The 115,343-nt window shown below is 61.4% G+C and carries 92 protein-coding genes, 4 tRNA genes and 1 pseudogene (1 of these 97 running past the window's edge); 50 read left to right on the forward strand and 47 right to left on the reverse strand.

The window, feature by feature from the left end:
* From dgoD to AAEO81_RS20595, 3 genes are all read right to left on the reverse strand, one after another.
* Positions 1-760 carry the 5' portion of a galactonate dehydratase gene (gene dgoD / locus AAEO81_RS20585; protein ID WP_341958791.1) on the reverse strand. The gene continues 389 nt to the left of window position 1, outside the view, so only the first 760 of its 1,149 coding nucleotides appear in the window; the start codon lies at positions 758-760; the stop codon falls past the left edge of the window.
* Between the two features lie 98 nt (positions 761-858).
* On the reverse strand, positions 859-1,494 hold the full coding sequence (locus AAEO81_RS20590) for a 2-dehydro-3-deoxy-6-phosphogalactonate aldolase (RefSeq protein WP_341958793.1): 636 nt from the start codon (positions 1,492-1,494) through the stop codon (positions 859-861).
* Position 1,495: 1 nt separating this feature from the next.
* On the reverse strand, positions 1,496-2,512 hold the full coding sequence (locus tag AAEO81_RS20595; protein ID WP_341958794.1) for a 2-dehydro-3-deoxygalactonokinase: 1,017 nt from the start codon (positions 2,510-2,512) through the stop codon (positions 1,496-1,498).
* Between the two features lie 363 nt (positions 2,513-2,875).
* Between AAEO81_RS20595 and AAEO81_RS20600 the strand changes: the two genes are divergently transcribed.
* Positions 2,876-4,039 carry an acyltransferase gene (locus tag AAEO81_RS20600; RefSeq protein ID WP_341958795.1) on the forward strand — a complete coding sequence of 388 codons (1,164 nt, stop codon included), beginning with the start codon at positions 2,876-2,878 and terminating at the stop codon, positions 4,037-4,039.
* 197 nt (positions 4,040-4,236) lie between these two features.
* Here AAEO81_RS20600 and asd read toward each other — a convergent pair whose 3' ends face one another.
* From asd to leuC (AAEO81_RS20620), 4 genes are all read right to left on the reverse strand, one after another.
* Complete coding sequence (asd, locus tag AAEO81_RS20605) at positions 4,237-5,349, reverse strand: aspartate-semialdehyde dehydrogenase (protein ID WP_341958796.1); 1,113 nt, start codon at positions 5,347-5,349, stop codon at positions 4,237-4,239.
* A gap of 84 nt (positions 5,350-5,433) precedes the next feature.
* Entirely contained in the window at positions 5,434-6,516 is a 1,083-nt protein-coding gene (gene leuB, locus AAEO81_RS20610; RefSeq protein ID WP_341958797.1) for a 3-isopropylmalate dehydrogenase, read from the reverse strand.
* A 141-nt stretch (positions 6,517-6,657) separates the two neighbouring features.
* Positions 6,658-7,296: a 3-isopropylmalate dehydratase small subunit gene (leuD, locus tag AAEO81_RS20615; RefSeq protein WP_341958798.1), complete on the reverse strand. Its 639-nt coding sequence runs from the start codon at positions 7,294-7,296 to the stop codon at positions 6,658-6,660.
* Between the two features lie 10 nt (positions 7,297-7,306).
* Entirely contained in the window at positions 7,307-8,731 is a 1,425-nt protein-coding gene (leuC, locus tag AAEO81_RS20620; protein WP_341958799.1) for a 3-isopropylmalate dehydratase large subunit, read from the reverse strand.
* Positions 8,732-8,888: 157 nt separating this feature from the next.
* Here leuC (AAEO81_RS20620) and AAEO81_RS20625 point away from each other — a divergent pair, with 157 nt between their 5' ends.
* Together AAEO81_RS20625 and AAEO81_RS20630 are read left to right on the forward strand one after the other, a co-directional pair.
* A complete protein-coding gene (locus AAEO81_RS20625; protein WP_166598513.1) occupies positions 8,889-9,773 on the forward strand; it encodes a LysR family transcriptional regulator in 885 nt (294 codons plus the stop codon).
* A 112-nt stretch (positions 9,774-9,885) separates the two neighbouring features.
* Positions 9,886-11,979: pseudogene (locus AAEO81_RS20630) on the forward strand (bifunctional diguanylate cyclase/phosphodiesterase); the annotation flags it as partial.
* A 71-nt stretch (positions 11,980-12,050) separates the two neighbouring features.
* Here AAEO81_RS20630 and AAEO81_RS20635 read toward each other — a convergent pair.
* The 9 genes from AAEO81_RS20635 to gltX all read right to left on the reverse strand — a co-directional run bounded on the left by AAEO81_RS20635 (position 12,051) and on the right by gltX (position 17,176).
* Positions 12,051-12,494 carry an Hsp20 family protein gene (locus tag AAEO81_RS20635; RefSeq protein WP_166598511.1) on the reverse strand — a complete coding sequence of 148 codons (444 nt, stop codon included), beginning with the start codon at positions 12,492-12,494 and terminating at the stop codon, positions 12,051-12,053.
* Between the two features lie 113 nt (positions 12,495-12,607).
* Complete coding sequence (locus AAEO81_RS20640) at positions 12,608-13,567, reverse strand: tRNA-dihydrouridine synthase family protein (protein WP_341958800.1); 960 nt, start codon at positions 13,565-13,567, stop codon at positions 12,608-12,610.
* A gap of 66 nt (positions 13,568-13,633) precedes the next feature.
* Entirely contained in the window at positions 13,634-14,074 is a 441-nt protein-coding gene (locus AAEO81_RS20645; protein ID WP_341958801.1) for a thioesterase family protein, read from the reverse strand.
* An 83-nt stretch (positions 14,075-14,157) separates the two neighbouring features.
* Positions 14,158-14,697 (reverse strand): TetR/AcrR family transcriptional regulator, encoded by a 540-nt coding sequence (locus tag AAEO81_RS20650; RefSeq protein WP_341958802.1) that lies wholly within the window; start codon positions 14,695-14,697, stop codon positions 14,158-14,160.
* Between the two features lie 282 nt (positions 14,698-14,979).
* Positions 14,980-15,055 (reverse strand) — tRNA-Glu (locus AAEO81_RS20655).
* Between the two features lie 52 nt (positions 15,056-15,107).
* Positions 15,108-15,183 (reverse strand) — tRNA-Ala (locus tag AAEO81_RS20660).
* Positions 15,184-15,235: 52 nt separating this feature from the next.
* Positions 15,236-15,311, reverse strand: a tRNA-Glu gene (locus tag AAEO81_RS20665).
* A gap of 86 nt (positions 15,312-15,397) precedes the next feature.
* Positions 15,398-15,473 (reverse strand) — tRNA-Ala (locus AAEO81_RS20670).
* Positions 15,474-15,694: 221 nt separating this feature from the next.
* The gene (gltX, locus tag AAEO81_RS20675) at positions 15,695-17,176 is read right to left on the reverse strand and encodes a glutamate--tRNA ligase (protein WP_166598337.1); all 1,482 of its coding nucleotides are present in this window, start codon (positions 17,174-17,176) and stop codon (positions 15,695-15,697) included.
* A gap of 239 nt (positions 17,177-17,415) precedes the next feature.
* On the opposite strand from gltX, the gene AAEO81_RS20680 reads away from it, so the two are divergent.
* The 14 genes from AAEO81_RS20680 (at position 17,416) to AAEO81_RS20745 (ending at position 36,384) form a co-directional block, all read left to right on the forward strand.
* The gene (locus tag AAEO81_RS20680; protein ID WP_341958803.1) at positions 17,416-18,471 is read left to right on the forward strand and encodes an HlyD family secretion protein; all 1,056 of its coding nucleotides are present in this window, start codon (positions 17,416-17,418) and stop codon (positions 18,469-18,471) included.
* 49 nt (positions 18,472-18,520) lie between these two features.
* The gene (locus AAEO81_RS20685) at positions 18,521-20,011 is read left to right on the forward strand and encodes an MDR family MFS transporter (protein WP_341964582.1); all 1,491 of its coding nucleotides are present in this window, start codon (positions 18,521-18,523) and stop codon (positions 20,009-20,011) included.
* Between the two features lie 163 nt (positions 20,012-20,174).
* A complete protein-coding gene (locus tag AAEO81_RS20690) occupies positions 20,175-24,476 on the forward strand; it encodes an RHS repeat-associated core domain-containing protein (RefSeq protein WP_341958804.1) in 4,302 nt (1,433 codons plus the stop codon).
* Between the two features lie 7 nt (positions 24,477-24,483).
* Positions 24,484-25,083: a hypothetical protein gene (locus AAEO81_RS20695; RefSeq protein WP_341958805.1), complete on the forward strand. Its 600-nt coding sequence runs from the start codon at positions 24,484-24,486 to the stop codon at positions 25,081-25,083.
* A gap of 221 nt (positions 25,084-25,304) precedes the next feature.
* A complete protein-coding gene (locus AAEO81_RS20700) occupies positions 25,305-25,625 on the forward strand; it encodes a hypothetical protein (protein WP_341958806.1) in 321 nt (106 codons plus the stop codon).
* A gap of 44 nt (positions 25,626-25,669) precedes the next feature.
* The gene (locus AAEO81_RS20705; RefSeq protein WP_341958807.1) at positions 25,670-26,023 is read left to right on the forward strand and encodes a hypothetical protein; all 354 of its coding nucleotides are present in this window, start codon (positions 25,670-25,672) and stop codon (positions 26,021-26,023) included.
* 142 nt (positions 26,024-26,165) lie between these two features.
* The gene (locus AAEO81_RS20710; RefSeq protein WP_341958809.1) at positions 26,166-28,649 is read left to right on the forward strand and encodes an EAL domain-containing protein; all 2,484 of its coding nucleotides are present in this window, start codon (positions 26,166-26,168) and stop codon (positions 28,647-28,649) included.
* A 347-nt stretch (positions 28,650-28,996) separates the two neighbouring features.
* Entirely contained in the window at positions 28,997-29,887 is an 891-nt protein-coding gene (locus AAEO81_RS20715) for a DUF1932 domain-containing protein (protein ID WP_341958810.1), read from the forward strand.
* A gap of 131 nt (positions 29,888-30,018) precedes the next feature.
* The gene (locus tag AAEO81_RS20720; protein WP_341958811.1) at positions 30,019-31,308 is read left to right on the forward strand and encodes an MFS transporter; all 1,290 of its coding nucleotides are present in this window, start codon (positions 30,019-30,021) and stop codon (positions 31,306-31,308) included.
* 127 nt (positions 31,309-31,435) lie between these two features.
* Positions 31,436-32,320 (forward strand): LysR family transcriptional regulator, encoded by an 885-nt coding sequence (locus AAEO81_RS20725; protein ID WP_341958812.1) that lies wholly within the window; start codon positions 31,436-31,438, stop codon positions 32,318-32,320.
* Between the two features lie 163 nt (positions 32,321-32,483).
* Positions 32,484-33,356 carry a phosphonopyruvate hydrolase gene (locus AAEO81_RS20730; RefSeq protein ID WP_341958813.1) on the forward strand — a complete coding sequence of 291 codons (873 nt, stop codon included), beginning with the start codon at positions 32,484-32,486 and terminating at the stop codon, positions 33,354-33,356.
* Positions 33,357-33,590: 234 nt separating this feature from the next.
* Complete coding sequence (locus tag AAEO81_RS20735; protein ID WP_341958814.1) at positions 33,591-34,265, forward strand: DUF1028 domain-containing protein; 675 nt, start codon at positions 33,591-33,593, stop codon at positions 34,263-34,265.
* A 27-nt stretch (positions 34,266-34,292) separates the two neighbouring features.
* Positions 34,293-35,441, forward strand: a complete 1,149-nt coding sequence (gene argE / locus AAEO81_RS20740; protein ID WP_341958815.1) for an acetylornithine deacetylase — start codon at positions 34,293-34,295, stop codon at positions 35,439-35,441.
* 70 nt (positions 35,442-35,511) lie between these two features.
* Positions 35,512-36,384, forward strand: a complete 873-nt coding sequence (locus AAEO81_RS20745; protein WP_341958816.1) for an NAD(P)-dependent oxidoreductase — start codon at positions 35,512-35,514, stop codon at positions 36,382-36,384.
* A gap of 336 nt (positions 36,385-36,720) precedes the next feature.
* Here AAEO81_RS20745 and AAEO81_RS20750 read toward each other — a convergent pair whose 3' ends face one another.
* The 6 genes from AAEO81_RS20750 to yghX form a co-directional block, all read right to left on the reverse strand.
* Positions 36,721-37,566, reverse strand: coding sequence for a hypothetical protein (locus AAEO81_RS20750; RefSeq protein WP_341958817.1), 846 nt, complete (start codon positions 37,564-37,566; stop codon positions 36,721-36,723).
* Between the two features lie 19 nt (positions 37,567-37,585).
* The gene (locus AAEO81_RS20755; RefSeq protein ID WP_341958818.1) at positions 37,586-39,553 is read right to left on the reverse strand and encodes a tetratricopeptide repeat protein; all 1,968 of its coding nucleotides are present in this window, start codon (positions 39,551-39,553) and stop codon (positions 37,586-37,588) included.
* Entirely contained in the window at positions 39,550-41,670 is a 2,121-nt protein-coding gene (locus AAEO81_RS20760; protein ID WP_341958819.1) for a glycosyl transferase family protein, read from the reverse strand. Before AAEO81_RS20760 ends, AAEO81_RS20755 begins: the two co-directional genes overlap by 4 nt.
* Positions 41,671-41,682: 12 nt before the next feature.
* Positions 41,683-43,890 carry a cellulose biosynthesis cyclic di-GMP-binding regulatory protein BcsB gene (locus tag AAEO81_RS20765; RefSeq protein WP_341958821.1) on the reverse strand — a complete coding sequence of 736 codons (2,208 nt, stop codon included), beginning with the start codon at positions 43,888-43,890 and terminating at the stop codon, positions 41,683-41,685.
* Between the two features lie 179 nt (positions 43,891-44,069).
* Positions 44,070-45,302, reverse strand: coding sequence for a UDP-N-acetylglucosamine 2-epimerase (non-hydrolyzing) (gene wecB, locus AAEO81_RS20770; RefSeq protein WP_341958822.1), 1,233 nt, complete (start codon positions 45,300-45,302; stop codon positions 44,070-44,072).
* A gap of 1,099 nt (positions 45,303-46,401) precedes the next feature.
* A complete protein-coding gene (gene yghX / locus AAEO81_RS20775; protein WP_341958824.1) occupies positions 46,402-47,289 on the reverse strand; it encodes a YghX family hydrolase in 888 nt (295 codons plus the stop codon).
* Between the two features lie 378 nt (positions 47,290-47,667).
* On the opposite strand from yghX, the gene AAEO81_RS20780 reads away from it, so the two are divergent.
* Positions 47,668-47,979, forward strand: a complete 312-nt coding sequence (locus AAEO81_RS20780; RefSeq protein WP_341958825.1) for a hypothetical protein — start codon at positions 47,668-47,670, stop codon at positions 47,977-47,979.
* Positions 47,980-48,081: 102 nt separating this feature from the next.
* On the opposite strand, the gene AAEO81_RS20785 is transcribed toward AAEO81_RS20780, so the two are convergent.
* Positions 48,082-48,966, reverse strand: a complete 885-nt coding sequence (locus tag AAEO81_RS20785; RefSeq protein WP_341958826.1) for a LysR family transcriptional regulator — start codon at positions 48,964-48,966, stop codon at positions 48,082-48,084.
* A 113-nt stretch (positions 48,967-49,079) separates the two neighbouring features.
* Between AAEO81_RS20785 and argC the strand changes: the two genes are divergently transcribed.
* The gene (gene argC / locus AAEO81_RS20790; RefSeq protein ID WP_341958827.1) at positions 49,080-50,003 is read left to right on the forward strand and encodes an N-acetyl-gamma-glutamyl-phosphate reductase; all 924 of its coding nucleotides are present in this window, start codon (positions 49,080-49,082) and stop codon (positions 50,001-50,003) included.
* Between the two features lie 6 nt (positions 50,004-50,009).
* Here argC and AAEO81_RS20795 read toward each other — a convergent pair whose 3' ends face one another.
* Positions 50,010-50,912 (reverse strand): LysR substrate-binding domain-containing protein, encoded by a 903-nt coding sequence (locus tag AAEO81_RS20795; RefSeq protein ID WP_341958828.1) that lies wholly within the window; start codon positions 50,910-50,912, stop codon positions 50,010-50,012.
* 308 nt (positions 50,913-51,220) lie between these two features.
* Between AAEO81_RS20795 and AAEO81_RS20800 the strand changes: the two genes are divergently transcribed.
* Both AAEO81_RS20800 and AAEO81_RS20805 read left to right on the forward strand, forming a co-directional pair.
* The gene (locus AAEO81_RS20800; RefSeq protein ID WP_341958829.1) at positions 51,221-52,192 is read left to right on the forward strand and encodes a DMT family transporter; all 972 of its coding nucleotides are present in this window, start codon (positions 51,221-51,223) and stop codon (positions 52,190-52,192) included.
* A 33-nt stretch (positions 52,193-52,225) separates the two neighbouring features.
* On the forward strand, positions 52,226-53,380 hold the full coding sequence (locus AAEO81_RS20805) for a gamma-butyrobetaine dioxygenase (RefSeq protein ID WP_341958830.1): 1,155 nt from the start codon (positions 52,226-52,228) through the stop codon (positions 53,378-53,380).
* Between the two features lie 145 nt (positions 53,381-53,525).
* Here AAEO81_RS20805 and eutC read toward each other — a convergent pair whose 3' ends face one another.
* Genes eutC through eat form a run of 3 tightly spaced genes read right to left on the reverse strand, consistent with a single transcriptional unit; the run spans position 53,526 to position 57,134 of the window.
* Entirely contained in the window at positions 53,526-54,347 is an 822-nt protein-coding gene (gene eutC / locus AAEO81_RS20810) for an ethanolamine ammonia-lyase subunit EutC (protein ID WP_341958831.1), read from the reverse strand.
* A gap of 12 nt (positions 54,348-54,359) precedes the next feature.
* Entirely contained in the window at positions 54,360-55,751 is a 1,392-nt protein-coding gene (locus tag AAEO81_RS20815) for an ethanolamine ammonia-lyase subunit EutB (RefSeq protein WP_341958833.1), read from the reverse strand.
* 30 nt (positions 55,752-55,781) lie between these two features.
* Positions 55,782-57,134: an ethanolamine permease gene (eat, locus tag AAEO81_RS20820; RefSeq protein ID WP_341958834.1), complete on the reverse strand. Its 1,353-nt coding sequence runs from the start codon at positions 57,132-57,134 to the stop codon at positions 55,782-55,784.
* A 471-nt stretch (positions 57,135-57,605) separates the two neighbouring features.
* On the opposite strand from eat, the gene AAEO81_RS20825 reads away from it, so the two are divergent.
* Together AAEO81_RS20825 and AAEO81_RS20830 are read left to right on the forward strand one after the other, a co-directional pair.
* Complete coding sequence (locus AAEO81_RS20825) at positions 57,606-58,664, forward strand: AraC family transcriptional regulator (protein WP_341958835.1); 1,059 nt, start codon at positions 57,606-57,608, stop codon at positions 58,662-58,664.
* A gap of 417 nt (positions 58,665-59,081) precedes the next feature.
* On the forward strand, positions 59,082-60,053 hold the full coding sequence (locus AAEO81_RS20830; RefSeq protein WP_341958838.1) for an IS110 family transposase: 972 nt from the start codon (positions 59,082-59,084) through the stop codon (positions 60,051-60,053).
* Positions 60,054-60,117: 64 nt separating this feature from the next.
* Here AAEO81_RS20830 and AAEO81_RS20835 read toward each other — a convergent pair whose 3' ends face one another.
* The 6 genes from AAEO81_RS20835 to AAEO81_RS20860 all read right to left on the reverse strand — a co-directional run bounded on the left by AAEO81_RS20835 (position 60,118) and on the right by AAEO81_RS20860 (position 67,471).
* Positions 60,118-61,389 (reverse strand): MFS transporter, encoded by a 1,272-nt coding sequence (locus tag AAEO81_RS20835; RefSeq protein WP_341964583.1) that lies wholly within the window; start codon positions 61,387-61,389, stop codon positions 60,118-60,120.
* Between the two features lie 183 nt (positions 61,390-61,572).
* The gene (locus AAEO81_RS20840; RefSeq protein WP_341958840.1) at positions 61,573-62,733 is read right to left on the reverse strand and encodes a mandelate racemase/muconate lactonizing enzyme family protein; all 1,161 of its coding nucleotides are present in this window, start codon (positions 62,731-62,733) and stop codon (positions 61,573-61,575) included.
* A gap of 178 nt (positions 62,734-62,911) precedes the next feature.
* Positions 62,912-63,964 carry a LacI family DNA-binding transcriptional regulator gene (locus tag AAEO81_RS20845; RefSeq protein WP_341958841.1) on the reverse strand — a complete coding sequence of 351 codons (1,053 nt, stop codon included), beginning with the start codon at positions 63,962-63,964 and terminating at the stop codon, positions 62,912-62,914.
* Between the two features lie 119 nt (positions 63,965-64,083).
* Positions 64,084-64,539 (reverse strand): hypothetical protein, encoded by a 456-nt coding sequence (locus AAEO81_RS20850; protein WP_341958842.1) that lies wholly within the window; start codon positions 64,537-64,539, stop codon positions 64,084-64,086.
* A complete protein-coding gene (locus AAEO81_RS20855) occupies positions 64,523-65,170 on the reverse strand; it encodes a DUF6036 family nucleotidyltransferase (RefSeq protein ID WP_341958843.1) in 648 nt (215 codons plus the stop codon). Before AAEO81_RS20855 ends, AAEO81_RS20850 begins: the two co-directional genes overlap by 17 nt.
* 174 nt (positions 65,171-65,344) lie before the next feature.
* Positions 65,345-67,471 (reverse strand): TonB-dependent siderophore receptor, encoded by a 2,127-nt coding sequence (locus AAEO81_RS20860; protein WP_341964584.1) that lies wholly within the window; start codon positions 67,469-67,471, stop codon positions 65,345-65,347.
* A gap of 400 nt (positions 67,472-67,871) precedes the next feature.
* Here AAEO81_RS20860 and AAEO81_RS20865 point away from each other — a divergent pair, with 400 nt between their 5' ends.
* Both AAEO81_RS20865 and AAEO81_RS20870 read left to right on the forward strand, forming a co-directional pair.
* Entirely contained in the window at positions 67,872-70,037 is a 2,166-nt protein-coding gene (locus AAEO81_RS20865; RefSeq protein WP_341958844.1) for an outer membrane assembly lipoprotein YfiO, read from the forward strand.
* Between the two features lie 20 nt (positions 70,038-70,057).
* Positions 70,058-70,759 carry a DUF3142 domain-containing protein gene (locus AAEO81_RS20870; RefSeq protein ID WP_341958846.1) on the forward strand — a complete coding sequence of 234 codons (702 nt, stop codon included), beginning with the start codon at positions 70,058-70,060 and terminating at the stop codon, positions 70,757-70,759.
* Between the two features lie 252 nt (positions 70,760-71,011).
* On the opposite strand, the gene AAEO81_RS20875 is transcribed toward AAEO81_RS20870, so the two are convergent.
* From AAEO81_RS20875 to AAEO81_RS20885, 3 genes are read right to left on the reverse strand one after another with little or no spacing between them, the layout of a single operon-like run.
* On the reverse strand, positions 71,012-71,335 hold the full coding sequence (locus AAEO81_RS20875; RefSeq protein WP_341958847.1) for a hypothetical protein: 324 nt from the start codon (positions 71,333-71,335) through the stop codon (positions 71,012-71,014).
* Positions 71,332-72,690 (reverse strand): acyclic terpene utilization AtuA family protein, encoded by a 1,359-nt coding sequence (locus AAEO81_RS20880; protein ID WP_341958848.1) that lies wholly within the window; start codon positions 72,688-72,690, stop codon positions 71,332-71,334. The genes AAEO81_RS20875 and AAEO81_RS20880 overlap by 4 nt, the downstream gene beginning before the upstream one ends.
* Positions 72,691-73,983: a citrate:proton symporter gene (locus AAEO81_RS20885; protein WP_341958850.1), complete on the reverse strand. Its 1,293-nt coding sequence runs from the start codon at positions 73,981-73,983 to the stop codon at positions 72,691-72,693.
* A 209-nt stretch (positions 73,984-74,192) separates the two neighbouring features.
* On the opposite strand from AAEO81_RS20885, the gene AAEO81_RS20890 reads away from it, so the two are divergent.
* From AAEO81_RS20890 to efeO (AAEO81_RS20910), 5 genes are all read left to right on the forward strand, one after another.
* Positions 74,193-75,086: a LysR family transcriptional regulator gene (locus AAEO81_RS20890; RefSeq protein ID WP_341964585.1), complete on the forward strand. Its 894-nt coding sequence runs from the start codon at positions 74,193-74,195 to the stop codon at positions 75,084-75,086.
* 405 nt (positions 75,087-75,491) lie between these two features.
* Positions 75,492-76,361 (forward strand): iron uptake transporter permease EfeU, encoded by an 870-nt coding sequence (gene efeU, locus AAEO81_RS20895; RefSeq protein WP_341958851.1) that lies wholly within the window; start codon positions 75,492-75,494, stop codon positions 76,359-76,361.
* 8 nt (positions 76,362-76,369) lie between these two features.
* Entirely contained in the window at positions 76,370-77,578 is a 1,209-nt protein-coding gene (gene efeO, locus AAEO81_RS20900) for an iron uptake system protein EfeO (RefSeq protein ID WP_341958852.1), read from the forward strand.
* A 66-nt stretch (positions 77,579-77,644) separates the two neighbouring features.
* The gene (efeB, locus tag AAEO81_RS20905) at positions 77,645-78,967 is read left to right on the forward strand and encodes an iron uptake transporter deferrochelatase/peroxidase subunit (RefSeq protein ID WP_341958853.1); all 1,323 of its coding nucleotides are present in this window, start codon (positions 77,645-77,647) and stop codon (positions 78,965-78,967) included.
* 27 nt (positions 78,968-78,994) lie between these two features.
* The gene (gene efeO / locus AAEO81_RS20910; RefSeq protein WP_166598500.1) at positions 78,995-79,816 is read left to right on the forward strand and encodes an iron uptake system protein EfeO; all 822 of its coding nucleotides are present in this window, start codon (positions 78,995-78,997) and stop codon (positions 79,814-79,816) included.
* A gap of 225 nt (positions 79,817-80,041) precedes the next feature.
* Here the strand turns inward: efeO (AAEO81_RS20910) and AAEO81_RS20915 are convergent, their stop codons facing one another.
* The 3 genes from AAEO81_RS20915 to AAEO81_RS20925 form a co-directional block, all read right to left on the reverse strand.
* The gene (locus AAEO81_RS20915) at positions 80,042-80,812 is read right to left on the reverse strand and encodes a molybdopterin-dependent oxidoreductase (RefSeq protein ID WP_341958854.1); all 771 of its coding nucleotides are present in this window, start codon (positions 80,810-80,812) and stop codon (positions 80,042-80,044) included.
* Complete coding sequence (locus AAEO81_RS20920) at positions 80,805-81,428, reverse strand: cytochrome b/b6 domain-containing protein (protein ID WP_341958855.1); 624 nt, start codon at positions 81,426-81,428, stop codon at positions 80,805-80,807. Before AAEO81_RS20920 ends, AAEO81_RS20915 begins: the two co-directional genes overlap by 8 nt.
* A gap of 123 nt (positions 81,429-81,551) precedes the next feature.
* On the reverse strand, positions 81,552-82,157 hold the full coding sequence (locus AAEO81_RS20925; RefSeq protein WP_166598507.1) for a hypothetical protein: 606 nt from the start codon (positions 82,155-82,157) through the stop codon (positions 81,552-81,554).
* 279 nt (positions 82,158-82,436) lie between these two features.
* On the opposite strand from AAEO81_RS20925, the gene AAEO81_RS20930 reads away from it, so the two are divergent.
* Together AAEO81_RS20930 and AAEO81_RS20935 are read left to right on the forward strand one after the other, a co-directional pair.
* The gene (locus AAEO81_RS20930) at positions 82,437-83,132 is read left to right on the forward strand and encodes a heavy metal response regulator transcription factor (protein WP_341958856.1); all 696 of its coding nucleotides are present in this window, start codon (positions 82,437-82,439) and stop codon (positions 83,130-83,132) included.
* Positions 83,105-84,496: a heavy metal sensor histidine kinase gene (locus tag AAEO81_RS20935; RefSeq protein WP_341958857.1), complete on the forward strand. Its 1,392-nt coding sequence runs from the start codon at positions 83,105-83,107 to the stop codon at positions 84,494-84,496. The genes AAEO81_RS20930 and AAEO81_RS20935 overlap by 28 nt, the downstream gene beginning before the upstream one ends.
* A gap of 164 nt (positions 84,497-84,660) precedes the next feature.
* On the opposite strand, the gene AAEO81_RS20940 is transcribed toward AAEO81_RS20935, so the two are convergent.
* Positions 84,661-85,329, reverse strand: a complete 669-nt coding sequence (locus AAEO81_RS20940) for a polysaccharide lyase family 7 protein (protein WP_166598495.1) — start codon at positions 85,327-85,329, stop codon at positions 84,661-84,663.
* Positions 85,330-85,386: 57 nt separating this feature from the next.
* On the opposite strand from AAEO81_RS20940, the gene AAEO81_RS20945 reads away from it, so the two are divergent.
* The 12 genes from AAEO81_RS20945 (at position 85,387) to leuD (AAEO81_RS21000) (ending at position 98,678) form a co-directional block, all read left to right on the forward strand.
* Complete coding sequence (locus AAEO81_RS20945; protein WP_341958858.1) at positions 85,387-85,761, forward strand: hypothetical protein; 375 nt, start codon at positions 85,387-85,389, stop codon at positions 85,759-85,761.
* A 197-nt stretch (positions 85,762-85,958) separates the two neighbouring features.
* Positions 85,959-86,411, forward strand: coding sequence for a MarR family transcriptional regulator (locus AAEO81_RS20950; RefSeq protein ID WP_341958859.1), 453 nt, complete (start codon positions 85,959-85,961; stop codon positions 86,409-86,411).
* A 5-nt stretch (positions 86,412-86,416) separates the two neighbouring features.
* Complete coding sequence (locus AAEO81_RS20955) at positions 86,417-88,507, forward strand: FUSC family protein (protein WP_341964586.1); 2,091 nt, start codon at positions 86,417-86,419, stop codon at positions 88,505-88,507.
* Positions 88,504-88,713, forward strand: a complete 210-nt coding sequence (locus AAEO81_RS20960) for a DUF1656 domain-containing protein (protein WP_166598493.1) — start codon at positions 88,504-88,506, stop codon at positions 88,711-88,713. Before AAEO81_RS20955 ends, AAEO81_RS20960 begins: the two co-directional genes overlap by 4 nt.
* Positions 88,710-89,615 (forward strand): HlyD family secretion protein, encoded by a 906-nt coding sequence (locus AAEO81_RS20965; RefSeq protein ID WP_341958860.1) that lies wholly within the window; start codon positions 88,710-88,712, stop codon positions 89,613-89,615. The genes AAEO81_RS20960 and AAEO81_RS20965 overlap by 4 nt, the downstream gene beginning before the upstream one ends.
* Positions 89,612-91,051: an efflux transporter outer membrane subunit gene (locus AAEO81_RS20970; protein ID WP_341958861.1), complete on the forward strand. Its 1,440-nt coding sequence runs from the start codon at positions 89,612-89,614 to the stop codon at positions 91,049-91,051. Before AAEO81_RS20965 ends, AAEO81_RS20970 begins: the two co-directional genes overlap by 4 nt.
* 144 nt (positions 91,052-91,195) lie before the next feature.
* Positions 91,196-92,017, forward strand: coding sequence for an aldo/keto reductase (locus AAEO81_RS20975; RefSeq protein ID WP_341958862.1), 822 nt, complete (start codon positions 91,196-91,198; stop codon positions 92,015-92,017).
* Between the two features lie 120 nt (positions 92,018-92,137).
* Entirely contained in the window at positions 92,138-93,154 is a 1,017-nt protein-coding gene (locus tag AAEO81_RS20980; protein ID WP_341958863.1) for a transporter, read from the forward strand.
* A 205-nt stretch (positions 93,155-93,359) separates the two neighbouring features.
* Positions 93,360-94,973 carry an inorganic phosphate transporter gene (locus AAEO81_RS20985; RefSeq protein ID WP_166598487.1) on the forward strand — a complete coding sequence of 538 codons (1,614 nt, stop codon included), beginning with the start codon at positions 93,360-93,362 and terminating at the stop codon, positions 94,971-94,973.
* Between the two features lie 463 nt (positions 94,974-95,436).
* The gene (locus AAEO81_RS20990; protein ID WP_341958838.1) at positions 95,437-96,408 is read left to right on the forward strand and encodes an IS110 family transposase; all 972 of its coding nucleotides are present in this window, start codon (positions 95,437-95,439) and stop codon (positions 96,406-96,408) included.
* Positions 96,409-96,646: 238 nt separating this feature from the next.
* The gene (leuC, locus tag AAEO81_RS20995) at positions 96,647-98,068 is read left to right on the forward strand and encodes a 3-isopropylmalate dehydratase large subunit (RefSeq protein ID WP_341958864.1); all 1,422 of its coding nucleotides are present in this window, start codon (positions 96,647-96,649) and stop codon (positions 98,066-98,068) included.
* 1 nt (position 98,069) lies between these two features.
* Positions 98,070-98,678, forward strand: coding sequence for a 3-isopropylmalate dehydratase small subunit (leuD, locus tag AAEO81_RS21000; RefSeq protein WP_341958865.1), 609 nt, complete (start codon positions 98,070-98,072; stop codon positions 98,676-98,678).
* A gap of 165 nt (positions 98,679-98,843) precedes the next feature.
* Here leuD (AAEO81_RS21000) and AAEO81_RS21005 read toward each other — a convergent pair whose 3' ends face one another.
* Positions 98,844-99,758 carry a LysR substrate-binding domain-containing protein gene (locus AAEO81_RS21005; protein WP_341958866.1) on the reverse strand — a complete coding sequence of 305 codons (915 nt, stop codon included), beginning with the start codon at positions 99,756-99,758 and terminating at the stop codon, positions 98,844-98,846.
* Between the two features lie 329 nt (positions 99,759-100,087).
* On the opposite strand from AAEO81_RS21005, the gene ssuD reads away from it, so the two are divergent.
* Both ssuD and AAEO81_RS21015 read left to right on the forward strand, forming a co-directional pair.
* Entirely contained in the window at positions 100,088-101,224 is a 1,137-nt protein-coding gene (gene ssuD / locus AAEO81_RS21010) for an FMNH2-dependent alkanesulfonate monooxygenase (RefSeq protein ID WP_166598483.1), read from the forward strand.
* Between the two features lie 203 nt (positions 101,225-101,427).
* A complete protein-coding gene (locus AAEO81_RS21015; protein ID WP_341964587.1) occupies positions 101,428-102,531 on the forward strand; it encodes a sigma-54 dependent transcriptional regulator in 1,104 nt (367 codons plus the stop codon).
* Positions 102,532-102,661: 130 nt separating this feature from the next.
* Here AAEO81_RS21015 and AAEO81_RS21020 read toward each other — a convergent pair whose 3' ends face one another.
* Positions 102,662-102,997, reverse strand: a complete 336-nt coding sequence (locus AAEO81_RS21020; RefSeq protein ID WP_341958867.1) for an antibiotic biosynthesis monooxygenase — start codon at positions 102,995-102,997, stop codon at positions 102,662-102,664.
* A 207-nt stretch (positions 102,998-103,204) separates the two neighbouring features.
* On the opposite strand from AAEO81_RS21020, the gene soxR reads away from it, so the two are divergent.
* Entirely contained in the window at positions 103,205-103,666 is a 462-nt protein-coding gene (gene soxR, locus AAEO81_RS21025; RefSeq protein WP_341958868.1) for a redox-sensitive transcriptional activator SoxR, read from the forward strand.
* On the opposite strand, the gene AAEO81_RS21030 is transcribed toward soxR, so the two are convergent.
* The 4 genes from AAEO81_RS21030 to rlmM form a co-directional block, all read right to left on the reverse strand.
* Complete coding sequence (locus tag AAEO81_RS21030) at positions 103,657-104,145, reverse strand: hypothetical protein (RefSeq protein WP_341958869.1); 489 nt, start codon at positions 104,143-104,145, stop codon at positions 103,657-103,659. The genes soxR and AAEO81_RS21030 overlap by 10 nt on opposite strands.
* 193 nt (positions 104,146-104,338) lie before the next feature.
* The gene (locus AAEO81_RS21035) at positions 104,339-105,760 is read right to left on the reverse strand and encodes an FAD/NAD(P)-binding protein (RefSeq protein ID WP_341958870.1); all 1,422 of its coding nucleotides are present in this window, start codon (positions 105,758-105,760) and stop codon (positions 104,339-104,341) included.
* Positions 105,761-106,107: 347 nt separating this feature from the next.
* A complete protein-coding gene (locus AAEO81_RS21040) occupies positions 106,108-106,671 on the reverse strand; it encodes an XRE family transcriptional regulator (protein ID WP_341958871.1) in 564 nt (187 codons plus the stop codon).
* A gap of 281 nt (positions 106,672-106,952) precedes the next feature.
* A complete protein-coding gene (gene rlmM / locus AAEO81_RS21045) occupies positions 106,953-108,020 on the reverse strand; it encodes a 23S rRNA (cytidine(2498)-2'-O)-methyltransferase RlmM (protein WP_166598477.1) in 1,068 nt (355 codons plus the stop codon).
* A 237-nt stretch (positions 108,021-108,257) separates the two neighbouring features.
* Between rlmM and acnA the strand changes: the two genes are divergently transcribed.
* Positions 108,258-110,999, forward strand: a complete 2,742-nt coding sequence (acnA, locus tag AAEO81_RS21050; protein WP_341958872.1) for an aconitate hydratase AcnA — start codon at positions 108,258-108,260, stop codon at positions 110,997-110,999.
* 163 nt (positions 111,000-111,162) lie between these two features.
* Here acnA and AAEO81_RS21055 read toward each other — a convergent pair.
* Positions 111,163-112,487 (reverse strand): IS3 family transposase gene (locus AAEO81_RS21055; protein ID WP_341964589.1). Its coding sequence is split into 2 segments (ribosomal slippage): positions 111,163-112,044 and positions 112,047-112,487, totalling 1,323 coding nucleotides; the frame shifts between segments, so codons are not numbered across the junction.
* Between the two features lie 308 nt (positions 112,488-112,795).
* Between AAEO81_RS21055 and AAEO81_RS21060 the strand changes: the two genes are divergently transcribed.
* On the forward strand, positions 112,796-113,587 hold the full coding sequence (locus AAEO81_RS21060) for a CPBP family intramembrane glutamic endopeptidase (protein ID WP_341958873.1): 792 nt from the start codon (positions 112,796-112,798) through the stop codon (positions 113,585-113,587).
* Positions 113,588-113,691: 104 nt separating this feature from the next.
* Positions 113,692-115,257: a PAS domain-containing methyl-accepting chemotaxis protein gene (locus tag AAEO81_RS21065; protein ID WP_341958874.1), complete on the forward strand. Its 1,566-nt coding sequence runs from the start codon at positions 113,692-113,694 to the stop codon at positions 115,255-115,257.
* Positions 115,258-115,343 lie beyond the last annotated feature (86 nt).

Raw genomic sequence — 115,343 nt, forward strand, 5'->3', positions numbered from 1 at the left:
TGTCGACGTAGCCTTCGCTCAACACGCGCTTGAAGTCCCAGCGGGAGAACAGCCGCTCCCCCAGCGCAATCGGCGTGCTGGTCAGCGGCGCCAGTTCTTTCAGCGCTTCGTAGTTCTCGCTGAGCACCGGCTCTTCGATAAACATCAGCTTGTACGGGTCCAGTTCCTTCATCAGCACTTTGGCCATGGGCTTGTGCACCCGGCCATGGAAATCCACGCCAATGCCGACGTTCGGGCCGACGGCATCACGCACGGCGGCGACATTGGCCAAGGCCAGATCAACCTTCTCGAAGGTGTCGAGGAATTGCAGCTCTTCAGTGCCGTTCATTTTCACGGCGGTGAAGCCACGGGAAACGGCTTCTTTTGCCGCGCGTGCAGTGTCAGCAGGCCGGTCGCCGCCGATCCACGAATAGACGCGGATCTTGTCGCGCACCTGGCCGCCCAGCAGGTCGCTGACCGAGACGCCCAGTGCTTTCCCTTTGATGTCCCACAGCGCCTGGTCGATCCCGGCCAGCGCACTCATATGAATGGCGCCGCCGCGATAGAAGCCGCCGCGATACAGCACGGTCCAGATGTCCTCAATGTTGCGCGGGTCTTTTCCGATCAGGTAGTCGGACAATTCCTCAACCGCTGCGGCCACCGTGTGAGCACGGCCTTCGACCACGGGTTCGCCCCAACCGGTCACGCCCTGATCGGTTTCCACTTTGAGGAAGCACCAGCGCGGCGGGACGATGAAGGTCGTGAGTTTGGTGATTTTCATCTCGGTTCTCTCTTATTCGAAGCTGCTTATTCGAAGACGCGTGTTCGAAGGCGTTTTGTTCTAAAGGCACGTCCGGGACGGCCGCATAAATCTCAGGGTTATTGATCTTTCGACGGACGCGCCTGATTCCAAGCCTCCACATACGCCTTGGCTCGCTCCGCGACGTCGTCGGCGCTCATGCCCGGTTTGAACAGGCCCGAACCCAGGCCAAAGCCTCGCACACCGGCGTCCAGAAACACCTTCATGTTGTCCGGCGTGATGCCGCCCACCGGCAGCAGAATCGTTCCCGCAGGCAGCACCGCCAGCCAGGCCTTTACCACGGCGGGCCCCATTTGTTCGGCAGGAAACAGTTTCAGCACGTCGGCGCCATTGGCCAGCGCGGCGAACGCCTCGGTCGGCGTCGCCACACCCGGCGACAACAGCAGGCCTTCGGCCTTGGCGGCGCGCAGCACGTCAGGATCACTGTGAGGCATGACGATGACTTGGCCGCCCGCCTCTTTCACCTGACGCACGTGCCCCGCGGTCAATACCGTGCCCGCGCCGATCAGGCAGTCGGCAGGAAGACGCTGACGCAGCAAGCGGATGCTGTCGTACGGCTGCGGGGAATTGAGCGGCACTTCAATGACGCGGAATCCGGCGGCATACAGGACGTCGCCGATGGCCGGAGCTTCTTCAGGGCGCAGGCCGCGAAGGATCGCCACCAGGCCGTTTTGCGCGAGGGCTTGCTTGAGCATGTCAGTTCTCCACGTGGAGGGGCCGGGGAGCGGCCGTAGAAAGAGAAGTCGTCAGACCGGCTTGCACTGCGACCTGCCACAGGCCGCGTTCGGTGGCCTGTTCGGCGAAGGTCACGTGGGGGAAGCCGTTGGCGTCCAGCGCACGTTGATAGCGTTCGAGCAACGCGCCGCTGCCGATCAGAATCACCGAGGGCAACGGGGTTTCGGTGTGTTTCAGCAGGTGCGTCAAGGCAACGATTTCGTGGCCGATGAGCAGGCCGGAGAGGTAATCGGGTTGTGAAGCGCCACCGAGTGCACCGGTCAGACCCAGGGTCCGCGTGCTGAAGATGGTGGACAGTAGCCCCGCAGCGCCTTCGGGCGAGAGCGATACAGCCACCCCGCGATCAAAGGCGGCGACATCGAACGCCTCGCTGCGCTGCATCGTGCGACCCAGGATGGTGTGAGCAGACAGCGCGGCATAGACCTCGCCGGTCATGAACGTGTCGAAATGCACGATGCAGCCGTCCACCGCCCTCACCCACTTCGAGTGGCTGCCAGGCAGGCCGATCAACAACGATTGGCGGGCGTCGGCGGCAGGGAGCGAGTCGAGAATGCCAAGGACCTGAGTTTCTTCGCCACGCATGACATTGGGCAGGGCCGAGCGCTGCAAAACCCCCGGCACGATGTGGACGTCGACCCCGCGCGCACTGCGAACGGTCACCAACGCATCGCTCAAGGCCCTGACGCTGGCGGGGGTTTCCTGATACACCGCTTCGCGCCAGCCCTGCGCACTGCCGACCATCCCGCACGCGATCACGGGCAAGTGGGGTTCAGCGTCGAGCCAGTCGCCACAAGCTTCGTCGAAGGCCAGTTCGAAGCCGTCACTGCACAGTTGCCCTGCGATCGGCCGAGGCTCGGACGGCAATTGCATGATGCCCGCGCTGAGCGAGCGATGTTCCAGAACCCGACCGTGTTCGCCGAGTCGATACGCACGAAGGGACGTCGTTCCCCAATCGAGCGCGATCAATTGCGCCTGCATGGCTTCACCTGATTGTTATTAATGAGTGAATGCGAAGCGAACTATAAACCTCAAAACGGGATTATCTCAATATGTAAATTACAGTCCCATATTGTGGGATTAAAAAGCCTCAGTACGTTTGGCGACGAATGTTGATCCTGCCGAGCCGAGCGGTCTGGTGCGGTCCCCAACGACTGGGGCATACTGCCGACTTCGCGGGATCGACTCCCGTATTCGTTCCCCCGCTCATCGGCCGTTCGCGCCGAGGTGGTAACTTCTCCGTTTGTTTTTTACCTCCCCCGTTTCCGGGGGCTCGGACGCGCACGCCTGCGCTGCCCGCATTGCCGTCCACCTTCTACACTCATCTACAAAAGGACCCGTCAGATGAAGCGTTTCCTCGTGCTCGACAGCTTTCGCGGCCTCTGCGCATTGGCTTTTATCGTCCATCACTCGCACATCGAACGCAGCATCACCGAGCTGACGTTCTTCCGAAATGTCAGCCAGTTCGTGGGATTTTTCTTCGCTCTCAGCGGGTTTCTGATCTACCGGCGCTACAGCGACCACCTGCACACACCCCGCCATGTGAGTGAATTCATGGTGACCCGCGCCTGTCGGGTGGTGCCGATGCATGTCGCGGTGCTGTTGTTTTTCATCGGCTTCGAATGCCTGAAATGGGTGCTTGAACGACGCGGGTTGTCGTTGAACTACCCGGCCTTCAGCGGTGACCGTTCGCCAGGGGAAATCCTGCCCAACCTGCTGTTGATTCAGGCATGGTGGCCGGGGTTTAACGCACTGTCGTTCAACTACCCATCGTGGTTCATCAGCGTGGAGTTCTACGTCTGGATGACCTTCGCGCTGATCCTGTTCGCACTCCCCCGCCTCGCACGCAAGCTGATCACGTTGCTGTGCGTGTTGGCGTTTATCGCGCTGTACAAGGACTTCAGTCCGATTCCGCACAATGTGTTGTGGGGCATTTCCTGTTTCTTCGCAGGGGCAATCACCTACCGGATTTACGCGCGGGTGCGGGATTCGATGCCGGGCCCGGTGATCGGGACGCTGCTGGAAGCGGCGGTATTAGGCGCCATTTACTGGGTCATGACCGAGGGCGAGCTGCCGCTCACCGTGGAACTGGGGCTGTTGTTCTGCCTGGCGATTCTGATCTTCGCGTTTGAAGCGGGCCTCATCTCACGAGCACTCTCGTTCAGGCCATTTCCGGCGCTGGGGAAATTGTGGCTGTCGATTTACCTGACCCACGCGGCAGTGATTTTCGTGCTGGCGACTGCACTGACCGTCGTGGCGAAATTCAGCGGGTATGGGTTACTGGTGGACAAACCAAGTGAAGCGACCGGGACGATGGTGCGGTATTTGAGTACTGGCAGTGCGCTGAACGATAACTTGCTGATGCTCTTTGTGGTGGTGGCGGTGGTCGTGGTCTCGAGGCTCACACACTGCTATATCGAAGCCCCGGGAATCCGGTTTGGCAAGCATTGGAAACACCGGACGTTGATGCGTCGGCGCAAGGATGATCCGCCGGTTGAAGGGGCTTGAAGGCGTAGGCCCTGCCCCTGTAGGAGCGAATTCATTCGCGAGACTTCAGTACAGCCGGTAGAAATGTGTCGGATGTACGGCCCATCGCGAATGAATTCGCTCCTACAGGAGATCTGCGGTGTGCCTTAATTCTCGCGAACGCCCATAAAAAAACCGCCCCTAAAGGCGGTTTTTTTGCGTTCGACCAACGCGTCGAATCAACGCTCCAGCAGAATCCGCAGCATGCGACGCAGCGGTTCGGCCGCGCCCCACAGCAGTTGGTCGCCCACGGTAAACGCGCCCAGGTATTGAGAACCCATGTTCAGCTTGCGCAGACGGCCAACCGGAATGTTGAGCGTACCGGTCACCGACGTCGGGCTCAGCTCCTGAATGCTTGCCTCCCGAGTGTTCGGCACCAACTTCACCCACGGGTTGTGCTGGCTGATCATGCCTTCGATGTCGGCAATCGGCACGTCCTTGTTCAGCTTGATGGTCAGCGCCTGGCTGTGGCAACGCATCGCACCGATGCGCACGCAGATGCCATCGACCGGGATTGGACGGTTGAAGCGACCCAGAATCTTGTTGGTCTCTGCCTGCCCTTTCCACTCTTCGCGGCTCTGACCGTTCGGCAGTTCCTTGTCGATCCACGGGATCAGGCTACCCGCCAGCGGCACGCCGAAGTTCTCGGTCGGGAACGCGTCGCTGCGCATGGCCTCGGCCACTTTGCGGTCGATGTCCAGAATCGCGCTGGCAGGGTTCGCCAGATCATCGGCGACCGCTGCGTTGATGGTGCCCATCTGCTTGATCAGCTCGCGCATGTTCTGCGCGCCGGCGCCCGAGGCCGCCTGATAGGTCATCACGTTCATCCACTCGACCAGACCGGCCTCGAACAGACCGCCCAGCCCCATCAGCATCAGGCTGACGGTGCAGTTGCCACCAATATAGTTCTTGGTGCCCGCGTCCAGCTGCTGGTCGATGACCTTGCGGTTGACCGGGTCGAGGATGATCACCGCGTCGTCCTGCATGCGCAGGGACGAAGCCGCGTCGATCCAGTAACCCTGCCAGCCCGCTTCGCGCAGCTTCGGGAACACCTCGTTGGTGTAGTCGCCGCCCTGGCAAGTCAGCACCACGTCAAGGGTCTTGAGCTCGTCGATGCTGTACGCATCTTTCAACGGCGCAATGTCCTTGCCCACCGACGGACCTTGTCCGCCGACGTTGGAGGTGGTGAAAAAAACCGGCTCAATGAGATCGAAATCCTGCTCTTCCAGCATTCGCTGCATGAGCACGGAACCCACCATGCCGCGCCAACCGACCAGACCTACACGTTTCATCGCAACTACACCTTCATTAAAAGTGGGGCCCTGCTCTGTTCGAGAGTCTCTTCGACTCGATCTTGCAGAAGCGGGCCCGAGATATTACAGATTGCGCAGCGCGGCGACTACGGCGTCACCCATTTCCTGCGTACCGACTTTGGCATTGCCTTCGGACCAGATGTCACCGGTGCGCAGGCCTTGGTCGAGGACCAGGCTCACGGCCTTCTCGATAGCGTCCGCCGCCGTGTGTTCGTTGAAGCTGTAACGCAGCATCATCGACACCGAAAGGATGGTCGCCAACGGGTTGGCAACGCCTTTGCCCGCAATGTCCGGCGCCGAACCGTGGCAAGGCTCGTACATGCCCTTGTTGTTCGAATCCAGCGACGCCGACGGCAGCATGCCAATGGAGCCAGTGAGCATCGACGCTTCGTCGGACAGGATGTCTCCGAACATGTTGTCGGTGACCATCACGTCGAACTGCTTCGGTGCGCGGACCAGTTGCATCGCCGCATTGTCCACGTACATGTGGCTCAGCTCGACATCCGGGTAATCCTTGGCCACCTGCTCGACCACTTCACGCCACAGCTGGCTGGAGGCCAGAACGTTGGCCTTGTCCACTGAGCACAGCTTCTTGCCACGCACGCGGGCCATGTCGAAGCCGACACGGGCGATACGGCGGATCTCGCTCTCGCTGTACGGCAGCGTATCGTAAGACTGGCGCTCGCCGTTTTCCAGCTCGCGGGTGCCCCGTGGCGCGCCGAAGTAGATACCGCCGGTCAGCTCGCGAACGATGAGAATGTCCAGGCCTGCGACGATTTCCGGCTTGAGGCTGGAAGCGTCGGCCAGTTGCGGGTAGAGGATCGCAGGACGCAGGTTGGCAAACAGACCCAGTTGCGAACGGATTTTCAGCAGGCCGCGCTCCGGGCGAATGTCACGCTCGATCGCGTCCCATTTTGGGCCGCCCACCGCGCCCAGCAACACCGCGTCGGCCGCACGGGCACGGTCCAGCGTTTCGTCGGCCAGTGGCACGCCGTGCTTGTCGATCGCCGCGCCACCGATGACGTCGTGGCTCAGTTCGAAACCCAACTGATACTTCTCGCTGGCCAGCTCCAGCACCTTGACCGCTTCGGTCATGATTTCAGGACCAATGCCGTCACCGGGGAGAATCAGAATCTGCTTGCTCATAGAACCCTCGTTTCAAAATGGCGGTCGGCCCCTGCTGCGGGGCCGACTCAGGAGCAACAAGTTTCGGGCTGCAAGCTGCAAGAAAAAGCAGTCGCGCCACGTCCAGCTTGTCGCTTGAAGCTTACAGCTCGCAGCTGCTTCTTAACGGAAGAGCCAAGGCTGCGACGCGCGGTGCTTGCCTTCGAACGCAGCAATCGCATCGCCGTCCACCAGCGTCAGGCCGATGTCGTCCAGGCCGTTCAGCAGGCAGTGCTTGCGAAAGGCGTCGATCTCGAAGTTGTACACCTTGCCACTTTCCGCCGTAACGGTCTGCGCGGCGAGGTCCACTTTCAACTGGTAGCCCGGCTTGGCTTCCACGGCCTTGAACAGTTCATCGACTTCGCTTTCGCTCAGGATGATTGGCAACAGGCCGTTCTTGAAGCTGTTGTTGAAGAAGATGTCGGCGTAGCTCGGCGCGATGATGCTGCGAAAACCGTACTCTTCCAGGGCCCACGGCGCGTGTTCGCGGCTCGAACCGCAGCCGAAGTTCTCACGGGCCAGCAACACGCTGGCGCCTTGGTAACGTTCGTGGTTGAGGACGAAATCCTTGTTCAGCGGACGCTTGGAGTTGTCCTGGTACGGCTGACCCACGTCCAGATAACGCCACTCGTCGAACAGGTTCGGACCGAAGCCGGTGCGACGGATCGACTTCAAGAACTGCTTGGGAATGATCTGGTCAGTGTCGACGTTGGCGCGGTCCAGCGGAGCGACCAACCCGGTGTGTTGAGTAAAAGGCTTCATGCGGGGCTCCTTAGTGCTGGCTCAGGGTGCGAACGTCGACGAAACGGCCATTGACCGCTGCAGCAGCTGCCATCGCCGGGCTCACCAGGTGGGTGCGACCACCCGCACCCTGACGGCCTTCGAAGTTACGGTTGGAGGTGGACGCGCAATGCTCGCCGCTCTCCAGGCGATCCGGGTTCATCGCCAGACACATGGAGCACCCTGGCTCACGCCATTCGAAACCGGCCTCGATGAAGACCTTGTCCAGCCCTTCCTTCTCGGCCTGGGCTTTTACCAGACCCGAACCCGGCACCACGATCGCCTGCTTGATGGTGGACGCCACTTTGCGGCCTTTGGCGATGTCGGCTGCGGCGCGCAAATCTTCGATCCGCGAGTTGGTGCAGGAACCGATGAACACACGATCCAGCTGAATGTCGGTGATCGCCTGATTGGCCTTCAGGCCCATGTATTTCAGCGCGCGCTCGATGGAGCCACGCTTGACCAGATCGGTTTCCTGCGCCGGATCAGGCACATTCTGATCGACCGCGAGGACCATTTCCGGCGAGGTACCCCAGCTGACTTGCGGCTTGATCTGCGCAGCGTCCAGCTCGACCACGGTGTCGAACACCGCGTCGTCGTCAGACACCAGGTCTTTCCACGCCTCGACGGCAGCATCCCATTGCTCGGCAGTCGGTGCGAACGGGCGACCCTTGACGTAGGCAATGGTCTTTTCGTCTGTGGCCACCAGACCGACGCGCGCGCCCGCCTCGATGGACATGTTGCAGATGGTCATGCGGCCTTCGACGGACAGGTCGCGAATGGCGCTGCCCGCGAATTCGATGGCGTGGCCGTTACCGCCGGCGGTGCCGATCTTGCCGATGACCGCAAGGACGATGTCCTTCGCGGTGACGGCGAACGGCAGTTTGCCTTCGACCTTCACCTGCATGTTTTTCATTTTCTTGGCGACCAGGCACTGGGTGGCGAGCACGTGCTCGACCTCGGAGGTGCCGATGCCGTGAGCCAGTGCGCCGAACGCGCCATGGGTCGAAGTATGGGAGTCGCCACAGACCACGGTCATGCCAGGCAAGGTGGCGCCCTGCTCCGGGCCGATCACGTGAACGATGCCCTGACGCACGTCGTTCATTTTGAATTCGGTGATGCCGTATTCGTCGCAGTTGTCATCCAGGGTCTTGACCTGAAGACGCGACACCTGATCGACGATGGCGTCAACGCCGTCCTTGCGGTCCGGGGTGGTCGGCACGTTGTGGTCAACGGTCGCGACGTTGGCGTCGATGCGCCATGGTTTGCGGCCCGCCAGGCGCAAGCCCTCGAATGCCTGTGGCGACGTCACTTCGTGAATGATGTGACGATCGATATACAGCAGCGCCGAACCATCGTCGCGCTGCTTGACCAAATGCGAATCCCAGAGCTTGTCGTAGAGCGTTTTGCCGGCCATCAGACGGTTTCCTCATCAGCTTGTTTCTATGCCGCGGGCCATTGCGTCACGGCGACGCATCAAAGACCCCTTGGCTTGTGGGGTAGATGCTATGGAATATGCTTAAATAACTCAAATTCATATTTTTCATGCTTTGGATAACCAACAGGAATTCGAGATGGATTTGGCAAACCTCAATGCCTTTATTGCCATTGCCGAAACAGGGAGCTTCTCCGCCGCCGGGGAGCGTTTGCACCTGACGCAACCTGCGGTCAGCAAGCGCATCGCCGGTCTGGAACAGCAGCTCAATGTTCGCCTGTTCGACCGATTGGGCCGGGAAGTCAGCCTGACGGAAGCCGGTCGCGCCCTGCTGCCTCGGGCTTATCAGATCCTGAACGTGCTGGACGACACGCGTCGCGCCCTGACCAACCTGACCGGAGAAGTCAGCGGCCGGTTGAGTCTGGCGACCAGCCACCACATCGGCCTGCACCGCCTGCCTTCCTTATTAAGGACCTTCACCCGCACCTATCCCGAGGTAGCGCTGGACATCGAATTTCTCGACTCCGAGGTCGCCTACGATGAGATTCTTCACGGCCGTGCCGAACTGGCCGTCATCACCCTCGCCCCGGAACCCCATTCGCTGGTCAAGGCCGTGCAAGTCTGGAACGATCCGCTGGACTTCGTCGCCGCTCCGGAACACCCGCTGGCCAACATGCCCACTGTGACACTGGCCGACATCGCGGCGTATCCCGCAGTCTTTCCCGGCGGCAATACCTTCACCCATCACATCGTCAGCGGGTTGTGCGAGGCGGAAGGCCTCAAACCGAACATCGCCATGAGCACCAACTATATGGAGACGATCAAGATGATGGTGTCCATCGGGCTGGCATGGAGTGTGCTCCCCCGAACCATGCTCGACGAACAAGTGGCGCGTATTCCGCTGCCGGGCATACAGCTGCACCGCCAGCTAGGCTACATTGTCCACACGGAACGCACGCTGTCGAACGCCGCCCGGGCGTTCATGGCGCTGCTGGATGCTCAGGCGGACGCTCCTGGGCAGTGATGCTCATTGATCGACATACCAGCTTTATTCTTAGAAGGCTCGTGATCACATGCCCACAACCGCCGACAGCGCACCGTTTCACACGACCGGCCTGGCCCTGACGGCAAAGGAATCGGAAAAACATTTCGCAACGCTGTTCAACCTGAGCCCCAATGTGGTGCTGTTGACACGGTTCGAAGACGGCCTGATCTGCAACGCCAACCGCCATTTCGAGTCCACGTTCGGCTGGCCCATGGCGGACTGCGTGGGGCGTTCGACACTGGACATCGGCCTCTGGCGTGACCCGAAGCAACGGCAGACCGCACTGGACCGGACGTTTGGCGCGACCGAACCGGCCAGTCTCGAAACCCAGTGGTACGCACGTGACGGTCGCACGCTCGATGGCACGCTGCATACCCAGAAGATCGAGCTCACCGACGGTCTGTACCTTCTCAGTACGTTCATCGACAACACCGAGCACCGTCGTGCCCAGCTGGCGCTGAAAGCCAGCGAGGAAAAGTTCGCCAAGGCGTTTCACTCCAGCCCCGACGCCATCATCATCACCGAGAAGGCCACCGGGCGGTATCTGGAGGTCAACGACGGCTTCTGCCGCCTGACCGGTTACAGCGCCAGCGAAGTACTGGGCCACACGGTGTTCGAGTTCGTCATCATGGCCGACATCAGCCAGCGCATGCGCCTGATCCAAGACGTGGAAGAACACGGCAAGGTGCACAACCGCGAGCTGCTCGGCCGCAACAAAAACGGCGACATCATCACGGTTGACGTGTCCATCGACCCGCTGACGCTCGACGGCATGCAATGCCTGCTGATCACCGCCCGGGACATCGGTTTGCTCAAGAGCACCCAGGCGCAGGTTCAGCACCTGGCCTACCACGATTCGCTGACCAACCTGCCCAACCGCGCGCTGTTGATGGACCGCCTCAGCCAGCAGATTTCTTTGCTCAAGCGCCATGACCTGCGCGGCGCCCTGCTGTTTCTGGACCTGGACCACTTCAAACACATCAACGACTCCCTCGGCCATCCGGTCGGCGACAGCGTGCTGAAGATCGTCACCGCACGGCTCGAAGCCAGTGTGCGGTTTGAAGACACGGTTGCGCGCCTGGGCGGCGATGAATTCGTGGTGCTGATCAGCGGCCTGGAAGGCTCGCAAGAGCAGGTCATCGATCAGGTGCGCGGGCTGGCCGACACCCTGCGCGAACTGCTGGCCGAGCCGATGTTTCTCGACGGCCATCGGCTGCAAGTCACGCCCAGCATCGGCGTCGCGTTGATTCCCGATCATGGCTCGACCCCGGCCGACCTGCTCAAACGCGCCGACATTGCGCTGTACCGGGCGAAGGATTCCGGGCGCAACGCCACGCAGCTGTTTCACAGCACGATGCAGAAAGCCGCCAGTGATCGGCTGCGCCTGGAAAACGATCTGCGCCTGGCCCTGAGCCGGGGCGAGTTCAGCCTCAGCTATCAGCCTCAGGTGGACATTCGTGGCAACCGTATCGTCGGCGCCGAAGCCCTGTTGCGCTGGCAGCACCCGAGTTTGGGAAAGCTGCCGCCGCAGCAGTTCATTCAGGTCATGGAAGAAAGCGGGATGATCCTGGAGGTGGGCAACTGGATTCTGGAAGAAGCCTGCAAGACCGGCGGCGAACTGCTGCGCAAGGGGTTGATCGACGGCAACGATTTCAGCCTGTGCGTGAACATCAGCCCCCGGCAGTTTCGTCAGGCGGATTTTGTCGACCGGGTCGAGCGCTGCCTGCGCACCTGCGGCCTGCCCCATTGCATGCTCAAACTGGAAATCACCGAGGGCATCGTCATTCAGAACCTCGAAGACACCATCGCCAAGATGCTGGAACTCAAGCGCATGGGCATCAGTTTTGCGATGGACGATTTCGGCACCGGGTATTCGTCACTCACTTACCTCAAGCGCTTGCCAGTGGACGCGCTGAAAATCGATCAGTCCTTTGTTCGCGACGCCACTACTGACCCCAACGACGCCGAAATCGTCCGCGCCATCATCGCCATGGCCGCGAGCCTCAATCTGGCGATCATTGCCGAAGGCGTGGAAAAGCAGGAGCAACTGGACTTCCTGGCGCAGTTGAATTGCCAGTTTTACCAAGGGTTTCTGTTCAGCGAGCCGCTGGTTCTGGAGCGGTTCGAGGCGTTGTTACGTGGACAAACCAATGAAACAGCCCCGATTCCCTTGGCTGATGCATGACCTGTGGGAGACAAATGCAGGGCCAGCAAAAAAGGCGTCCCGAAGGACGCCTTTTTGCTATCGACTGCGAATCAATGCGCCAGGGTTTTCTGGCCGTTGATCTGGATGCGTTTTGGCTTGGCCTCTTCAGGCACCAGACGCAGCAGGTCGATGTTCAGCAGGCCGTTGGCCAGTGCAGCGTTCTGCACTTCGATGTGATCGGCCAGACGGAACGACAGCTTGAACGCGCGCTGGGCGATGCCCTGGTGCAGGAAGGTCACGCCTTCGGCGGCCTTGTCGCGCTTGCTGCCGGTAACGGTCAGCACACCCTTCTCAACCTGCAACTCCAGGTCTTCTTCCTGAAAACCGGCCGCAGCGATGACGATGCGGTATTGGTCGTCAGCGTGCTTCTCGACGTTGTAGGGAGGGTAAGTGCTGGCCGATTCGTTACGGGCCGCCGATTCGAACAGGTCGTTGAAACGGTCAAAGCCCACGGAAGAACGGAACAGTGGAGCCAGAGAAAATGCGGTAGTCATGTGAATCTCCTGAAATATCAGCAAGTGTTTGTCTCCGCGACCCGACTTCGGCATCGCGTAACCCTTAGATAAGGACAGTCACTTCTGTTTCAAGAGTCGCTATGGAAAATTTTTCAGGCCGCGGCCGATTCGGTCACACCCAGCATTTGGCTGATCCGCTCGCAATCAGTCTCACGCCGCAGCGAATCAAACATCACCGTCGCCTCGGGGTAGCTCTTGGTCAGCAACACCACCCACTGTTTGAGACGGCCTGGCGCCTGAACACGGGTCATTTTGGCCAGCGCTTGCAGCCAGAATTCGCGAATCAAGGGTTGCAGTTCCTGCCAGGTCATCTCGACGACTTCCCGCCCTGCTTCCGCCGCCGCGATCTGACGGCCCAAGTCCGGACGGGCCACCAGGCCGCGACCGATCATGATGTCGCGGGCGCCACAGATTTCCCGGCAACGGCGCCAGTCGTCCACGGTCCAGATTTCGCCGTTGGCAATGATTGGAATCTTCACCACGTCCTGAATCTTGCCGATCCACTCCCAATGTGCAGGCGGCTTGTAGCCGTCCACCTTGGTCCGCGCGTGAACCACGATGTGCTCGGCGCCGCCCGCCTCCAGCGCCCGCGCGCAATCCAGCGCGGGTTCGGTGCTGTCATAACCCAGGCGCATCTTGGCTGTCACCGGAATGTGCGCAGGCACGGCACGGCGCACGTGTTCGAGGATCGAGTGCAGCAATTCAGGCTCCTTCAGCAGCACCGCGCCACCTCGGGATTTGTTCACCGTCTTGGCGGGGCAACCGAAGTTCAGGTCGATGACCGGCGCGCCCAGCTCGGCGGCAAACGCGGCATTCTCGGCCAGACACACCGGATCAGAGCCGAGCAATTGCACCCGCAATGGCACGCCCGCACGGGTCTTCGAGCCATTGAGCAACTCGGAGGCGAGTTTGTGAAAGTAATGCTCAGGCAACAGACGCTCGGTCACCCGGATGAATTCGGTCACGCACCAATCGATGCCGCCGACTTGCGTCAGCACATCGCGAAGAATGTCATCGACCAGGCCTTCCATGGGTGCCAGAGCAATTTGCATGGGTCACACTCGAAAAAAAGTCCGGCAGTTTACTCAGAGGCGTGCCGATTGTGAACGGGCCGCGCGTCAGGAAACGTCTGCCGGCAGCGCGGGCGCGTAGCCTTCGATGAACTCGCTCGGCATCCGCTTCGGTTTGCCGGTCGAGAGTTCGATGCAGACGAACGTGGTTTGCGCTCGCAGCAGCGTGATGCCATCACTGGGTCGCTTGAGTTGAAAGCGCCGGGTCATCTTCAGTTTCTGATCCCAATCGACGATCCAGGTCGCCAATTGCAGTTCGTCATCCTGATATGCGCTGGCCAAGTAGTCGATTTCGTGCCGAACCACGGCCATCGCCCGGTCCAGACGTCGGTACTCGGTCAGGTCCAATCCCAACTGTTGCGAATGGCGCCACGCGCAACGCTCCAGCCAAGTGACGTAAACAGCGTTGTTGGCGTGCCCCAATCCATCGATGTCGTCCTCGTTCACGTGCAGATCGATGACGAACGGCGTTGCCAGATCCCAAACCATGCTCGTTCTTGCCCCTCATGAATACGTTCGTGGGGCAGTGTAACCAAAAGCATCAGAGAGGGTTCGCACCTGTCAGGAACGCCTCACTGCATGGCCGACTTGGCAGCCCGCAAGACGCGATCGGACAGTTCATTCGGCCCCAAGGCGCGGGCCAGCGCCAGACCGCCGAGCATCAGCGCGATATCGGCCAGGGTCTTGTCAGTTTCTTCCGGACTTGAGGCCAACTGCGCGACCATCAACTCGACGTGTTCGGACAGCGCGCCCCGGAAATCGTCCGAAAGCCGCGCCATCTCACCAATTGCAGTGGGCAGCGGACAGGCGTGCTCTTCGGCGTCACGGTGTTTGCGAGACAGATAAAAAGCGGCAAGCAAGGCGCGTCGCTCGTCGCCTGGCAACTGATCGTCAATTTTCGCGACCATCTCCCGGCGCTCGGCGAGCAATTGGTTGAACGCCTCCAGCATCAAGGCTTCCTTACTGTCGAAATGCGCGTAGAACCCGCCTACCGTCAACCCGGCTGCGCCCATGATCTCATTGACGCTGGGCTCCACAGGGCCGCGAGCAATCAGCGCCGAACTGGCCGCGTGGAGAATGCGCTCACGGGTTTGTGCTTTTTTGTCGTTCATGTCCGCCTCCGGGATGATGGGAGTAATATTATCCGCATCATGGGGGATGGCAAGGGCGCCATGCGCTGAGCCCAAGCCTGTGGGAGCGAATTCATTCGCGAGAGGGCTGTACATCCGATGGGAATGCATCGTCTGAAATGCTGATTCGCGGATGAATTCGCTCCCACAGGTTCAGTAGCAGTGTCCGCATCAGGAGATCGAGGAAAGGAAAATAAAACCCCAAAAAAACAAAAGGGCCATTCAATAATCGAATGACCCTTGGTCTCGCAGAGCGAGAAATCGTGGCGTCCCCTAGGGGACTCGAACCCCTGTTACCGCCGTGAAAGGGCGGTGTCCTAGGCCACTAGACGAAGGGGACGCAAAACCTTCAGTCGAATCCGTCATTATACGCTAACGAATCCTGGCAAATTTGGTGGAGCTAAGCGGGATCGAACCGCTGACCTCCTGCATGCCATGCAGGCGCTCTCCCAGCTGAGCTATAGCCCCAGATTTAGCGCCTCGCGGCGGAGATCAACCTTGCGGCGTCACTCGGTAAAGCTGGCGTCCCCTAGGGGACTCGAACCCCTGTTACCGCCGTGAAAGGGCGGTGTCCTAGGCCACTAGACGAAGGGGACGTAACCCTTTGTGTACCTGATCGGTGCTGGTTCCGACTTGCGGTACAAACTCCAAGGCAGTGTAGCCGACCTTGAAGCTTCTAAATTGGTGGAGCTAAGCGGGATCGAACCGCTGACCTCCTGCATGCCATGCAGGCGCTCTCCCAGCTGAGCTATAGCCCCACATTACACTGTCACATCACACTGCGTTGCCGCCGTGTTTCTGTGTTGCCGTGTGGACGGGGCGCATATTAAGTGCGACCCGAATACCTGTCAAACTTTTTTTAAACATATTTCAAAAGAATTTTCCGGGATAACAATCACTTACCGCCCTCCCCCGGAAAACCTCGACCTTTCGCTCGCTGCATGCCGCACTCAGGCGGCACGCAACGACAGAGAGCCGCTCAGCCAATGGCGCCGAGCAGCTTTTCCCACTCTTTGTTTTCTTTCTTCGACACGCCGCCCAGCAGGTCGAGCGCCTGACGCAGACGGTAGCGGGTCAGGTCCGGGCCGAGGATTTCCATCGCATCGGTCACCGAGACCGAGTTCGCCTGACCGGTAATGGCCGCGAACATCAGCGGCATGGCATCACGCAGCTTGAGCTCCAAATGTTCGACCACCGCCTGAATACAGCCGGTGATGGTGTCTTTTTCCCACTGACGCAGCGACTCAAGCTTCCAGAGGATCAGTTGCAGCACCTGACGCACTTGCTCAGGCGACAGCTTCTTGTGCTCGAACAGCTTCGGGTCCGGGTTCACACCACCGGCAAAGAAAAATCCTCCCAGCGGCGCAACCTGGCTGAACGTTTCGACGCGGCCCTGCACGTGGGGCGCGATCTTCATCATGTAGTCGCTGTTGAACGCCCACTTCTGCACGCGGGCGGCAAATTCTTCGACCGGCAGCTCGCGCAGCCATTGACCGTTGAGCCAAGACAGTTTCTCGATGTCGAAAATCGGCCCGCCAAGAGAGACGCGGTTCAGGTCGAAGTGCTCGACCATCTCCTGCAGCGAGAACTTCTCGCGCTCATCCGGCATCGACCAGCCCATGCGGCCCAGATAGTTGAGCATCGCTTCAGGCATGAAGCCCATGCGCTCGTAGAACGTCACCGAGGTCGGGTTCTTGCGCTTGGACAGCTTGCTCTTGTCCGGGTTACGCAGCAGCGGCATGTAGCACAGCGCCGGTTTTTCCCAGCCGAAGTATTCATACAGCAGGATCAGCTTCGGCGCCGATGGCAACCATTCTTCGCCGCGCAGCACGTGGGTGATGCCCATCAGGTGGTCATCGACAACGTTGGCGAGGAAGTAAGTCGGCAGGCCGTCGGTCTTCATCAGGACCTGCATGTCCATGCGGTCCCACGGGATTTCGACTTCGCCGCGCAAGATATCCGGCACCACGCAAACGCCTTCGCTCGGCACTTTCATGCGGATGACATGGGGTTCGCCTGCGGCCAGACGGCGCTCGACTTCCTCCTTGGAAAGCAGCAGCGCACGACCGTCGTAACGCGGGGTTTCGCCACGGGCCATCTGCTCGGCACGCATCTGATCCAGCTCTTCGGCGGTGCAGAAGCATGGGAAGGCATGACCGGCATCGACCAGTTGCTGGGTGTATTTCTTATAGATGTCGCCCCGCTCGCTCTGGCGATACGGGCCGTGAGGACCTCCGACGTCCGGGCCTTCGCTCCACTCGATGCCGAGCCAGCGCAGGGCGTCGAAAATCTGTTGTTCGGACTCGCGGGTCGAGCGCAGCTGATCGGTGTCTTCAATGCGCAGGATGAATTCGCCGCCATGCTGCTTGGCAAAGCAATAGTTGAAGAGTGCGATGTAAGCCGTGCCAACGTGGGGGTCGCCGGTGGGCGATGGCGCGATGCGGGTGCGAACGGTGGTCATGGAAAATTCCGGATAGGTCGAACAAGCCGCGAATCTTAACAGGCACGGCCCTCGCGGCTCCAGCGTCGGTGCGCAGGCGCCCGGATTTCGAGGGATGGGCATGCAGCATAGTCAGGCCGTGGCGTTACGCCAGGGAATGAATACTCGATTATCAATTCGGGTCATTATTGCAACGATGGCTAGGTGCCAGACTCGGTTAGCTGATAAATTTCCTTACATTCTAAAAACCCAGAACGATCATGCCCGCCCAACTCAAACGCCGCCTGTTCATCTTCTTCGGGGTGGTCCTGCTGATCGCCCTCGCCTTCTTCGCCCAGTGGTACTTGAAAGGACGTTTCTACGAAACCACCGACAACGCTTACGTGCAGGGTGAGATCACCCGAGTGTCCAGCCAGCTGGGCGCGCGGGTCAGCGAGGTGTTGGTGCAGGACAACCAGCACGTGGAGAAAGGTCAGTTGCTGGTGAAGCTGGAGCCGGATGATTTTCGTCTGGCCATCGACCGCGCCAAGGCCACTTTGGCCACACGTGAAGCCGAGCGGGTGCAGGCGCAGAGCAAATTGACCCAGCAATCGAGCTTGATCGCCGCCAGTGACGCGCAAGTCCAGGCCAATCAGGCGACCCTGGGCCGCACCCAGCTCGATCTCGCGCGGTTGCAGAAATTGCGCACGCCGGGGTTCGTCTCCGAGGCACAGGTCACCACCATGACCGCCGACAGCAACGTGGCCCGTTCGCAGGTCACGAAAGCTCAAGCCGATGCCCAGAGTCAGCGCCAGCAGGTCAACGCCCTGACCGCTGAAATCAAACGGCTGGACGCGCAGATCGCCACCGCCCGCGCCGACCTGTCCCAGGCCGACATCAACCTGCAACGCACGGAAATTCACGCGCCCATCAGCGGCCTGATCGGTCAGCGGGCGGCGCGCAATGGCCAATACGTGCAGGCCGGGGCGTACCTGCTGTCGGTCGTGCCGGACGAAGACATCTGGGTGCAGGCCAACTTCAAGGAAACCCAGATCGAGCACATGGAGATGGGCCAGTCCGCCGAGCTGACGTTCGACAGCTTCCCCGGCACGCCGATTCAGGGACGGGTCAACAGCCTGTTCGCCGCCTCGGGCGCGCAGTTCAGCCTGCTGCCGCCGGACAACGCCACCGGCAACTTCACCAAGGTCGTGCAGCGCATTCCGGTGAAGCTGACGTTCGCGCCCGACAACCCGTTGCACGGCAAGATTCGTCCGGGCATGTCGGTGACGGTCTCGGTCAATATCAAACCGGCAAACGACCCACACAGTGGCCGGTGACGCGCTGATTCGCCCGGTCGGCGAACCGACCCGGCGCGACTGGATCGCGGTGATGAGCGTGATGCTCGGCGCGTTCATGGCGGTGCTGGACATCCAGATCACCAACTCCTCGCTCAAGGACATTCAGGGCGCGCTGTCCGCCACGCTGGAAGAAGGCTCGTGGATTTCCACGTCCTACCTGGTGGCGGAAATCATCATGATCCCGCTGACCGCGTGGTTGGTGCAGTTGCTCTCGGCACGCAGGCTGGCGGTGTGGGTGTCGCTCGGTTTTTTGATTTCGTCGCTGCTGTGCTCGATGGCCTGGAGCCTGGAAAGCATGATCGTATTCCGCGCCCTGCAAGGCTTCACGGGCGGCGCGCTGATCCCGCTGGCATTCACCCTGACCCTGATCAAACTCCCGGAACACCACCGGGCCAAAGGCATGGCGCTGTTCGCCATGACCGCGACCTTCGCCCCTTCCATCGGCCCGACACTGGGCGGCTGGCTGACGGAAAACTTCGGCTGGGAATACATCTTCTATATCAACATTCCGCCAGGGCTGGTGATGATCGCCGGGCTGCTCTACGGCCTGGAGAAAAAGGCGCCGCACTGGGAGTTGCTCAAAAGCACCGACTACGCGGGGATCGTCACCCTCGGTGTCGGACTGGGGTGCCTGCAAGTGTTCCTGGAAGAAGGCCACCGCAAGGACTGGCTGGAATCGAACCTGATCGTCACCCTCGGCAGCGTCGCGTTGCTGAGCCTGATCACCTTCGTGATCATCCAGTTCTCCAAACCCAAGCCGCTGATCAACCTGGGCATCCTCGGCAACCGCAACTTCGGCCTGTCGAGCATTTCCAGCGTCGGCATGGGCGTCGGGCTGTACGGCTCGATCTACCTGCTGCCGCTGTACCTCGCGCAGATTCAGGGCTACAACGCGCAGCAGATCGGCGAAGTGATCATGTGGATGGGCGTGCCGCAGTTGTTCCTAATCCCCCTCGTTCCCCAACTGATGAAAATCATCCCGCCCAAAGTGCTCTGCACCCTCGGTTTCGGCCTGTTCGGCATCGCCAGTTTTTCTTCAGGGGTGCTCAACCCGGACTTCGCCGGGCCGCAGTTCAACCACATCCAGATCGTCCGCGCGCTGGGGCAGCCGCTGATCATGGTCACCATCTCGCTGATCGCCACCGCGTTCATCCAGCCGCAAGACGCGGGGTCTGCATCGAGCCTATTCAACATCCTGCGCAACCTCGGCGGCGCCATCGGAATTGCGCTGCTCGCCACCCTGCTGGACGCCCGGACCAAGACCTACTTCGACTACCTCCGTGAGTCGATCTCCCCCGCCAACCCTCAGGTCGCCGAGCGCATGGCCCAACTCACCGACCGACTGGGCAATGAAACGGCAGCGCTGGGCAAACTCAGCGAAATCGCCCATCAGCAGGCGGCGATCATGGCCTATAACGACGCGTTCCATTTTGTCGGGTTGGCACTGGGCATCAGCATGGTGGCGGTGATGCTGACCAAGAAATTGCCGAGTGGGGTCAAGGGTGGGGCCGCGCATTAATAGGTGATTTGTCCGGCGCTTCCGATGGGCGCTTAAGACTTTTGGAGACGACTCTGTAGGCCTTTTCTGAAAAGCACGAAGGCCGCGCTTTTTGTGTTTCAACGCTCAGACAGGACCGCTCTAAGCCCTTACATTCCGCGGCTTTCTCAGCGCGGATCACGGAATGTCTGACGCCCATTGGGCCGCCCGCCAAGGCGATGCTCTTGTTCACAATTCGATGCTGGCCGACGCCTTGGGCGGTGTGCTAGAGGTCGCGGCCAACGTTGCCATCGGCGGGCTGGTGGGCGCTGCGCTGGTGGGTGCAGCCAGCTTGACCGTGGCGACAGGCGGGCTGGGGGCCTGTGTACTGGGCGCCGCAGTCAGCGTCGCCGTGGGCGTGGGCCTGAACGCCACGGGCATGGACGAGCGCATTCGTAATGTCTGTAATGACCTGGCGAACGACCTGTTCCCGCCCACCGTCTGCGCACACATCAGCAGCGGTTCTCCCAACGTCTTCATCAATGGCCTGCCAGCAGCGCGTGCGGCCGGCAGCGTGGCGTCCGAAAGCGCCGATGTGCCCGCCGATGAGGCGCCCGAAGGCACCTTTCTCGACATTGCCAAGGGCTTTTTCTCCGAACTGTGGCGACCCACTGTCGCCACGCCCGCGCCCGGCGTCATACCCGAACCGTCCGATCAGGTGACCTGCGAACGGCACCCGCCCATGCCGGTTCAGCACATCGCCGAAGGATCGGACCGGGTCTTCATCAACGGTCAGCCCGCCGTGCGCAGCGGGGACCGCAGCACTTGTGACGCGACGGTGGTGTCCTCGGGGCTGATCTCGCCAAACGTGCGCATTGGCGGCGAAAAGCTCGTGGTCCGAACGATCCGCAGCGGCAAGACGCCCGGCATCGGTCTGGCGGTCAACGCCCTGATGATGCTCAAGGGCGCCCCGCGTAAGTTTGCCAGCAACTTGCCGTGCATGCTGTTTGCTGGCCTGAACACCTTTGTCGTCAGTCAGGTGAGCGGCGCGTTGAGCCGTGCGGTCTCTGGTTCGCCACATCCGGTGCATGCCGCAACGGGGGCGAAGGTACTGGGTGGGGCCGAGGAGCTGGACTTCACCCTCCCCGGCCTGATGCCCATCGAGTGGCAACGCTCCTACAACAGCCGTGACGAACGCCGTGACGGGCTGTTTGGCGCAGGCTGGAGCATGCCGTTCGAGGTCAGCGTGCGGGTGGAATCGCATCCGGAAGGCGGTGAGCGGCTGATCTACACCGACGAACAGGCGCGTCAGATCGACATGGGCGCGATCGCCTTGGGCAGTGCAGTGTTCAGCCCAGGTGAAGGGCTGGCGGTCAAGCGGCATGACGATGGCCGACTGCTGATCGAAAGCGAAGACGGGCTGTATCGGTTGTTCGAACCTACGCTGCCTGATCCGTCACGGCTTCGGTTGAGTCAGTTGGGGGATCGCAACGATAACCGGATTCATCTGGAGTACGACGTTGAGGGACGTTTGGCGGGGCTGCGCGATTCGCTGAACGTGATGTGCCTCGATCTGGCGTATTCGGCGCAATGGCCTCGACGGGTCGAGCGACTTGAACGTGTGTTTGACGATGGCAGTCATGAGACGTTGGCGCGTTATGCCTATGACGGATCGAGTGATCTGGCCGAGGTCAGCGATGCCTTGGGCAATGTTCAGCGGCGTTTCGTTTACGACGCTGATCGGCGCATGGTCGAGCACCAACTTCCCGAAGGCCTGCGCTGCTTTTACGAATGGGCCTTGATCGACGATCGGGAATGGCGTGTCGTGCGCCATTACACCGACGAGGGCGACGAATACCGGTTCGATTACGACTTGAGCGCTGGGAGCACGGTGGTCACCGATGGCCTGAATCGACGCAGTGTAAGACGCTGGAACGTTCAGCATCAGATCACGGAATACATCGATAACCTCGGGCTGACGTGGCGGTTTGCGTGGAATGACGCACGCCAGTTACTCGGGGCCACCGATCCTCAAGGGGGCGAGTGGCGCTACACCTACGATGACGCGGGCAATCTCGAAACCACCGTAGATCCCTTGGGCCGCTGCCAGCTGACGCAATGGCTCGAACACTGGTCACTGCCCCGACTGGAAACCGACGCAGCGGGCCACACTTGGCAGTACCGCTACGACGCACGCGGCAACTGCACCCACGCCGTCGATCCGCTGGGGCACACCACCCGGTTCCACTACGACGGCTACGGCCAAGTCATTGAAATCATCGACGCGACCGGCAAAAGTCGAAAGCAGTATTGGAACGAGTATGGGCAACTGACCGAATCCATCGATTGCTCGGGGTCTCCCACGCGCTTCAGCTACGACAAGCATGGCTTTCTGCAAGGAATCACCGATGCGCTGGGCGAGCGCACGCTGTACCGGCATGACGCGTTGGGTCAGCTGTTGCAGCAGGTGTTGCCGGATGGACGCGTCGATGAGTACGAATGGACACCCGGCGGATGGCTGAGGCGCCACACAGATCCCGCCGGTGCGACCACGCTGTATGAGCGTGACCGGCGCGGCCAGCTTCGACAACGGACCGATGCGCTGCGGCGACAGGTCCGGTTTGCTCATGACGCTTACGGCCGTCTGCACACCCTGACCAACGAAAACGGCGAACACTACCGGTTTGCCTGGGATGCCGGCGACCGGCTGGTACTACAGCAGGACCTGGACGGCAGTCAACGGCGGTACGCCTGCGACAGACTGAACAACGTGGTGCGTATTGAGCAGCTTGCATCGCCTCATGACGAAGCGTTTGCAAAGGACTCAATCATTCATGAGCTGAAACGCGACGCCGCAGGGCGTCTGATTGCCAAAGTCACCGCCGACGGCAATACCGCGTACACCTACGATGCGCGGGATCAACTGACCGACATTACGTTCACCGGGCTTGGTGCTGAGCCTCGCAGTGTGGGCTTTGCCTGGGACGCCTTGGGGCAATTGCTCAGTGAATCCGGCGCGACAGGCGTTTTCCAGCACCACTACGACGAGCTGGGCAACCGGGTTCAATCCCGACTTCCGGATGGCCGCTGGCTCAATCATTTGCGCTACGGCAGCGGCCACGTGCATCAGATCAATCTGGACGGTCTGGTCATTTGCGATTTCGAACGCGACCGCCTGCACCGCGAGGTGCTGCGCACACAGGCGCAGCTCAATACGCGCACGCAGTACGATCGCGCAGGCCGCTTGCGCTCAAGAGCGCGCCGCGCTGCCGATCAACCCCGGCAATTGCCCGCGCAATGGGCGACCGACTACGACTTCGACCCCGCCGACAACCTTGTGGGGCAATCGGAGCGTAATGGGCCACGCTCGTTTCGCACTTATCTGCACTACGACGCCACTGCTCGGCTCATGGCTCGTGAGGGCGAACCGGCCACCGAGACAGAGCTGTACGCCTACGATCCGGCAGCCAACCTGCTGGAGGGTCAAGGCTCTGGCCACGTCGTGCACAACCGGCTGCTGAGGTATCAGGACAAACACTACCGGTACGACGGCTTTGGCCGAATGATCGAGAAACGCAGCCTGCGCCGCGGCACCCAGCGTTTCGCCTACGATGCCGAAAGCCGACTCATCGCCGTTCACAACGACAAAGGCGATGTCGTGCGCATGACCTACGACCCACTGGGACGGCGCATCGAAAAACACGAATACAACCGCCATGGATGCCGGGTGAGCTCCACCCGTTTCACTTGGGATGGCTTGCGTCTGCTCCATGAAGACTGCCATCACAAACAAAGCCTCTATCTCTATATCGAAGACAGCCACGAACCTCTCGCCCGAATCGACGGCATCGGCGAGTTCCAGACAGTCCACCACTTCCACAACGCCCCCAACGGCCAACCGGAAGCACTGACCGAAGCCAGCGGCGACCTGGCGTGGACAGCCCGCTATCAGGTCTGGGGCAACACCACTCACGAAGACCGCGCACCGCACATTGCGCCCCAGAACCTGAGGTTCCAGGGCCAATACCTTGATCGCGAGACCGGACTGCACTACAACACCTTCAGGTTCTACGACCCGGATGTGGGTCGCTTCACCACGCCTGATCCGATTGGGTTGGCGGGTGGGCTGAATCTCTATGGGTATGCGCCGAATTCGGTGGGATGGGTGGATCCGTGGGGGTGGAGTTGTAGCGTCGTCAAGGCTCGCAATCGACGACATGCTTACACCCTGGCGAAAGACCATGCAAAAGTACCTCGCGTTTCTAAAGGAGGTGAAATCATTGATATTGACGAGATCAAGCCGTCCAGTCGGGGCGATAACTGGAGCCAGATGAAGTATAAGGGCGCACGATCCGTGGGGAGAAAACATACAGATAAGGGCGTATCTTATTTCGAACACCCTGATGGTCACCCTGACGCAGGGATGCCAGGGATACCGAAGCATCATGACTCTGGGCATATTCACGCCATCAACGCCAAAGGCGAGAAAATTGTGTTCACCTGGTAGAGCATTTATGGAACTAACAATTGAATTCCCGGTTGAGCAGGATGATATTTTCACTCAACCATCGCATTTGCCCCAAGGGTTTTGCATTTGTTATCAGCACAACGTTGACGACGCTGGCTATGGACCTTACGGCTTTCACACAGCGAAATCAGAGATACTACTGAAACGCGCACTAGGCCCGCTTACTTATTGGAATTCTGAAAGAGGTCAGTTGGTCGATGCAGACATACCAAAGGCGGACGGGATTTATTTCTTCAGGGAGCAAGGCTATGTGACAACAATGAACAGTGAGCTAATGATTTATCAAAAATCTCAAGCGATTCAAGCACTCAGAGACAGATACAAAAAAACGAGCCCATCGACCCCATCTAGCGCCAAGCCCATATTACTCGAAGTAGCACAAGGGCGGAGAATGTCTGGGGCGGCCATTTCAAAGATACTGGAGAATAATTGTTCATTTCTGATCAGTTATTCTCGCATTACTGAGATGGGTCAAATACTTATTTTTTTTGACACAACGTTGAGGGCAAACATCCGAAAAACCGCTGAAGAAGAAGGTATAAAATATATAACAGAAAAATCCATCGACGATTTAAAGCCATGGTGACTTGGCGAAAATTTTTGAACACAGAAGTTGCAGCCAAATAAAATGCATTAAAAAAGCCCGACACGCAGGTATACCGAAGGTTATCGTAGCGCCATAACGCTGGCACAACGCACGCCATCGACACCGCAAACGAGAACAATATATGTTCTCTAACCAAGACCAAGGGGCACCTAAAACCTTTAAACCCACCGGTCAAAACAAATCAGACTTAAGAGGATCAGATGCTTCCACACAACACCAGTATTGCTTTAACGGAAGATTCCGCACTATCGGTTTTGAAAGAAATTGAATACATGCTCATCTCACTCAAAAACATCGCACGGCATTACTACGACAATGCCGACGACCCTAAAGACGTAGACCCAATCGCCTACGCCATCGAGACAACCAGATTCATCGACGAGAACGACATCGTCTACAAGCTGGCCAACATGAGAGAAGTCATCTCCGACGCTTTTGACGACGAGCGTGGCGACGACGACATGGACGACATTGAACGTGCAATGGAGCATCTGGTTTTTTGGGAAAAGCCGGGAGATTGAGCGCTAGCCGGCAAAAACGTTGGCGGTTTCAGGAGACCTGCAGTTTGAAAAGCCCACCTTCACCAAAAGAAAATAAATTAAGAAAAACGAATAGAAAAATAACGCTCACAGGAAAAAAAGCGATAAAAGCGCTTCAAGAGTTGGAGTTCATGATCATCTCGCTGAGAAAAATTGAAGACCATGACTTCTACAAGAAACTTGACTCACCTGGCCAAGACCAAAACTTACAAGCGCAAGAGCTTTCACGCTTCATAAGTGAGAATAATTACGTGCAAAGTCTAAGCTCGGTCCGAAGAATAATCTCCGAACGGTTCGACTCTACCTTAGGAGACGATGATATGGGTGATACAGAACGTGCGATGGAGCATCTGGTTTTTTGGGAGAAACCCGGAGACTGAGGATTCGCCCAAGCCCAGGCTCACGACGACGCCCCCTAAACCTCCCCCCTCTCCAGCCGATACCTATACAGCAACCTGATTTTGCATCACTTTCACGCCATACTCCGCCACATCACGCTTTTCCACCCTTCAGGTGCTTTAAATGCCGTTACTCCAGGATTCCGACGCGATGTACCGACTGCTGATTCAGAGCGTCGTGGACTATGCGATTTACATGCTGACGCCGGAAGGCATCGTGGCGAACTGGAACCCTGGGGCGCAGCGGGCGAAGGGGTACACGGCGGTGGAGATCGTAGGGCAGCATTTTTCGTTGTTTTACAGCGAGGACGAACGACGCGCTGATTTACCCAGCAAGAATCTGCGGATCGCCCAGACCGAAGGGCGGTTCGAGGCTCAGGGTTGGCGGTTGAAGAAGGGCGGCAGCGCGTTCTGGGCCCACGTGATCATTGACGCCGTTCGCAATGACGCGGGCGAGCTGCTGGGTTTCGCCAAGATCACCCGCGACTGCACCGAGCAGCATCAGGCGCTGCAGGTGCAGCGGGAGCAGGAGCGGCGCTTCCGTTTGCTGGTGCAGGGCGTCAGCGATTACGCGATCTACATGCTGGACCTGGACGGCAACGTGGTGAACTGGAACGCCGGGGCCCAACGGGCGAAGGGGTATCAGGAGCATGAGATCGTCGGCCAGCATTTTTCGGTGTTTTACACGCCGGAGGATCGCGCCCTCGGTCTGCCGTCCAAAGGTCTGGAGACCGCGCGCCGTGAGGGCCGGTTCGAGGCGGAAGGCATTCGTCAGCGCAAGGACGGTTCGCATTTCTGGACCCACGTCGTGATCGACGCCATCCACGATGACGACGGCGAGATGATTGGTTTCGCCAAGATCACCCGGGACATCACCGAGCGCCGCAAGACCGAGCTGCAATTGCTGGAAGCCAAGGAGTTAGCGGAGAAGCGCAGCGCCGAGATGGCCACGCTGTCGCGCTTCCTCGACTCGGTGATCGCCAACATTCCGGCCAGCGTGATCGTGCAGGACGTACGCTCGCACAAGATTCTGCTGGTGAATCAGCAGGCGGAACGGTTGTTCGCCGCCACCAAAATGGTCGGTCGTTTTGCCAGTGAATGCCTGCGGCCGGAGGTGGCGGATTACATCAATCAGCAGATGAGCCAGACCCTGGCGATGGGCGAGGTCCGGACCTCCGAGATGCAGGTCCACACGGCACAAGGGCTGCGCACATTGCGCAGCCGCACGGTGCTCAACCAAGACACTGAAAGCCATTCGGATTACGTGCTGTTCGTGGCCGAAGACGTGACCGATGAGCTGGCGGCCAACGCCAAGATTCACCACATGGCCCACCACGACGCGCTGACCGGATTGCCCAATCGCACGCTGTTTCAGCAGCGTTTGAAGGAAGCGCTCGCACGCTCCAACGGGCCGACCGGCTCCGGTAAAATCACCGGCACGCTGTGCCTGGACCTTGACGATTTCAAGGACGTCAACGACGCGCTGGGCCACGCGTTCGGGGACAAACTGCTGCGCGCCCTCAGCGAACGCCTGCGGTCCGAGTTGCGCGACCGCGACACCCTCGCGCGCCTGGGCGGCGATGAATTCGCCGTGATTCTGCCGGAGCTCGACACCCAAGAGGCCGCCGAACTGGCGGCGCAACGGATGATTCAGGCCATCCGGCCACCGTTCCTGATCGACGGCCACAGCTGCTCGGTCGGCGTCAGCGTGGGCATCGCGTTGTCGCCCGAAGACCACGTCAAACCCGAGCAACTGATGGGTTACGCCGACATGGCGCTGTACGAAGCCAAACGCAATGGTCGCAACCGTTTCGAGCGTTTCCGCCAGGAACTGGACGAGATCGCCCGCCAGCGCCGGACCCTAGAAGCCGACTTGCGAACCGCGCTGCATTTCGGCCAGTTGAAGATGCATTACCAGCCCATCGTCAGCCGGGACGGTCAGGACATTTCCGGCTACGAAGCGCTGATCCGCTGGATTCACCCGATCAAGGGGATCATTCCGCCGATGGACTTCATCCCGATGGCCGAGGAAACCGGGCTGATCCACGAAGTCGGCACCCGCGCCTTGAACCTCGCCTGCCAGGAAGCCGCTGGCTGGGGCACACTGCAAACGGTGTCGGTGAACCTGTCACCGATCCAGTTCAAGAACCCGGGGCTGATCGCCATCGTCGAACTGGCGCTGGCGGACTCGGGCCTGGCGCCCGAACGCCTCGAACTGGAGATCACCGAATCGGTGCTGCTGGGTGACAGCGACGAGAACGTCTCGACGCTGCGCGCCCTCAAGGCCCTGGGTGTGGCAATTTCGCTGGATGATTTCGGCACCGGGTATTCGTCCCTCGGTTACCTGCGCTCCTTCCCCTTCGACCGCATCAAGATCGATCGCTCGTTCGTCAAGGACATGGCCGAGAACAAAGAGGCGCTGGCGATCATCCGGGCGATCACCGGCATGGGCAACAGCCTGATGATCGAGACCACGGCGGAGGGTGTGGAAACCCACGAACAGATGCTTCAGCTGCAAGCGGAAGGCTGCTCGCACTTTCAGGGCTTTTTCTTCGGCCGACCGGTGCCGGCGGATGAGCGGCTGATCACGTTGAAGGACGAGCTCTAGAAGGGCGTACGTTCCCATGCAGGCCAGGCACTGACGCACCCGGCCTGCGTTCAATCGACCTCTTTCGGACACTGGCCCACTCAGCCGTCCACACCATGGTCAGAAGTTGCGATAACAATCCGCCCAGCGCGCGCGGACCTCGCAGAAAATCAGTGATTAATACCTCAATCAATTCACTTTACCCCCCCCTCCCCTCACATTAGCCTTGATCCCGCGTCCACATCGTTCATTGAATTAGCCCGTCACTTAGCGATAAATCATCGAACTAAGTCGCTAAAACTCGCGCGAACGAAAGGCCCTGCAATTAGGGAAGGGCGCACCGTCTTACTTTGAATAAGAGAACACGTATGAAACTTAATGTGGGCTTTATCGGCTACGGTGAAGTGGCTTCTCATTTTGCTCGACGCCTGGCGGAAAACGGATGCAGCGTTGTTGTGCATGATGTATTGGCCGAACAGGAAGGCGGATTGGCAACACTGAAAGATCGAATAGGCTCAACGCCGGTGACGGTCATGGGGTTTGAGGCGTTGTTTAAACACTGTGACATTGTCTTATCGACCGTGGTGACGCAGGCCGCGCTGAACGTTGCGCAAAGAAGTGCACAGCAGTTGAGGCCAGGGCAGTACTACGTCGACTTGAACTCGACGTCGCCTTCGATCAAACAGGCCATCTTCAACATCATCCAGCCGTCCGCAGCCCTCTTTGTGGAGGGCGCGATATTAGGTGCACTGGGTGCAACGGGCGCAGACACCAAGATTCTACTGGGGGGCGCGCAGGCCAGCGAACTCAGTGAACGCCTCAACGGTGCCGGTTTGAACACCCGGTTCTTCAGCCCGACACTGGGCCAGGCGTCCACCTTCAAAATGTTGCGCAGTGTTTTTTCCAAGGGCATCGAGGCCATCCTCATCGAGACGATGCTGGCCGCGACCGAGTCCGGGGTTGATGAGGCGCTCTGGGCCGATATTGTCCACACCGTGACGCATACGCCGTTTGAAAAGACAGCGAGCAACTGGATCGTCAGTCATTTGAATGCGTGTGAACGCCGCTACTTCGAGATGCAACAGGTGGTGGAAACGCTGGAGGAGTTGCACGTCACGCCCTGTGTCACGCAGGGAACGCTGGCGTTCTTCAAGCGCTCCACCGATTTGCAACTCAGTCACCAGACCCGGGCGCAGCCGGTGGATGGCGTATCGCAGGCCATCAATGTAATGCGTACAGCGCTCAACAGTCATCGATAACACGTCGGGGCATTTACATGATCTCTCTATTACAAGAAAAACAACGCAGCGAACATGCTCAACACCGAGCGGGCGGTAGAACGTTTCTGAAATATGGCATCAGTGCGGTGGCCTCGTGCTTTCTCGCTTATATGTCCTATTACATTGTCCGCAACAACTTTGCTCTCTCGACGCCTTATCTGAAACAGCATCTAAGTTTGACGTCCACACAAATCGGCTTGCTCAGCAGCGTCCTGCTGATTTCCTACGGACTCAGCAAAGGTTTCATGAGTGCGTTGGCCGATAAGGCCAGTCCCAGGAAATACCTTGCCGTGGGCCTTGCTTGCTGTGCATTGGTCAACCTTGCGTTCGTGTTTACCACGGGCCTGTGGGAGTTCGTCATCCTTCTGGCCTTACTTGGCCTGTTTCAGGGCACCGGGGCAGCACCGGCCTACATCACCATGGCGAACTGGTTTCCCAAAAGGTTGCGCGGACGCGTCGGGGCGCTCTGGAATATCTCGCACAACATCGGTGGAGGCATCGTGGCGCCGGTGATCACCGCTGGCATCGTTTTCTTCGGGGTCGGCGGCTGGCAGTACGCTGTCTATGTGTTGCCTGCCATGCTTGCCCTGGCGGTTGTCCCTCTGGTTCTGGTGCTTGGGAAGGACTCCCCACGCGCCGAAGGATTCACCCCTCTCGAAGAGGACCCTTCCGTTCACCCGGCACGTACGCCCTCGCCGGAAGATGAAGCGCATCCCGGCCGTGAATTGTCCACGTGGCAGATCTTCCGTCGGTACGTACTGCCGAACAAATCCGCCTGGTACACCGCGATGGTGGATGCCTGCGTGTATGTCATTCGTTTCGGCATGGTGTCCTGGATGCCGCTTTATCTGACGGAATACAAACACTTCTCCATGGCCGAAATGTCAGTCGCGTTCTTGCTGTTCGAATGGGCCGCGATTCCGTCCACGCTGCTGGCGGGCTGGATTTCCGACACGTTTTTCAAAGGCCAGCGCATGCCACTGGCGATCATCTCGACGCTGATGATCATCGTCTGCATCGTCGGCTACTGGAAAGCCACGAGCGTCGTATCGGTGGTCATCTTCACCGCGATGATCGGTTGTCTGATCTACATCCCGCAGTTTCTGGCCAGCGTCCAAGGCATGGAAATCGTCCCGTCCTTCGCCGTGGGTTCAATGACCGGGCTTCGCGGCTTCATGAGCTACATCGTCGGCGCAACCGCCGGTACGACGTTGATTGGCATCGCCGTCGACCGCATGGGCTGGGATGGCGGAATAATGGTGCTGTTCGGCGGGTCGCTGCTCTGCGTGCTGTTTTGCATTCTCGCGCACATTCAGGTGCTGAAGATGAATCGGCGTCAGGTGACGCCCGCGCCAACCGTCACCGACACGCCAACCCCCGTTTCGCGCACGACAGTATGACCTGCACATCCTTCGGGTCCGGAGGACGTTTGCTATGCTGCGGCGACCTGCAATGCGCCCTGTCATGACGTCGCAAGGATGCGTTATCGGCGCCCATCATTGCTTTAATCCAGCGTGCGGAGGTGGCATGTATTACTTGGGCGTGAGTGCATTTCTTGCCATCGTCAAAGAGCAAAGTCTGAGGGCGGCGGCGGACAGTATTCATGTTTCGCCGTCGGCCATCAGTTACCGCTTGAAAGAACTTGAACAGAAACTGGGCGTGACGTTGATCGAACGCCATAAGGGCGTCGACAGTATAAGGGTCACCGCCTCGGGAAAGGCGTTTTTGCCGCTGGCAGAACGCTTCCAGGACGTGCTGAACGATATCGACCGGTTTGGCGTCACGAACTTCAATCTTCATTTGAATATCAGTGCGCCAAACAGCATGAACATGTATTTGCTACCGCCCCTGTATTCAATGCTTTATCAGTGTGCGCCACGCATGACCCTTCGCATTCACACGGAACATACCGAAGAGTCCGTTGAGTCGGTGTCCACGAAAGTCATGGATATCGCCTTTCTCGCACGCGAAGTTTCGGTGCCTTCCAATGTGCTGATGTCACCGTTCACGGAAGAAGGGTTTTGCCTGCTACGCCGTTCAGGACCTTCCCGTGAGGAACCAACGGAGGTCGATGTCGCTCAGCTCGATCCTGAAAAGGAAATCTTCTGGCGCTGGAGCAAGGATTTTCAGTTATGGCATGAGCGGACGTTGGGCAGCCTGCAGGTCAGGCGGGTACAGCTGGACATGGCCAGTCTGATTCCTGACTTGCTGGTGGATGAGCAGCAATGGTCGATTGTCGTGAATTCGGTAGGCGAATGGGTCAGGAAAATCCGGCCCGATGAGTTCGTCGTCGAGCCGATCAAAGACGCGCCGCCCGCCCGCAAGTATTTCAAGATCACGCACAAACAACCTTCAGCAGAAGTCTGCGAAGGGCTGAGTATGGTCGAGAGATGCCTGACAACACTGTTCTGAAAACGCATGTTTGAAGCCGTCCTCTGAAACAGGACTGCCCGTTTTACTCACGCTGACCGATCGTTCCGCCGCCTCAGTCCCGAGCGCGGTGAGTGATGTCGCGTCAACACTGACTCTGTCCTCGTTATAAAGGGCAAGTTCCAACGCCACTTCAGGAGTTTATATGAGCAAGCATCAACGCCTTCGCGCAGCCCTCGACAGCCGCGAGTTGTTCACGGCAATGGCGGCACACAATCCTCTGTCAGCGGTCCTGGCTGAAGAAGCGGGCTTTCACGGTATTTGGGGCAGTGGCTTCGAACTGTCTGCCAGTTACGCGGTGCCTGACGCGAATATTCTATCCAGCGGAACGCACCTCGACATGATGCGCGCCATTGCCTCGGTCACGTCCATCCCGCTCATTGCAGACATCGACACAGGCTTCGGGAATGCCGTCAACGTCAGTTACGTCGTCCCCCTTTATGAGGCGGCGGGTGCCTCGGCGGTGGTCATGGAAGACAAGACATTTCCGAAAGACACCAGCCTGCGCGCTGATGGGCGGCAGGAACTGGTTCGTCTCGAAGAGTTTCAAGGCAAGATCGCCGCTGCGGTGCAGGCGAAGTCCGATAAGGACTTCGTCGTCATTGCACGCACTGAAAGCTTGATCGCAGGGCTGGGACAAGAGGAAGCGATTACCCGAGCCTTGGCATACGAAGCGGCGGGCGCCGATGCCATCCTCATTCACTCCAAGCAGCCGACGCCCGATGAAATCCTTCAATTCGTGAAGGCATGGTCGGGAACCGTGCCGCTGGTGCTCGTGCCCACCGCGTACCCTCAACTGACCGAGAAAGACATCGAAGCCTTGGGCAAGGTCGGGATCGTGATTTACGGCAATCACGCGATCAGAGCGGCCGTGGGTGCGATGCGCACAACGTTCGCGCAAATCATCAAAGACCGCGGTATCCAGCACGTGGACCCGGATCTTCCCTCCGTGAAAGAGATCATCATGTTGCAAGGTGATGAACGCATGCGTGACATCGAGCGACGCTACCTGCGTTGACGGGCGAAGCCGACGATTCGGGCTGGCGACATTGCGTGTGGCGGACGGGGCGCACCGAAGAGCCTCGTCTGCCTGCATCACGTTCAGGCTGATACGGTTTTCCCTAACCAGCGCTCACGAAAATCCTCGTTTCGTCCACGACGGCACCGCTCCAGAATGCCGTCATGCGCCATCCACTCCGCCACGCTGCGGAGCGGTGAATGGCAGGTCAGGACGAAACAGGATGAACACACCATGACGTTTTCCATCGTTGGCCGTTGCGCCGACACCGGTCAACTGGGCATCGCCATCAGCTCGTCGAGCATTGCCGTGGGCGCCCGTTGCCCTTGGCTGCGGCCCGGCGTGGGCGCCGTGTCGACCCAGAACATCACCCTCCCCGCCCTTGGCGCGCTCGCACTCGATCAGATGGAAAACGGCCTGTCCTCTGAGCAGGCGGTGGCGCAGGCGCTGAGCCTTGATGAGTACCGCCAGTTTCGTCAGCTCACGGCCATCGACCACCTCGGTCGAACCGCGCATTTCAGCGGCAGCGAAACCCTCGGCACGCACCATGCGTTATCGGGAGAACAGTGCGTCGGCGCGGGCAATATGCTCGCGGACCGAGCGGTGATCGAGGCGCTGGTTCACGCTTTCGAAACCCATGACGGCCTGCTCGCCGACCGGCTGATCGCCGCGATGCAAGCGGCCGTTGCAGCCGGGGGTGAAGCCGGTCCGGTGCATTCGGCGGCGCTGGTGGTGGTCGGCGATCACAGCTGGCCCATCGTCGATCTGCGCGTCGATTGGGCGGAGGAAGACCCCATCGGCACACTGGCAAACCTGTGGCGCGATTACCGCCCGCAGATGCAGGATTACCTGACCCGCGCCCTCGACCCGACCAAGGCCCCCCGTTATGGTGTGCCGGGCGATGAATGACGCGTCGATGAACGAAGGGTGCACAGCATGAACAGCCGGGACCTGTTGGCCGCGCTGGTGGGGTTCGACACCACCAGCCGCGAATCGAACCTGCAATTGATCGAGTTCGTGCGGGACTATCTGGCCGGGTTCGACGTGCCCTGCGAGCTGATTTACAACGCGTCGCGCAGCAAGGCCAATCTGTTCGCAACGATTGGCCCTGCGGACCTGCCCGGTATTGTGCTGTCGGGCCACACCGACGTGGTGCCGGTGGACGGCCAACCTTGGACCGTCGCGCCATTCGAACTCAGCGAACACGACGGCAAGCTGTTCGGGCGCGGCACGGCGGACATGAAAGGCTACATCGCTTGCGTGCTGGCGGCCGTGCCTGGTTTGCTGGCCGCGCCGCTGAAAATGCCGGTGCACATCGCGCTGTCCTATGACGAAGAAGTCGGCTGTCTCGGCGTGCGTTCGTTGCTGGCGGAACTGGAGCAACGTCCGGTCAAGCCGCTACTGTGCATCATCGGCGAACCCACCGAACTCAAGCCGGTGCTGGGCCACAAAGGCAAACTGGCCATGCGCTGCGACGTGCATGGCGCGGCCTGTCATTCGGCTTATGCGCCGCAGGGCGTGAACGCCATCGAATACGCCGCCGAACTGATCGGCGAATTGGGCCGCATCGGTTCGACCTTGCGCGCTCCAGAACTGCACGACGCACGCTTCGATCCGCCGTTCACCACGGTGCAGACCGGCGTGATCAGCGGCGGCAAGGCCTTGAACATCGTGCCCGCCGATTGCCGCTTCGATTTCGAAGTGCGCGCCCTGCCCGCCCATGACCCGCTCGACGTCGCGCAGCGGTTGCAGGATTACGCCAAGGACCAGGTGCTGCCGCGCATGCAAGCGGTGCATCCGGGCAGCGACATCCGGTTCACCGAGCTGTCGGCCTATCCTGGTCTGGCGACCGATGCGAAGGGTCAGGCCGCGCAGTTGATCGCGCAATTCTGTGGCTCGGACGCGTTCACCACCGTGGCGTTCGGCACCGAGGGCGGGCTGTTCGACGCCATCGGCATTCCCACCGTCGTGTGCGGGCCGGGCAGCATGGATCAGGGGCACAAGCCAGACGAGTTCGTCAGCGTCGCGCAACTGGCGGCGTGCGATGCGATGCTGCGGCGGATCACCGAGACGTTGCAGGGCTGACCGCGTGCGTTGACCGGTCGAGGTGCTAGAGTGCGTGGCCTGCGGGCATCACTTTCTGGAGGCACTTCGGATGAAAATCGGTTTCTTGGGACTGGGCAACATGGGTCAGGCCGTCGCGGCCAATCTGTTGAAGGGCGGCCACGAACTGGTGGTCTGGAACCGCTCGCCAAAGGCCACTGAGCCATTGGTCGCACTGGGCGCCAAGGCGGCAACAGACCCGGCGCAGGCGTTCGCCGTTGACGTGGCGTTCAGCATCTTCGCCGACGACAAGGCGTTGCGGTCGGTGTTGCTGGATTCAGGGCTGCTGCAACAGCTCAAAGGGCCGCTGATCCACGTCAACATGGCGACCATTTCGGTGGAATTCGCCGATGAGCTGGCTGCACTGCACAAGGCTCAGGGTGTGGATTACATTGCGGCGCCGGTGTTGGGTCGGCCGAATGTGGCAGCGGCGGCGCAGCTCAATATCCTGGCTGCAGGGCCTGTACAGGCGCTTGCCAAGGTTCAGCCGCTGTTCGATTTGATCGGTCGTAAAACCTGGCCGCTTGGGGAGAAAGCGTCGGCCGCGAACGCGATGAAGCTGGCGGCCAACTTCATGATCGTGTCTGCGGTGCAGGCAGTCAGCGAAGCGGCGGTGCTGGTGACGCGGCATGGTCTGGCGTCGAAGGACTTCGTCGAGCTGATTTCCAACACCATCTTCCCCGGCCCAGTGTATGCGGGGTATGGCGGGTTGATCGGTGAGCGTCGGTATGAACCGGCAGCGTTCAAGGCGGTGTTGGGGTTGAAGGACGTGGATTTGGTGCTGGCGGCGGCCCAGCAGGTGTCGGTTGAGATGCCGACCGCCGAGCGGGTCCGCGCCAATTTGCAGGACGCGGTGGATCACGGTCAGGGGGAGATGGATTTGGCAGTGTTGGCTGAAGTGGAAGAGCGGCGTAATCCGCGGTGATGGGATTGCGGTGGGTGTGAAAGGTCACAGCGATTCTGATTCTGGCCGAAGGCCGTAGATACTGGCTTGCCTGCGATATGCCGGGCACCGGCAGTAGAATCAACGCATGCGGTGTGTCTGGCGAAGCCGAGGGAGTCTGATTTTGCTGCCTCTTCGCGACAGATCGCGAGCAAGCTTGCTCCTACGGCCTCCGGCCAGAATCAAAAGCGTGAACCGTGCCTCAATCCGCTTCTGCCGAAGGCGTGGGAGCCAGCTTGCTCGCGATCGGCCCGGGGTCGCGCCCGACCGAAGCGGCAGCAAACCCTGAATACGCGGTGCCTGTGACAAAACGCCCGCTTACCTCGCCAACCCCTCCACCACGTCCGGCGGGACGTAATGCGGGCCGTCGAACAGGTAGAGCGGGTAGCCCCAGTACGCGGCGAGTTGCGGCTTGAGTTCATCGACGGTCGCCGGTCTGAACCCTCCGCCCACTTGCGGGCGGAAGGCTTCGACGATGATTTTCACCCGCTGTTTCCCGAGTTTTTTGCGCAAGGCGTCGGCATAGGTTCTGGCCACGGGCGCGGTGCGGGCGTAAACGCCGACGCCGTCTTGAAAAAAGACACCGATGTCGTCCGGCAGCCAGGTCTTGAGCCAGTCAGCCGTCGCCTCGGGTCCGATGTTGGCGCCGTCGTAGACGCTGATCCACAACGGCCTCGGCAAGCGGGCCAGTAGCGCGGGCAGTTCCTTGGCGCGGCTCCAGCTGGGGTCGACTTCCGCCGGAAAATACCAGCCCGTCACGTTCAGCGGCGTCTTCACCTTGGCCAGCCGTTCGGACAGCGTCGCCAGTTCTTCGATGTTGTCCCGCGAACGGTTTTCACTGAAGAACCCGGCCAGCCCGACAATCGCGTCCTGCGCCCAAGGCGCTTTGGCGATGCGCGCCCAGTCCGGCAGCACCGGCACTTCAGGCAGACCAGAACCCGGGACGAACGCCTGCCCGTCCACCGCCGTCCACTGCACCAGTAATTCGCGCACGCCCAGTTTCTGCCAGTCCCCGTGAATCCCCACCGTGGCGTTGTCCGGCTGCCAGACGATGCCGACGATGTTCGGCCGCGTGTCTTGCCCCAGCTCGTAGAGCGCATCGATGGCCACGCCCAGCACGCCGATGAACAGCGCGGCGAGGGAAGTCTTCAGCAGGCGTGACATGGCAGATCCTTGCAAAACGTCACCACGAATAGGTCATGCGGGCAAAGACGCCTTGCGCGCTGTCATCCCCGAAAATCTTCTCCCGGTACTGCACGGAGAAGTCGATGTAAGACTGCGGCGCCTTGTGTTTGGTTTCGCGGAACCAGTAGCGCACCCCGATCCCGACCCCCGCGCCCCCGGCGTTATCGGAGGACGTTTTGTTGCGGCCCAGCGCATCGACCGAGCTGTGCATTTTCGAGTCGTAATCCGCCGCAAGGACGACGTGCGGGAAGATCACCAGACGCGGGCTGACCCGGTCCAGGCGAATGCTGCGCCCCAGTTGCCACTCACTGTTGAAGTAGTTGCGCTTGTCCCGCAGGTAGCGCCCGCCTTCGGCGTAGAACTGCGAGGTCCACCAGCTCGGCACATCGACCCGCAGGTCCGTGCCAATGCTCGAACCGTAGCCCAGACGCACCAGCCAGTCGCCGCTGACATTGCTGCCCGCCAGCGGGAACGTGCGCTCGAACGCAGCCATCACGTTGTATTCGGTGAACGGTTTGACGCGAATCCCGACCGCGCCTTGCAACGCATCCAGGCCTTTGTCGTTGCCGCTTTCCTTGTTCCACAACGTGTCGGTCACTCGACCGTACAGCTCGACGAAGCGCGCATCGCGATAGCCTTCAGGACGCCAGAAAATTTCAGTGCTGTTCTGCACACTGTCGTTGCTGCTGCTCGGTGCGCCGCTCAAACCATTGGAGGTGCTGGCGCCGCGATAGGTCGTGGTGTTGGTCACGCCCCAGACGCGAGACAGGTCGGACACCGCGCGTCGGGTGTCGAACACTTGTTGATCCGGCATCTGCAGATCGCCGGTCTCCTGATAATCCAGCACGCGCTTGAAATAGGCGATGGCCTGCACGTCGTCCGGCGCACGCATGGCGCTGTAGGCGGCGTCCTGGGTTTCCTTGGGGCTCAGGCCTTGGGTGCGGTCCACGCGTTTGAATTCCGCCAGCGCGCCGCGATCATCCCCCGCCTGACTCAGAAAGTAGGCAATCTGCACTTCGTCGCCACGCTTCAGCTCGCCCTTGGCCCGCGCCTGTTGCATGCGCGCCAAGGCCTCTTTCGGTTGACCCAGCGCCGCATACAGCGACGCCTGATCACGCAACGGCAAGGTGCCGACGGCCAGCGCCTGGCTGAAATCCTGCTGCGCGCCGCGCTTGTCCCCCAAACGCATGCGCATCTGCCCGCGCTGGGCCAGCAGCGGCGCGTCGTTGCCTTTGAGGGCCAGTGCTTCGGTGGCGGCTGAACGGGCTGCCGCGTATTGCTCCTGAGCGATCAGCGCGCTGACCAGCAGGCGTCGGTAGGCGATTTCCTGCGGGTACTGGCGCACCACGTCGCGGGCGTAGCTGACGGCGGCATCGTTGTCGCCACGGGCCAGTGAGGCGTACCCCGCTGCGGCGATGTTGACTGCCCGTTGTTCGTGCAGCGCCTCTCGACGACGGGTCAGTTGCGGCGAGTCCCCCAGCACGGCCACGGCGTCGTTGATGGCGGCTTCGGCCCCGTCCAGGTTTTGCTGACGTTGCAGGGCTTCGATCAGCATCATCCGGTAGTCCGGGTTCTTCGGCGACTCGGCGATGGCTTTTCGGGCGAACTCCGCCGCCCGGTTGTAATCGCCGTTGGCGTAGGCCCGCAACGAGCGGTCGCCGTTCTGGAAGCCCTTCTTGTTGCCGGGGTAACGCTCGGGGTGATCGCGACGATCCTTGTCCCGCTCCGCCAGCAGAATCAGTTTGCGCAAGCGGTCAACATCGGCGCGCTGACGCAAGGCTTCCTGGGCCTTGGCGATGGCCAGGTCGTAATCCTTGTCGTTGTAGGCGGCGTAGGCCTGATTGGCGATCTCGAATGCCGGGCCGGTCAGGGCCAGCGGCAGGATCTGCGGTTGCGTGGTCGAGTTGAACTCGGCGTGGCACAGCGCAGGCAGGACGCTCAGGCCCAGAAAAAGTCGAAGTCTCATGAGGGCTGCTCCGTTGAGGCGTCCGGTGAGGAATGGCGGTGTTGCCGGGCCACGGCCTGCTCGATGGTTTCCCGCGACAGCACGCCGGTGTCGACGAGGTAATCGCCGATGCGGCCATGCACATGGGGCCGGTACTGCAACATGGCGCGGTTGAAGGTCTGCCGGTCCAGCAGGCCCTGCTCGATCAGCAGGTCGCCCAGCAGTGGCGTGGCCGATGGCAGCGGCTGACCCGCCACCACGTCGAGGCGACGTAATTGCTCGACGATCTCGCTTTCCCGGGCAATCAGTTGCACGGGCTCAGCGCCCATCTGTTCGGTGATCTGCTGCACGCCTTCGTCCGACAGGGGGCTGGCCACGGCGACTTCAGGGCGGCCGTCAATGTCCAGCGCCAAAGGCACGACGCGCCAGCGCAGGCAGAACTCATCCGCCAGCGCCGACTGCGGTTGCACTTTGGCCGCGAGGTCGAACACCCGTGGCAGGTCGTTCTGGAAGGCGATGGCTTCGGCGAGGGTTTCATCGTCGAGCCAGCCGTGGCTGAGCAGGATGCGGCCCAGCGGCATTTGCCGGGTCTGTTGTTCGTCCAGCGCGCTTTGCAGGTTTTCGTCGTTGATCGCCTGCCACGACAGCAACACGCTGCCGAGTTTGCGCGGCGCACGGGCCACCAGATCGGTGGAGGGGAAATCGTGCATGGTCTTGTCCCAGACCAGTTTGCGATTGAGGACCTTGCCCACCAAAAACAGACGCCAGGCCCGAGCGGCGGCCATGAAATTGACGAAGTTGCCGACCACCATGCGCGGCATCGACAGCAGGCCGTGCTGCCAGCCGTAGATGATCGTGGTGAAGTAGCAACGGTGGGCCATGCGCCACAGCAGCGCGATGCCGTTGGCCGCCAGCAGGAACCCGACGAAACCGTTGGTCTCGAACGGCGTCGGGAAACTGGTGTTCCACAGCCCACTGGCGCGCAACACGATCAGCGCCAGCAACTGCGCGAGGATCAGGTAAGCGATGATGCTGACGAACGACGTGACGATGCCTTTGCGGTCGCGAAACAGCAGATAGCGGTTGGCCAATGAGCCGCTCCAGCCCATCTGCTCCCAGCCTTGCAAGCCGATACCCAGCGTCCAGCGGGCTTTCTGCCGGAACGCCGTGCGGAAGGTGTCGGGAAAGAACTCCCGCACGCAGAGCGGCATTTCCAGCGTCGATTCGTACGGCTCGCGAAACCAGGATTTGCGCAGCACCCGGTACTGCACCGGGAAACGCACGAAGATCGCGCTCATGCCGTAGCGCGCCAGTCGCGCGCCCACGTCGTAGTCTTCGGTGAGGCTGTCGGTGTTGAACGGCTGGTTGGTGTTTTCATCCGCCAGCACTTGCAGGGCGCGGCGCGAGAAACAGGTGCCGACGCCCGCCGATGGCACGCTGTCGGTCATGCTTTCCCGCACCACGAGGTCCTTGCCATGCCACTCGGCAAATTCGTCCATGTAGGTGCCTGCGACCCACTCGTACCAATTGCGCTCCAGCGACACCACCGGCAGCTGGATCATGTCCTTGCGCGGCAGCAGGTAGTTGAACAGGCGCATTTCCAGCGGGTGTAGCACGTCTTCGCTGTCGTGCAACACCACCCCGGCGAAGTTCACTCCGTGGGTCTTTTCGTAGAGAAAGATCGCCTGAATCACCCAGTTCAGACAGTCCGCCTTGCAGGTCGGACCCGCGTGGGGCACTTCCACCCGGTGCAGCTGTTTGTAGCGACGGCGCATACGCTCGACTTCGTCGATGGTGCGCTGATCGTTGACGTAGGTGCCGACGAAGACCACGTAGTTCTGGTAGTCCAGCGTCGAGACCATGTTCTCGATCATCGGCGCGATGACGTCGTATTCCAGCCACGCCGGGACCATGATCGCCAGCGGCTGCTCGTCGCGGGCGATCAACTGTTCAGGGGTCAACGGACGGTAGCGCCGCTCGGCCGTGAACTTGCGGTAAATGCGCCGCGCCCAGTACCACAGGTCGATGAACAGATCGTCCAGACTGGAAATCAGGATGATCGCCGCGACCACGATGGTCGCGACTTCCAGCGCGCTGTAGTAATGGGCCAGCCAGTAGGGCCAATAAAGCGAGGTCATCGCGGCTCCCGTTTACTGGCGATTGCGACGGGCGCGGTGGCCGGCCAGCAACAGCAGAAGGAAGGCGATCACGGCCGCAGGAATCAGCCACAAGGCCGACGGTTTACGCCAGGCGTCGAAGCCTTTCGGTTCTTCGTCGTCGATCATCTGGCTGCCGGTCGGGTCCTTCGCGTCGAAGGTGGTCAGCGGGCCGTTGTCACCCAGCACCGTGACGTTGCCGCGCTCCAGCAGGACCGGGCGAGCGAAGTTCGGCGCCTGTCCGCCGAGGGTGCGGTAGATCATGCCGTGCTGACTGCCCGAATCGACCACTTGCAGGGCGGCCAGGTGATTGAGGGTTTTCAAGTCCAGCAGAGTTTGTTCCTTCTGGTTGATCAGCAGGTGGCCTTCGCCGTTGACCTGCACCGATTCCGTGCTGTCTTTAACTGGCACTTCGAAGGCGAGGAACGATTTGTCCGGCGACAGCGCGGCCTTGGCGTCGCTGTTGACTTTGAAGTCAGCGCGCAACGGCGACACACCACTGGCGCTGGCGATGCGGATCACTTGCGGCAGGCTGGCCGCCGGGCGGTCGAGGTAGCCTTGCGGGACAACGACCTGAGCACCCGCCGCGAAGCGTGCGGCCATGCCAGAGAAGTCGCTGTCCAGCGGCGCCTTGTCCAGGGTGATGTGGCTGCTCGGCAGGACCGCAACCGGGAACGCTTGCGGCGTTTCACGGCACAGGTCGCTGACCGGCTGACGCTGGAACGACACACGCAGAATGTTCTGCGAACCCAAGGCATAACGCGGAATGCGGGCTTCGATGCGTTCTTTCTGGCCATCCGCATCGAGCTGTTTGGCGCCGATCAAATAGTCGTTGAGGAACAGGCTGGCAATCGGTGGCGTGCCGGAAGCGCCAGGTGCAGCGGACACGTCCACCGCCGCACTGACCGGCACGCGCCCGTCGTAGGCCACGGCGCCCAACGGGAAGCTCGCGCTCCAGTCGGTCTTGGCCAGCACATCGACGCTGCCGGGCTTGCCGCCCAGTCGGCTCAACGCCACGCGGCCGTCTTCGCTCAGGGGCATGTTGGCTTCTTCGCCGACGGTCAATTGGCGAGTGCGGGCGAGTTTGTTCCAGGCGGCGCTGAACAGGCCGATGGCTTTTCCAGCGGCGTCCTGATTGATCAGCAGCAGCGGGTGCGCGCCGAGCATGGCCAGACGCACGTTGTCAGTGCCCGAGGCCAGCGCGCCATTGACGTGACGGTCGCGCCATTGTGTGAACGCGCTGCCCGCCGAAGCGTCGAGGCGTTGAATCTGTGCCTGCAAGGCGTCCAGCGATTCGGTCACCGCCTTGAGCAACTGAGGGTCGTTGATGGCCAGGTCGGCATTGAGCGCCGGGGTCTGGCCCAACACCAACAGGGCGCCGATCTGCGCCGGGTCGTCGAGGGTGTGCAGGCCCTTGCCGTCGAGGCTGGCGAAGGCCGGGATCTGTTTGAGTTCAGCCGGGATGTTCAGGTCCCCCAGCTCGATGCTGTCCTTGACCGACGGGAACGACACGATGCGCGCCTGCTTGCCGATGCGTTCCACCGCCACGCCGAGACGCCAGGCGGCGTCGTAGCTGGCACTGGACAAGGCACCCGGCGCAACCAGAATCCCCGGTTTGCCCGGCAGCGCATTCCACGCGGCGCCAACGTCTTGCAACTGGCTGGCGTCGAAGCTGTAGCTCAAACGGCTGTGGGGATCGATGCGCAGCACGTTGCCGATGGCGCGCTCGTCTTCGCATTGCACGCGGGAAATGATCGACGACCACGCCACGCCCAGACGCACCGAGCCACTGTCCCGGGGCGACTTGTCGACCCCGATCGTGGCGCTGGCGTCGCCCTCCCCTTCGTTCAGTCCGAGGGCCCGCACCGGGTAACCGTCCAGCGACAAGAGCAGCGTGTTGCGCCCAGATTCGCCATTCAGGTAGCTCGCGTCGAAATGCAGCGTGGCGTCGGTCAGCGGCACGTCGGCGGGCACGGGGAGGTACAGCTCACGACGAGCGTCCGTGGCGTTGAGGATGATCGGGCGGTCGATGCCCAGGTCCTTCAGGTCAATGACCCGCTGCTGACGGGTATCAGCAGCCAGACGGCTGATGGCCTGGCTCAACGGGCTCTCGGCGGCGAAGGCAGGCGCGACGGCCAGCAGGCTCATGCCGCAGGCAAGGGCACTGAGCGCCCCCGAGTGAACGGTAACGGAAGACTTCATTCAGGCAGATCTCGGTCAAAAATCGGACGAAACACGGGAGACCGGCGCACGAAAGACCCGGCCGACCTGGTCAGCCGTGACTTGTTCGCGGGGCTCGCGGCACGGGGCTTTCTATATGGGCGCTCTACGCCGAAGGCTGAACGCCACGGCAGGCGTTCAGCGGGCGCTCACTGTCGTCGCTAATGCAGACTGGACACCGAACGCAGATGAGGCTGCGGGCGCTGCGCCTCGACGGATTCGGATCGCCGGGCGGGCGTCTCCACCACGAATTCGTCCACCGGCCGGCCCATCAGCGCATCGACGATGCGCGAGCACGCCTTGCCGTCGCCATAGGGGTTGGCCGATTGCGACGCCATGCGCCACAGGTGCTCATCGTCATACAGCGCGCACACGCCACGCACGATGGCGTCGGGGTCAGTGCCCACCAGCCGCACTGTACCGGCGGCCACGGCTTCCGGGCGTTCGGTCACGTCGCGCATCACCAACACGGGCTTGCCTAGGGACGGCGCTTCTTCCTGCACGCCGCCAGAGTCGGTCAGCACCACATGGGCCAGCTGCATCAGGCGCACAAAGGACAGGTAGTCCAGCGGTTTGATCAGGTGCACATTGGGCAGATCGCCCAGATGCTCGGTCACCGGCCCCAGCACGTTCGGGTTCAGATGCACCGGGTAAACGATCTGAATATCGTTGCGACTGGCCAGTGTGCGCAGCGCTTTGCAAATGTCGAGGAAGCCGTCACCGAAGTTCTCGCGACGATGCCCGGTCACCAACAGCAACTTGCGACTGGAATCGAGAAAGCTGAATTGACGGTCGAGGGCGACGCGCAACTGGCGGTTGCTGTCGATGCGTTCGGCAGTCATCTCCAGCGCGTCGATCACTGTGTTGCCGGTGACGAACGACGTGCCCTGCAACCGCTCGCCCAACACGTTACGGCGAGACTGGGCCGTGGGGGTAAACAGATGATCGGAAATCAGATCGATGCTGCGGCGGTTCATCTCTTCCGGCCACGGCTGATGAATGTCACCGGTGCGCAGACCTGCTTCGATGTGCGCCACCGGAATCCGCCGGTGAAACGCCGACATTGCGGCGACCATCGCCGAGGTGGTATCGCCATGCACCAGCACCTTGTCAGGCCGGGCGGCTTCGAGGACCGGGTCAATGGCCGCATAAAGCGCAGCGGTCAGGGTGTTCAGCGTCTGCCCTGGCGTCATCACGTCGAGCGTGTAATCGGCCTTGAGCTCGAACATGTCCAGCACCTGCTGCAGCATGCTCTGATGCTGGCCGGTGATGCAGATCTGCGAATCGATGCCAGGTTCGGCAGCCAGCGCCTTGACCAGCGGGGCCATCTTGATGGCCTCCGGGCGTGTGCCAAAAATCGACAACACCTTGAGTTTGGGGTGAGCTCGAGCCATTCGTATTCCTCCCGCGCATTTGCATGCGCCGCACGGCAGCGTACTTGCAGCGAAAGTGCTCAAGTCGCTCGAAAGTTTTAGTAATGGTCGGACGGCGGTAATCGGAAATTCAATTCGATGTTCACTTCACTGTGCAACTGGAGCAGTCCTTAGTGCCCGAAACAGGACAGATTATTAGCAGATAAAAAACACATTGCAAAAGGTTTTATAACACTTTTAACAACTTACGCGATGATTAAACTTTTATCGAAAAGAAGGGTCAATGTAAGGTTTGGCATTGCGCCATCACCCATACAGCGGGGGCTTCAGGACAGGGATAGAGTGTGCGCCAGTCCACATTTGAATGTAAAGCGTTGAACTTATTGGGGATTAACAGTGTCGCGGGCGAACCTGCCAACACCACAGGTTAGTTACAGTTCAATGTAGCAGTGATTACCGAACAGGGATCCAAAGACAGACGACCGGCTCCGGCAACTTTCAAATCATTGACGCCATAGAAGTGACAGAAAAATTGTATACATCGTTTCTAGAGCACTTGGCGACAAGTTGCGCAGGATACACGTAACAGCGGCGGAAGTGTTGTTTTGTGATGAGCGGAAGTTTGAAGAACATATCAATCAGAACACCCTCAGTCGCAGGCCACACAGCAGCCCCCATTGTGGGCGGCATTCCGAAGAAAAAATGGATCTGGCGGTGGAGATGTGGCGGCTGTACCGGCCATTCGCGAATAAATTCGCTCCCACAGGGGAATCGAGGTGTGCCAGAAAATTCTCCGAATCCGCGAAGAGCGTTAGCTCCAGCCAAAAGAGCTTTTCTTACGCGACGGTTCAGACGCCGCAGAACGCGACTTGGGTGCAGGCCGAACGCAGGCGGCGCGGAGTGGGCCGAGCGGCATGGATGCCGCGAGAGCGCCGCAAGGACATGGATGTCCGTTCGGCGCGGGCCCACGGAGCGTCGCCGGAGTGAGGGAACCCTGACGAAGTCAGGGCCAAACCAGGAGCAGGCACCCTTGGTTACTTGGGGGTGGTGCGGCAATCCGACTTTTCCAAGTAACTCGCCGAAGGCGAAACCTTCTGCCCCCAGGCAGAACCGATGTCGCTCACACCAAATACTTGTTAAACCACGCCACCGTCCGATCCCACGCCAGCTTCGCCGCCGCCTCGTCATACCGAGGCGTCGAATCATTGTGAAAACCATGATTCGCACCCTTGTAAATATGCGCCTCATACGTCCTCCCCGCCGCCTTCAACGCCTGCTCATACGCCGGCCAGCCATCCGTAATCGGCTTATCCAACTCCGCGTAATGCAACAACAGCGGCGCCTTGATCCGACTCACCTCCTCCGCCTTCGGCTGCCGCCCATAAAACGGCACCGCCGCCGACAACTCCGGATACGCCACCGCCGCCGCGTTCGCCACCCCGCCGCCGTAACAGAACCCGGTGATCCCCACCTTGCCCGTCGTCGCGTGATGCCCCATCAACCACTCGATCCCCGCGAAGAAATCATTCATCAGTTTTTCCGGATCGACCTTCGACTGCAGGTCCCGCCCCATGTCATCGTTGCCGGGATAGCCGCCCACCGACGACAACCCGTCCGGTGCCAGCGCCACGAAACCCGCCTTCGCGACCCGCCGCGCCACGTCCTCGATATACGGGTTCAAGCCCCGGTTTTCATGCACCACCAACACCGCTGGCACCTTGGCCGACGCCTTCGCCGGTCGCACCAGATAGGCCCGCACCTGGCCATTGCCCTTGGGCGACGGGTACGTGATGTACTCGGCCACGATGTCGGGGTCGGTGAACGCCACCTGCTCGGCGAGCGCGTAATTGGGGGTCAACGAAGCAAGGATGGACGTGGCGGTCAGGCCGCCCAGCGTGAAGACCGCCGCGCGGTCGAGAAACTCACGGCGATTGATTTTGCCGTGGACGTAGAAGTCATACAGCTCCAGCAACTCGGGGGCGAAATCCTTGGCAGTGAGACGGGTCATCTGTGCACTTCCTCAGCAATGGTCGAATAGCCACCGAACCTGAACCCACCGGCGCGACGGCGCTGCAATGAGCGCTCATTAAAGCAGCGTTTCAGACGCTTTGCTGCTCCACGAATCGGCCTGTCAGCAGAGGTTCAGCAGCGCCGATCCGAACGATCACAATTACTGGCAACGTGCTAGTAGCCGTTTCAGAAATGAGAACAGCGTCACGCTATTGGATCCCTTCAATGTTGCGAAGCCCTCTCAATGCCCCTATCGTCTCTGCCTCGACAGCTGCCGGAGCGCTTAACCCTGTCGGTTTTCAACAAAATCAAGAACAACACGGTAGATATTTCAGGCGCGCCCGTGCCTGAACTTTATTTGGGATGGAGAGTGAAAATGACTACATGGAAATTGCGCGCCGTAATGATCGCGGCGATGAGTGTGCTGTTGTCGGCGTGTGGTTCTGCGCAGGTCAACATGACCGAAGTGCAGACCGCGACGGCGAAAACCCTGGGCCTGGCGTCCTCGGATGAGATCACCGTCACTAACATTCAGTACGCCAAGCAGAACGCCCTCGGCGGACAAAAACTGACTTACGACGCCACCACCGCGCGCGGCCGCAAGTTCGCCTGCAGCGCGTTCGTGATTCCGGGGCTGACCCCTCTGGACAAAGCCGCGTGGAACGACGGCGAATGCCACCCACGCTAACACCCGCTGACGCGCGTCTGTACACGTAACAGCACCTGTCGATGGCGATGACCGCTTCAGGCATCGCCGCCGACAAACCTCTCTCTCGCAAACCCGCCATCACTACCACGCCTGCAACCCCCACAGCACCTCCAGCACATGCCCGGTCGAACGCTCCACCTCCCCAGCCCGGTGCGCGATGCCCAATTCCCGCGACAACGGCGGTTGCAACGGACGCATGACAACGCGACTGTCCGGCAACGGCGTGGACGCTTCGTGGGGCAGCAACGTCGCGCCGTAACCTGCCGCCACCAGGCTCTTGATCGCGTCGTTGTAATTGAGCTGAATGCGCGGCGTCGGCTGCGGTCCTTCATTGGCGAACCATTCCCCCACTTGGCGCGAGAGCCGGGTCGAGGGGTCGTTGAGAATCAGCGCCTGCCCGGCCAGCCACGACGGCGTGATCACCTCGGGACTGTCCCAACGCGCGGGCAAAAACGCCATGACCGGGTCCCGCCGCCACGGCGTGATGCGCAGGCCTTTGACGGGCGGTTGCGGCAACGCGATCACGCCGATGTCGAGGCTGCCATCGGTGAGTTTGTGCAGGGTCTGCTGCGACGTCAGCACAGCGACTTGCACGTCGATGCCCCCATGTCGGAGGCCGAGGGTTTCCAGCGCCTGAGGGATCAACTGCGCGATCACCCCGGTGGACGCCCCCAGCCGTACGCGGCCCGCCAGTCCCAACACCTGACGTTCGACGTCTTCGAGCGCCTGTTCAGCATCGGCCAGCAGACGCCGCGCCCGTTCGATCAGGGTTTCACCGATGGCCGACGGCTGCACCTTGCCTCGGGTCCGCGAGAGCAACGCGCCGCCTACCCGCGCTTCCAGGTCGGCGATGTGCAGGCTGACCGTTGGCGGCGCCAGGTTCAACACCCGCGCCGCCTCGGCAAACGAGCCGTGATCGGCAATCGCTACCAAGGTGCGCAAACGGTCGAGGCTGATTTCGCGCATGGGGTATGTATCCTTCAGAAAAGCTGACGATCAGCATCATAAAATTCAACTTCTCCTATCCTACGCCCTGTCGGAAGATGATTGCCATCAACGGCATTCAGCGAGACACCGACATGACCCTTCCTGTGGTTTTCATCGACGGCGACCAAGGCACCACCGGCTTGCAGATTCACCAGCGGCTGCAGGGGCGCACCGACCTGACCCTCGTCACTTTGCCTGCCGAGCAGCGCAAGCATCCGCAAAGCCGCCTGGCCGCGCTCAACACCTGTGACATCGCCATTCTGTGCCTGCCGGACGACGCCGCCCGCGCCGCCGCTGCCAGCATCGAGAACCCGAACGTGCGGGTGATCGACGCCAGCTCCGCGCACCGCACCGACCCGGAGTGGGTGTATGGCTTTGCACAGATCAGCGCGGAGCAACAGGCCGCCATCGCCTCGGCCAAGCGGGTGAGCAATCCGGGTTGCTACCCCACCGGCGCGGTAGGCCTGTTACGGCCGCTGCTGGACGCGGGTCTGGTGCCACGCGACTACCCGATCACGATCAACGCGGTGTCGGGGTATTCCGGCAAAGGGCGCGCCGGGGTCGAGGAGTTCGAAGGGCAAGATGCCGCCCAAGCCACTCCGTTCCAGATTTACGGACTGAGCCTGGCACACAAACACGTACCGGAAATTCAGCAGTACAGCGGGTTGTCCGAGCGGCCCGTGTTCATTCCAGCCTATGGCTCTTTTCGCCAGGGCATCGTGCTGACCATTGCCCTGCAAGTGCGTTTGTTGGCGCCGGGTGTGGATGGCGCAGCGCTGCACGCGTGCCTCGCGCAGCATTACGCAGGCAGCGGGTTTGTCGAGGTGATGGGCATGGACGAGGCGAAAGCGCTGTCCGGGCTGGACCCACGGGCGCTGAATGGCACCGATAAATTGCGCCTGATGGTCTTCGAAAACGCCGGGCACGTGATGCTGGCGGCGGTCTTCGACAATTTGGGCAAAGGGGCGGCCGGGGCGGCGGTGCAGAACCTCGACCTGATGCTCACCGGGGCTTGACCTTCCCTACCGCAATTCGGCCTTCAGCCACGCCACCAACAGGCTCGCCTCCTCACGGCGCGCCTGACCGTGGCGGCGGTAGACCGACAGCGCGTTGTCCAGGTGCACGCTCTGGGTGAACGGCGCGATCAGGGCGCCGCTGTCGAGCATGCGCTGTGACGTGCGTCGCCAACCCATCGCCAGGCCATGCCCTTCGACCGCCGCATGCAGCATCAGCGAGTAGCTGTCGAACGCCAGCCCCCTCGCCTGTTGCGGCACGTCAACGCCGAACGTCGCCAGCCAGGTGTCCCATTCCAGTTGATAGACCGGCTGCGCATCGTGGTGCAGCAGCGTGTGGCCGTGCAGATCGTCGAGAGCGATGGGCAGCATTCGCCCGTTCGCATAGGCGGGGCTGCACACGGGAAAGACTTCATCGGCCGCCGTGAACAGCAACGGGTGCAGGCCGTGGTCGCGGTTGCTGCTCTGCATCGCCACGTCGAAATAGCCCTGAAAGTCGGTCAGTGGATTGGCCCAGGTGACCATTTTCAGTTCGATTTCCGGGTACTGCTGATGGAAATTCGACAGCCTCGGCATCAACCAGTGAAACGCCTCGCAGGGCTGACACAGCAACACCACTTCATTCTTCCCCGCCACCCCGCGCAGCCGGTCCGAGGTGCTGGCGACGTCGCGCAATGCATTACCCAGCGTGAGGTTGAGCTCGCGTCCCGCATCGGTCAGAAACACCGCCCGATTGCGGCGCTGAAACAGGGCGATGCCGAGGTCATCTTCCAGCGCCCGAATCTGCCGACTGACCGCCGCTTGAGTGAGGTTAAGCTCCTCGGCAGCACGGGAAAAACTCAACAGCCGAGCCGCCGCCTCAAAGGGCAACAGACTGGCCAGTGGCGGGAGGGATTTGCCGAGCTTATTCATAATTTCAGGTAATACATCGCGACGAAGACATCATTTGTAGCACAGCGGGGTGGATCGGCAAGATGGCGCTCAACAGGACTTACGCGTGCCCGCTTCTGGCCGAAGGCCGTAGGAGCGCTGCCTGCTTCTGCCGAAGGCGTAGGAGCTGGCTTGCCTGCGATCTGTTGCGAAGCGACAGCAAAATCTGGCGACTCCGATTTGCCTGACACTCCGCATGCGCATGATTTACTGCCGGTGCCCGGCAGATCGCAGGCAAGCCAGCTCCTACGCCTTCGGCAGAAACGCGACCTTCATCGACAGGAGCTTCCATGCCCACATCACGCTCCACCCTCCTCCAAGGCGTCGCCTTCGCCGTGCTGGCGACGCTGTGCTGGGCGAGCAATTTCATCTCGCCGTACGTGTTGCAGGGCTACAGCATTCAGGACTTCATGCTCGTGCGTTTCATGATGGCCGGGCTGATCGGCGTTTGTGTGCTGCCGTTCTACCGCGCCCAGCTGCGGGGCCTGCGCCCTCGGCAGTGGCTGACCGGCATGGGCCTCGGTGTGGTGGGGTATTTGGGCTACAGCAGTTGCATCGCGGGTGGAGTGATCTACGGCGGGCCGTTGCTGATCGCCGCGTTCATCGGTGCCGTGCCGGTGTTGCAGGCCTTGCTTGGCAATGCGACACAGCGTTCGCTGCGCTGGGGTCAGTTGGCCGTGCCGGTGACGGTGCTGTGCCTCGGGTTGGTAGCGATCAATCTGAATCTGTTGAACGAATCCGCCAGCGGTCCGACGCAGTTGGGGCTCGGCCTGGCCTTTTCCTTCGGAGCGGTGCTGTTGTGGCTGTCGTTCAGCGCGGTGAATCAAGCGGCGATGGTGCATTTGCACACTCAGGCGACGGCAGCGTGGACCTGCCTGATGACCATTGGCGCAGGGCTTGCTGCTGTCGCGCTCACCCCATTGGCGTGGGCTGCGAACCTGTTGCGTCTTCCGGTTCTTGGCGCGACCACCCCCGACGCCCTGCACCTGTACGGCTGGGCCGCGTTGATCGCGCTGCTGTCGTCGGTGATCGGCGCCGGGGCCTGGAACGTCGCCTCGCGACGCCTGCCGATGGTGCTCTCCGGGCAATTGATCGCACTGGAATCGCTGTTCGCCAGCCTGCTCGGTCTGGCGTTCCACGGTCGCTTGCCGAGCATGGCCGAAATGCTCGGGCTGGTGCTGATTCTGATCGGCACTGTGTACGCCGTCCGGGTCATCCTCGCGCCCACCCACCTCGCCTCGGAACAACCCGCCACGCCCTGAACCTCGCCCCATCATGCCCAAGGAGCCTCGTCCATGAACGCCATCGCCGACTACCGCACCTACCCGCTGATCAGCCCGCTGCTCAGCGTCACCGCCACGCCCGAGCTGATTGAAGTGCTGTGGGCTGACCAGCGTCGCAGCCCCTTTCACCTGCTGTGGCTGCGGGATAACTGTCCCTGCGAGGCGTGCGTGTACAGCGTTACCCGTGAGCAGGTGTTCGAAATCGCCGACGTGCCGCTCGACCTTGGCGTGCGCGCCGCCGATATCGATGAACTCGGCGCCCTGAGGGTGGTGTGGCAGGACGGCCATGAAAGCCGCTTCGACCCTGGCTGGCTGCGTGCCCATGCCTATGACGATTACTCCCGCGCGGAACGGGAAGCGAAACGATCGTGCAAACAGCGCTGGGTCGCCGGACTCGAATTGCCGGTGTTCGACTATACGGCAGTGATGGAAGACGACAACGCCCTGCTCGACTGGCTGCTGGCGGTGCGCGATATCGGGCTGACTCAGGTGCGCGGCGTGCCCACCGAACCTGGCTCATTGAGCCCGTTGGCGCGACGGATTTCGTTCATTCGCGAAAGCAACTTTGGGGTGTTGTTCAACGTGCAATCCAAGGCCGACGCGGACAGCAACGCCTACACCGCCTTCAACCTGCCGCTGCACACGGATTTGCCAACGCGGGAATTGCAGCCGGGTTTGCAGTTTCTGCATTGCCTGGTGAACGACGCCCAAGGGGGTGACAGCCGTTTCGTCGATGGCTTCGCGGTGGCCGAGGCCCTGCGGATGGAAGACCCGGAGGCGTATCGATTACTGTGTGAGGTGCCCGTGGAGTTTCGCAACAAGGACCGGCGCAGCGATTACCGCTGCCTGGCCCCGGTCATCGCGCTGGACGCTTGTGGGGAGGTGTCGGAGGTGCGCATGGCGAATTTTCTGCGCGGGCCGTTTGACATCGAGCCTGCGCTGATGCAGCCGTATTATCGAGCCTACAGGCGCTTCATCGAGATGACCCGCGAGGCCCGGTTTCAGTTTCGCCAACGACTGGAGGCTGGACAGCTGTGGTGCTTCGACAACCGCCGCACCCTCCACGCCCGTGACGCCTTCGACCCCAAGAGCGGGGCGCGGCATTTTCAGGGGTGTTATGTGGACCGGGATGAGTTGCTGTCGCGGATATGGGTGTTGCAGCGGTGATCGTGAGTGTCCCAATCCCTCTGTAGGAGCCGGCTTGCTGGCGAATGCGGCAGGTCTGCACTGCGTTGGGTGACTGACACTCCGCCTTCGCCAGCAAGCCGGCTCCTACAATGAATGGCGGTGTGTTCGGATCATGTGTTCGGCATCACCCGCCAATCAAAAAATTCCCCGGCCGTCCGGCTTCGCTGCCTTCCAGCACCGGCACTTGCGCGTCATCTTTCAATTTCACCCCGGACAATTGCCGGCGCCAGGCCTCGCGCATGAGGTACAGCAACTTGTGCGCGGCCATGGCGTAGCTCATGCCTTCCAGCCGCACATTGGAGATGCAGTTGCGCGCCGCGTCGTTCAGACCGACCCGGGGCGCGTAGGTGAAATACAGGCCCAGGCTGTCGGGTGAGCTGAGGCCGGGGCGTTCGCCGATAAGGATCACCACCATCCGCGCCTTGAGCAGTTCGGCGACTTCATCAGCCACGGCCACGCGCCCCTGTTCCACCAACACCACAGGCGCGAGGCTCCATCCCTCAGCCGCCGCCAGTTCATCAATCCGCGCCAGCATGGCCGGGCTGTGACGTTGCACGGCCAGCGACGACAGCCCATCGGCCACCACCACCGCCAGATCGAACCCCTTCGGGTGCGCCTCGGCATACCCACGCAACTGCTCCACCGAATCCGTCGACAAGCGCCGCCCCAAATCCGGCCGTTGCAGGTAGATGTTCCGGTCTTGCGCCGAGCTGTGCACGGTCAAGGTTTCCCGCTGGCGCCCGTTCAACTGCTCGCTCAACGCCGCGTGATCGAAGGGCAAATGCACGGCATCGCGGGCCTGGGCGTGGGCAAACTGAAAATCCAGCTGTGCCGCCGTCGGCAGGCTGGTCCCGGCGTGCCCCAAGGCAATCCGCGCCGAGGTCAGCGAGCGTAACTGCTGCCAGGCGTCGGCCTGGGCAGGTGTCTTGTTGTGGTCGTCACTCATGGCCAAACGTCCTCACTGCAACTGCGCCAGCGCCTTGCGAAACAGCGGCGGCACGCCCTGCCCCAACCGGACGCTGTTGTCGTCCTGACGCAGGATGTCCATGCGCGTCAGCCATGCCTCGAACTCCGGCGCCGGGCGCAAGCCAATGGTCTTGCGTGCGTACAGCGCGTCGTGGAACGAGGTGGTCTGGTAGTTGAGCATCACGTCGTCGGAGCCGGGAATGCCCATGATGAAGTTGATCCCGGCGACCCCGAGCAGCGTCAGCAGCACGTCCATGTCGTCCTGATCGGCTTCGGCGTGGTTGGTGTAGCAAATGTCGCAGCCCATCGGCACGCCCAGCAGCTTGCCGCAGAAGTGGTCTTCAAGCCCGGCGCGAATGATTTGCTTGCCGTTGTACAGGTATTCCGGGCCGATGAAGCCGACCACGGTGTTGACCAGAAACGGGTTGAAATGCCGGGCCACGGCGTAGGCGCGGGTCTCGCAGGTCTGCTGATCGACGCCATGGTGTGCGTTGGCCGACAGCGCGCTGCCTTGCCCGGTCTCGAAATACATCAAGTTATTGCCCAGCGTCCCGCGCTTCAAACTCAGCCCCGCTTCGTAGCCTTCGCGCAGGATTTCCAGGCTGATGCCGAAGCCGCTGTTGGCCGCTTCGGTGCCCGCGATGGACTGAAACACCAGGTCCAGCGGCACGCCTTTTTCAATCGCCGCCACCGATGAGGTAACGTGGGTCAGCACGCAGGACTGGGTGGGAATCTCGTAGTGACGGATCACGCCGTCGAGCATTTTCAGCAATTCGGTGATGGCGCTGATGCTGTCGGTGGCCGGGTTGATGCCGATCATGGCGTCGCCGTTGCCGTACAGCAGGCCGTCGAGGACGCTGGCGGCGATGCCGGCCGGATCGTCCGTCGGATGGTTGGGCTGCAAGCGGGTCGACATCCGCCCGCGCAGGCCCACGGTGTTGCGGAAACGGGTGACGACGCGGATCTTCTGCGACACCAGCACCAAGTCCTGCACGCGCATGATCTTCGACACCGCCGCGACCATTTCCGGTGTCAGCCCCGGCGCCAGCGCCTTGAGGCTGGCCTCGGTGGCGTCGTCCCCCAACAGCCAGTCACGAAAGCTGCCGACGGTCAGGTGACTGACTGTCGAGAAGGCCGCCAGATCGTGAGTGTCCACGATCAGCCGGGTCACTTCGTCCTGTTCGTAAGGGATCAACGCTTCGTTGAGGAAGCGCTTGAGCGGCACGTCGGCCAGGGCCATTTGCGCCGCCGCGCGCTCGGCATCGCTGGTGGCGGCGACTTCGGCCAGGAAGTCGCCGGAGCGTGCGGGGCTGGCCTTGGCCATGAGCTCCCGCAGGCTGTCGAAACGCCAGACCATGCCACCGATGCTGTGGGAAAAACTCATCGCCCGCTTCCTCTCTCACTACCGAACGGATTAACCCGCGACCGCGACCACGGCGCCACGGCCACGCACCACTTTGCAGAACAGCGCACCCACGGCCATCAAGCCGATGAAGATGCCGCAGATGACCAGATTGAACCACACCATCGCGATCAGACAGACCACCGCCAGCACCAGCGCAATGCCCGGCACGATGGGGTAGCCCGGCGCCCGGAAACTGCGTTCGAGGTTCGGCTCGCTACGACGCAGTTTGAACAGGCTGAGCATGCTGACGATGTACATCACAATAGCGCCAAACACCGACATGGTGATCATCGCCGCGGTCAGGGTCATGCCTTGCAGATTGACCAGACCGTCGCTGAGGATCGCCAGAATCCCGATCACGCCGCCCGCCAGAATGGCACGGTGTGGCGTCTGGAAACGTGACAATTTGGCCAGGCTCGCTGGCAGGAAACCTGCGCGGGCCAGGGCGAAGAACTGACGGGAGTAGCCCAGAATGATGCCGTGGAAGCTTGCCACCAGACCGAACAGGCCGATCCACACCAGCATGTGCATCCAGTTGGAGTTGTTGCCGACCACGGCTTTCATCGCCTGAGGCAACGGGTCGTTGATGTTCGACAGTGCGCGCCAGTCGCCCACGCCACCGGCGAAGATCATCACGCCAATCGCCAGCACCACCAGCGTCAGAATGCCCGCCACGTAAGCGCGAGGGATGGTGCGCTTCGGGTCCTTGGCTTCTTCGGCGGCCATGGCGGCGCCTTCGATGGCGAGGAAGAACCAGATCGCGAACGGGATCGCCGCGAAGATGCCGCTGATCGCGGGCAGGCTGAACGTGTCGGAACCGGCCCAGCCGCCCAGCACGAAGTTGCTGAAGCTGAAGCCTGGCGCGACGACGCCCATGAACACCAGCAACTCGGCGACGGCCAGCACCGTCACCACCAGCTCAAAGGTAGCGGCGATGCTGACGCCGAGGATGTTCAGGGTCATGAACACGATGTACGCGCCGATGGCCGCGACTCTCGGGTCCAGCGACGGGTATTGCACGTTGAGGTAGGCACCGATGGCCATGGCGATGGCCGGGGGCGCGAAAACGAATTCGATCAACGTCGCGAGGCCCGCGATCATCCCGCCGGTCACGCCGAACGCCCGCAGGCTGTAGGCGAACGGGCCGCCCGCGTTCGGGATTGCGGTGGTCAGTTCAGTGAAGCTGAAAATGAAACAGGTGTACATCACCGCCACCATCAGCGTGGTGACCAGAAACCCCAGGGTGCCAGCGGTGCCCCAGCCGTAGCTCCAGCCGAAATACTCGCCGGAAATCACCAGGCCCACGGCCAATCCCCACAGGTGCAGGGTTCCCAATGTCGGTTTGAGTTGTGTAACAGTCATGTGCGTGCACCCCGGTAGCCAATCGACGGAATTTGCCTGACGTCGAGCATAGCCACAGGTTTGCGGCCAAGGCTTGACCCTGCAGCGCGCGGTTTGTCGTGTGCGGTCAAGTTTTCCGGCTATTGGCACGGGATGCGCCATGCTGGCGCGCGTTGAGCGCGGTTTGCTTTATCTCGGGTCATGTTTGACGGGGTTGGGTGGCACCTCAGTACCCATTGGGGTGGGTCGATGGGTAGCAGCTACTGAGCAGCGCATCGATTCTCAACCCGTTACACCTGAGTAGGAGTGAGCTTGCTCGCGATGACGTCGGTACATCCAATGCACCTTTAGCGTTCGTCCGATAGCTATCGCGAGCGAGCTCACTCCTACAGGTTCGTCAGCGGATTGCTAAAGGTATTGGCATTCATCCGTAACAAGGTACGACATTTGCTTGAATGAAATTCATACAGACCCTGAAGGCCGCTCACGTCCATGCTTCAGACCCTCATTCCGCAGGCCACGCCGAACACCTCCCCCGCCAGCAATCGCGGGGTGTTGTCGGCTGCCGCCAACGGTCTGGACGGGTTCATCGTGCAGCATGGCGGTGATCTGGATCGGGTGTTCGGCCGCTCCGGCATCGACCCCGAACAACTGCTGCACCCGACCCTCAGCCTGCCCCTCACCAACTATTGCAAGGTGCTGGAGGAAGCGGCTCGGCAAACGGGCTGCGACAATTTCGGCCTGCGCTATGGCCAGCAGTTCCAGCCACAGGCGTTGGGTTTGCTGGGCTACATCGGGCTGTGTTCGCCGACGCTGGAAGCCGCGCTGATCAACTTTTCCGAGGCCTTCCCCTTTCACCAACACAGCACGCTGATCGAGCTGGTGGATCAGGGCGAGTGTTACCGCTTCGATTATCAGGTGCGGCATGGCGCAATTCACGAACGTCGCCAGGACGCCGAGCTAACCATGGGCATGGCGTTGAACCTGGTGCGCCATGTGTTGGGGCCTGACTGGGCGCCTCGGCAAGTGGCCTTCGAACACGCAAGGCCGCAGGACTGGCACGAACACCGCGACGTGTTTCACGCCGACGTGCAGTTCGCCCAAGGCTGCAATTCGCTGCTGATTCCCAAATCAGAATTGATCGGCAAGACGATGCCCGGCAGCGATCCGATTCTGCTGATGTTGATCAAGGACGCGATTCGCCAACTGGGAGACAACGGCAGCGAAACCACGCTGCTGGAACGCGCCCGACAGACCATCCTCGCCACCCTGCACTTGGGTGAGCCTGCCCTTGACGAGATCGCCCACAATCTGGGCCTGTCGGAATGGGCGCTGCAACGCAAACTGCGCGACCACGGTTTGAGCTTCACTCAACTGGTGGACCAGATCCGCCAGGAAACCGCCCTCGCCCACCTCAAGCAGCAAAGCCTCAGCGTCACCCAACTCGCCTCGCTGCTGGGCTACTCTGAAACCAGCGCCTTCTCGCGAGCGTTCAAGCGCTGGTTTGGGGTGAGTCCGAAGCAGTGGCGTGGGGCTCAGTCGGTTTCCTGATTCCGCTCAAACACCTATTTTGAACTCCATACGATGTGATTCTGGCCGCAGGCCGTGGGAGCTGGCTTGCCTGCGATCTGGCGCGAAGCGGCAGCAAACCCTACAACCCCATCTGCCTCGCACACTGAATATCCCCATTTTGCTGCCGGTCCCCGGCAGATCGCAGGCAAGCCAGCTCCTTGTATCTCGACTCTGGCGTTTCATCGCGCCATAGTTCTCGACTGATCATCGAGGGAGAGCCGGGAAGCTGTTCAGCTCCTAAGGCCTCAGAGCTTACAAAGTAGATAGAGCTCCGGTTCTCCAACCTCACTCGAAAAGTCCGAACGGTATCCAGTGCGCGCCTTCGGCGTGAGCACGCATGTACAAGGCAGGACCGGGTGACGCGATGATCGTGTGCAATCGACTCTGGAGAGCGCCATGTCTGCTTTTGTTGGCATCGATATCGCCAAAAACTCATTTGATATCGCCACCCCGCTGGATAACGGGAAGTTCAGGACCAAAGCCAGGCTGGCCAATAATCCCAAGGGTTATCAGGTGCTGCTCGACTGGCTTACCACCCACTCCGAGCCCCATGCCTGGGTCGTGATGGAAGCCACCAGCGTCTACCACCAGGGCGTTGCTGATTGCCTTCACGCTCACGGATACCGGGTGTGCATCGTCAACCCTGCGATCCTCCACCAGTACGGCAAGGATGAGCTGCGCCGGGTCAAAACCGACAAGGCCGATGCAAAGCTGATCGCCCGCTATGCGCAAGACAAGCACACCAGACTGCGCGAGTGGGTGCCGGAGCCCGCGCCACGTCGGCGCTTGCGCGCGTTGGTGCGTCGACTGGAAGATTTGCAGGAAATTCAGCAGATGGAAAGCAATCGTCTGGATGTCGCCGAAGACAAGGTCAAAGCGTCGATCGAGTCGGTGATCAGCCACGTCAAGCAACAGATCGACGAGACCAGGAAAGCGATCAAAGACAATATTGACGACGATCCTGACCTGCGCCAGAAGCGCGATCTGATCGTGACCATCGACGGGCTGGGGGATACGACCGCAGCGCTGATCCTGGCCGAACTCGGCGACCCATTGGATTACAAGGGCCCCAAATCTATCGTTGCCTTTGCGGGCCTGGACCCACGTTGTGCTAGCTCGGGAGAGTCGGTAGGCCCGACCCATATATCCAAAACCGGCTCGAAAAGGCTGCGCGCCGGGCTTTACATGCCAGGCATGGCTGGCCTAAAGCACAACGCGGTGTTGCGAGAGCTAAAGACCCGGATGCGCGCCAATGGGAAAGCCCCAAAAGAGATCATCTGTGCAGCAATGCGAAAGCTGCTGCATCTGGTCTATGGCGTGCTGAAATCGGGCAAGCCGTTCGACGCAGAAATTGCGCTTGCCCGGTGATGGGCAAGACGGTATCTACGGCCTTCGGCCAGAGGCAGACCCTGTCAGGTCAGACTATTTGTCATCAACCCACCGGTCGTTGCAACACCAACCGCTGCAAACGCCCCATGCTCAAGAACGCCAGCGCACCCACCAATGCATGCGCCGCCACCACGTACATCGCTCCGGAGAACGAGCCGGTGGACTGCACGATGTAGCCGATCACGATCGGGGTGAAGATGCCCGACAGGTTGCCGAACATGTTAAACAAGCCGCCCGCCATCCCGGTGATTTCCTTGGGCGAGGTGTCGGACACCAGCGTCCAGTCCACCGCGACCACGCCTTTGCCGAAGATCGCCAGCGACATCAGGATCGTCACGACCCACATCGATTCGGTGAAGTTGCAGAACACCAGCGTCGCGCCCATGGTCATGCCGCACACCAGCGGAATCTTGCGCGCCACCGACAGCGAGAAACCCTTGCGGATCAGGTAATCGCACACCGCCCCGCCGCACAACGCGCCGAGCAGGCCGCAGATGCCGGGGATCGCCGCAATAGCGCCCGCTTCCATGATGTTCAGCCCGCGTCCTTTCACCAGGTACACCGGAAACCACGTCAGGAAGAAATACTGCAGTGAGGTGTCGCAGTATTTGCCCAAATAAATCGACCACATCATCGGGCTTTTCAACAGCACTTTCAGGTCCGAAAAACGGGGCACGAACGCGCCCTTTTCCTTCGGTTTGTCCATGTCCACCTGAGCGCCGCCTTCACGCAGGTGCTCCAGTTCGGCGCGGTTGACCGAGGGGTGTTCGGTCGGGGTTTTCACGAACTTGAACCAGATCAGGCTGACCACGATCCCCAGCCCGCCCATGAACCAGTACACGTGCTCCCAGCCGTAGCGATGGGCGATGAAACCCATGGCCGGCGCCAGCAGCACCACCGACATGTACATCGACGAGTTGAAGATCACCGTCGCCAGTCCGCGTTCCTGCAACGGAAACCATGCCGCAACAATGCGGCTGTTGGCGGGATAGACCGGCGCCTCGATCAGCCCCAGCAAAAAGCGCAGCACGAACAACGTGCCAATGGCGACCGGCACCGAGAAGAAGCCGATCATGCCCTGCGCGACGGTGATGGTGGACCAGAGAAACAACGACAGCCCGTAGACGCGCACCGAGCCGAACTTGTCGAGCAGCCAGCCGCCTGGCAACTGCCCGAGCACATAGGCCCAGGCGAACGCCGAGAACATGTAGCCCAGGGTGACGGAGTTGATGCCCAGCACTTCAGTCAGTGCGGAGCCTGTGATCGACAGCGTGGCGCGGTCGCCGACGTTGATCGCGGTGACGATGAACAGCATCGCGAGGATGCCGAAACGCACTTTGCTGCGCACGGCGGTTGCAGCACCCGCAGCCGAAGCGGCCGCGCTGGCGGTGTTGGAATGTTCCACATGAAAGCCCTCATTTTGTTGTTATAGATCGGCCACAAGAGCGCCCCGTGGGGAGGCGCTCCCGGTCATGCACACACGGTGTTCGCTGATGAATCAGGGGCGGGAACCGACCTCGGCGGTTTGCGCGGTCCAGGCATTGACCTGTTCACTCAACGACAGCCCGAGGCCCGGACGGGTCGGCACCAGCATCCGCCCGTTGCGGGTCTCCAGACGCTCGTTGAACAGCGGCTCCATCCATTCGAAATGCTCGACCCACGGCTCCGTCGGGTAGGCCGCCGCGAGGTGCACGTGCAGCTCCATCGCGAAGTGCGGCGCAAGCATCAGCCCCGCCTGTTCGGCCATGCCCGCGACCTTGAGGTACGGCGTGATGCCGCCGACCCGAGGCGCGTCCGGCATCAGGAAATCGGCGCCACGTTTGTTGATGAACTCGGCGTGTTCGGCGACGCTGGTGAGCATTTCCCCGGTGGCGATGGGCGTGTCGAACTGCTGCGCCAGGGCGGCGTGGCCTTCGGCGTCGTAGCAGTCCAGCGGCTCTTCGATCCAGATCAGGTTGAATTCTTCGAAGCGGCGGCACATGCGCTGTGCGGTCGGGCGATCCCACTGCTGATTGGCGTCGACCATCAGCGGGAAGTCATCGCCAAGGTGCTTGCGAACTGTGGCCACGCGGTGCAGGTCGATGGCGCAATCCGGCTGGCCGACCTTGAGCTTGATCCCGCCGATGCCCTTCTCCCGCGATATGTCGGTGTTGTGCAGCAGTTGCTCCAGCGGCGTGTGCAGGAAGCCGCCCGAGGTGTTGTAGCAACGCACCGAATCGCGATGGGCGCCCAGCAAACGCGCCAGCGACAGGTTGGCGCGCTTGGCTTTCAGGTCCCACAGCGCCACGTCGAAGGCACCGATGGCCTGGGTCGACAAACCGCTACGCCCCACCGACGCCCCGGCCCAGCAGAGTTTGGTCCACAGCTTGGCGATGTCGCTGGGGTTCTCGCCGATCAGCGCCGGGGCGATTTCCTTGGCGTGGGCAAACTGGCCGGGGCCGCCTGCCCGCTTCGAGTAACTGAACCCCATACCGCGATGGCCGTCGGTGGTCTCGATCTCGGCCACCAGGATGGCGATCTCGGTCATCGGCTTCTGCCGTCCGGTCAGCACCTTGGCGTCGCTGATGGGGTTGGCCAGCGGCAGGAATACCGAAGACACCTTGACCCATGCGATCTGGTCGTTATCGGAAGACGTGACGTTTTGTTGTTGTGTGAGCATTGGCAAGCGCCCCTGATTTGTCTGCAAAATCCGGTGATAGTGACTTTCATGATTGCGCAATCATTTCAGCCGATAAAAAAAGTGATCCGCCTCGAACAGGCGATCACCATGAGCCGGATCTTACACTGATTGCGCAATCATTCAACAGTACGTTTGTCGGACAATCGAAAAACGGGGTTCAGGTACTGGCGCGGTCGATCAGGGTAAAGCCGGTGTCGACGCGGACGGGGGTGGCGCTGGAGGTGTGTTCCTGAAAGCGGTCGAGCAAGGCCTGGGCGACCTGCAACCCGATGCGATTGCCATCGACGCGCACGGTGGACAACGCGGGATAGACCTGCGCCGCGCTGCTCAAATCGCCAAAGCCCATGACCGCCAGGTCTTCCGGCACCCGCAGGCCGCGACTGGCCGCTTCCGCCAGGACACCTTGGGCGACGGTGTCCGAGCTGCACACCACCACATCCGTGGCGACGCCGCGATCCAGCAGGTTCGCCAGCCCTTCCCGCCCGACTTGCAGCGTGGCAGGCGGCGCGAGGACTTCCATCGGCACATCGTCGATACCGTGTTGATTGAGTGCGGCGATCAGGCTGTGGCAACGGCGCAACCCGCGAGGGTCGCCGATGGCCACGACGGAGAAGCGCCTGTAGCCTTTTTGCAGCAGGTGCCGGGCGGTGTCCTCCCCCACTTTTTCATGGGAAAAGCCCACCAGCATGTCGATGGGGTCTTCACTCAAGTCCCACGCCTCGACCACGGGAATCCCCGCCTGCGCTAGGCGCGTGCGGCTGGATTCGGTGTGCAGCGTGCCGGTCAGCACGATGCCGTCGGGGCGCCTGCCCAGCACCGCTTCCAGCAGTTTTTCTTCCTGTTCCGCGTCATAACCGGTCAAGCCCAGCAGCGTCTGATAACCGGCCTGGGTCAGCCGGTCCATCAACGCCTGCACCGTGTCGGCGAAGATCGAGTTGGCAATCGTCGGCAGGAAAATCGCCACCAGCCGGCTCTTGTTGCTGGCCAGACCACCCGCCAGCATGTTCGGCACATACCCGGTCTTGCGCACCGCTTCGCGCACTTTTTCGCGGGTGTCCTCGCTCACCAGGTCAGGCCGATGCAACGCCCGCGACACCGTCATGGGCGACACACCCGCAACCTTGGCCACATCGATCAACGTAAGGCTGGAGGCTTTCTTCGGCTCGGACGACGACACAAGGTCCACCGACCTGCCTGATTTCTTCGGCATGAACGATTCCGGATTCAACGCTGGGGACAGGCACCGCCCGGAGAAGGCGTGCGCCGAAGGGGAATTTAACAAAGGTGGGGCGGACACGCACTGGAATAACGCAAGTGCAGGGCTCGTGATTACTTGAATGCAGTCGAGCGAGTGCCCGCGTAATGACGGGTTTGGTAAGGCAACAAGATTTGGACCTTCAATCCAAGTCCCTCGCTCAACCCCCAAGAGGCGGCCAGTTCATCGCGCCGATCGCGCAATCGCCCCTTTGGTTGACGGTGGACCTCGTGCTGGCTGCGATAGCTGTTCAGCAACAACCTCAACGAATACAACGCTTCGGACGCCCGCTCGTCGCTAAGGCACGTGAAACGCGTCATTCTCTCCATCAAATACCCGGCTCTGCGCACTCTAACCTCATCAGGGCAATCTGAGAGGAACAACCGAAGTTCCGACTCAAGGCTTGAATGTTCGTACCAGATCTCGAGCGCGGCACGGATCAACGCGCCGTCATCAGCCTCGCTCAGCGGACTGCGGCTCAAGGCGTCCAACGCTTGAGAAAGAATGTGGCGATCAGCAGCATTCGCCATCGTGAGTCTCCAGATAATCCTCCAGGATGTTCCTGAGGATCGAGGTCGGGGGTTCATGATTGCCAACATAGCAATCAATCGCCTCCAGCGCCAAGCGCTCGAAATCCGAGGCGAGGATGAACCCTGTACGAAGCAGAGCAGATATATCTCGGATGTCTTGATCGGTGCCACGACCCAGTTTGGAAATCGCGACATCGACCGGCGAGGCGATCAAGACCTGTAACGGGGCGTCGGCGCCGAATGAGGCGAGTGGAACGCCGCGTTCGAGATAATCCTCATGCAAAGGGCCAAGGCATGCGCTGAAATTGAGGTCGTAAGTCAGTTCTATGACACGACCACTGCCCTCCTCCTGAAACACTTCAGGCAGCGCAGCCAATAGCTCACGCAAGTTGACGCTGGAGGGAATGGCTACATCGACAAACTCCGCATCAACATCGGTCGAGACTCGATGGCTCGTGTACAGATGTACCGCACACCCTCCGAAAACCACGACGATGAGCGATCCGGGCGGCGAATGTTCAAATCTCAATTCACTGTCCAAAGACCGAAACATCGCGATCAGCGCTTGGCCCAGCCCAGTTTCACAGTTCAATACCGCCGGCCTCACCTGTCCCGTGCCGTCATTCATCATTGCTAATCCTGCCGCGAAGAAAACCGGCAGGAAAATTAACAATGCGAGGGCAAATCCGAAGTCAGCCGCAGGACAGGCGTCACGTAGGATTCATCGAATAGTGTTGAAGGCTATCAAGTTCGGTGGTGCACAAGCCTTATAGCCAAGATGTGTAGCTGATCGTATGCCTTCGCCTCAAAACTCCAACTTGGCCCGCGCCACCAACTGCCGTGGCTCGCCAATGGAAATGGCCGGTGAGCCGAGGCCGCTGGCGGAGGTGTAGTACTTCTCGTCGAACATGTTTTTCAGGTTGAGTTGCAGGGTCAGGTCGCGTTCGTCGAGCTTCATTTTGTAGGAGACGAAGGCGTCGGCGACTTTCGAGGACGGCAGGTGGTATTCGGTGCCTGCGCCGTCGTTGACGCCCCAGCGGCTGGCGAAACGTGCGCCGGTGCCTGCGCGCAGGTTGCCGATGCCGACGTGGCCGAAGTCGCGGGTCAGGTAGAGGGCGCCGGTGTGTCTGGACACCCCGTCCAGCGGCTCGCCCTTGAGGTTCGGGTCTTCCAGGACTTGGGTGTCGGTGTAGGCGTAGCTGCCGGTGAGGCTCCAGAATTCGTTGATCTGGCCGGTGATGTCGGCTTCCAGTCCGCGGGAGCGTACCTCGCCCGAGACCCGCGTACAGGTTTCAGTGCCGCAGGGCTCGCTGGTCTGCACATTTTTCTTGTTGATGTTGAACAGTGCGACGGTGGCGGTGATGGCATCGTTCTGGAACTTGGTGCCGATTTCATAGGACTTGCCCTCTTCCGGCGGCAGGTCGCCAATCGGCGCGGCAATCGAGGTGTTCGGGCGGAACGATTCGGTGTAGCTGCCGTACACCGACCAGTCCGGCTGGATCAGGTAGACCAGGCCCACGCGGGGCACGACCTTGCTGTCTTTCACGTCGGCACCGACCACGAACGGACGGCCTTTGCCGGTCATTTCATCGAAGGCGTCATAGCGCAGACCGGCCTGGACAATCCACTGATCGTTCAGGTGCACGGCGTCTTGCACGAAGAAGGCGTGGGTGCGCAGGTGATCGGTCTGATCGCTGTTGGGCGCGCTGGCCACGCTTGGCTGCGGGGTCACGCCATAGACCGGCGTGTTGTAGTTGAAATCGACCTTGTTGGCGCTGCGAAACAGGTCGCCCAGTTCGCGGTCGTTTTTCATGTAATCGGCACCGAACAGCAGCTCATGGCGCACGTCTCCCCAGTACAGGTTGCCCAGCATGTTGACGGTGGCGGTGTGGGCGAACTGCACGGCATCGCGGGTGGCATCGCCACGTCGGGTGACGGCGCCGGTGGTGTAGTTGGCCGAGATGAAACGCGACTGGTAGTCGTTGTAATAATTGCGGCTGTAGGCGTAGCCGGTGCGCAAGGTCCAGGTGTCGTTGAGGCGATGGTCCATGCGCAGATCCAGCGAATCGGAGCGGCCGGTGGTGACGTTGAACGGCTCGTCCAGACGGCGGTTGCGCGGGATGTCCAGCACCTTGCCGGTCTTGGTGTTGATCTGCGTGCCCCGATCGAACGGCACCGAATATTCCATGTGTTCGTAGGCCGCCGAGACCGTGGTGTCGTCGCCGTACCAGGCCAGCGACGGCGCGATCACCGACTGATCGATGCTGCCGAAATTGCGCCAGTAATCGTAGTTCTGCTTGTCGGCGATGACGCGGTACGCCAGGCCTTTGGTGCCGATCGGGCCGGTCAGGTCGATCTGCTCGCCGCCCCCACCGAAGCTGCTGCCGAACGCGGAAATGGAACGAGCATCGACCAACTGCGGTTTCTTGGTGACGACGTTGATCACGCCGCCGGGGTCCTGCACGCCGTAGAGCATCGAGGACGGGCCTTTCAGCACTTCGATGCGCTCGGTGGTCGGCGTGAAGTTACGCGCCTGCACCGACTGCATGCCGTCGCGCATGATCGAGTTGTCACGGTTGGTGCCGAAGCCGCGCTTCTGAATGGCGTCCTGAGTGCCGCCCAGGGTGTTGCCCTGCTTCACGCCGCTGACCGCGTTGATCGCTTCGTCGAGGCTGTTCGGCTGACGGTCTTCGATCACCCGGTTGGTGACCACGTTCACGGTTTGCGGCACTTCCACCAGCGGGGTTTCGGTACGAGTCGCAACCGAGGCCTTGCGCGCCTGATAGCTCGTTCGGCTGTGTTCGGTTTCGCTGACTTCGGCCTGGGAAGTGGCGTCGATGTTGACCGCGTCCAGCTGCATTTCTTCAGCGCTGGCCAGGGTGTTCAGGCCAAGGGAACACAGCAACGCCGTGACCGAACATGCCCCCAGCACGGCGGGACGAAAGGCGGGCAAGGCGGACACACGAAAACCGGATTGAGCTGTCATGAACGGAGGCACCTGAGGTGTCGAGTGGTGAAGGATCGTTCGTCGGAACGAATCTGATTCTCACTACACGGATGCCAGCAGGGTTTACCTCATAGGGTTTTGAAAATAATTTCTAAGTGCGCGACTCGTCATGGTGGGAGCCAGCTTGCTGGCGAATGCGTGGGGTAAGCGATACACCCGTATCTGGCCTACCGCTTTCGCCAGCAGGCCGGCTCCTACAGAAATCGCGATCGTCCGTGAGTTTGAGATGAAGCATCAAAATGCCACTTCATCCGCATTTCAGAAACACCCTGTATCATTCGCCGCGCCTCCCCCTCCTCTTGCGTACTGAAATCAAGGATTGTTCATGCGTACCCGCTTGCTGACCCCTCTTGCATTGATCATCGGCACGGCATTCTGTGGCTCGGCCCAGGCCAGCGGTGACGATTCCTGCTACCCCAACTGGTTGCTGCTGCGCGACTCACTGGACGTGTGCAACAACCTGGCGTTTCTCAGCCCCGGCAACGACAGCCGGGTGAACTTGCGGCTGATGCTCGCCGACCGCAAGGCGCTGGAGCTCACGCCCAACGCGCTGACCGACGATGAAGTCGCGGAAGGTTTCGGTCCGGTGCCGTTCCCCGTGGCACGTCTGGAGGCGTCGGCCGAGGAAGGCGATCAAGGCGATAATTCCAGCACGGCAGCACTGGGCGAGTTGCTGGAGAAACTGGGCCTCAAACGCGACAGCCTCGACACAGCGGGCGACGCGTTCCTGCAAGGGGAAGGCAGCCGCTGCCGCAGTAACAGCGACGACAGCGCCACAGCATTCATCCAGCACGTCGTCGAGGCGCCGCAGCTGTCCGACGCCGAGCGTCAGTCCCTGGCCCGCGCGCGCATGCAATTGTTGGAAACCTGCACATGGGAAGGCGAAAAACAGGCCGCGCTGCTGCCCACCGACGTTCAATCGGCAGAAGGCAAGGCGTTCCTCGTCTATCTGCAAGCGGCCTCGGATTTCTACAGCGGGCGCTTCGCCGCCGCCGAAACCGGGTTCGCCAGCCTGAGTGACAGCCCCCAGCCGTGGCTCAAGGAAACGGCGCTGTACATGGTCGCCCGCACCCGGCTCAACGACGCGCAAAAAGACGCGTTCGACGAGTACGGCACGATGAAGGACGGCCTCGACCCCGCGCCATTTGCGCAGGTCGCGAAAGCCATTGATCACTACCTCAGCGCCTACCCCACTGGCAGCTACGCGCAGTCCGCCAAGGGCCTGATGCGTCGGGTGCACTGGCTGTCGAAGGACCTCGATAAGCTCGCCCAGGACTACAACTGGCAACTGGCCGACGCCAAGGACGACCAGCGCAACCTGCCGGTGGACGCGTTGATTCAGGAGACCGACAACAAGCTGCTGATGCTCATGACCGGCGCTACGCCGTCGGCCCTGATCACCGCCACTCACGACCTGATGCTCATGCGGCCCGACACACAGTCGCCGCTGACCCGCGACGCGCTGCTGGCTCAGAAATCCCTCTTCGCCCAGCAACCGGCGATGTTCGATTACCTGCAAGCGGCGTTTTCGTTCTACCTCGACAAGAACCCCGCCGAGGCGCTGAACCACCTGCCGAAAGACGTGCCTGCCACCCTCGATTATTTCGCGTTCAGCCAACAGACCCTGCGCGGCTTGGCGTTGGAGGCGACCGGTGACAAAGCCGCCGCCCAGGCCTTGTGGCTGAAACTGTTGCCGCTGGCGAAACAGCCGTTGCAACGGGAACAGCTGGAACTGGCGCTGGCGATGAACTACGAACGCAGCGGGCAACTGGCCAAAGTATTCGCCAGCGACTCGCCGGTTCAGTCCGCGCAAGTGCGTTTGATCTTGCTGAGCAAGGTGGCGGATGCGCCGTTGCTGCGTCAGCAAATTGCCCAAGGCATCAGCGACAACGAGAAGGCCACCGCGCAATTCGTGCTGCTCTATAAAGAGCTGATGCACGGCCAGTACGCGGCGTTCGGCGACGACCTCAAGGCCCTGTCGGAAAAACCCGCCGACAGCAAACTTACCGCGCAATTGGGCTACGTCTACGGCGACGGCCAGAGCCTGCAACTGTTCCGCTGGAACGGCGCGAAGGCCGAATCGAGCTACGCCTGCCCCGGCATCGCCGACACCGCCGCGACGCTTCAGGCCAACGGCCAGGACCCCAACGGCTTGAACTGCCTCGGCGAATTCATCCTGCGCAACGGCCTGGACAGCATGCCGCTGGACCAGCGCCCCTCAGCCTCGCAACTCGGCGGCAGCGAACCGGGTTTCAAGGGCGATGGGTTCTCGCGTCTGGACGGCTATCAAACCGTGATCGCCGATGCCAAGGCCGGGCGTGACGAAAAAGCCTATGCGCTGTTCCGCGCGATCAACTGCTACGGGCCGTCCGGCTACAACAGTTGCGGCGGCAAGGACGTGGCGCCGCCGGTGCGCAAGGGCTGGTTCAAACAGTTGAAGAGCACCTACGCCGGGACCACGTGGGGCAAGACGTTGCAGTATTACTGGTGATAAGGCCGCTGCGTCGGGCCTTGATTGGGCTGCTGTTCTGCATTTCGACAGCGGGTCCGGCGTGGGCCTCGGTAGACGCCAGGGACTACGACGCGTTCTGGCTGTGGAGCGGCGTCGCGTCACAGCCGGTGCTGGAGCAGGCGAAGACGTTGTATGTGTTGCAGGGGCAGATTTTCGCGCCCCGGCGCGACAAACAACGGGTGGATTTCATCGCCCAGGGCATGAGCGTCACGCGGCTGCCGTCGCCGGAGTTGTGGATCGTCTACCGCGCCCACACTCTGCGCTGGCCGGACTCGGTCTATCGCCAGTTGTTCGGGCAGGTCGAACGTTGGCGGCAGGCGGGCAACGCGGTGACCGGCATCCAGATCGACTTCGACGCCCGCACCCGCTATTTGCAGGAGTACGTGACCTTCCTCAACGACCTGCGCGAGCGCCTGCCGTCGCGGTACAAACTGAGTATCACCGGGCTGATGGACTGGAGCAGCAACGCCGACCCCACCGCCATCGGGCAACTGAAAGGCGTGGTGGATGAGATCGTGGTGCAGACGTATCAGGACCGACGGAGCATTCCGGATTACCGCGCGTACCTGCCGAGGGTGAGCCGGCTGGGCGTGCCGTTCAAGGTCGGGCTGGTACAGGGCGGGGAATGGGACGCGCCGGGGTATTTGCGCGGGAGCGAAGGGTTTCGGGGGTATGTGGTGTTTCTCACGAACGGGAGGTGATGCAGCGCCGCTATTGCGGTCCTTCAATCAGGCGCTGGCCGAAGGACATATCACGCGGCAGCCCGCTTCTGGCCGAGGGCCGTGGGAGTGCCGGGGTGGCGCTCCACCTTGCCTACGATCTGGCGCGCAGCGGCAGCAAAATCGGAGCATGCGGTGAGTCAGACATATCACGCTGTTCGTGTTACGACTGCTGCGGTCGGACGCGACCCCGGAGCGATCGCAGGCAAGGTGGAGCGCCGAATCAACAGCAAATCAGCCTTCAATCTCAATATCCAGTAATGCTGCGCCCAACGCTTTGCCATGGGCATCCAGCGCCAGCGAGCGTGTCACACCACCTTTCAAAATCCCCGGCAACACGAAATTCAACGCTTGGACATTCGGCAGCTCATACCGCCGAACGGCCTCGGCGGTCGGGTCAAGCAGTTCGGCAAAGTGCGCCGCCACCCGCTCGGCCGTCAGTTGTTCGACCAGTCGCGGGTAATCCTCCACCCGGTACGCAATCACCGAAATGTTCGACGTATCGCCCTTGTCCCCGGTGCGCGAATGGGCCAGGTCGCGCAGTTTGACGACGCTCATGATGCATCCTCCAGATGAACGCGGGGCGTGACCGCTTCACGGGGCAGCAGCAACGAGGCGACCGCCACCACCTGACGCACCGCCTTGGTCGCCCCGCCGCCGCCATAAGGTCCGTTGGTGTACAAGGTTTCCACTTCGTTGCCGATCCGCACCGCTTCGGCCTTGTCGGCGCAACGGGCCGCGACCCGCAAACGCGCTTCCCACGGCTCACTCAGGGCACGCGAACCCAACTCGAAACCGTGCAACGAATCGACCCCGATCAGCTCGGCGCGCACGTCGTCAAACACCACACCGGTGATTTTCAATCGCTCCAGCACCACGTCCCGCGCCAGTTGCGCCCGGGCCAGCGCACCGGGGCCGCCGTAGGAGATCTGTCCTTCACCGATCCAGCCGTCGAGAAACCCCACCGACACTTTCAACGTCTCGGGGCGTGCGCGACCGGACGCCCCTTCGGCACGCACTTCGTTGGGCGCTACGACATTAAAAGAAACGCCCGAAAAATCCGCCGTCACATCAGGGGTCAGGTACGCGCTAGGGTTGTGCACTTCGTAGATCATCTGCTCAGTGCAGGTCGCCGTGTCGATACGTCCGCCGGACCCTGCGACCTTGCTGATCACTGCCCGGCCCTCCGCGTCGATCTCGGCCAGCGGGAAACCCAACCGCGCCAGATCCGGCACGTCTTTCACGCCGGGGTCAGCGAAATAGCCCCCGGTGATTTGCCCCGCGCACTCCAGCAGGTGACCGATCAGCGTGCCGCGCCCCAACCGCGCCCAGTCGTCCGACGCCCAGCCGAATTCGAACAGCTGAGGCGCCAAGAACAGCGAAGGGTCGGCCACGCGCCCGGTAATCACCACGTCAGCATCGGCCTTCAGTGCGTCAACAATGCCTTCAGCCCCCAGATAAGCGTTGGCGGAAATCAGCCGGTCTCCCAGCGCCTTGATCGTCGAGCCGTTGTCCAGCTTCTGTTCAGGGCTCAGCTGCGCGAGCACATCATCCCCCGTCAGCGCGGCGACTTTCAGGCCGTGCAACCCCAGCGTCGCCGCGATCCGCCGCACCTCTTTCGCGGCCGACAACGGGTTGGCCGCGCCCATGTTGGTGATCACCCGCAAGCGTTGCTGCCCCGGCTCACGGCCACGGGCCACGAACGGCAGGACGCGACGCATGCGCTCGCTCAACAACGGGTCGAAACCGGCGTCGGGATCAGTGAGCCGCGCCTGTTGCGCGAGGGCGATGGTGCGCTCGGCCAGGCATTCGAACACCAGGTAATCCAGCGCGCCTTTTTCAGCCAGCTCCACGGCCGGCTCGATGCGGTCGCCCGAGTAACCGGCGCCGGAGCCAATACGTAAAGTTTTCATTCAAAACACTCCCAGCAGCAGTGCGGTGAGGGTCATCAGCACCGATGCGCCAAACAGAAACGGGATGGTGAAACGCTGGTGGTCGGCCAGTTCGACCTTGCACAGCCCCACCAACAGAAAGGTCGCAGGGGTCAGCGGGCTGACCGGGAAACCGGTGGTGTGCACGCCCAGTAATGAAGCTTGAGCGACTTGCAGCGGATCGACGCCCAACGCGCGGCCGACTTCGGCGATCACCGGCATCACACCGAAGTAAAAGGAATCCGGGTCGAACAACAGGCTCAGCGGCATCGACAGGAAGCCCACGATCATCGGGATCAATTTGCCGTGGCCTGCCGGAATTTGCGCCACCGCGACTTCGGCCATGGCCTTGAGCATGCCGGTGCCTTGCATGATCCCGGTGAACACACCCGCCGCCAGAAGAATGCTGGCCATGGTCAGCGCGGTCTTGGCGTGGGCGTCGATGCGCGCCCGTTGGGCATCGACGTTGGGGTAGTTGATGCACAGCGCCAGCACGGTGCCGACCATGAACATCACCACCGGATCGACCCAGCCCACGATCATCACGGCCATGACTACAACGGTCAGCAGCAGGTTGAGCCAGAACAGGCGCGGACGGCGCAGCACTTCTTCCTGCTCGGTGAGGACGCGTTCGGGCACCACATCGACCTTCGCTCCGGCGCCAAGCCCCAGGCGCTTTTCTTCACGACGCCCCAGCAGCCAGGCACTGATGAAGACAAACGCCAGGCCGACGATCTGCACCGGAATCAGCGGCTGGAACAGCTCGGCCACGGGCACGTGCAAGGCGGCGGACGAACGCAACACCGGGCCGGTCCATGGCAGGAAATTCACCCCCGCCGCCATCGCCGCGACGCAGGCCAGAATCCGCCGGTCGATGCCCAGCCGCGTGTACAGCGGCAGCATGGCCGGGATGGTCACTAGAAAAGTCACCGCGCCCGAACCGTCGAGGTGGACCAGCAACGCCAGCAGCGCCGTGCCGACGACAATCCGCGTCGGACGCGTGCCCACCGTGCGCAGGATGCGGTCGATGATCGGGTCGAGCATGCCTGCGTCGGTCATCACTCCGAAGAATAGGATGGCGAACACGAACATGCCGACCACAGGGGCGACGTTCTTGATGCCGGTGATGATGAACCCGCTGGTTTGCAGACCGAAGCCGCCGATGAGCGCGGCGACGATCGGCAAGGCGATCAGGGCAACCAGGGGCGAGAGGCGCTTGCTCATGACGGCGGCGAGCAAACAGAGAATGGTGATGACACCGAGGGTGGCGAGCATGGGCGAGTCCTTGTCATTCCTGTCCGAAGGGCGGCGGAACGAGCTGTTGTTGTTTTCAACGAGTATCGAAACGGGGGTAAGCTTTGTAAATTGAAATGTTCGATGGTCTGCGTTCGTAAAAACAGAACGTGGCAGGTATGCCGCAGAGCGTCGAACGGTGCGTGCCCACGCAGAGCGTGGGAACGATCAACCCCATCATCGAGGCCCGCATGAAAAACTCGATCCAGCACATCCGCGCCTTTCTGGCCGTCGCCCACAGCGGCAGCTTCGCCAAAGCGGCCCTTGAACTGAACCTCTCGCCGTCCGCCCTGACCGTGCAAATCCAGCAACTGGAAGAATGGCTCGGCGTCACCCTGCTGGAGCGCAGCCCGCGCCAAGTCAGCCTCACCGCTGCCGGGCAGAACAACCGCGGGCCGATGGAAAAACTGCTGCTGGACCTGGACAACATCGTCAGCGGCTCGCGGGATCTGGCGGCGTTGCGTCGCGGGGTGGTGACCGTGGCGGCTCTGCCCTCTCTGTGTTCCGGCGCCCTGCCACCGATGCTCAAGGCCTTCCGCGAGCAATTCCCCGGCGTCGAAGTACGGCTGCGGGACGTAGTGGCTCAGCGCATCGATGCGTTGGTGCGCGACGGCGAAGTGGATTTCGGGCTGGGGGTGCGGGCGCGCATGAGCCACGGGCTGGCGTTCGAGGTGGTGATGGAGGACCGTTTAAGCCTGTTCGTGCCCCTCGATCATCCGCTGGCCAAACGGCGTTCGATTGCGCTGTCCGACATCGCCGGCGAACCGATCATCCTCACCGGCCGCGACAGCAGCGTGCGCGAAAAAGTGGAGCAACTGTTCGCCGAAGAAGGCCTGACCCTGACACCGGGACTGGAAGCGAACTACATGTCCACGGTCATGGCACTGGTGCGGCAAGGGCTGGGGATGACACTGCTGCCGGAATCCGCCGACGAAGGCCGGGGCGATCTGGCACAAGTGCGGGTCGAGCATGCGGGGGTGAATCGGGAGATCGGATTGATCACGCGGGTGGGGTTCGGAATGAGTCCGGCGGCGGAAAAGTTCGTTGACATGATGAAAAGATCACTGCCTCCACGCTCCAACTGACAAAACGCAACCCGCTTCTGCCGAAGGCGTAGGAGTTGGCTTGCCTACGATCTGGCGCATAGCGGCGGTAAAGTCGGTGTTAACGGTGTGTCAGGTGTATTGAGTCGTCAGGTTTTACTGCCGCTACGCGCCAGATCGCAGGCAAGCCGGCTCCTACGGCCTCCGGCCAGAATCAAAAGCAAGCGTACGCCACCGACCTTCTTGCAGCTTGTAGCTCGAAGCTCGCCGCTCGCCGCTGCTCCCGTGGCTGAACGCCACCTGAACACCTGCACAAATCCGGGAAAAAGCAAAAAAACAAGTATGCTCATTCAATAATGAGTATCATTATGTTACACATTGCCTGAATGCGAATGGCTTGCGACCGTGTTCAGGCTGCACACCCTATCAGATTTACACCGGTGATAAATGCTCGTTCCTTTTTTGATCATGTTGCGCGAAGGGATTGAAGCCGCGCTTATCGTAGGCATCATTGCCAGCTACCTCAAACAGACCGGCCGTGGCGAGTGGATGCCCGCCGTCTGGATCGGGGTGTTCCTCGCGGCGGCGTTGGCGCTGTTCGTCGGGGGCGGCCTGGAATTGGTCAGCGCCGAATTCCCGCAGAAACAACAGGAACTGTTCGAAGGCGTGGTCGGCCTGATCGCTGTGGTCATCCTCAGTTCGATGGTCGTCTGGATGCGCAAAGTGGCGCGCTCGGTCAAACATGACCTGCACCAATCCCTGGACGCCGCCCTCGCCGGTTCGAAAAACCAGACCTACGCGCTGATCGGCATGGTGTTCTTCGCCGTCGCCCGTGAAAGCCTCGAAACCGTGTTCTTCCTGCTGGCCGTGTTCCAGCAGAGTGAAGGCGTGTCCGGCCCGCTCGGCGCGCTGTTCGGCCTGATCATCGCGGTCGCCATCGGTGTGGCCATCTATAAAGGCAGCCTGCGCCTGAACCTGAGCCGCTTCTTCCGCTACACCGGCTTGTTCATCCTCATCGTGGCCGCTGGCATTCTGTCCAACTCCGTGCGTTCGCTGCACGAAGCCGGGGTCTGGAACCACTTCCAGGACGTGGTCTTCGACATCAGTGCGACCTTGCCGATGGACGGCCCGACCGGATCGGTGCTGGCTGGCATGTTCGGTTATCAGGATGCCCCGACCGTCAGCGTGCTGGTGGCGTACCTCGCCTACCTGGTCTTCGCGCTGTTCCTGTTCTTCAAGCCGCAGGCGCGGGTGGTGAGTCTGCCCACCCGACCGGCCCATGAACACGGCCACTCTTCCTCAGTTACGAACAAATAAGGGCAACCATGACCAGTCAGACCGGCCTTCCTCCGCAGAAAGCCAAGCCTAAACGCGCCCTGCAATTTGCCGTCGCAGGTTCCGTGCTGCTGATGATCGCCGCAGGCGCCATGTTCTATTTCGCCTCGCAAGCCGCGCAGAAAAAGCGCATCGCCAACGGCGGCAATGAAACCGTGGTGACCATTAACGCCAAGAGCTGCGAGCCGAACGCCATCACCGTGCCTGCGGGCAAGCATGCGTTCCGAATCGTCAACGCCTCCGAGCGTGCCGTTGAGTGGGAAATCCTCGACGGCGTACTGGTGGTCGAAGAGCGCGAAAACATCGTTCCCGGCCTGAGTCAGATCATCAACGCCAACCTGCAGCCAGGCGATTACGCGATCACTTGCGGCCTGCTGAGCAACCCGCGCGGCACTCTGCACGTGACGCCAACCGCTGAATCCGAAGCCGCTGCGAAAGCCCGTCCTTCGATGGTCGCCTTTATCGGCCCGCTGTCGGAGTACCGCGTCTACCTGAGCACCCAGAGCAGCGCGCTGATCCGCGCCACCGCCGATCTGCAACAGGCCATCGACAGCGGCGATCTGGCCGCCGCGCAGAAAGCCTACGCCCCGGCCCGCGCCGCGTATCAGCGGATTGCGCCCGCCGCGCAGCGCTTGGCCGAGCTGGACAATGCGATCAACGCCCGCGCCGACTATTTCGAGAAACGCGAGCAGGACGCTGGTTTCAGCGGCTTCCACCGCATCGAATTCGGCCTTTTCTCGCAGAAATCCGTGGACGGCCTGTCGCCCGTTGCGCAGAAGCTGCAAGCCGACATCGCGACGCTGAAAACCCAATTGCTGGCCCAAAGCATCGCGCCTGAGCAACTGGCGAGCATGGTGGTGCGCAACATGCGCAGCCTGGCCGACATCCGCAGCAACGGCGAAGAAGAGCGTTACAGCCACCTCGACGTCAGCGGTTTCGCCGCCAACCTGGAAGGCACTCGCAAAGTCATCGAGCTGTTGCGTCCACTGCTGGCCAGGAACTGGGGCGAGGTGCTGAAGAAGATCGACGACGCCAGCACCGCACTGGACGACCAGTTGCTGATGCTCAAGACCGAAAACGGCTACAAGCCGTACGACCAGGTCGGCACAGAACAACGCAAACAAATCGCAGACAAGGCCAAGGCGCTGGCCGATGCACTCGATGGAATCGATCCGGCCCTGGGCCTCACTGGCCTCTAAGCGTGCCCTGGCGGGTGCCCCTCTGCACCCGCCCGGCCCTGAAACCCGAGCGAAGAAACTATCCACATGAAAGACTCCGATTCGTCCAACGCCCCGATTTCCGCTGAACGCCGCCGTGTCCTGATGGGCCTTGGCGCTGCCGGTGCTGCTATTGCCGGTGCCAGCCTGAGCGGCAATGCCCTCGCAGCCACCAGTGCCCCGGCGCAAGTGACCGAAGCCCCGAAAAGCGAAAAGACCCAAGATCGCAACGAGTTCCACGGTGTGCATCAGACCGGCATCGTCACCCCGCGCCCGACGGCGGGCATGGTGGTGGCCTTCGACGTGCTGGCCCAGGACACCGACGACCTCGAACGCCTGTTCCGCACGCTCAACGAGCGCATCACGTTCCTGATGACCGGCGGCGCCGTGCCTCAGGTCGATCCGAAGCTGCCGCCGCTGGACTCCGGCATTCTTGGCCCGGTGGTCACCCCGGATAACCTGACCATTACCGTGTCGGTCGGCGACTCGCTGTTCGACGAGCGTTTCGGTCTGGAGCACGTCAAGCCCAAGCGCCTGCAACGCATGGTCGGTTTTCCCAACGACGCCCTCGAAGCGGCCTGCTGCCATGGCGACCTGAGCATTCAGTTCTGCTCCAACGCGCCGGACAGCAACATTCACGCCCTGCGCGACATCGTGAAAAACCTGCCGGACCTGCTGTTGGTGCGCTGGAAGCAGGAAGGCACCGTGCCCGCCCAGGCCCCGCTCAAACCAGGCCAACCGCCTGAGAGCGCGCGCAATTTCCTCGGCTTCCGCGACGGCTCGGCCAACCCGGATTCCAACAACCAGAAGACCATGAACGAACTGGTCTGGGTGCAAGCCGGCAGCGACGAGCCCGCCTGGGCCGCCAACGGCAGCTATCAGGCCGTGCGCATCATTCGCAACCTGGTCGAGCGCTGGGACCGCACCCCGTTGCAGGAACAGGAAGCGATTTTTGGCCGGGTCAAAACCACCGGCGCGCCTATGGATGGCAAGACCGAAACCGACGTCCCGGATTACACCAAGGACCCGGAAGGCAAGCTCACCAAACTCGACGCTCACATCCGCCTGGCCAACCCGCGCACGGCCGAAAGCCAGCGCAACCTGATCCTGCGCCGTCCGTTCAACTACTCCAACGGCGTGATGAAAAACGGCCAGCTGGACATGGGCCTGTTGTTCATCTGCTACCAGTCGGATCTGGAAAAAGGCTTTATCACCGTGCAGACCCGCCTCAACGGCGAGCCGCTGGAGGAGTACCTGAAGCCGGTCGGTGGCGGGTATTTCTTCACCTTGCCGGGTGTGAAAGACAGCAACGATTTCATAGGTCGGTCGCTGATGGCCGCTGCCTCCGCTGTAAAAACAAAAACTGCCTGACAACCCTTACCTCACAGGAAGAGCTCCATGAAAAAGTCGCCTCTCGCGCTGTTGGTTACCCTTGGCTTGTTGCAGACCCCGTCCGTGTTCGCGGCGACGGCACCGCTGGACCTGGTGACCCCAGTGTCCGACTACAAAATTTACGTGACTGAAAACGTCGACAAGCTGGCCGCCGATACGCAGAAGTTCACCGACGCGATCAAGAAAGGCGACCTGGCCACCGCCAAGAAGCTGTACCCGACCACTCGCGTTGCCTACGAGTCCATCGAGCCGATCGCCGAGCTGTTCGACGACCTGGACAAGTCGATCGACTCCCGCGTTGACGACCATGAGAAAGGCGTAGAAGCCGAAGACTTCACCGGCTTCCACCGTCTGGAGCACGCGCTCTTCGAAAAGAACACCACCAAGGATCAAGGCGCGCTGGCTGACAAGCTGATGGCTGACGTCAAAGACCTGCAAGCGCGCATCGCTGACCTGACCTTCCCGCCAGAGAAAGTCGTGGGTGGTGCAGCGGCGCTGCTGGAAGAGGTCGCGGCGACCAAGATTTCCGGTGAAGAAGACCGGTACAGCCACACCGACCTGTATGACTTCCAGGGCAACGTAGACGGCGCGAAGAAAATCGTCGACCTGTTCAAGCCGCAATTGGAGAAGTCGGACAAGGCGTTCGTGGCCAAGGTCGACAAGAACTTCGCCACCGTGGACAAGATCCTGGCGAAGTACAAAACCAAGGATGGCGGTTTCGAAACCTATGACAAGGTGAAAGAAAACGACCGTAAAGCCCTGACCGGCCCGGTCAACACCCTGGCAGAAGACCTGTCGCAAATGCGTGGCAAACTCGGTCTGAACTGAGTTTCAACGCGTTAAAAAACCGCCTGCCGATCACTCGCCAGGCGGTTTTTTTTGTCCGTTGAGTCGGGCACGGTCTCACTCTGTAGGAGCGAATTCATTCGCGAGTAGCCATCCCAGTCGGTACATCCCTATCGACTGGACAATTTTTCGCGAATGAATTCGCTCCCACGGGGGGTCAGCGGCGCATGAAGGTGTTGAGGCAGACACAGGGGGAACATCGCCAGCCTAAATCCCGCTGAACCAGTTGTACCCCTGATCTTCCCAATACCCCCCCGGATAATCGTTGGTCACAAAGATCTCGACGATGTGTTTGGGGTTCTTGAAGCCCAATTTGGTCGGCACGCGGATGCGCAGCGGGTAGCCGTAGCTCGGCGGCAACGCGACCTCGCCAAAGTCCAGCGCCAGCAGGGTTTGCGGGTGCAAGGCGGTGGGCATGTCCAGACTGGAGTAGTAACGGTCCGCGCATTTGAAGCCGACGAATTTGGCCGAGGTGTCCGCGCCGACGTGCTCAAGGAACGTCTTCAGCGGCACCCCGCCCCACTGCCCGATGGCGCTCCAGCCTTCGACGCATATCAACCGCGTGATATCGGTGCGTTGCGGGAGTTTGCGCAGGCCGTCGAGGGTCCACGGGGCCTTCTCTCGCACCAGCCCGGAGACGCCGAGTTTCCAGTCGGCCACGTCCAGGTCGGGGATGTCGTCCTCGCCGTAGAACGCGTTGAACGGGAACGGGTTGCGAATCTGCTCCTTGGCGAAGGTCGGCGCCAGTTTCTGTCCGCTGAACAGCCAGGCTTGCACCCGGTCGTTAAAGCGCGACATGCTCCACAGCACTTTGTCCACCTGATCGCCGTCCTGCAGGTTGCAGCCACTGAGCATGGCCATCGCGCCCACGGTCAGGCCGCCTTTGAGGAAGTGACGGCGTTGCAGGTTTTCCAGCTGAATCTGTTGCGCCGGTTCCAGCTTGATGCGCTGGATCGCGCGTTTTTTCGGTTCAATCATGTTCGCCCTTCCCGCTTTCCATCACACGCGTGCCGCCGGTGATCATCGGCAACAGGGTTTTCGGCACCAGCAACACCAGCGCCAGGTGCACCACGACAAACGCGCCAATCGCCGCCATCGCGCCGAAATGCACGAAGCGGGCAAAGTCGTAGCCGCCGAACAGCGCGGTCAATTCCTGCAACTGGATCGGTTTCCAGATCGCCAGCCCCGATACTACGATCAGCACGCCCGCCGCCAGCACCAGCCAATACATCAAGCGCTGGACGGCGTTGTACACGCCCTTTTCGTGCTTGAGGCGAAAGCGCAAGGCGTCCACCAGATCGCGTTTGACCGCCTTGGGGGTGACAGGCAGGAAGTCACGCTTGAAGTGCTTGCTGAGCAGGCCGTACGCCACGTAGATCAGGCCGTTGATCACCAACAGCCACATCACCGCGAAGTGCCAGGCCAGCGCGCCGCCGAGCCAGCCACCGAGGGTGAAATCCCGGGGGAAGGAAAAGCGAAACAGCGGCGACGCGTTGTAAATGCCCCAGCCGCTCATGAACATGCAGACCATGCCAAAGGCGTTGATCCAGTGCGTGAGGCGAATGGGCCAGGAATGAATGCTGTTTTTTTTCATGGTGTGAGGCTCATTCAGGAAGGCTCAAGACAACCTATAGCCATCGGCATCGCGAGCAAGCTCACTCCTACAGTTGATACGCGGTCTTTGTAGGAGTGAGCTTGCTCGCGATGGTTTTGGATTTTACATCGGTGGCTGGAAACCATCCTTGCCGACCGCTACACCACGGGCAGTCTTGCCGTCGTCAGCCGGGAACACCACGACCTTGGCGCCCTTGACCAGTTGATCGACCTTGCCGGCTTCGATGTAGGCAATCGGCACGTCGTCCGGCACCACCAACTGCTTCTCGCCGCCTTTGTAGCTCACGCTCAGGGTGTGGCCGTTGGTGCCGGTCAGCTTGCCGACGGTGCCGTTGGTCATGGTCCCGGTGCTGCCGTCAGCGTTCTGCCAGCCGTAGTGACCTTCCCCGCTGCCTTTGAGGCTCGGCTCGAACACCGCCACTTCCAGCGCTTTCAGCGTGCCGTCTGCCTGAGGCGTGGCCGCCGAACCGATGAAGCTGTCGGCCTTGATCGAGGCGATGTCGCCTTTCGAGACCAGACGCACGCCAGTCTTGTCGGTCAGGGCGATGCTCTGATGAGCACCGGCACGGGTGGTGTAAGTCAGGGTGTTGTTTTCGAAGCTATCAATGGTGCCGCGCACCGGCTTGACCACGGGCATGTCAGCCGCCGAGGCCATGACGGCGGCGCTCAGGGCGAGCAAACCAAAGGTGGCGGACAATGCATTCTTCATTTTCATCGTGACGTTCCTTGAGGGCAGAGGGATGAAGCATAGTGCGTGTTGAATGACTGCCATCCTCCGCCCGCAACCGGCACCGGACAATGACCGGGCGATGACATTTTTGTCATTCGCCGCACGCCTCGTTCCCCCTGCGATCAATGACAAAAATGTAACCGACCTCAACGGCCCAAATGGTTAAACTCCGCACACGACGCGGCATCCAGCCGTTTTCAGCGCCCTTTGATAACCGCCCGGCGACACCGCCCTGACGCGAAGCGAGCCCCGCCCACGATGCACATCCTGCTGATCGAAGACGACACCAAAACCGGTGAGTACCTGAAAAAGGGCCTCAGCGAATCCGGCTACAAAGTCGATTGGACCCAGCACGGCGCCGACGGTCTGCACATGGCGCTGGAGCACCGTTACGACCTGTTGGTGCTGGACGTCATGCTGCCCGGCATCGACGGCTGGCAGATCATCGAAGTGCTGCGCGCCAAGCAGGACGTGCCCGTGCTGTTCCTCACTGCCCGCGACCAGTTGCAGGACCGCATTCGCGGGCTGGAGCTGGGCGCCGACGACTACCTCGTCAAACCGTTTTCCTTCACCGAACTGTTGCTGCGCATCCGCACGATCCTGCGCCGGGGCGTGGTGCGCGAGGCCGATCATTTCCATCTAGCGGACCTGGAGCTTGACCTGCTGCGTCGACGCGTCACCCGCCAGCAACAAGTGATCACCCTGACCAACAAGGAATTCGCCCTGCTGCACCTGCTGCTGCGCCGCGAAGGCGACGTGCTGTCTCGGGCGCAGATCGCCTCGGAGGTCTGGGACATGAACTTCGACAGCGACACCAACGTGGTCGACGTGGCGATCAAGCGCCTGCGCAGCAAGGTGGACCTGCCTTACCCGGTCAAGCTCATCCATACCGTGCGCGGCATCGGTTACGTGTGCGAGGTGCGGCCATGCGAGCCCGACGCCAGCCCTCTCTGACCCTGCGCTCGACCCTGGCCTTTGCGGTGGTCGCGATGCTCGCCGTGGCCAGCGCCGGGATGTACCTCTACGAAACCATGAAAGCCTCGGTGATGACCCGCAGCGACCACGCGGTGCTGGCGCGGCTCGATCACTTTCGCAAACTGCTGCAATACGACCTGACCCTCGACACCCTGCGCAGCAGCCCGCAACTGTTCGAAAACATGCTGGACAGCGAGGACGATATTTTCGTCATTGGCGAGCCGGGCAAATCCCCGGTGATCATGGTCAACCCGCTGCACGCGACATTGCCGAAGATGCCGGTGATCAGCGCCAACGCCCCTTTGAGCGCGGACGACATGCGCAGCGGCATGGTCCGTGGGGACGTGCCGATGCGGGCGGCCACGGTGGAAGCGGTGTCTGGCGGCAAGGTCGTGCACCTGACCGCCGCGCACCTGGCGGTGAAGGAAATGGCGACCCTTGCCAATTTTCGCGACCGCATCCTGATTTCGATTGCACTGGCGTTCGCGGTGACGGCCGGGCTCGGCTATCTGTTGCTGCGTCGAGGCCTGCGACCGCTGCGCAACATGGCCGCCCACGCCACCGCCATCACCCCGGCGCGCCTCGACAGCCGGATGGACAGCCGCGACACGCCGGTGGAGTTGCAGCAACTGAGCGACGCGTATAACGGCATGCTCGACCGCCTCGCAGACGGTTACCAGCGCCTGACCCAGTTTTCCGCCGACCTCGCCCACGAGATTCGTACGCCAGTGGGTTCGTTGATGGGCCATTGTCAGGTGGCGTTGCGGCAACCGCGCAGCGCCGATGAGTACCAGATGCTGCTGGCCTCGAATCTTGAGGAACTGGAGCGGATTTCGCGGATGGTCGAAAGCATCCTGTTCCTCGCCCGCGCCGACGATGCACAGGCCGCGCTCAATCGTCATCCACTGAGCCTGGCCGATGAAGTGCAGCGGGTGACGGGGTATTTCGAAGGGTTGGCCGAGGAACGGCAGATGACGTTCAACGTGTCAGGCGATGGCCAGCTCGACGCTGATCCGTTGCTGCTGCGACGCGCGTTGAGCAACCTCGTGGCCAACGCGATCCGGTACGCCGATGAAAGCAGCGAGATCGAGATTCGGGTGATCGACCACGGCGATGAACGCCGCATCGAGGTGGAGAACCAGGGCCCGGTCCTGAGCGAATCAGCCCTCGGCAAACTGTTCGACCGTTTCTACCGCGCCGACGCCTCCCGCCACCAGAGCTCCGATTCCAACGGGCTGGGCTTGGCCATCGTCGCGGCAATCATGCAATTGCATGGGGGTGACGTGGCGGTGAACCAGCCGACACCGGGGCGGATCTGCTTTGCGCTGATCTTTGCTCGATAGCTGCGAGCTTCAAGTCACGAGCTGCAAGCTGATCGCTGCCAGTCAGCCCCTCTTCAACCGATCCACCGCTATCGCTGCCGTCGTAACCTCCGGCGTCTCCCACACGTCTGCGGCGCCGCAGGGCTTCTAGCTCGAAGCTTGCAGCTCACAACTCGCGACTGCCCTTAGGCCTTCTTGTCGTGGCTGATCTGCAGTTTGTAGAACGTCGCCGCCCCACCTTCCGTCGCATACCCGGCGTTGTCCTGGGTGTAGACGCCCGCCTTGAAATACAGCTGCTTGCCATTCCACGTGCCGTCCAGCCGGGCGTTCCATTGCATGTCGTGGGCGTTGACGCTGAGGTCGCCCGCGGGGGTCAGGTGGATGGTGTAGTTGAAACGCTCTTTCATCAGGACCCCGGTGGCGAGCTGGATCACCACCGGTTCAGACGTCGGCGTCGGGCGGTACTTGATAACCAGATTGCCGTTCTTGGTTTTTTCCTTGTACTGGTATTCCAGCTTGAGCAGCGGTTCCGTGCTGCCGTAGCAATGAATCTGGCCGATGACGATCTTGCCGGTCGACGGCACTTGATCGACCGTCAACGCGGCACGCAGGAAGTTGTCCGCCTGGCTGTAGGCCCAGTTGTGCACGGCGCCGTTGGCGTAGGTCTCACGCAATTCCGTGCGCGGGTAAATGGCGTTATCGGTCCGAGACCCGGTCACGGGCGCCCAGAAAAACAGCGTCTCTCCCGAACGGAAGTACCCATCCTGATAGCCGCTGACCAGCTTCGTGGTGTCGATGATGGCCGCAGGGGTGCCTACGGGTACGGAGAGGTTCCAGGTGGCGAGGTCGATCATGTTGCGCTCGTGGGTGCGACATGCGCACCAGCAAAGGGAGGTCTCTGGAACGGGGGTTTGCGCCCCGTTTCCTGTCGCCTTTGCTATCGGCTGAACCGGTTTTTCTTTAGCTCGCCCAGCCAGTCAAGAAACTGCCGAAGAAGGTCGAAAATCGGCCTTGGCTATCATCTCGACATCATCCGGTTCAAACGCTTGATTGCGCAAATTTTGATCAACGCAGCGAATTCCGGGGTCGGCGTTTTCCACCGGTCGCGCCATTTTTTTGAAACACCCGAAGAAGAAATCCAAAAAATCGCCAAAAAGGGTGCGGAAGCGCCGACAGACGGTCGAAGAATTTCCGGGCCAATCGCAATTGCAACTGCCCACCCCGTCCCTGTAGGAGCGAATTCATTCGCGAAGGGCCGGTACAGCCGCCACATCTCCATCGCCTGAAATACCTCTCGCGAATGAATTCGCTCCCACAGGGATATGCGGCCGCCCGCGCCCCACCATCCATCTCCTCACCACATGCCCCCATTGACGAAACGACTTTGTTACCGGATATTAATAGTTAGCAACCTAATAATGCAGCGCCTAATCATTCACTGCCTAACCAAATCCTTTTGTTGAATTCACCAGTGGCACCGCTCATGAACCTCGACTCACTGCAAATGCACATCACCGGCGGCGTGGTCGCGGCGTCCCGTCAATGGCGCCGCGTGTGTCAGACCACGCTGGTGAACTACGGCGTGTCCGAGGCCTGCGCGGGTCCGTTGTTGATGATCGCGCGCCTGGGCGAAGGGGTACGCCAGGTCACCGTCGCGCAAGCCTGCGGCCTTGAAAGTCCCTCGCTGGTGCGCCTGCTCGATCAGTTGGGCAAAGCCAATCTGGTGCAGCGCACCGAAGACCCGACCGACCGCCGCGCCAAAGCCCTGAGCCTGACCGACGAAGGTCGCGCACTGGCCAACTCCATCGAAGACGAACTCATCCGACTGCGCCGCGACGTGTTCGCCGACATCGACCCCGCCGATCTGGAAGCCACCCTCCGCGTGTTCAAGGCTTTCGCCAAAGCCAGCCCCGTCGGCCCGGAGCTGTCCTCTTGAAAGGCATGTTCCAGGGTTTCTTTCAGGGCGTCCCCCCTTCCCGCGACTGGTTCTACGGCGTGCGCACCTTTGCCGCGTCGATGCTCGCGCTGTACATCGCGCTGATCTTCGAATTGCCCCGCCCCTACTGGGCGATGGCGACGGTCTACATCGTCTCCAGCCCTTTCGTCGCCCCCACCAGTTCCAAGGCGTTGTACCGCGCAGCGGGCACGTTCCTTGGAGCGGCGGCTTCTGTCGTGCTGGTGCCAATGTTCGTACAGACGCCTTTTTTGCTGGCCACCGTGATCGCGCTGTGGACCGGCACCCTGCTCTACCTGTCCCTGCATTTGCGCACCGCCAACAGTTACGCGCTGATGCTCGCGGGCTACACCATGCCGCTGATTTCCTTTCCAGTCGTCGACAACCCGCAAGCAGTGTTCGACGTGGCCGTGTCACGGACCGAAGAAATTTTGCTCGGCATCGTCTGCGCCGCCGTGGTCGGCGCGATGTTCTGGCCTCGTCGTCTGGCGCCGGTGCTGGTCGACACCATTTGCAAGTGGTTTCAGGACGCCTCGACCTACAGCGACCTGTTTCTCTCTCGTCGTGCGTCCCCGGAAACCGTCGGCGCCCTGCGCACGGCCATGGTTGGCACCTTCAACACCCTGGAATTGATGATCGGACAGTTGCCCCACGAAGGCACGCACCGCCAGACCGTGCGCAACGCCAAGGAATTGCGCGGGCGCATGATTCACCTGCTGCCGGTGATCGACGCCCTCGACGATGCCTTGTGGGCCCTGGAACGTCGCACCCCCGAACTGGTGGCCGACGTCGCGCCATTGATCCTCGAATGCCGCGACTGGGTGGAAAAGACCACCGACGGCGCCCCCGTGAACTATTGGGAAGCGCTGCACACCGAACTCGACCGCCTGCAGCCGACCCCGGCGCAGCTGGATGACCGGCGGCAATTGCTGCTGTCCAACGTGCTCTATCGCCTGCGCGAATGGATCGATCTGTGGCAGGACTGCCGCAGCCTGCAAGTCGCCATCGCCACCGACGACCACCGCCCATGGCGTGCGGTCTATCGGCACTGGCGGCTGGGGCGCCTGTCGCCATTCCTCGACAAGGGCATGATGCTGTACTCGGTGGCCACCTCGGTCAGCGCAATCATCGTCGCCTCGGTGTTGTGGATTCTGCTGGGCTGGCAGGACGGTGCCAGTGCCGTCGCGCTGGCCGCAGTGGCGTGCAGCTTCTTCGCGGCCATGGACGACCCCGCTCCGCAGATTTACCGCTTCTTTTTCTGGACGATGCTGTCGGTGGTTTTCGCCAGCCTCTACCTGTTCGTGGTGTTGCCGAACCTGCACGACTTTCCGATGCTGGTGTTGGCGTTCGCCGTGCCGTTCATTTGCGTCGGCACCCTCACCGTGCAACCGAAGTTCTACCTCGGCACGCTGCTGACCATCGTCAACACCTCGTCGTTCATCAGCATTCAGAGCGCCTACGACGCCGACTTCCTGAACTTCGTGAATTCCAACATTGCCGGTCCCGTGGGCTTGGCGTTCGCCTTCGTCTGGACCCTGATCGTGCGCCCGTTCGGCACCGAAGTGGCGGCCAAGCGCCTGACACGCTTCAGTTGGAACGACATCGTTTCGCTGAGCGAGGAAGCGAGCCTGGCCGAACACCGGCGCATGGGCGTGCGGATGCTCGACCGACTGATGCAGCATTTGCCGCGCCTGACCATCACCGCCCAGGACACCAACATCGCCCTGCGTGAAGTGCGGGTCGCGCTGAACATGCTGGATTTGCTGGCCTACATGCCACGGGTGCACGCGGTGCCACGTCAATTGCTGCGTCAGGTGGCCACTGAAGTGGGCACGTATTTCCGCGCGTGCCTCAAGGCCCGCGAGCGTTTGCCGGCCCCCAAAGGTCTGTTGATGACCATGGACCGCGCACGCCGCTCATTGACCTTCGACTGGATGGGCGACGACGAGTCGCGCCTGCACCTGCTGCACGCGCTCAGCGGATTGCGTCTGGCGCTGCTGCCGGGTGTGGAAATCGTCGACGTGCTCGCCGAGCAAGAAGAACAACCGCCGTACGGCATCGATGGAGCGCCATTGTGATTGGTGATCTGGACATCAGCGGGATTTTCCTGCCGACCTTTCTGGTGCTGATGGGCATCGCTTACGTGATTTTTCTGGTGGTGCACGCCGTGCTGTCCCGTGCCCACTTCTACCGCCTGGTCTGGCACCGGGCTTTGTTCAACGTCGGTCTATACGCTCTGCTGCTCGGCGTCGTGGATACCCTTAGTCGATACCTGATGAAATGAAAAAACCTCTGTTGACGCTGGGCCGTGTGGTCCTGACATTGCTGGTCATCCTGCTCGCCGCGGTCGTCGTCTGGCGCATGGTGATGTATTACATGTACGCCCCCTGGACCCGCGACGGGCACATCCGCGCCGACGTGATCCAGATCGCCCCGGACGTGTCCGGCCTGATCGAAAAAGTCTCGGTCAGCGACAACCAGGCCATCACTAAAGGCCAGATCCTGTTCACCATCGACCAGGACCGCTTCCGCCTGGCGCTGCGTCAGGCCCAGGCGACCGTCGCCGACCGCAAGGAAACCTGGGCACAGGCCCAGCGCGAGAACAAGCGTAACCGCGGCCTCGGCAACCTCGTCGCCCGCGAGCAACTGGAAGAAAGCCAGTCCAAGGAAGCCCGCGCCCTGTCGGCGTTGAACGAAGCGCAAGTGGCCGTGGACGCCGCGCAGTTGAACCTCGACCGCTCGGTAATCCGCAGCCCGGTCGATGGCTACCTCAACGACCGCGCCCCTCGGGATCGCGAGTTCGTCAGCGCCGGGCGCCCGGTGCTGTCGGTGGTGGACAGCGCCTCGTACCACATCGACGGCTATTTCGAAGAGACCAAGCTGGACGGCATTCACATCGGCTCGAAAGTGGACATCCGCGTGATCGGCGACAACGCCCGCCTGAGCGGCCACGTCGTCAGCATCGTCGCCGGTATCGAAGACCGTGACCGCAGCAGCGGCTCCAACCTGCTGCCCAACGTCAACCCGGCATTCAGCTGGGTGCGGCTGGCGCAACGGATTCCGGTGCGCATCGCGTTTGACGAAGTGCCGGAAGACTTCCGCATGATCGCCGGGCGGACCGCCACCGTGTCGATCATCGACGACGCCGTCGCCGACAAGAACACCCAGAAAGGAGCCGCCCAATGAAACGCAGCGCGGCCTTCCTGAGCGCGGGCCTGGGCCTGTTGCTGTCGGCCTGCACGGTGGTCGGCCCTGACTACAAGATGCCGAAGGACGCGGCGGTCAACCGCCCCGACTTGCAGGGCGAGATCGCTGGCAGTTCGGCCAACGTGGTCTCCGCGCCGGTGCCTGCCGACTGGTGGCGCCTGTACAACGACCCGACCCTTGATGCCTTGGTCAGTCAGGCCCTAGTGTCCAGCACCGACCTGCGGGTCGCTGCCGCCAACCTGCAACGAGCCCGTTATCAGACTGACGAAGCTGATGCTGCCGGCGGGTTCACCAACAGCGCGAAGGCCGGGGCCCAGCGCTTGCAGGAAGCCGGTCAGGCGTTTCTGCTGCCGGAAAAAGTGCCGGTGGCCAACGTTGGCGACATCGGTTTGACCACCTCCTATCAGTTCGACCTGTTCGGCGTGTTGCAGCGTGGGATCGAGGCTGCCGAGGCCAACACCGACGCCGCTCAGGCCGCCGTCGACACGGCGCGGATCACCCTGGTGGCCGACGTGGTGCGTTCGTACACGCAGATTTGCGCGGCCAATGAAGAGCGCAACATCGCTCTGCACTCGCTCGATCTGCAAAAGCAGAGCGTCGACCTGACCCAACGCCTGCGCGATGCCGGTCGTGGCGATGAGACCCAAGTGACGCGCTCGCAAACCCAGTTCAAATCCCTGCGCGCCGAATTGCCGCGCTACGAAGCTGCGCAACGAGCGGGCCTGTATCGCCTGTCGATGCTGCTGGCGCGACCGCTGGATCAACTGCCGAAAGGCGCGGCCGACTGCGCCGAACTGCCCCACATCGCCCAGGTGATGCCGGTGGGCGACGGCGCCGCGCTGCTCAAGCGTCGCCCGGACGTGCGTCAGGCCGAGCGTCGTCTGGCGGTGTCGAGTGCGGCGATTGGCGTGGCGACCGGCGAGCTGTACCCGGACATCAGCATCGGCGCGACCGTCGGCACCGTCGGTATTCTCAAGGAACTGGGCGAGCCTTCGACCAACCGCTGGGGCTTTGGCGGCGTGATCAGCTGGACCATCCCGTCCAACGGCGCACGAGCGCGGATTCACATGGCCGAAGCGTCGAATCAGGCGGCCCTGGCGCATTTCGACGGCGTGGTGCTGAACGCGATCCGCGAAGCCCAGACCGGCCTGTCGCAATACACCGCCCTGCTGGAACGCCGCGACGCTCTGGCCGACACCGAAGAATCCGCCAGACAAGCCGCCGACCAGACCCACCGTTTCTTCATGGCTGGCCGCGAATCCTTCCTCGCCGACCTGCAAGCCACCCGCACGTACACCGACGTCACCGCGCAACTGGCGGCGGCGAATACGCAGGTGGCGATGGGACAGATCGATTTGTTCCTGGCGTTGGGTGGGGGTTGGGAGAACAAACAGGCGGCGCAGGCACAGAAGTAATCAGATCGGCCAGAAGCAGATTCGCGTAACACCACCGATCTGCTTGCCGCTTGCCGCTTGCCACTCATAACTGCTTCCCGAAGGGAACCCTTACCCGCCTACACTGCCTGACTTCTCTATACCCCATTCGGCAGGAGGCACCCCATGCGCATGCTCCAACTGGCAGACAAAACCGTTCCCGTCATCGGTCAGGGCACGTGGCGCATGGGGGAGGATCGGCATCAGCGGCAAGACGAAGTAAAGGCCCTGCAACGGGGCATCGACCTCGGGCTGACGCTGATCGACACCGCCGAGATGTACGGCGAAGGCGGCGCGGAAGAAGTGGTGGGTCAAGCCATCGCGGGCAAACGCGATCAGGTCACGCTGGTGAGCAAAGTCTATCCCCACAACGCCAGCCGCAAGGGCATCCCCGCCGCGTGCGAGCGCAGCCTGAAACGGATGAACACCGATTTCATCGACCTCTATCTGCTGCACTGGCCAGGCTCGTACCCCCTCGATGAAACCGTCGAAGCCTTCGAGCGGCTGCGCGAAGAGGGAAAAATCGGCCGTTGGGGCGTGTCCAATTTCGACGTGTCGGACTTGCTGGAACTCAATGACCCACGCTGCGCCACCAATCAGGTGCTCTACAACCCCGAAGAGCGCGGCATCGAGTACGACCTGATCCCGTGGATGGAAACCGCCAGCATGCCGCTCATGGCCTACTGCCCCATCGGCCAGGCCGGCAACCTGCTGATGAACCCGGCCATCCTCGAAGTCGCCCAGCGCCAAGGCGTCACTCCGGCGCAAATAAGCCTCGCGTGGGTGCTGCGACAGGACGGCGTGATCGCCATCCCTAAAGCGGTCGACCCGCACCACCTGCAATTGAACGCAGAAGCGGCAAGCATCGAGCTGACGCTGGAGGACGAGCTGTTGATCGACACCTCATGGCCCGCGCCGATCCGCAAACAGCGTTTGGGAATGGTCTGAACCTCCCGCTGCCACCCAAACATGAAACGATACAAACAGTCACAAAACTGTCAAAACCGCTTGCGATGATGCCGCTTTAGATCTTCTGCCTTCAGCGGCCCCTCTCGCCTGCGAGCCTCCATGAATCACACCATTGCCCGTCATCAGGACTCCGACATTTTCGGTCTGCTGTATGGATTCCGCTTTCGTCCCGATGAGTCCGCCCGAGAAATCGACGCGGCAACGGCGCTGGAGTCCCTGCGCAACCCGACCGACGAAAACGAATTCATCTGGCTGCACTTGAACCTGGCCCACGCCAGTTGCGAACGCTGGCTGAAAACCAATCTGGAGCTGCCGGACGAATTCCTCGAAGCGCTGCACGAAGGCTCCCGCTCGACGCGCATCGAGCATGTGGACTCGGCCCTGCTGGCGGTGGTCAACGACGTGGTCTTCGACTTCAACCGCGTCTCCACCGACATCGCCACGCTGTGGGTCTGTGTGCGCAGCAACCTGATGATCTCGGCGCGGCATCAGCCGTTGCGTTCGGTGGACAAGCTGCGCTCGTCGGTCAAACACGGCGAAACGTTTCGCTCCCCGCTCGAATTGCTCGCCCACCTGCTGCGCGATCAAAGCGACGTGCTGGCGCAGTTCATGCGCAAGACCAGCATCAGTGTCGACAAGATCGAAGACCAGTTGCTGTCGCAGCGGCTGAGCAATAACCGCAGCGAACTGGGCGCGATGCGGCGGGTGCTGGTACGCCTGCAGCGGCTGCTGGCGTTGGAGCCGGGCTCGCTGATGCGCCTACTGCACCGCCCGCCGCAGTGGCTGCTGGAAGAGGACTTGCAGGAATTGCGTCAATCCACCGAAGAATCAGCCCTGGTGATCAGTGACCTCACCGCGCTAGGCGAGCGGATCAAGCTGCTGCAGGAAGAAATCGCCGCCAACCTCAACGAACAGAGCAGCCGCACGCTGTTCACCCTGACCGTCGTGACCGTGCTGGCGCTGCCGATCAACATCGTCGCCGGCTTTTTCGGCATGAACGTCGGCGGCATTCCCCTGGCCACCGATCCTCATGGGTTCTGGATTCTGGTGGCGCTGGTGGCGACGTTCACGTTCGTGGCGGGGCGTTGGGCGTTTCGTAAGAGCCGGGATTATTGAGCAAAGTCAGAGGCATGCGCTCACCCGCTTCTGCCAGAGGCGCGGGAGCCAGCAAGCCGCTCCCACGCTGAACGCGCCGCCTGAAATTTTTAATGCCATCCATCCCTTAGCGCAACAAATCCGCCACATGACTGACCTGCGTCGTATCTCTGTCACATTTTGTAATGATCATGGGTAACATCCCATCTCAACAGGATTGTGAATCATGGCGACCCCCACACTGGCTCAAGGCTCCTTGAAAGGCGCAGGGCTGAGTTCTCAATTCGGGCGCAAGCCCGGTGTTCTGACGATGGTGATCTTCTTCGCCGTACTCGGTCTGGGCCTGCTGTACACGGCCTTCAGCCTGAAGTCGGACATGGACGATCTGGGCACGGTCGTGACGACCTGGACCCCGTTCCTGTTGCTTGGCGTTGCGCTGTTGATCGCTCTGGGTTTCGAATTCGTCAACGGTTTCCACGACACCGCCAACGCGGTGGCGACCGTGATCTACACCCACTCCCTGCCGCCGAACGTGGCGGTGGTCTGGTCGGGGCTGTTCAACTTCCTCGGTGTGCTGTTTTCCAGCGGTGCGGTGGCGTTCGGCATCATTGCCCTGTTGCCGGTAGAACTGATTCTGCAAGTCGGCTCCTCCGCAGGCTACGCCATGATCTTCGCCCTGCTGATCGCCGCCATCCTGTGGAACCTCGGCACCTGGTGGCTGGGCCTGCCAGCGTCCTCGTCGCACACGCTGATCGGTTCGATCATCGGCGTGGGCGTGGCGAACGCGCTGATGCACGGTCGTGATGGCACCAGCGGTGTGGACTGGACCCAAGCCACCAAGATCGGTTACTCGCTGCTGCTGTCGCCGCTGGTGGGCTTCACCTGCGCGGCGCTGCTGCTGATGGCCCTGCGCATGTTCGTGAAGAACCGCGCGCTGTACAAGGCACCGGAAGGCAACACCCCACCACCGATCTGGATTCGCGGCCTGCTGATCCTGACCTGCACCGGCGTGTCCTTCGCCCACGGCTCCAACGACGGTCAGAAAGGCATGGGCCTGATCATGCTGATTCTGGTCGGCACCCTGCCGATGGCCTACGCGCTGAACCGTGCGATGCCTGCCGATCAGTCGCTGCAATTCGCGGCGGTGGCGCAAGTCACCCAACAGGCCCTGAGCAAGACGGCGCCAGCGCCGGCCCCTGCGGACTCGCGCCAGACACTCTCCACCTACATCCGCGACAAGCAGCCGACGCCTGAGCTGGTGCCTGCGCTGGCGGTGATGGCCGGCAAGATCGGTGATCAGGTCGCCAGCTACGGCTCGCTCTCCAAAGTCCCGGCCGAAGCCACCGCCAACGTGCGTAACGACATGTACCTGACCTCCGAAGCCATTCGCTTGATGGACAAGGGCAAGGTCGGCAATTTCGACGCCGACACTCAGGGCAAGGTGGACCTGTTCAAGCAGCAGATCGACACCGCCACCCGCTTCATCCCGCTGTGGGTCAAGATCGCCGTCGCCATCGCGCTGGGCCTGGGCACCATGGTCGGCTGGAAGCGCATCGTGGTGACCGTCGGCGAAAAAATCGGCAAGACCCACATGACCTACGCCCAGGGCGCTTCAGCGGAAGTCGTGGCCATGGTCACCATCGGTGCGGCTGACATGTACGGCCTGCCGGTCTCGACCACTCACGTGCTGTCGTCCGGCGTGGCGGGCAGCATGGTCGCCAACGGTTCAGGCCTGCAAATGCGCACCCTGCGCAACCTCGCCATGGCCTGGGTCCTGACCCTGCCAGCGGCGATCCTGCTGTCGGGCGGCCTGTACTGGTTCTTCACCCAGATATTCTGATTCGCAGCGCTTCACGTGCTCTCCTTCACAGGCGCTTCGGCGCCTTTTTTTTTGCGTGCCGCAAACAACCGTTCCCGCGTTTGATTCTGGCCGCAGGCCGTAGGAGCTGGCTTGCCTGCGATCGGCTGCGCAGCAGCCGCAAACCCGGGCACCTCGGTGTGTCAGATAAATCGTGCATTCAGGTTTTGCTGCCGCTTCGCGCCAGATCGCAGGCAAGCCAGCTCCTTGTATCTCGACTCTGGCGTTTCATCGCGCCATAGTTCTCGACTGATCATCGAGGGAGAGCCGGGAAGCTGTTCAGCTCCTAAGGCCTCAGAGCTTACAAAGTAGATAGAGCTCCGGTTCTCCAACCTCACTCGAAAAGTCCGAACGGTATCCAGTGCGCGCCTTCGGCGTGAGCACGCATGTACAAGGCAGGACCGGGTGACGCGATGATCGTGTGCAATCGACTCTGGAGAGCGCCATGTCTGCTTTTGTTGGCATCGATATCGCCAAAAACTCATTTGATATCGCCACCCCGCTGGATAACGGGAAGTTCAGGACCAAAGCCAGGCTGGCCAATAATCCCAAGGGTTATCAGGTGCTGCTCGACTGGCTTACCACCCACTCCGAGCCCCATGCCTGGGTCGTGATGGAAGCCACCAGCGTCTACCACCAGGGCGTTGCTGATTGCCTTCACGCTCACGGATACCGGGTGTGCATCGTCAACCCTGCGATCCTCCACCAGTACGGCAAGGATGAGCTGCGCCGGGTCAAAACCGACAAGGCCGATGCAAAGCTGATCGCCCGCTATGCGCAAGACAAGCACACCAGACTGCGCGAGTGGGTGCCGGAGCCCGCGCCACGTCGGCGCTTGCGCGCGTTGGTGCGTCGACTGGAAGATTTGCAGGAAATTCAGCAGATGGAAAGCAATCGTCTGGATGTCGCCGAAGACAAGGTCAAAGCGTCGATCGAGTCGGTGATCAGCCACGTCAAGCAACAGATCGACGAGACCAGGAAAGCGATCAAAGACAATATTGACGACGATCCTGACCTGCGCCAGAAGCGCGATCTGATCGTGACCATCGACGGGCTGGGGGATACGACCGCAGCGCTGATCCTGGCCGAACTCGGCGACCCATTGGATTACAAGGGCCCCAAATCTATCGTTGCCTTTGCGGGCCTGGACCCACGTTGTGCTAGCTCGGGAGAGTCGGTAGGCCCGACCCATATATCCAAAACCGGCTCGAAAAGGCTGCGCGCCGGGCTTTACATGCCAGGCATGGCTGGCCTAAAGCACAACGCGGTGTTGCGAGAGCTAAAGACCCGGATGCGCGCCAATGGGAAAGCCCCAAAAGAGATCATCTGTGCAGCAATGCGAAAGCTGCTGCATCTGGTCTATGGCGTGCTGAAATCGGGCAAGCCGTTCGACGCAGAAATTGCGCTTGCCCGGTGATGGGCAAGACGGTATCTACGGCCTTGGCGGTGTTTCAGACGCAGCGGGGTTGACTGACACGACACCATCGCGGGCAAGCGCGCTCCTACAGGAAATACCTGCTCCGTCAGCATCGCCCACCATCAAACACGATCCATGTCCCATGCCCTCACCCTTCGGCCATTGATGCCCCTCCCCGCCTGCCTAAGATGTTGACTACAGCCTGTCTGGCCGTGATCTCTTCCAAGCGAGCCTCCCCATGACTCAAACAAGAACGCTGTACGACAAACACATCGACTCGCACACCGTGTGCACCCTCGACGATCAGGGCCATGTCTTGCTCTACATCGACCGTCAGGTGATCAACGAATACACCAGCCCGCAGGCGTTCAGCGGTCTGCGCGAAGCCGGGCGTGAGGTCTGGCGCCCGGAGACCGCGCTGGCCGTGGTCGATCATGTCAACCCCACCGCCCCACAGCGTGTCGCCGCCATGGCCGATCCGGGTGGCGCGTTGCAAGTCTCTTATCTCGCTGACAACTGCGAAAAATTCGGCATCGAACTGTTCGACGTCCTCGATAAACGCCAGGGCATCGAACACGTGATCGCCCCCGAACAGGGCTTCATCCTGCCGGGCATGGTCATCGCCGCGGGCGACAGTCACACCACCACTTACGGGGCCTTGGGCGCGTTCGGCTTCGGCATCGGTACCTCGGAAATCGAACACTTGCTGGCCTCTCAGACGCTGGTCTACAAACGCCTGAAAAGCATGCGCGTGACGGTCGAAGGCGATCTGTCCAGCGGGCTGACTTCAAAAGACGTGATCATGGCCCTGATCGGCAAGATCGGCGCGTCGGGCGCCACCGGCTACGCCATCGAATTCACCGGTTCGACCATCGCGGCACTGAGCGTCGAAGCGCGCATGACCATCTGCAATATGGCCGTCGAAGCTGGCGCACGAGGCGCGTTCATGGCCCCGGACGAGAAAGTCTTTGCTTACCTCAAGGACAAACCCCGCGCTCCAAAAGGCGATCTGTGGGATCAGGCCGTCGCCAAATGGAAAGGCTTGCACAGCGACCCGGGCGCGGTATTCGACCGCGAAGTCCAACTCGACGCCCGCGACCTGCAGCCCATGGTCACGTGGGGTACCAGCCCGGATCAGGCAGCGGCCATCAACGGCAGCGTTCCCGACCCTGAAAGCATCGCCGACCCGATCCTGCGCCAGGACATGCGCCGCGCCCTCACCTACATGGGCCTGGAAGCGGGCATGCCGCTGAGCGATATCGTCATCAGCCACGCCTTTATCGGCTCCTGCACCAATGCGCGCATCGAAGACCTGCGTGACGCTGCCAAGGTCGTGCGCGGCAAACACGTGGCCGAGCATGTGCGGGCGATGATCGTCCCGGGCTCTACGGCCGTGCGTGATCAGGCCGAAGCCGAGGGGTTGGCGTCGGTTTTCCGCGATGCCGGTTTTGAGTGGCGCCAGTCCGGCTGCTCGATGTGCCTGGCAATGAACGACGACGTGCTCGCCCCCGGCGACCGCTGCGCGTCCAGCACCAACCGCAATTTCGAAGGCCGTCAGGGCGCCGGTGCCCGCACCCACTTGATGAGCCCGGCCATGGTGGCCGCCGCTGCCATCACCGGTCACCTGACCGACGTTCGCAGCCTGCAAGGGAGTTTCTGAGATGCAGCCTTTCACCCAAGTCACCGGCAAGGCCGCGCCGATGCTGGCGGCCAACACGGACACTGACGTGATCATGCCCAAGCAGTTCCTCAAGGGCATTGACCGCGCCGGGCTGGATCGCGGCCTGTTCTTCGACCTGCGCTTTCTTCCCTCGGGCGAGCCGAACCCGGACTTCATCCTCAATCAGCCGGGCTGGCAAGGCGCGAAATTCCTCGTCACCGGGCCGAACTTCGGCTGCGGGTCTAGCCGTGAGCACGCGGTCTGGGGCCTCAAGCAAATGGGGATTCAGGCGCTGATCGGCAGCAGCTTTGCCGGGATTTTCTACGACAACTGCCAGCGCAACGGCGTGCTGACCATCGTGCTGGACGAGGCGCAAGTTCAGGCCTTGGGCAAGGTGATCAGCCAGCCCGACAGCGTGCAGATCGAAGTGGACCTGCCCGCACAGGAAATTCGCCTGCAAGACGGACGCGTCATACCGTTCAACATCGACGAACTGCGCAAAAACGCCCTGCTGCTGGGGCTGGATGCCATTGGCAGCACGCTGCAAAAACGCGAGCAGATTCTCGCGTTTCAGCAAAAGCATCTGGCAGAGAATCCGTGGCTCTCGTGACCGTGACGTAGTGCTTACGACACGCTCACCAACTGTAGGAGCCGGCTTGCTGGCGAATGCGTCCTGACAGACATTGATGCGTTAAATGACACACCGCATTCGCCAGCAAGCCGGCTCCTACGACCTGCGGCCAGCAGCAGTCCTGCATCGCTGCGAAGGGGATGCCTACAACGACAACCCCTGAAAATGCGCCTGCAGAAACTCCACGCACACCCGCAATTTCCCTGAATTGGCCAGCCGCGTGGGGTACACCGCCCAGACGTTGGCGCTTTCGGTGTATTCCGGGAGCACCTGCACCAGCCGCCCCTGCTCCAGAAAGGGTTTGACGTCCCACAGCGAACGCTGCAACACCCCGCGCCCGTCCAGCGCCCATTGCAGGACGATCTCGCCGCTGTTGGACGACAGCGGCCCGCTGACCCGCACGCTCTCCCGCACGCCGTCACGCTCGACATGCCAGATGCCAAACGCGTTGTCGCGCTCCTTGATCACCAGGCAGTCGTGCTGTTCCAGGTCCACCAATTGCTGCGGCGTGCCCCGACGCGCCAGGTAATCCGGCGCCGCGCACAGTACCCGTCGGTTACTCACCAATTGGCGACCGATGTGCTGACCGGGGATGTCATCGCCCACGCGGATCTCCAGATCGAAACCCTCGCTGACGATATCCACCACCCGGTCGAACAGGTCCAGCCGCACCTCCAGATCGGGGTACGCCTCGGCCAGTTTCGAGATCGCCGGAGCGACGTGATTGCGGCCAAAACCGAACGAACTGCACAAATGCAGCTTGCCCCGTGGCGCCGAATGGGCGTCGGACAACTCGTCGTGCAGCAACTGAAAATCTTCGAGAATTCGCACCGCCCAGCGTTGCACGCGCTCGCCGTCTTCGGTCAGCGCGACCTTGCGGCTGGTGCGGTGCAACAGGCGCGTGGCCAGGGTCGATTCGAGGATCTGGATGCGCTTGCTGACGTACGCAGGCGACAGCCCGAGTTCATCGGCGGCGGCCGCGAAGCCAGCCTTGCGGATCACAGTGAGAAACACCCGAAGGTCTTCGGGCAACGGCGCCACTTCTTTTTTTGAGGTCATGCGGCTTCTTTTTTCTGGTCAATCGATTTTCACGGTATGGGTGCTATCTGAGCCTCACATACGTCCTGTAGGAGTGAGTTTGCTCGCGATGGCGTCGTGTCAATCACGAACTGGCCGGCCCCCATCGCGAGCAAGCTCACTCCTACAGCGGCCTGTGCAGGGCGAGAGAATAACATCCTGCGCCGCTCATACGTTTCAAAACGTAAAACCGGACATATCTCCGAACGTTCTAAAAATATGGAATTCAGTTCTTTTACGGAATAAATCACAACCTCTATAACTAGCGCACTTATTCCAAAAGCCACCGATTCCCGCTCGAAGGATTTCTCATGGATGTTTTCTGGTTTCTACCGACACACGGCGACGGCCATTTTCTGGGCACCACCAAGGGCGCGCGCCCGGTCACGCTCAATTATCTGAAGCAAGTGGCCCAGGCCGCTGACGACCTGGGCTACCACGGTGTGTTGATCCCGACCGGCCGTTCCTGCGAAGACTCCTGGGTGATCGCCTCGGCGCTGGTGCCGCTGACCGAACGCCTGCGTTATCTCGTGGCGATCCGTCCGGGCATCATCTCCCCGACCGTCTCCGCGCGCATGGCCGCGACCCTGGACCGCCTGTCCGGTGGGCGCCTGCTGATCAACGTCGTGACCGGTGGCGACCCTGACGAAAACCGTGGCGACGGCAGTTTCCTCGATCACAGCGAACGTTACGAAGTCACCGACGAATTCCTGAAAATCTGGCGTCGCGTGCTGCAAGGCGAAGCCGTCGACTTCGAAGGCAAACACCTCAAGGTGCAGAACGCCAAGGCGCTGTACCCGCCGATCCAGAAACCCTACCCGCCGCTGTATTTCGGCGGTTCTTCGGAAGCCGCCCACGAGCTGGCCGCCGAGCAGGTGGACGTGTACCTGACGTGGGGCGAGCCGCCTGCCGCCGTCGCCGGAAAACTGGCTGACATCCGCGAACGCGCCGCCCGCAATGGCCGCACCGTGAAGTTCGGCATCCGTCTGCACGTGATCGTGCGCGAGACCAGCGAGGAGGCATGGAAAGCCGCCAACACCCTGATCGAGCACATCAGCGACGAGACCATCGCCGCTGCGCAGAAATCCTTCTCGCGCTTCGACTCCGAAGGCCAGCGCCGCATGGCCGCGCTGCACGACGGACGACGCGACAACCTGGAAATCGCCCCGAACCTGTGGGCCGGTGTCGGCCTGGTGCGTGGCGGTGCAGGCACAGCGCTGGTCGGCAACCCCGAAGAAGTCGCGGCACGGATCAAGGAATACGCGGACCTGGGGATCGAGAGCTTCATCTTCTCCGGCTACCCACACCTGGAAGAAGCCTACCGCTTCGCCGAGCTGGTGTTCCCGCTGCTGCCTGAACCGTACCGCAGCCTGGCCGGTCGCGGCATCACCAACCTGACCGGCCCGTTCGGCGAGATGATCGCCAACGATTTGCCACCGCAGAAGTAACCCGTTCACCGCATGACCTGTGGGAGACGCCGGAGGTTACGACGGCAGCGACTGCGTCGGGTCAGGGTTGGATGTATCGCCTGACACACCGCTTTCGCGGCCGTCGTAACCTCCGCAAGCTCCCACAAGGTATTCGGCGGCATTCGTACACGGAGTTCCCCCACATGACCGCCAGCATTCCGTTTCAACCACAAGTGATCCCCATGCAGCTACTGACCTTACCGCCCTCCCCAGCCCTGGCGACCTCCATCCGCGCCACCGCGCAGGTGTTCGAAGACCCGAAATCCCAGGCGTTGCTGGCCCACGTGCAACAGGTCGCGCCCAGTGATGCCAGCGTGCTGATCATCGGCGAAACCGGCACCGGCAAGGAGTTGGTCGCCCGTCACATCCACAACCTCAGCGACCGCCGCCATCAGCCGTTCGTGGCCGTGAACTGCGGGGCGTTCTCCGAATCGCTGGTCGAGGCCGAGCTGTTTGGCCACGAAAAAGGCGCGTTCACCGGCGCGCTGACCGCCAAGGCCGGCTGGTTCGAAGAGGCCAACGGCGGGACGCTGTTCCTCGACGAAATCGGCGACCTGCCGATGGCCATTCAGGTGAAGCTGCTGCGCGTGTTGCAGGAGCGTGAAGTGGTGCGCCTGGGTTCGCGCAAAAGCACGCCGATCAACGTCCGCGTGCTGGCGGCCACCAACGTACAGCTGGAGCGTGCGATCAACGCCGGGCACTTCCGCGAAGACCTGTTCTACCGCCTGAACGTGGTCAACCTGGAGCTGAGCACCCTGCGTGAGCGCCCTGGCGACATCATGCCGCTGACCCGTCATTTCATTGAGGTTTACAGCCAGCGCCTGGGTTGCGGCCCGATCCAGATCAGCAGCGACGCCGAGCACAAGCTGCGCACTTACAGCTGGCCGGGCAACATCCGCGAGCTGGAAAACGTCATTCATCACACGCTGCTGATTTGCCGCAACGGCGTGGTCCAGGCCAGCGACCTGCGCCTGTCGAACCTGCGTCTGGAGCGTCAGGACGACGCATTACCCGCTATCGACGACTCCACCGACGCGCTGTTGGCCCGGGCGTTTCAAAAGTTGTTCGAAGAGCAGGCAGGCGCGCTGCACGAGAAAGTCGAAGATGCGCTGTTGCGGGCGGCTTATCGCTTCAGCCACTACAACCAGGTGCACACCGCGCAACTGTTGGGCTTGAGCCGCAACGTCATCCGGGCGCGGCTGATCAAAATCGGCGAGTTGGCCGTGAACAAGCGTCGACCGGGCGAGCAGGTGCAAGGCGACCGGATGGTGCAGTTGTCGGTATGAATCAACGTCCTGCGGGGTGTGAACGGACGCCATCGCTGCCGTCGTGCCTCCGGCGTCTCCCACAGGTCCGGCAGCGGGCTGACGATTCCTGCTCCTCCTGACACTGCCACGGCTGCGAAACGGCAGACATTCAACGCGACCTTGTGATTTCTCCCACCATTTCGTAGGCGTTGAACGCCATCGCCGTCGTCCGGTGCCTGCGAATCAATCCCCACAGATCCCCTTCCCCCTGCTCGGCATTGCGGAACGCCTGTTCACAGGCGGATTTGGACTGCCACAGCACATGGCTCAGGACTCGCCCCTGGTCTTCGCTGACGTGGACACTGGCGCGGATGAAACCGGGGTACGTACGGGTGAAGCGCTCGAAGCGCTCATTCAGGTCCGCCACCAGACCGGCCTGGTATCGGGGATCTACCGTGAACTCGACGAACTGACTGAACGGAAGGTTTGAGTCTTGTGACGTCATGAACGCTCTCCACAGATGAACGGATGTCGCAGAACAAAGTGCAGCATTGAGGTTTCGCGTGAACTACGTTTCTTGCGTCGTATTGTCAGGGGCGACGGTGTGGCAGGCGCTGCCAGTTGTTAATGCAGGCTGCGAAGGGTAAAACCTCCACTTAACTAGAGGTCAAGCATCTTTTGCCTGTTGATCAACGGGCCATTGAAGGAATCCATGCGCCCTACCGTGTCTCAGCATCTGCCCCGAGAACTGACCGTCGGCCAATTGTCGGCCCGCAGCGGTGTCGCCGTCACCGCCCTGCGCTTCTACGAAACCAAAGGGCTGATCTGCAGCCAGCGCAATGCGGGCAATCAGCGCCGCTACTCACGGGACGTGCTGCGCCGGGTGGCGCTGATCAAGACAGCGCAGCGGCTGGGCATTCCGCTGGCGACCATTCAGGCCGCCTTCGACACCCTGCCACAGGACCGTCCGCCCAACCTTGATGACTGGAACCGGCTGTCGGAATGCTGGAAGGCCGACCTCGACGAGCGCATCCATCGCCTTACGGCCCTGCGCGACCAGCTCAACGGCTGCATCGGCTGCGGCTGCCTGTCGATGGAGGCCTGCCCGTTGCGCAACCGGGGCGATACCTTGGGCGAAGATGGCGCCGGTCCTCGACTTCTGGATCAGGACTGAACGTGCTGCGGCCCCACCAAGGTGGCCGCCAGCACCCGGTCGTCGACCGAGAGGTGCATTTGCTGCATCGACTGGTTCAGCTCGTTCGTGGCCTGGATCAACGAGTTGGACATGGCCATGATCTCCATCTGCAACTGACGAATCTTGCCTTCGCGTGCTTTTGGCGACAGCGAGTGATCACTCATGAAGGCCTGCATGTCCTTCATCTTTTGCGCGATGCGCGCCTGTATCGAACGGATCATCTTGAGCTGATCCTTGATCCGGTCCGGCAGGTTAGAGGCGTCGATGTCCGCGTCCTTGTCACCGGTTTTCGCCGCCTTCTGCGCTTCGGGCGACAACAGCACCTCGACGCTTTTGCGCATTTGCTCGGCCGCGCTGGGTATGTCAGTTGAATCCTCAGTGGTTTGCTGACTTTTAGCGGTCGCCTGCTGCACAAGCAACGCCGCGTCCGCCGGGTTGCGGAAACTCAAGCTCATCATGAAAAGAACGCCTCCATAGCCCTGGCTGCCCTGCGACCACGTGGAAAACCCACACGGTTTCACCGGTTCCATCCCACGCTGTCGGCTCTTTCGGATAGCCCTTTAGGATGGGGGGCCGAAAGTGTGTCGGGGTCGACACAATCTTGGCGTTGATACGCTGTCAGGCGTTGATTCTGGCCGCAGGCGCCTCGCGTCAGCGTTCAGAACGCTCCGCCAACCGCGCCGCCAGCGCTTTCGCCTGCAACGCCACGTCGGTCACCGCCGTGCTTTCCCACCACATCCCGCGCAGAGGCGGGCCCATGGCGAACAGTCGAGACGACACGCGCCCTTCGGCGTCCAGCACCGCGCCGCCCGGATCGGAGGCGATGCCCAGCGCCAGCGGTCCCGGTTGAATCAGCCCCCGCGCCAGCAATTGGCGAGGCAGGGCTCGGTCCACGCGGCGCCAGTCGTATTGAATACCCGTCGAATTAATCAACGCCGCCCCGCGCACCTCGGTGGGTTGATCCTCGCCGCGATAGCGCACGCTGATGCGCACCTGACCCGACTCGCGATCCTGCACGTCTTGCAACGAGGCCGCATGAATGTTCAGACGGCCCTCCTGCACCAGCCGCTCCAACAAAGCCGCGCTGGGCGGTGGCGAGCGGTGGTGATGGCTTTCCCACCAAGGGCGGACATGACGTACGAACTGTCGCCGCTGCACGTCAGTCGCCTGACTCCACAACCGCGGGATGTGCACCCGAACGGTGTCCAGCGGCGCCTGCCAGTCAATGCCTTGGGCGATGGCCTGCTCACATTGCTCACGCAACGCGCGCACCAGTTGCCGGGGGCTGCGAAGGCTGTGGTCAGCGCCGAGAAAATCCGGCCAGGCAGGCGGCTGGCGGCGCACGTGCGGCAGCAAACCATGCCGGGAAAACACGTCAATGGGGCCGCGATGCCCGGCCTGTTCCAGCGACACCACCGCATCGACCATGGTCAGGCCCGAGCCGATGATCAGCACCCGGCCTTGAGAATCAAGCTGACGCATCGCGGCAACGTCCCATGGGTCCACGGCCGCAGCATTCAGGGCGTTGGAGTCGGTTTGCGGCGTGCGCGCGGCGGCGAACATCCCCGTCGCCAGAACGGCGAAGCGGCCATTCACCTCAGTGCCGTCAGCCAACGCGAGACGAATGCCGGACGCTTCGGATTGCACATCCACGACCTCACCTCGCACATGTTCGACACTCGAACCATGCTGCGCGCCTTTCGCCTGTGCCTCGGCCAGTCGCTGCTGCACGTACAGTCCAAAAATACCGCGAGGCGGAAACAGCTCGGCGAGCGGCACGTGCTGCTGATCAGACTCTGGCCAGCCGCCCGACGCAATGAACTCGCCCAGCCAACGGGTCAGGTCATCCGCGTCGTCGGGGTCGACGCTCATGCGCGCAGCGTTGCCGTTGAGGGTGTGGCCCAATTCGGTGGCGCTGTAGGCCTCGCCCCGGCCCAGTTCGCTGCGGGATTCGACGATCACGATCCGCCGCTGTCCCGGCAGGCGCAGCAGCTGCACCGCGAGCATCGTGCCGCTGAGGCCGCCGCCGATGATCAGGATGTCGGCGTCAGGTCGATTGTGTTGTGAGGTCATTGTTTTTGCCTTGTCTTCGCCACAGTGGCGCGCCTGCCCGATTATGGCGAGCCTGCGGAGGGATTCAAACAGGACGATGGTCGGCCCGTTTCGGTACGAAGGATGCAAGGCACGGCGCGTGCCGGGATATCGGGAATTTGCTGATGGGAAAGCGGGCAACGTGCTGAAGGGCTGTTGCCTGACCAACATCGAGTGTGTGACCCCAACCCTCGGCAACACCGCGGTTCAAAACTGTGGGAGCGAATTCATTCGCAATGGTCTGTCAGACAATGCATCTCTATCGTCAGTCCCCTTTTTCGCGAATGAATTCGCTCCCACAGGTGACGCGCGGTCATTCCTCCAAACGCTCACGACACCACATTGCGCACAAAGCGCAGCGCCACGCGCCCATCATTGCGGTAGGCATGGGGCCGGTCGCTGGCGAACATGAAAAACTCCCCCGCCGCGATCTGTCGGGTGTTGTCCGGAAATGCAACGGTCAGGCAGCCTTCGATCACATAGACCTGCTCGCTCCAGCCCTTGGGGTCAGCCTCGGAGGCGTACGCCTCGCCGGGCGCTAGCGAGAACTCCCACAGCTCCACGCCATGCCGCGCCGACGCCTTGGCCAGCAACACCGCCTTGCTCTCCGGGAGCGCGCCTGCCCACGCCACCTCATTGATGCGGCTCGGATCGCGCTCTTCAGGCGCCTGGATCAGATCACTGAATGCCACCTCCAGCGCCTCCGCAACGCGGTCCAGCGTGGCCAGACTGACGTTCTTCTCCCCTGCCTCGATCGCCACGAGCATGCGCCGACTGACCCCGGATTTTTCCGCCAACGTGGTCTGGCTCAATGCCGCCTCGTGCCGCAAACGTCGAACATTGAGGCTGACGTGCTGCAGCACCGACGCGCGTTGCGAATGTTCCTTGTGCACTGGATCGCTCCCCCATAGGGCTTGGTGGGCAATATACTGCTCATCTCGACATGCCACAAACCTGCGTAGAGCCTGATGCATTGAGGCGCCAGGTCTTGCTGCCGCTACGCGTCAGATCGTAGGCAAGCCAACTCCTACGCCCTCCGGGCAGAATCAAAAGCCCAGATCGCGCAAGGACTCGCTTCTGCCGAAGGCGTAGGAGTTGGCTTGCCTACGATCCGTCGCGTAGCGGCGGCAAAATCAGGTGCCACGGTCCGTCAGGATAACCGCCAGCCCGACCATCACCCTTTGCGCTTCATATCCAACCGCCGCAAATGACAGGTCACTTCCTCGCGGTCGTGGTACAGCTGCTTGCAGCCGATCGATACCTTGACGCCCCGCGCCTTGAAGCCTTCCTCGATGCGTTCCAGCAGGCGCTTGACCTCGGCATAGCGCTGCTTCATCGGCAGCTTGAGGTTCACCACGGCCTCACGGCACAACCCCTCACCGAGCCAGGTTTCCAGCAACGCAGCATTTCGTGCAGGCTTTTCGACGATGTCGCACACCATCCAGTCGACGGTCTGACGCGGTTTGTAGGTAAAGCCGTCGGCCATCAAGTGCTGCACCAGCCCGGTGTCCATCAGGCTTTCGGCCATCGGGCCATTGTCGATGGCGGTCACCAACATGCCGCGCTTCACCAGTTGATAGGTCCAGCCTCCCGGCGCCGCGCCGAGGTCCACGCCGGTCATGTCGCCTGATAGACGCTCGTCCCACTGATCGCGCGGGATGAAGTGATGCCACGCCTCTTCCAGCTTCAGCGTCGAACGGCTCGGCGCCTCGCGGGGGAACTTCAGACGCGGAATGCCCATGGGCCACATCGCCGAATTGTGAGCATCGGCCAGGCCCAGAAACACCTCGCGACCACTTTTGAAGGTCAGCAACAAACGCGGCAGGCTGGCGTTGTCCACCAGCTTGCCCGCCTTCTCAAGCGCCTTGCGCAGCGGGCCTTCGAACTTGCGGCAGAACGTCGAGAGTTCCTTGCCGTCGTTGGTGTCGACCACTTCCAGCCACAGGCTGCCGCAGGTCGCGAAATCCGCCATGTGCTGCAGGATGACGCTGATGCGGTCGGTTTCCGGCAGCTCGACGAACACCCCGCGCGCCCACTGGCGAGGGAAAATCAGGTCGGTGAAACGCACGCCACCCATCAGGCGCTTGGCGCCATCCGCTTCGGTGCAGACGAACTCGGCGCAGGCCGCATTGGGCTTGGCCTTGGCATAACCGGACACGCCGAGCTGCGCGGCGTGCTCGCTGATTTCCGAGCAGACCTCGCCTTCGAAACCGGGACGGCAATGCATGAAAAGGGTGTTCACGGAATTCTCCATGACGCGCCGGGCAAACGGCCCACGCGTCCTATACTTGAGGCGATTTCACCTCAGTGACTCGAAAGCCGCGCATGATAGCGGAATCAGGAACCACTGGCCCACGCCAAAGGTCCAGTACTACTCAATGACCGTTTAAAGCCGCCATGCAGAGGGCTCAAACCCATCGTCTTACCGTTTTGTGTGATACGCCCGTCCGCGCCGTGCGGACCCGTCAAGGAGTTAGTCATGCCCTCCCTCGATAGCCTGAAAAGCCTCAAGACACTCGACGTCGGCAACAAGACCTACCACTACTTCAGCCTGCCCGACGCCGCCAAGACCCTCGGCGACCTCGACCGACTGCCTATGTCGCTCAAGGTGTTGCTGGAAAACCTGCTGCGCTGGGAAGACAACAAAACCGTCACCGGCGACGACCTGAAATCCCTTGCCGCCTGGCTGACCGAGCGCAAATCCGACCGCGAGATTCAATACCGCCCTGCCCGCGTGCTGATGCAGGACTTCACCGGCGTGCCCGCCGTGGTTGACCTGGCCGCCATGCGCGCCGCCGTGGCCAAGGCGGGCGGCGATCCCCAGCGCATCAACCCGCTGTCCCCCGTGGACCTCGTGATCGACCACTCGGTGATGGTGGACAAGTTCGGCGATCAACAAGCGTTCAGCGAAAACGTCGACATCGAAATGGAGCGCAACGGCGAGCGCTACGCCTTCCTGCGCTGGGGCCAGAGCGCGTTCGACAACTTCAGCGTCGTACCGCCCGGCACCGGCATCTGCCACCAGGTCAACCTTGAATACCTGGGCCGCACCGTGTGGACCAAGGAAGAAGACGGCAGAACGTACGCCTTCCCGGATACGCTGGTCGGTACCGATTCCCACACCACCATGATCAACGGCCTCGGCGTGTTGGGCTGGGGCGTCGGCGGGATCGAAGCCGAGGCCGCGATGCTGGGCCAGCCGGTGTCAATGCTGATCCCGGAAGTGATCGGCTTCAAGCTCACCGGCAAGCTGAAAGAAGGCATCACCGCCACCGATCTGGTGCTGACCGTGACGCAGATGCTGCGCAAGAAAGGCGTCGTCGGAAAATTCGTCGAGTTCTACGGCGATGGTTTGGCTGACCTGCCCCTCGCCGACCGCGCCACCATCGCCAACATGGCCCCGGAATACGGCGCCACCTGCGGGTTCTTCCCGGTGGACGACGTGACGCTGGACTACCTGCGCCTGTCGGGCCGTCCAGATGAAACGGTGGCGTTGGTCGAGGCGTACGCCAAAGCCCAGGGATTGTGGCGTCTGCCCGGCAAAGAGCCGGTGTTCACCGATGCACTGGAGCTGGACATGGGTTCGGTCGTTGCCAGCCTGGCCGGGCCGAAACGTCCGCAGGATCGCGTCGCACTGCCGGACGTTTCCCAGGCATTCGACGACTTTCTCGGCCTGGCGCTCAAACCCAGCAAACACGATGAAAGCCGTCTGGAAAGCGAAGGCGGCGGTGGCGTGGCCGTGGGCAACGCCGAGCAGGTGGGCGAAGCCGAGTATGAATATGAAGGCAACCGCTATCGCCTGAAAAACGGCGCGGTGGTCATCGCGGCCATCACCTCGTGCACCAACACCTCGAACCCGAGCGTGATGATGGCGGCGGGCCTTCTGGCGAAAAAAGCCGTGGAAAAAGGCCTGCAACGCAAACCGTGGGTGAAAACCTCGCTGGCCCCCGGCTCCAAGGTCGTGACCGATTACTACAAGGCGGCGGGCCTGACCGAGTACCTCGACAAACTCGGCTTCGACCTCGTGGGCTATGGCTGCACCACCTGTATCGGTAACTCCGGGCCGCTGCGCGATCCGATTGAAAAGGCCATTCAACAATCGGACCTGACCGTGGCGTCGGTGCTGTCGGGCAACCGCAACTTCGAAGGCCGCGTGCACCCGCTGGTGAAAACCAATTGGCTGGCCTCCCCGCCCCTCGTCGTCGCTTATGCGCTGGCCGGTAGCGTGCGCGTGGACCTGAGCAGCGAACCACTGGGCGAAGGCAGCGACGGCCAGCCCGTGTACCTGCGCGACATCTGGCCGACGCAAAAAGAAATTGCCGACGCCGTGCTGAACGTCAGCACCGGCATGTTCCACAAGGAATACGCCGAGGTCTTCGCCGGTGACGCGCAGTGGCAAGCCATCGAAGTGCCACAGGCCGCGACTTACGTGTGGCAGGACGATTCGACCTACATCCAGCATCCGCCGTTTTTCGACGACGTGGCGGGCCCATTGCCGGTGATCGCTGATGTGCAAAAGGCCCGCGTGCTGGCGATCCTGGGCGACTCGGTGACCACCGACCACATCTCGCCTGCCGGTAACATCAAGGCCGACAGCCCGGCCGGCCGCTACCTGCGCAGCAAGGGCGTGGAGCCAAAAGACTTCAACTCCTATGGCTCCCGTCGCGGCAACCACGAAGTGATGATGCGCGGCACGTTCGCCAACATCCGCATCCGCAACGAAATGCTTGGCAACGAAGAAGGCGGCTACACCCTGCACGTGCCGACCGACGAGAAACTGCCGATCTACGACGCCGCCATGCGTTATCAAAAGGAAGGCACGCCGCTCGTGGTCATCGCCGGTCAGGAATACGGCACCGGTTCCAGCCGTGACTGGGCCGCCAAAGGCACCAACCTGCTGGGCGTGAAAGCGGTCATCGCCGAGAGCTTCGAACGTATCCACCGCTCGAACCTCGTGGGCATGGGCGTCTTGCCGCTGCAATTCAAGAACGGTCAGAGCCGCAAGACCCTGGAATTGACCGGCAAGGAAGTCCTCAACATCACCGGCCTGACCGGCGCGACGCTGCAACCGGGCATGAGCCTGACCCTGCAGATCACCCGGGAAAACGGCCAGCAAGAAAACGTCGACGTGCTGTGTCGGATCGATACCCTGAACGAAGTCGAATACTTCAAGGCCGGGGGGATTCTGCACTACGTACTGCGGCAGTTGATTGCGTCGTAACACATGACCGAGTGGCGCTTGTCCGCTGTCGCGGGCGAGCGCCCTGCTCGGTTCTTCCAGACACACCCCATGCACAGATTTTGCTGCCGCTTCGCGCCAGATCGCTGCCGTCGTGCCTCCGGCGTCTCCCACAGGTTGAACTGCCCCCCAAAAGTTGGACAGTTTACGCCGCAGCCTGAGTCCTGTATTCAACAGGACTCATGCCATTGAGCCTCAGCTTGATGCGGTCATGGTTGTAGTAATGAATGTACTCATCCAGGCCGACCTTCAATTCTTCCACACTCTCGAAACGCTTCAGGTAGAAAAACTCTGACTTCAGCGTGCCGAAAAAACTCTCCATCGCCGCATTATCCAGGCAATTGCCTTTGCGGGACATGCTCTGTTTCACACCTTTTTCGCTGAGTGCGTGGCGATAGCGTGGCTGTTGGTAGTGCCATCCCTGGTCCGAATGAACGACCAGTTTGGGCGCGTCTCCCAAGCAAGCCAACGCCTTGTCGAGCATGTTCCCCACCAACTCGTAGTAAGGCCGACTGGCTGTTTCGTACGCGATGATTTCGCCGTTGTACAAATCCATCACAGGAGACAAGTAGAGCTTCTGCTGACCCACTTTGAACTCGGTGACGTCGGTTACCCACTTCTGTTTTGGCCGGGGTGCATGAAAATTACGCTCCAGCAGGTTCGCGGCGATTTTGCCAACAGTCCCCCGGTAGGAACGGTATTTCTTGGGCCGTACGACCGATTGCAAACCCTGTTCGGCCATCAGCCGTTCGATGACCTTCTTGTTGACCAGCGTTCCTTCCTTTCTGAGCGCAAGCGCAATACGCCGATAGCCATACAGCCCTCTCTGCTTGTGATATTCCTGCTGCACCCGTTCCTTGAGCGCCGCATGCCGGTCCGGTTTCTGCTCAGCCTTGACCTGGTAATAGAAGGTGCTGCGTGCCAGCCCGACCAGCTCAAGGAGGTCGGGCAATGGGAATCGGTGCTTGAGTTTGCGGACGATCAGGACTTTTTCCCCCGTGTTCGCTCCTTTTCCTCGCGCAGGGCCTTGAGCTCCTTTAGGACAGCGTTCTCCATGCGCATGTACTCAAGTTCAGCCATCAACTGCTCTCGTGGCTTTTGTGCATCGTTGGTGTCGGTGGGTTTGGCGGGTTTGATTTTCATGGGCGTGTCGGCTGGCTGGATGGCAGTAGGGGTGACAGGACTGTCACTGTAATACTGGCGTTGCCAGATGCCTATCAGGGAGGACCGCCCAAGGTCAAAATGCGCAGCGGTCTGGCGTAGCGAAAGTCGATGCTCATGCATGTAGGTCAAGACTTGGCGCTTGAAATCCTCGCTGTACCGCCGCGCATACGACATTGGCTTGATGCTGTTGCCAGTCCGATAACTGGCGACCCAGCGTCGAAGGAGACTGAAGTCGATGCCAAAATGTCTGGCCACTGTTTGAACTGCCCCCAAGAAGTTGGACACCCATCCCCCCCCTTGAGGGATATCTCAGGTCATGGGCCGCTCCATGACGCAACCCGCCAGACCGACCAGCAGAATAGACAAAACGCCGATCTACTCACTGCATACCTTTGACTCGACACAAAACCCTGTGGGAGACGCCGGAGGCACGACGGCAGCGATCTGTCGCGAAGCGGCAGCAAAACCTGACGACTCGATCGACCTGACACCCCACGCTGTCCGAACCCGCCACACCCCAGCCCACCGACACCACTTTCAGCCTTTTCCCACAAGCACCCACGTTTAAACAACGCTAAAATCGCCGTCCTTATCCCACGTTCAAGGACGACCCCATGCCAGTGCTGCGCTGGAGCGCGCTCACGCTGCTGACCCTCGGTTATTGCATCGCCTGGGTGTATGGCCAACTGAGCCTGCCGGTGGTCGTCACGTTCGGGCTGTTGATCATGGCGGGGATCTGCGTCGGCCATTTCCGACACTGGGCCGTTCGCGGATTCGGTCATGCCCTGTTCATCGCCCTCGCGGCGGGTCTGGCCAGCCATTGGCTGCCGGGCTTCTTCAGCGCCCGGGTCATCGCCGCAGCGCGTTTCACTCCCGAAGCCGCGCCCTTTTCGATGTACCTCAACCTCGACAAGCCCCTGATCGGTTTCTGGATCATCCTCGCCTGCCCCTGGGTGTTCGCCGGGTTCAATCTGCGCCGATCACTGATCACCACTGGCCTGACCCTGCCCTTGACACTCCTTGTGTGCCTGACAACCGCCCTGGGGATGGGGGTGGTGGGCTGGACGCCGAAATGGCCCGAGCAAGGGGGTATCTGGGTGCTGAACAATCTGCTGCTGGTCACGATGACCGAAGAGCTGATCTTTCGCGGCTATCTGCAGGGCGGCCTCAGCCGTTTGCTCGCGCGAATGCCAAACGCCCCCACGCTGGCACTGCTCATCAGCTCGTTGCTGTTCGGTGTGATGCACCTCGGCGGCGGTTGGCAATGGATGATCCTCGCCAGCATGGCCGGACTCGGGTATGGCATCGCCTACCGATATGGTGGATTACCGGCGGCGGTCATCACTCATTTTGGGCTCAACCTCACGCACTTCAGCCTGTTCACCTACCCGATGTTCGACCGATGAGCGTTGACCTGCGGCAAACCGTCCCATGACGCAGTTCACAAAACGCTTAATTTCCTGACAACAGGGCCGATAACACCTCAAAGCCTTCCCGGATAGAACAGCTTATGCGCAATAACCAGCCCATCACCCAACGCGAACGGACCTTCCCGGCACAGCAGCGGTTGATTTCGACCACGGATGCTCGCGGCGTGATCACCTACTGCAACGACGCCTTCGTCGAGATCAGCGGCTTCACCCGCGACGAACTGCTCAAGGCGCCGCACAACACCGTGCGCCACCCTGACGTTCCGTCCGCCGTGTTCGAACACATGTGGAGCACCCTCAAACAGGGTCTGCCATGGATGGGCATCATCAAGAATCGCTGCAAGAACGGCGACCATTACTGGGTCAACGCGTACGTCACGCCGATCTTCGACGGCAAACAGGTGGTGGGCTTCGAGTCGGTGCGTGTCAAACCCACCGCCGAACAGATCCGCCGTGCCGAATCGCTGTATCAACGCCTGAACAACGGCAAGTCAGCCGTCCCGAGCCGCGACACCTGGCTGCCGGTGCTGCAGGACTGGCTGCCGTTCATTCTGGTCAGCCAACTGAGTTTCCTGATCGGCGTGTGGCTCAACTCCTACTGGGGCTTCGCGCTCGCTGCGGCCCTGTCCGTGCCGTTGGGGCTGCTGGGCCTGAGCTGGCAGCAACGGGGCATCAAGCGCCTGCTGCGTCTGGCGGATCAGACCACGTCGGACCCGCTGATCGCGCAGATGTACACCGACAGCCGTGGCGCCCAGGCCCGTCTGGAAATGTCCATTCTGAGCCAGGAAGCCCGCCTCAAAACCTGCCTCACGCGTTTGCAGGACACTGCCGAACACCTGAATTCCCAGGCGCGCCAGTCCGACAGCCTGGCCCAGGCCAGTTCCAACGGACTGGAACGTCAGCGCGTGGAAACCGAACAGGTCGCGACCGCGATCAACCAGATGGCGTCCACCACCCAGGAAGTCGCCAGCCACGTTCAACGCACCGCCGACGCCACCCAGCAAGCCAACGAACTGACCCGTCGCGGCCGCACCATCGCCAGTGAAACCCGCGAGGCCATTCAACGCCTCTCGACCTCGGTCGGCGAAACCGGCCTCACCGTCACGCAACTGGCCAAGGACAGCGACGAAATCGGTGGCGTGGTCGACGTCATCAAAGGCATCGCCGACCAGACCAACCTGCTGGCCCTGAACGCCGCCATCGAAGCCGCCCGCGCCGGCGAAATGGGCCGTGGCTTTGCAGTCGTGGCGGACGAGGTTCGCCAACTGGCGCAACGCACCACCGAATCCACGGGCCAGATCCATTCCCTGATCGCCAAACTGCAAGCCACGGCCAACAACGCCGTGCAAACCATGGCCACCGGCCGCCGCCAGGCGGAAGAAGGCGTCGAACAAGTCATGGAAGCCGACAAGGCGCTGGTGGGCATCAGCGACGCGGTGGCCAACATCACTGACATGACCACGCAAATCGCCGCCGCCACCGAAGAACAAAGCTCGGTCGCCGAAGAGGTCAGCCGCAACATCAGCACCATCGCCCAACTGGCCGACCAGACCTCCGACGAAGCCCGCCGCTCCGCCGACCTCAGCGCCGAATTGACCAACACTGCGCTCAGCCAGTATTCGCTGGTAGAACGCTTTAACCGCTAATCAATAGTCAGCAAGACTCCAGCCCCGGCAGCGACCCTGCCGGGGCTTTTTATTGCGTGGTGAAAAAGTAGGAAGTTTCCGAAGTT

Source organism: Pseudomonas sp. RC10, from assembly GCF_038397775.1.
Classification (GTDB): domain Bacteria; phylum Pseudomonadota; class Gammaproteobacteria; order Pseudomonadales; family Pseudomonadaceae; genus Aquipseudomonas; species Aquipseudomonas bambusae.

Excerpts from the sequence above, each read along its gene's own strand:
- AAEO81_RS20650 (WP_341958802.1), bottom strand. The coding sequence starts at position 14,697 with ATGAACGACAAAAAAGCACAAACCCGTGAGCGCATTCTCCACGCGGCC.
- AAEO81_RS20915 (WP_341958854.1), bottom strand. The coding sequence starts at position 80,812 with ATGATTGAACCGAAAAAACGCGCGATCCAGCGCATCAAGCTGGAACCG.
- AAEO81_RS20920 (WP_341958855.1), bottom strand. The coding sequence starts at position 81,428 with ATGAAAAAAAACAGCATTCATTCCTGGCCCATTCGCCTCACGCACTGG.
- efeU (WP_341958851.1), top strand. The coding sequence starts at position 75,492 with ATGCTCGTTCCTTTTTTGATCATGTTGCGCGAAGGGATTGAAGCCGCG.
- AAEO81_RS20780 (WP_341958825.1), top strand. The coding sequence starts at position 47,668 with ATGACTACATGGAAATTGCGCGCCGTAATGATCGCGGCGATGAGTGTG.
- AAEO81_RS20955 (WP_341964586.1), top strand. The coding sequence starts at position 86,417 with ATGTTCCAGGGTTTCTTTCAGGGCGTCCCCCCTTCCCGCGACTGGTTC.
- AAEO81_RS21015 (WP_341964587.1), top strand. The coding sequence starts at position 101,428 with ATGCAGCTACTGACCTTACCGCCCTCCCCAGCCCTGGCGACCTCCATC.
- AAEO81_RS20885 (WP_341958850.1), bottom strand. The coding sequence starts at position 73,983 with ATGCTCGCCACCCTCGGTGTCATCACCATTCTCTGTTTGCTCGCCGCC.
- AAEO81_RS20695 (WP_341958805.1), top strand. The coding sequence starts at position 24,484 with ATGGAACTAACAATTGAATTCCCGGTTGAGCAGGATGATATTTTCACT.
- AAEO81_RS20640 (WP_341958800.1), bottom strand. The coding sequence starts at position 13,567 with ATGCAAATTGCTCTGGCACCCATGGAAGGCCTGGTCGATGACATTCTT.
- AAEO81_RS20825 (WP_341958835.1), top strand. The coding sequence starts at position 57,606 with ATGCTTCAGACCCTCATTCCGCAGGCCACGCCGAACACCTCCCCCGCC.
- AAEO81_RS20755 (WP_341958818.1), bottom strand. The coding sequence starts at position 39,553 with ATGAGACTTCGACTTTTTCTGGGCCTGAGCGTCCTGCCTGCGCTGTGC.
- AAEO81_RS20850 (WP_341958842.1), bottom strand. The coding sequence starts at position 64,539 with ATGGCGAATGCTGCTGATCGCCACATTCTTTCTCAAGCGTTGGACGCC.
- AAEO81_RS21020 (WP_341958867.1), bottom strand. The coding sequence starts at position 102,997 with ATGACGTCACAAGACTCAAACCTTCCGTTCAGTCAGTTCGTCGAGTTC.
- AAEO81_RS20725 (WP_341958812.1), top strand. The coding sequence starts at position 31,436 with ATGTATTACTTGGGCGTGAGTGCATTTCTTGCCATCGTCAAAGAGCAA.
- leuC (WP_341958799.1), bottom strand. The coding sequence starts at position 8,731 with ATGGCCGGCAAAACGCTCTACGACAAGCTCTGGGATTCGCATTTGGTC.
- eutC (WP_341958831.1), bottom strand. The coding sequence starts at position 54,347 with ATGAGTGACGACCACAACAAGACACCTGCCCAGGCCGACGCCTGGCAG.
- AAEO81_RS20835 (WP_341964583.1), bottom strand. The coding sequence starts at position 61,389 with ATGCTGTTCATCGTCACCGCGATCAACGTCGGCGACCGCGCCACGCTG.
- AAEO81_RS20935 (WP_341958857.1), top strand. The coding sequence starts at position 83,105 with ATGCGAGCCCGACGCCAGCCCTCTCTGACCCTGCGCTCGACCCTGGCC.
- AAEO81_RS20950 (WP_341958859.1), top strand. The coding sequence starts at position 85,959 with ATGAACCTCGACTCACTGCAAATGCACATCACCGGCGGCGTGGTCGCG.
- AAEO81_RS20980 (WP_341958863.1), top strand. The coding sequence starts at position 92,138 with ATGAATCACACCATTGCCCGTCATCAGGACTCCGACATTTTCGGTCTG.
- gltX (WP_166598337.1), bottom strand. The coding sequence starts at position 17,176 with ATGACCACCGTTCGCACCCGCATCGCGCCATCGCCCACCGGCGACCCC.
- argE (WP_341958815.1), top strand. The coding sequence starts at position 34,293 with ATGAACAGCCGGGACCTGTTGGCCGCGCTGGTGGGGTTCGACACCACC.
- efeO (WP_341958852.1), top strand. The coding sequence starts at position 76,370 with ATGACCAGTCAGACCGGCCTTCCTCCGCAGAAAGCCAAGCCTAAACGC.
- AAEO81_RS20800 (WP_341958829.1), top strand. The coding sequence starts at position 51,221 with ATGCCCACATCACGCTCCACCCTCCTCCAAGGCGTCGCCTTCGCCGTG.
- acnA (WP_341958872.1), top strand. The coding sequence starts at position 108,258 with ATGCCCTCCCTCGATAGCCTGAAAAGCCTCAAGACACTCGACGTCGGC.
- AAEO81_RS20690 (WP_341958804.1), top strand. The coding sequence starts at position 20,175 with ATGTCTGACGCCCATTGGGCCGCCCGCCAAGGCGATGCTCTTGTTCAC.
- AAEO81_RS20730 (WP_341958813.1), top strand. The coding sequence starts at position 32,484 with ATGAGCAAGCATCAACGCCTTCGCGCAGCCCTCGACAGCCGCGAGTTG.
- AAEO81_RS21060 (WP_341958873.1), top strand. The coding sequence starts at position 112,796 with ATGCCAGTGCTGCGCTGGAGCGCGCTCACGCTGCTGACCCTCGGTTAT.
- AAEO81_RS20760 (WP_341958819.1), bottom strand. The coding sequence starts at position 41,670 with ATGACCTCGCTTTATTGGCCCTACTGGCTGGCCCATTACTACAGCGCG.
- AAEO81_RS21065 (WP_341958874.1), top strand. The coding sequence starts at position 113,692 with ATGCGCAATAACCAGCCCATCACCCAACGCGAACGGACCTTCCCGGCA.
- AAEO81_RS20925 (WP_166598507.1), bottom strand. The coding sequence starts at position 82,157 with ATGAAGAATGCATTGTCCGCCACCTTTGGTTTGCTCGCCCTGAGCGCC.
- AAEO81_RS20890 (WP_341964585.1), top strand. The coding sequence starts at position 74,193 with ATGAAAAACTCGATCCAGCACATCCGCGCCTTTCTGGCCGTCGCCCAC.
- AAEO81_RS20795 (WP_341958828.1), bottom strand. The coding sequence starts at position 50,912 with ATGAATAAGCTCGGCAAATCCCTCCCGCCACTGGCCAGTCTGTTGCCC.
- AAEO81_RS20710 (WP_341958809.1), top strand. The coding sequence starts at position 26,166 with ATGCCGTTACTCCAGGATTCCGACGCGATGTACCGACTGCTGATTCAG.
- AAEO81_RS20590 (WP_341958793.1), bottom strand. The coding sequence starts at position 1,494 with ATGCTCAAGCAAGCCCTCGCGCAAAACGGCCTGGTGGCGATCCTTCGC.
- AAEO81_RS20855 (WP_341958843.1), bottom strand. The coding sequence starts at position 65,170 with ATGATGAATGACGGCACGGGACAGGTGAGGCCGGCGGTATTGAACTGT.
- efeB (WP_341958853.1), top strand. The coding sequence starts at position 77,645 with ATGAAAGACTCCGATTCGTCCAACGCCCCGATTTCCGCTGAACGCCGC.
- AAEO81_RS20635 (WP_166598511.1), bottom strand. The coding sequence starts at position 12,494 with ATGACTACCGCATTTTCTCTGGCTCCACTGTTCCGTTCTTCCGTGGGC.
- AAEO81_RS20940 (WP_166598495.1), bottom strand. The coding sequence starts at position 85,329 with ATGATCGACCTCGCCACCTGGAACCTCTCCGTACCCGTAGGCACCCCT.
- AAEO81_RS20975 (WP_341958862.1), top strand. The coding sequence starts at position 91,196 with ATGCGCATGCTCCAACTGGCAGACAAAACCGTTCCCGTCATCGGTCAG.
- AAEO81_RS20735 (WP_341958814.1), top strand. The coding sequence starts at position 33,591 with ATGACGTTTTCCATCGTTGGCCGTTGCGCCGACACCGGTCAACTGGGC.
- eat (WP_341958834.1), bottom strand. The coding sequence starts at position 57,134 with ATGACTGTTACACAACTCAAACCGACATTGGGAACCCTGCACCTGTGG.
- AAEO81_RS20805 (WP_341958830.1), top strand. The coding sequence starts at position 52,226 with ATGAACGCCATCGCCGACTACCGCACCTACCCGCTGATCAGCCCGCTG.
- AAEO81_RS20785 (WP_341958826.1), bottom strand. The coding sequence starts at position 48,966 with ATGCGCGAAATCAGCCTCGACCGTTTGCGCACCTTGGTAGCGATTGCC.
- AAEO81_RS20865 (WP_341958844.1), top strand. The coding sequence starts at position 67,872 with ATGCGTACCCGCTTGCTGACCCCTCTTGCATTGATCATCGGCACGGCA.
- AAEO81_RS20745 (WP_341958816.1), top strand. The coding sequence starts at position 35,512 with ATGAAAATCGGTTTCTTGGGACTGGGCAACATGGGTCAGGCCGTCGCG.
- leuC (WP_341958864.1), top strand. The coding sequence starts at position 96,647 with ATGACTCAAACAAGAACGCTGTACGACAAACACATCGACTCGCACACC.
- AAEO81_RS20840 (WP_341958840.1), bottom strand. The coding sequence starts at position 62,733 with ATGCTCACACAACAACAAAACGTCACGTCTTCCGATAACGACCAGATC.
- soxR (WP_341958868.1), top strand. The coding sequence starts at position 103,205 with ATGCGCCCTACCGTGTCTCAGCATCTGCCCCGAGAACTGACCGTCGGC.
- AAEO81_RS20625 (WP_166598513.1), top strand. The coding sequence starts at position 8,889 with ATGGATTTGGCAAACCTCAATGCCTTTATTGCCATTGCCGAAACAGGG.
- AAEO81_RS20930 (WP_341958856.1), top strand. The coding sequence starts at position 82,437 with ATGCACATCCTGCTGATCGAAGACGACACCAAAACCGGTGAGTACCTG.
- AAEO81_RS20595 (WP_341958794.1), bottom strand. The coding sequence starts at position 2,512 with ATGCAGGCGCAATTGATCGCGCTCGATTGGGGAACGACGTCCCTTCGT.
- ssuD (WP_166598483.1), top strand. The coding sequence starts at position 100,088 with ATGGATGTTTTCTGGTTTCTACCGACACACGGCGACGGCCATTTTCTG.
- AAEO81_RS20880 (WP_341958848.1), bottom strand. The coding sequence starts at position 72,690 with ATGAAAACTTTACGTATTGGCTCCGGCGCCGGTTACTCGGGCGACCGC.
- AAEO81_RS20645 (WP_341958801.1), bottom strand. The coding sequence starts at position 14,074 with ATGGTTTGGGATCTGGCAACGCCGTTCGTCATCGATCTGCACGTGAAC.
- AAEO81_RS20680 (WP_341958803.1), top strand. The coding sequence starts at position 17,416 with ATGCCCGCCCAACTCAAACGCCGCCTGTTCATCTTCTTCGGGGTGGTC.
- AAEO81_RS21035 (WP_341958870.1), bottom strand. The coding sequence starts at position 105,760 with ATGACCTCACAACACAATCGACCTGACGCCGACATCCTGATCATCGGC.
- AAEO81_RS20815 (WP_341958833.1), bottom strand. The coding sequence starts at position 55,751 with ATGAGTTTTTCCCACAGCATCGGTGGCATGGTCTGGCGTTTCGACAGC.
- AAEO81_RS21030 (WP_341958869.1), bottom strand. The coding sequence starts at position 104,145 with ATGATGAGCTTGAGTTTCCGCAACCCGGCGGACGCGGCGTTGCTTGTG.
- AAEO81_RS20750 (WP_341958817.1), bottom strand. The coding sequence starts at position 37,566 with ATGTCACGCCTGCTGAAGACTTCCCTCGCCGCGCTGTTCATCGGCGTG.
- AAEO81_RS20600 (WP_341958795.1), top strand. The coding sequence starts at position 2,876 with ATGAAGCGTTTCCTCGTGCTCGACAGCTTTCGCGGCCTCTGCGCATTG.
- AAEO81_RS20965 (WP_341958860.1), top strand. The coding sequence starts at position 88,710 with ATGAAAAAACCTCTGTTGACGCTGGGCCGTGTGGTCCTGACATTGCTG.
- AAEO81_RS21005 (WP_341958866.1), bottom strand. The coding sequence starts at position 99,758 with ATGACCTCAAAAAAAGAAGTGGCGCCGTTGCCCGAAGACCTTCGGGTG.
- argC (WP_341958827.1), top strand. The coding sequence starts at position 49,080 with ATGACCCTTCCTGTGGTTTTCATCGACGGCGACCAAGGCACCACCGGC.
- asd (WP_341958796.1), bottom strand. The coding sequence starts at position 5,349 with ATGAAACGTGTAGGTCTGGTCGGTTGGCGCGGCATGGTGGGTTCCGTG.
- AAEO81_RS20990 (WP_341958838.1), top strand. The coding sequence starts at position 95,437 with ATGTCTGCTTTTGTTGGCATCGATATCGCCAAAAACTCATTTGATATC.
- wecB (WP_341958822.1), bottom strand. The coding sequence starts at position 45,302 with ATGGCTCGAGCTCACCCCAAACTCAAGGTGTTGTCGATTTTTGGCACA.
- AAEO81_RS20715 (WP_341958810.1), top strand. The coding sequence starts at position 28,997 with ATGAAACTTAATGTGGGCTTTATCGGCTACGGTGAAGTGGCTTCTCAT.
- yghX (WP_341958824.1), bottom strand. The coding sequence starts at position 47,289 with ATGACCCGTCTCACTGCCAAGGATTTCGCCCCCGAGTTGCTGGAGCTG.
- leuD (WP_341958865.1), top strand. The coding sequence starts at position 98,070 with ATGCAGCCTTTCACCCAAGTCACCGGCAAGGCCGCGCCGATGCTGGCG.
- AAEO81_RS20875 (WP_341958847.1), bottom strand. The coding sequence starts at position 71,335 with ATGAGCGTCGTCAAACTGCGCGACCTGGCCCATTCGCGCACCGGGGAC.
- AAEO81_RS20765 (WP_341958821.1), bottom strand. The coding sequence starts at position 43,890 with ATGAAGTCTTCCGTTACCGTTCACTCGGGGGCGCTCAGTGCCCTTGCC.
- AAEO81_RS20700 (WP_341958806.1), top strand. The coding sequence starts at position 25,305 with ATGCTTCCACACAACACCAGTATTGCTTTAACGGAAGATTCCGCACTA.
- leuD (WP_341958798.1), bottom strand. The coding sequence starts at position 7,296 with ATGAAGCCTTTTACTCAACACACCGGGTTGGTCGCTCCGCTGGACCGC.
- leuB (WP_341958797.1), bottom strand. The coding sequence starts at position 6,516 with ATGAGCAAGCAGATTCTGATTCTCCCCGGTGACGGCATTGGTCCTGAA.
- AAEO81_RS20970 (WP_341958861.1), top strand. The coding sequence starts at position 89,612 with ATGAAACGCAGCGCGGCCTTCCTGAGCGCGGGCCTGGGCCTGTTGCTG.
- AAEO81_RS20720 (WP_341958811.1), top strand. The coding sequence starts at position 30,019 with ATGTCCTATTACATTGTCCGCAACAACTTTGCTCTCTCGACGCCTTAT.
- AAEO81_RS20985 (WP_166598487.1), top strand. The coding sequence starts at position 93,360 with ATGGCGACCCCCACACTGGCTCAAGGCTCCTTGAAAGGCGCAGGGCTG.
- efeO (WP_166598500.1), top strand. The coding sequence starts at position 78,995 with ATGAAAAAGTCGCCTCTCGCGCTGTTGGTTACCCTTGGCTTGTTGCAG.
- AAEO81_RS20830 (WP_341958838.1), top strand. The coding sequence starts at position 59,082 with ATGTCTGCTTTTGTTGGCATCGATATCGCCAAAAACTCATTTGATATC.
- AAEO81_RS20845 (WP_341958841.1), bottom strand. The coding sequence starts at position 63,964 with ATGCCGAAGAAATCAGGCAGGTCGGTGGACCTTGTGTCGTCGTCCGAG.